The following is a 107,585-nucleotide window of genomic DNA, read 5'->3' as shown; positions in this document are numbered from 1 at the left end:
GCGATAGCGTTGCAGGGCTTCCAGCTTGTCCAGCTCTTGCGGGGTGGCCAGCTCCAGCTCTTTGGCGTCCTGCAGGGGCGCGATGTGCAGGGCGGCCTCGGCCTGCAGGGCATCGAGCTTGCGCTGCTGCTCGGCTTCGCTCGGGAGGTACTCGGGCTGGGCCTGTGTGCGGATCTCGCCGAACTCGCCAAACATGGCGCGCACATAGAGCTCGCGCCCGTGTTCAGCCGAGTCGTCCTTACGGGCGGTAAAGGTGACGAACTGCCCGGGCAGGTGGTCAAAGGCCACCTCCATGTCCAGGGCATCCGGTTGGCCGATGTAGGCGATGACGTTTTTGGCGGTGATGATCTCCATCAGGCAATCCTTATCCAGAGTGTGATGCGGGAATCGAAGGGACCGCCCGAACCAAGGGAATAGCCGAGACATTTCCAGGTGCCTGGTAGGCTGACCCCGTCCTGGTGCCGTTCCCCTGCCGATGCCGGGATCAGGCTGGACCCCGGGACCGTGGCACCTAAGCCCATGGTGGTGCCGGATACGTTGGAGGCAAGGATGTAGGTGCCGACCTGCCCCCAACCACCGGCGACAATGTCAGAGTTGCCTTGGGCGGCCGTGTGGTTATGGGAGTTGTGTGGCGGATTGAGCGGACTGTAGACTCGCTGGCCAAATTCATGCACCCCGCCCGCCGCATAGAGGTTTCCACCCGTATCAATTTGCAATCGAGTTGCCGTACTGCCACCTGCCCCGTTTGACGTGTCGATACGGAAATTGCCATCGGTTGCGAGGTATGTGATGACCGCTTGTTTTCCGGGAATGAGGTATTCCGTCACTGCGTAGTTTGGGTCTGAGATGCTCAGACGCCCGCTGACGCTCCAGGCGCTCACTCCTTGGTTGAGCCACTGACGAAACGCGGTCTGACTACTGCAATAGCGCAGGTAGTTATCAACGCCACTATCGACGCGAAAAGCCACGGCGCCGGTGATGCGTTGTTCATCGACCAGACTGGTGCGCGGGGTTCGGATTTGAATGTCCCCCGACCCATCACGCAGGGCGTAGGTGTCGGCCGTGGCATCGTAATTAGCGGCCTTGTTGGATAGCTTGCCAAGGCCCACATCGTCCGCGCTCGGCTTGTTCTGGGTGTTGTAGTCTCTGGCCCAGGGGGTAAATGCCCCCATGTGGTACTGGGCGCGGATATAGACCCGGCTGGTGTTGTAGACGTGGTAACGCTGCTGCACCCCGGCGCCGATGGTCACGGTGAGGGCGCCGGAGCTCGGCTCGGGGTAATTGAGTGCAGCGGCCACATTGGCATCTGAGTCCTGGCGATAAACACCAGGAGTGATGACGGTATTCAGGTCTTCCTTGGCCAGCGAGATGGGGTGGGTCAGGGTGCCCGGATGGGTGTGGTTGGCCGCCGCCAGGTCCGGTTTGCCTGTCACCTCGGCATAGCTGGGCCAGCGGCTGGCGGTGGCCGGCACCTGGTCGAGCTCACCCCAGGGGTGGCGATGGCTGCCGTCCTTAATCTCCACCGCGATAGTGACACCCTGAGCATCTTCCAGAATGCCCTTGCCGGCCACATCCCCGGTCAGCTCGATGGTGCGCTTGCGGCGCAGGTCGGTGACGCTGCCGTCGGCATTGACGATGGCCACCTTGGCCACATGGTGTTGATGGCCGTTGGCGTCCAGGTAGTCGGTGAGCTCCGGCACGCTCAAGCTAAGGGTGAAGTGGTTCACCCAGGCATCGAGCAGCGAGCCCGCCCGGTAGATATCGAGCCAGAGCCCCACCGGCTTGGCGCCCGGGGTCACCTTCTTGACCTCGTTGAGCTCTGCGCGCAGGCCACCCACATAGGCCACCCCGGGCTGCACCTTGTAGACCCCCGATTCGTTGACCAGGTGAAAGCCGTTGCCGTAGAAGGTGGCCGGACCGAAGAACTGCAGCGCCTGCAGGCGCAGGTCGTCGTCCATCCCGCGCAGGCGCGCGGCATAGTCAATCTGCCAGGTGCCGGCGTCCACATGAGTGGCGGTGGCATCGGGTGCCCGGTCGTACTCCATCAGCATGGATTTGACCAGGCTGTTGCCGGTCTGACCGGTGGTGTCATTGGTCTTGAGCTTGGTCTCCAACCCCTTGTGCACAATCATCCCCACCACGCCGGTGGCCTTGTTGATGAGGTACATGGCGTTAAAGCTGAAATCGCCGAGCGTGGTGTCCATCACGATGGTGTAGGCCACTGCGTCGTTGTTGATGCGCCCGCGCTGGTCCACGGCGTGGCGATGCACAATCTGGTCCGCCGGCGGCAGGCCGCTGTCCGGGTTGATGGGGGCCTCGGGATCGAGGTCCGGCACATTGGCCAGCACGAACTCATCGAGCACCACCGGCGTCTGGTTAGTCAGGCACTCCTGCCAGTAGCGGGAGAAAGCGTTGGTAATGATCTGGCTCATGCTGTCCTCTTGAGTGATGCGCCGAACACCTGCTGGCTCATCTCGATGCGGCCGGTGCGCAGGGTGCCGGTGACCGGGTAAACCACCTGGAAGCGATAGCGGCGGCAGGTGCGGCCATAGTGTTGAATAAGGGTTTCCATCAGTTGCTGGTTGCCGGCGATCGCGCCATCGGTCACCTCGATGGTGATGACGTCCCAGGGCGCCCCGGCCTGGCGTTCGTGGATGTCACACCAGCCAATGTCTAGGCGCTCAAAGATGCGCTTGAAGCCGGCTACCTCGCCGGCATCTCGGGCGTTGATGAAGGCGAACCTGACCCGCTTGCGAAACAGCGCCAGCGGTTCGCCGTTGAATCGCTCGATGTCCCGCTCCCAGGCGAGCAGGGAGAGCAGGGACTCCGAGCAGGTCAACGGGTCTTGCTGGGCCAGCGGCAGCAGTAGCCACCCTTTGAGGTGTTGCCAGAAAGCGTTGATGCCCTTGGCCAGAAACCCCGGCTCGGCATGGGCCGGGCTGATGGTGTAACCGTCCTCCCACCAGGGGGCGCTGGCATCGGGCAGGGTGGGGGCCTGCAGGTCGTGTTTAGTCATGCAGGGTCACCGCCAGCTTGCTCAGGCGCGGGATGGCCAGCCCCGACAGGATGTCACTCTCGCTAAAGTGCAGGCTCTGCAGCTGCGGGAACTGGCTGTGCAGCTCACGGCCCAACTGCGAGAGCGAGAAGCGCGAGCGCGGCCAGGTGCGGGTGACGCTCGGGAAGTCAGCCGATTGGCGAAACGCTGCCTTCACCAGGTTCTCGGCGCCAGTCTTGAGCGCGGCTTTCTGCTCGTCGGTAAGGTTGGCTTGTGGCCACAGCTCCAGGGTGAGGCTGTGCTGGGTCTCGGGCATGGCCATCACGAACAGGTCATCCCCGTGGCCATGGTTGCCCTGGCGGCCCACGTAGTCGTTGAGCTGGGCGATAAGGCTGGCCGGCGTCGCACCCACCTCCAGCAGGATGTAAGCGTTGGCGGTACCCGGACCCCGGGGGGCCTCGTGCTCGAAGACGATGTGATCGGCACGAATGCCCGCCACGCTGGCCAGCATGGAGCGGTAAATCGCGTCGATGTGGTAGCGGCCCACCGCCGAGAACTGGTTCTGGATACGCAGGCCCAGGGCATCGTTGTGCTCGGCATCTGCGCCCTGGGTGGTGATCCACTCCTTGTCATCGTTGCGGGCCGACAGGATGCCGGTCACCGGTTCGCTGAGCAGGTTGTAATAGCCCGGCGCCAGATTCCAGGCCGCGCCGGCGTGCTCGGCCTCGCACACCACCCTGGCGACCGCTTCGCCGGCGGGGCTGACCACCGCCTGCAGGGGTTTGAGGCGGTAGATGGTGCCGTTGATGCGCTCGGTGGTGACCCAGATATCGGCCGGGATGGTGACGGCCTCGCTCGGGTTGGCCTTGACGAAGTTGACCTGGCCCCGGGTCTTCTGGGCGCTCTTGCGGGTCAAGTCCACATCCCAGGCCTTGAGATCGAGATAGGCATCGTTGGCGGTGGCTGCGAAGGTGTTGGGCAGCACATGGCCGGCCAGCAGGGTGCGGATAAGCCAGAGCGCCGGGGTGATGACCACCCCGCGCACCAGCCGCCAGAACGGGCTCACGTCGCTGTCATTGGTGATAAGGGAGCCGGCGGCCACCACCTCCTTTTTGAGCTCGGCCTCCATGGCCTGCTCGGTGGTCGGGACGCCGGTCTCGGCCAGCAGGGCCATAAAGTCTACGGTTGGGCGCAGGTTCACAGGGTTACCTCCAGTTCGCCGAATTCATAGGTGCGAGCGGTGACCAGCACCCGGTCTGGGGCCTCTTCACTGATGAGGATGGTGCCAGGCACCAGCCGCTCGTCGTCTTCTACCAGCAGTTCAATCTCGGTCATCACGTCGCTGCGCAGGGTAGGGCTGCGCTCGCCGATGAGCTTGCGGGCCAGCCCCGACTCCATGATGCGGTGCTTGATGTCCTGACCGATGCTGTGGCGGTCCTGGGTGTAGCGAGGCTGGCCGCCGGCATCGAGTTGCCAGGCACCGTTGACGACCAGGAGATCGATGTACTTGGGTTCATTCATCACTTGGTCTCCAGCCAGACGTTCTCGGCCATCTGCTCTGGGGTCATCGGGTTCTGGTTGGTGATGTGCACCTCGCCGACGTGCAGGGACTTGGCCGGCTTCTGGTTGGTAGAGGTCGCGGCCGCGTTGGCCTGGATCAGCTGCTGGCCAATGCCACCGGATGGCACCTTGCTCTGGTCTTGCTGGCGGTAGCGGGCGAGGGGCGCGCTGACCGTCTCCTGTTGTCGCTCTTGCGCTGGCACATTCATCACCCCGGGCATGACCGGCACATTCAGTGACGGCATGCTTGGCATGGCGAGATCCGGCATGCTGCCGAGCTCGATGTTGACGCCCGGGATCATGTTGAGCTTGTCAATCAACCAGTCCACGGCCTTGCCAAGCAACTGGAAGGGGCTGAGGTTGGCAAGCAGCTGCATAAAGTTGGCCCAGCCGGCGGCCGCCCCATCGGTCATCGCCTGGATGGCGTCGAACACGCCCCAGTCTGCCAGGGTCTTTTTCAGGTCGTCCCAGTAGTAGATGACCGCCGCGACGGTGCCGATCAGCAGCACAATGCCGGCAACGAGCAGGCCGACAGGGTTGGCGTACATGGCAATGTTGACGGCCAACAGGATGGCGCGAAAGGCAACCAGCCCAGCTTTGAGCAGGTTGAGCGGCGCCATGATGACGGTCCAGGCGATGCCGAGCCCCAGGGTGGCCAGCTTGGCGAGCCCGGCAACCAGCATCCACACCCCGGTGACCATACTCAGCCCGACGATGGCGAGTAGGGTATAGCTCACCACCTTGGTCAGGTTTGGGAAGAGGTGGGTCCAGCGCAGCACATCATTGGCGCCATCGGCAAAGACACCGACCACCGCATTGATGGCAGGCAGTACCACCCCGAAGGCGGCGGCACGGATGGCGAACCATCCCTGTGTCACACGTTCCCACTGGTCGGTCATGGAGGCGGCCATCTGCTCGGCCTTGCCCATGCCGTGGGTGTTGGCTAGGGCGTTGATGTTGGTGGCCAGCCCCTTGGTGTTGGTCATCAGCAGCTTGATCATGGCGACCGCCTCATCCGAGCCGAACGCCTTCTTGAGCTCGTCCCCCTCGGCCACGCTCATGGTCTCGCCGTAACGCATCTTGAGCTTATCCAGGATGGTCAGCACTGGCAGCATGTTGCCTGCCGAGTCGGTGAACTGCATGCCGAGCGCCTTCTGGGCACCACCGACACCAGCCAGGAACGACTTGAACTTGGTACCGGCCTCGCCGCCACTCATGGTGGCCTGCAGTTGACCGATCACGGCGAACTGCTCATCCATCGAGACGCCCGCGGCGGTGGCGTTGGCCCCGATCGCCCCAAAGGCATCGGCCATGCCCTGGCCGGTGGTCTTGAACAACTGCACCGCCAGCGCCGTCTTGCCGGCCACATCCTCGACCCAGTTGGCCTTGCCCATCTGCTTGGCCTGCTGCTCGAAGATGCCGTACATGGTACCCATGTAGTTGGTGATGGTGGCGGTGTCGGCCTTGGTGGCTTTGGCGAGCGTGGTGGATGCACGGGTGAAGGCGGGCAGTTCGTTGCCTTCCAGCCCGGCGATTGCAGATTGGATATCGTAGGAGGAGCGCACGATCTCGGTGGCCGACTCACCATACTGGATGGAGAGTTTGAGCGCCTCGCGACCGAGCGCCCCGAGCACATCCTTTTGCACATCGAGGGAGGCCACTTCCGCCAGCGCCCGATCCATTTCGATGGCGGGGCCCAGAGCCCCCTGGATCGCCATGACGCCGCCGGCGACGGTGGTCGCCCCCATGGCCATGCTGCTCCAGCCCTGGCGGCCAGCCTTGCTGACCTTGTCCATCTGGGCATTGATGCCGGCAAGGGGCTTGGTGACCTGGTCAACCAAGGCCACCTGCATCATCAATTTTTCCATCCAGGCCATAGGGGTCTCTTATCCGTTCAGTGCTTTGGCGATACCCTCGGCCACGGCGATGGCGTTGGAGTCTCGGTGATACTTGTCTAACCAGGTAGCGCGAGCCAGGCTCTCAATGTCGTCATCCTCATGGGGCAGGTAGTAGCGTCGCAGCGCCAGCACCTGCTCCAGTTGGTTGCGCTCGATAGCCTCGGCACGCGCGGTCAGTTTTTTACGGTGATTTCCAGATCAGGGGCGAACTCTTTGTTGATGGCGCCCGCCAGCTGCAGCGCGGCACTGGGACGCTTGAGCAGGTCATCGAGCGCCTCTTTGCTCTCGGTGCAGACGATCTTCTTGAGGTAGTTGTGAGCTGGCGCCACCTTGTCGTTGGGCATCATGTCGTTGATGAAGCTGTTGTAGGCGGTCATGGTCGGTTCAAAGCTGATGTCGGTACCGGCGATGGTCAGGGTGATCTTCTTGCTCATGGGGTGGTTTCCTCTTGGGTTATCCAGTCGTTCAGGGTGTTGAGTTGGGTCTGGCAGCGGCGCAGCGCCGTCTGCAGGGTGGGGATAAACCTCACGGCGTCGCCGTAGGTGGTCCCCGTAAAGTCAGGCTCCGGGCAGTTGGGCACCAGCCCCGGCGGTGGTAGCCGCTTCACTACTTGGGTTTTCACCACTGTGGTGGGCTGGCTTGAGCAGGCGCAGAGCGCCAGCAGGCAAAGGCTCGCGAGCGCAGTCCGGGCGGCCTGTCGGCGGCCTGTCGGCGGCGTGGCCAAGGCTTCTTGCAGTTCATCGGCGGTCTTCCTGTTCTGGTTGTCGAGCTCGGCCAAGGCGGCGTTCTGGTCGCTAAGCAGCAGGCGCAAGCCCTTTGCCTGCAATAGCAGTTCCTGGAATGCGGTCGCTTGCTGGCTATTGGCCACCTGCAGGGTGTTGATAGTTTCGTTGGCGGTGGCCAGTTCCTTGGTGCGCTGCGTGAGCCGTTCGCCTTGGGTAAACAGAATGGTGCCAAGTACAAACCCGATGATGGTCGGCAGTAACCGGATGAGCGTGCTCATGCCAGCACCCCGCCGAACTCGGTGAACTTGGCCAGCAGGTCAGCCAGCTTGTGCTCACGCTGGCCATAACCTGCGCCCGGCAGGCTGGCCCAGATGTTGGCGCACTTGGCGATCGCCTGGGGGATGCGACCATCGATCACATCGGCCAGCGCTTTGCGCTCGCGGATCAACTGGATTGCCCAGGCATCTTGTGACTCAGGGCCAAAGTCCGGCAGGCCGAGCTGGTCACGGTAGTGGGGCCAGTGTTTCGACAGGTGCTGATAGCGGCCGGCAGCCGTGCTGACCAGGCGTGGGTTCACCTGCACCTTGACGTTGGGGTGGGTGCGGTAGTCGGTGAACAAACCCGCCGGGTTGACCAGCTTGTTGTAACCGTCATCGCCGAGCCCTTTGGTACCCTCGGAAAAGGCGAGCATGTCGAGAAAGGCGGCCACTTGCGGGTGGCATTTACTGCGCGGCATTGCTGTCCTCCTTCTTACGCAGTATCAGAGCCGCACGGTCGCGGATGATGTCGATCCCAAGCAGTCCCACCATGCCACCCAGTAACGGGGTGGCCTCCTGGGGGATCCCGAGCAAGTGGGTCCCGGTGGCGGCCGCCAGGGTGATGAGGCCACACAACAGGGATTCGATCAGCCGGCGGCGACCCCGCCCACCGGCATAGGTGATGCGCAGGAAGGCGATGGCAAGTGCCAGCAGTGCCCCATAGACAGCAGGCCAGTTGTCCATCAGCCAGGCCAGCAGGGCGGCCCAGAGGGTGGGGTCTTTGTTTGGCATAGGGTTCATATCCCGTTCTCGATGCTTATTGGCCGCGACGCTCTGCGCGGCTCTGGCAGGGCACACACTTGCGCACCCCTGGTACTCGCTGGCGGCGTTCCTCCGGGATCGGGTCATCGCACGCTTCACAAAGGTGCAAGCTCTCGCCCTGGTAGTGGCTGCGGCCAAGCTGGCTATCCAGCTGGGCCGCCAGCATCCGCTCGGCGTGTTGGGTGGCACGGTCGATCAGATCCATCGGTTAGCCCTTGAGGTGACGGGTGTCGTCATCCGACAGGTACGGCATGCCGTTGATGTGCACGAAGTCCGGGGAGGTGACGAACCCCTTGATTTTGTGCACTCCCTTGCTGCCGCCTTTGGGATCGATGTCGAGCAGGTCAGAGATCACCAGCTTCACGCCAAAGGCTTCCACCTTCATGGTCTCGTCGCCGGTGTCGGCGTAGAACAGCACATCGTCTGGCTTCATGCCGCGCCAGCTGCCCTGACGCTTGGCGCTCTCACACAGCATCTTGAAGTTCTTGGCATCGAGCTCGAACTCCAGCTCTGCGGCCACATCCCCATCGATATAGCCATCAGGGATGCCACGGGTTTGCGCCACGGCGCTGTTGTCAGTGATTGAGAGGCTGGCCTTCTCGATGTGCACCATGGTGCCCATCAGGGTGGTGTCGAAGGACTGGCCTGAAATACGGCGGGTCATGGGTTAGCCCTCCCCGTTGTTGAGGCTCAAATCGAGCATGATGTTGACGGTGATCCCCTTGGGGCAGTCCACGGTGCGCACCACCACATAGATGGAGACCAGGTTCTTGGCGGTCCACTGGATGCGGATGTCGCCATCCTTGGGGGAGGCGATGTCACCCGGGAACGGTTGGCCGTTGATGGTGATGGCGCTGGCCATCTGGCGCAGGTCCTTGCCGAAGAACATGACGGCGGCCTCGGTGCTGCCCGGGGTGGAGTTGAACGAGCGATCGCCGATGCGGGCGATGGCGCGCAGGCGCATCCGGCGGGCGACCTTGTAAGCAACACGCAGGTTTTCGATCACCTGGTAGTCGCCGCCCTCGACGTCCAGGGTGCGGCCATCGGCCCAATAGGTGCCGTCAAAGTCCGGGTACCACATCGGCACCGAGTAACGGTTGGCTTCCAGGGTCTGCAGGGTGGCCAGCGGCAGTTCGGTGCCGTCCTTGTCCTTCGGGGTAGCCCCAAGGCCGACCACAGCGCCAGTTTTCACCCGGCAAGGGCTGTCTGCGATGCTCACTGCCCGGTTGCACAGGCGGCCGGCGTAAGCCCCGATGAGGTTGGGCCACAGCTGCGGGATCAGGGAGACTGATTCCGCCGCGATGCCATCCTGCAGGGCAGCCAGTTCTGCCTCGTATTCGCTCCAGTCCTGACCACCCTCGGCGGTGGAGACGATACCCGGTACCGCCAGCAGCATGGCTTGCCAGCGTCCCCACTTGGCGATCAGCTCCTGGTTGAGGGCGTGGGCGGCATTGATCTTCGCCTTGTCCCACTCCTGCCCCAGGACCACGCAGCCCTCGAAGGATTGGGTCTTCTGGGCCTCGCGCACCGCCTCTTTCCAGTCCATATCGGTCGGCAGCACGAAGGCTGCAGCCGTCCAGTTCTGGCCGGCGTTGGCCATGGCGGCCTGCAGGTTGGTTTTCAGCTCGCTGTCAGCCTCGCCCAGCACCTTGTCAAAATCAGACTGGGTGTTGAGCGAGAGCAGCTTATTGGTGTTGGTCGGCGCACTGCCGATGAACAGCAGGTGGCGCTCGACTTCCGTCACAGGCCCCTGCATCTGGTTCAAGTTGTTGATCTGTACATAAGGCCACATGGCGTTATTTCCCCTTCATGCCTTGCTTGTTGACGTCCCAGCCGTAGTTGATGCTCTGCAGCGCGCGGGCAAAGGCCTGCTCGCGCTGCCGGGTGTTGGCGCCCAGGAATGGGCGGGCTGGTAGCTGGATCTCCCAGCTCTCTTTCACCGGTTCATCCTTGAGTTTCTTGATCACCAACCCCGCCTGGGCATAGTTGAGGTTGCCCGTTATCCAGCCCAGTGAGGCCGAACGGTATGCCCGCTTGCGCTTGCCCGGGCGCTTGAACCCCAGTTCCCGCAATTTGCGGGCTTGTGCCTTGCTGGCCTGCTTGTTCTTGCCGCCGTCGCTGGGGGCAATCCGGCGCCGGCTGGCTGCCGTTACCTTGTAGGTGTGCCCCTTCTGGTGGGTGTTGGCGATAACCCCGGCGTGGGCGCTCATGGTGCCCTTGGTGAACCCCAGCTCTGCCACGTCCTGACGAGGCTCGCGGATCTGCAACAGCTTGGGCAGGCCACGCAACATCTTGCGTTTTCCCCGCTTGCGCGGTGCCCACGGCTGGCCGTTGGGGTCTTGTTGTTGGCGCACGTTACGGGCGGCCAGCTTCTTCATCTCGTTGGCTGCTCGCCATACCAGGCGCTTGCGCTGCTTGGGCGGCAGGGCCAGCAGGTTGAGCTGGTCTTTGCTGCGGCGAGTGTCCAGGGTGATGGTGATCATGACGGGTCACCGACCTGGTGATGGCCGGTATCACCCACGTTCAGGTTGATATGGTCGGCCACCCAGATGTCATAGGGGGCCACGTTCCAGCGCTTGCCGTCCCAGTTGATGGGGCCCTGCTCGTGTTCAACCAGGCGCAGCGGCTCAGTGAAGGGGAGCTGGATCTCAAGGTCAGCCGTCCTCTCATCGTTCGGGGTGACGGCGTACTCGGGATCGCTCAGCTCGAACCGCTCGCGGAATTCGTCATGCTCCTGCACCCAGGCGGCGACAGCGGCCAACACGATGGCCGGATCCAGCTCGCGAAACGGCAACTGCTCGATGGTGAACACCGCCTGATAGGTGAGCCATGCCACATCCACTCCGGTGGGACCCATGTTCTTGGGCTCCAGCCGGATGGTGCCGTTCTCCATCCAGCTATCGAGCGTCTTGTGGCACTTGGCCGGCAGCACCCGCAGCAGCTCGGCGTGGAGCGCCTGCAGGAAATAGCCCTGGGCCTGTTGCTCGTTCATGTCACTGTTCATATCAGCGAGACCCCCGCTCTGTGCTTGCCCTTGATGCTGCGCACTAGTTGCTGACTCTCGGCCAGCAGGTGGGCGCGTTGGTCTGGCGAACGCTCACCCTGGTTGTTGGCGGTCGCCCGCTCGGTGACGCTGGCGAACTCGGGTAGCAGCGCGGACTTGGCACGGGCAAAGACAGCGGCCAGATACTGCTCGGTCAGGGCATTGCTGCCCCCTTCCAGGCTGGGCCCGTGTACCTCGGCGGCGCTGGTGTAGCCCTTGCCCTGCAGCGTGGCCTGATGGCTCGCAAGCTGCAGGTTGATTTCAGCGACGGCGGCCAGCAGGGCAGCGCCAGTGGTCTGGGTATCCAGATCGGCAGGCACGGCGCGGCGGCGCTCGAAGTCAGCGACGGCCACATCCGGCCAGAACCCGTCATTGCGGATGATGGCGGCGCTGTAGTCGATGTCCTTGCCTGCAAACATGTCTGGACCCCTGTTGATGCTTGCCAATGTGAACACCACTGCCCCGGTTGCTCGGGTCGCCGATGGCGCGGCGATAAAAGATGCACCCCTGTAGCCACGGATCACAGGATTCGGCTTTGGCCTTGCGGCTGGCCTATCCTCCCCGCCGGGGTGCGGTGGCGCGGAGAGTCTTATTGCTCCGGATTGAGCGCCCGCAGGCGCATGGCAATCTTTTGGCGCAAGGTGCCGACGCCCACCTTGCCGTGCAGCTTGTCGGCCTGGGCCAGCCAGTGATCGGCTTGCTCCAGGGTGGCGCTGTCACCCACGGCGCTCGGGCGAGGTTGGCCGTCGTGGTCACGCAGCAGCAGGCAACCGGCCGCCTTGAACCACTTGGCGGTCAACCGCTCGTTGAGGCGCCAGTCATTGCGCACCTTGTCGAACACCCGGGAGAACCAGGGCTCGACGGCATGGCCCTCGACCGCCTGCTTCTCGGCCCACTCCAGCACGGTGTCGGCCACAAAGTGGGCCCAGTCGCGCTTGATGTTGTTCGGGGTGCGCTGCCCCTGAGCAATGGCGAGCTCCGCCCAGGCAATGCCTGCATCAAAATCCCCGACGTCAAAGGCCCAGATGATGAGGCGCTGAAACAGCTCGTTCTGGTAGGGCTGGCCAGACTCACTGACGGCGGCCAGATAGCGCTCCACATAGGGGCGGTATTTGGGCATCAGCTCATCGCGTTTCATGTTCACCCGGTCCCCGATACGGGCCAGCTTGCGCAGCCGGACGATGTCCTGTTCCAGGGCAACCAGTTGCAGGTGCAGGCTGTCCGCCACTGCGCCGGTGGCCATGCCGGAGCTGGCGGTTTGCGCGGCCCCTTGCATGGCTTGGACGCGCTGCTTGTGACGTTGACCGGGTGAGCTCATGGCTTAGGCCTCCGGTGCTGCCGGTGCGGCGCCGATCTCGATGTCGGCCTCTTCAAAGCCGCCATAGGCCAGGTGCTCGCCCAGGGCATAGCCTTCCATCCGCCAGTACTGGTTATCGAAGCACTTGCGATCCTGGTTATCCTCGGCCTTGCGGTTGCGCGTACCGCGCTGGGTGTAGCAGTGCAGGTTGTCCAGGGTGGTGACCACCATCCGCCTGCCCGGGAAGAAGGGCGGGATGTAGGCCTTGCGCCCGGCGATGGACTCGGCCAGCTTCTGGGCGGCGATCTGCTCGCTCGGCTTGGTGGCTTCGCTGTAGAGCTTGGCTTGGGCCGCCGCCACCAGTTCGGTACCGACCAGCACTACCAAGCGCGGGTCTTGGCGGAACAGGGGATCGATGGTGGTGTTGATAAGATCGGAGGCCATCTCGTCCAGGGTCTTGTAATCGCCCTTGCCGTCCGGGTCGAAGTGGATTTTCTTGCCGGCCCCGGCCTTGATGATCTGGCTGCCGCCGTTCCACTCGCGGGCGATCTGATGCCAACCCTTGTTGACGTCTTCACCCAGCGGATGAGCCTCGGGGTCGGTAGTCTCTTCGGCAGAAACGCCATTCCAGCCGACCCGCAGGATGTCGAGGGCGAATGCCGTGTTGATGAACTCACCGACCAGGCGGATGAACTCGCCCTCGCTGCCGGCGTTGGCCCAGACGCACAGGGTCGCCCAGTCGAGCGAGGCACACGAATCGGTCTCGGTCAGCTCGTAGGTGTTGCCATCCACGCCGACCTTGCCGTTGAAGCGGCCATTTTTCTTGCGGCCGGTGAACAGCTTGCCGATGCCGACTTGCACCACCTGGCCCTTGATCTGATCCACATCCATACAAGTGATGAGGTTCAGGAACTCGACAGAGGCGAGCAGGCCCGCGCGCAGGCCGGTTTCCACCGGGCCACTGATGACGCTGAACTGTTTGTCCAGCACGTTAACGGGGATGCCATAGGTCTTGGCCAGGGCAGCGCTGTATTTTTCGAGGCGCTGACGGGCCTGGACGGTTAGGGTCTGACTCACTGTCGCTCCTTAATATGCGGTGTGGGTATCGTCACCGCCGAGCGCGCCCGGGCGCTGGCCCGGCACTTCAACGGAGAACTGGTCGATCTTGGCGGTCAGTTCTGAGAGCTGGGTTTGCAGCTGGTTGAACTGCTCGGTGGTGACGCCGGGCTTGTCTTCTTTTACCGGGTCGATGACCGGGGCCGGTTCGGTCTCCGGTTTGGTTTCCAGCTTGGCGCTGAAGGCATCGATCTTGGTGCCAAGGCCGGTCAGGGCCCCCAGCATCTGATCGAACTGTTCTGGTTTCATTTCCTCATCCTCGGATTGGCTGGGGGTGGGTTGTGGTTCGTGCTCGCCATGGCTGGACAGCAGGCTGAACAGCTTTGAGAGCAGGCTGTCGGGCTTCTCGTGCTTGGGCAGCTTGAACATGGAGAGATCCAGCGGTTCGCTCGTGCCGAGGGTTTGGCCCTTGCTGCTCTTGCTGAACTTGAGATGGGTGGTGCCGGTGCTGGCTGGCTGGTCGGTGACGCCCAGGCCAATCAAGTAGGTTCGGCCCAGATCGGCGAACTGCTCGAACGGTTCGATGGAGCAGAACTGGTACTGGCCGCTCTGGTTCCAGTAAACGAGATCCCGATTTGGGCAGAGGACGGCGAACAGTTTGAGCTTGCCGTCTACCTCTTCGGTCTTTGAGGGCCTGCACGGTGCCATAGCTGGACCAGCGATCATGCTCCGGCCAGATGACGGCGGTGTAATAGGTCGGGTCGTAGGTCTCGGCCATGTCGACCAGCCAGTCGCGGGTGATGTCTCGGCCGTCCACCGCTTTGCCTTCGGTAGCGATACAGACAAAGCCAGTTCTCAAGGTTGATTCGTTCATGCCTGCTCCCAATTGATACGGGCTCAGGCTATCGGGTCGGGAAGGGGTATTCATCCGGTTGTGTTCGGGGGGGATTCGGATCCAGCTGGATATCCGAATTGCTCAGAACATCAGTGGGATAAGCGGGGGGAGAGGGCTGGCTATGATGGCGCCATCATTCATATTGATGGAGGCGCCGTGGCGTATCCCGAAGAGATCCGCAATGCCGCGCGGGGGCTCTACCTTAAGCGATGGACCCCCCAGGAGATCAAGGACGAACTGGGGCTGAACTCCTGCCGCATTGTCTACTACTGGGCCGAAAAGCTTGGCTGGCGGGAGCTGCTTACTGATGAAGCGGTAGAGGATGCCATTGCCCGCCGCCTGCACTCCCTGTTGGGGCGTGAGAAAAAAACCAGCGCCGAGATGGACGAGATCGACCGGCTGGTCTGCCACCATGTCAGCCTGAAAGAGAAGGCCCTCAAGTGGGCCGAGCGGCAGCAGGCGCTCACCACCCGCCGCGAGAGTGGTGATGAACCAGCCACTGAGCGGCCGCGCCGTGGCCGGGGTGGCCAGGATAGTGGCAGCAGCAAGGGCAAGGGCGGCAAGAAGGGCAAGAACGAGGTCGGTCACCTGACTGAGGCAGACTTTGCCGAGTGGCTGGGTACCCTGTTTGGCTACCAGCTGCGCTGCCGGGAGGCCAAGAACGACCCGGCCTTGCCGCGTACCCGCAATATCCTCAAGTCCCGCCAGATAGGCATGACCTACTACTTCGCCGGCGAGGCGCTGGAAGATGCGGTGCTGACAGGTGGCAACCAAATATTCCTGTCCGCCACCCGAGCCCAGGCGGAGGTGTTCCGCTCTTATATCTGCAAGATTGCCCAGACCTTCCTTGGGCTAACCCTGACCGGTAATCCCATCGTCTTGTCGAACGGGGCCGAGCTGCACTTCTGCTCGACCAACTCCAACAGCGCCCAGTCCCGCTCCGGCAACGTCTACATCGACGAATATTTCTGGATCCCCAACTTCGAGAAGCTCTCGGACGTGGCCAGCGCCATGGCGACTCAGACCCGCTGGCGCAAGACCTACTTCTCGACACCTTCGAGCAAGGTGCATGATGCATACCGGTTCTGGACCGGGGATCGCTGGAAGGGGCAGCGCCCGAGCCGGGTTGCGATCGATTTCCCTGGTGAAGATGAGATGCGCAATGGCGGCCGGGTCTGCCCCGATCGGCAGTGGCGCTATGTCATCACCATCGAGGACGCCATCCGGCTGGGATGCAACCTCATCGACATCGAGGAGCTCAAAGACGAATACCCGGAGGAGGTGTTCGATCGCCTCTACCTATGCCGTTTTATCGACGATGCCCTGTCGGTGTTCAAGTTCCAGGACATGGAGCGGGCAGGGGTGGACCCGACCCGCTGGGAGGACTACAAGCCAGGGCGGCCCGATCCGTTCGGGCGGCGGGAGGTGTGGATGGGCTACGACCCGAGCCGCACTCGTGATAACGCCACCCTGGTGGTAGTCGCCCCGCCTACCGTTGCCGGCGAGCGGTTCCGGGTGCTGGAAAAGCACTACTGGCGCGGGCTCAACTTCCAGTACCAGGCGCAGGAGATCGAGCGCATCGCCAAGAAGTTTCGGGTCACGTATCTGGGGGTCGATGTGTCTGGCATCGGCTCCGGGGTCTATGACCTGCTCAAGCCCGTGTTCAAAGGGGTGTGCCACCCCATCAACTACAGCATCGAGAGCAAGTCGCGGCTGGTACTCAAGATGATCGACGTGGTGGAGGCCAACCGCATCGAGTGGGACAGCTCGGATCGGGATATTCCGCTGGCGTTCCTCGCCATCAAGCGCAGTACCACCGGTGGCGGCCAGATGACGTTCCGCGCTGCCCGCGACAACGTGACCGGACACGCCGATGTGTTCTTTGCCATCGCTCACGCCGTGGCCAATGAGCCGCTAGATACCAACCGCAAACGTAAATCCACCTGGACAACCAGCGAAGTTAAGAAGGCAGCATGACCAAACAACGCAAACAGCCATCGGCCCAGGTGGCCACCTCATCCAGCCGCGGCGCCGTGGCGTTCAGTATGCCGGAGGCCGTAGATTCCACCGCCTGGATGACCGACTACACCGGGGTCTTCTACAACCCCTACGGCGAGTATTACCAGCCCCCCATCGAGCGCAAGGGGCTGGCCAAGGTGGCCCGGGCCAACGCCCACCACGGGGCCATCCTGATGGCGCGTCGCAACATGGTCGCCGGCCGCTTTACCAATCAGCGCGCCACCATCACGGCGTTCGTGCACAACTACCTGCAGTTCGGGGATGCGGGACTGCTTAAAATTCGCAATGGCTTTGGCCAGGTGGTGGGGCTGCACCCGCTCTCGAGCGTCTACCTGCGCCGGCGCGAAGATGGCTGCTTTGTCTACCTGCAGCAGGGCAAGCCGAGTCTGATATATCGGACTGAGGATGTCATCTGGCTGGCCCAGTACGACCCCGAGCAGCAGGTGTATGGCATGCCTGATTACCTGGGCGGCCTGCAGTCGGCCCTGCTCAATCAGGACGCCACCCTGTTTCGGCGCAAATACTTCCTCAACGGCGCCCACATGGGGTTCATCTTCTACGCCACCGACCCGAACATGGACGATGACACCGAAGCCGAGATGAAGGAGATGATCGCCAACAGCAAGGGGGTGGGTAACTTCCGCTCCATGTTCGTGAACATCCCCGACGGCAAGCCCGATGGCATCAAGTTGATCCCGGTGGGGGATATCGCGACCAAGGACGAGTTCGCTGCCATCAAGGGGATCACCGCCCAGGATGTATTGACTTCTCACCGCTTCCCAGCGGCGCTGGCCGGCATCATTCCGACCAATGGTGGGGGCGGGTTGGGCGATCCTGAGAAGTACGACGCCACCTATGCTAGGAATGAGGTGCTGCCGCTGTGCGAGCTCGTCCAGGATGCCATCAATAGTACCGACCTGCCCCGGGCCTTGTGGGTCGATTTTCGGGAAACGATAGGTTCAACTGTATAAAAAAACAGTTACATTGATGTAAGATGCAATCTATTGATTGTATTTTATATTTATTGGGAGGGGTGATGCGGGTTTATTGCAAAGTATGTGGCCAGAGGGGCCGCATTACCAAGACCAACCAGTTGAGCCCGGATGTATCCGATCTTTACTGCCAATGTACCGATGCAGAGTGTGGCCATTCCTGGGTGGCCTGTCTGTCGTTTGCTCACACCCTGAGCCCATCAGCCAAGACGGCGAACCAGCTGGTATTGAGTCTGGTTGGGTCGCTGACGCCAGAGGGGCGGCAGCTTGTATTACTAGGGCTGAACGCTCAGTAGCATTAATAACCTTGAATATTAAAGTGCTATGGCATGATTATAATAAAATATATATGAGTTGACTGTTCTATATGCAAAGGATGCTTGATAATGGTTCTCTTTCTTCACATCTGCACGTTTTACTCTATTTATATTTGATGGGATAGCACACTTGAGATGTGTGCTATCCCAACGATATTCTAGCTCTCGCGTATGCTTTTCGAGCCGGATATAAAGTTTTTCATGTCAATGAATAACTCATGCACATCTATATATGGGTTTAACTGACATGGGGCGCATTTCTTAGGATCTGCGCTCTGAAGCACCGAGGCCTTCAGTTTCGCTGAATTTGCAATCGCGTCAGGCACCTTGTCTTTTAACTTGTCAAATATAAAGGGAAGCCCTTTGTCATAGTCAGCTATCCCAACTTTCTTTAAATTCTCTTTCAGTTTGCTCTTCTGTAGTAGTTCATCGCAATTATCATATGATGCAGTTGTGTATCCAAAGTGAAGTAAAAACCAGTATTCAAAGCAAACATTTGAGAAAGCAACTTGAATATTATTGTCCTTTGCTTTCTGCTGCGCTTCTAAATGCAGTGAATCTGGGTATTTTGATTGTGATTCCCTATCATACACAACCCAAAATATATCATTGTTAGCCGTTGATTTTTTTGCGGCTATAGCCTCTTCAACGAGTTGAACCGGGGTGTTCTTCTTTGTATCTGCAACCACAATTACCCTCTTTTGTTCCGAGTGGAAGTGGTTAACATATGCTTTTATATAATATGGCTCGGTTTTCTCACCCTCACAATATATTCTGATTGCAGGCATTACCGACTTACTATTACCACCTCTTTGTTTAGGCATTTTTCAACACCTCTTTTATTTTACCTGTAATATCGGAATAATTTATTTGTGGTATCCCACCCAATTTCCCTTCGCTATACCATTTTGAGAATGGGCTGTTATCTTTAAGGGATGAGTCAAAGTCTTCTAGGCATATATATATAGTGCCATTTTGTATAGTTTTTTCTGTCAGATATATTTGATCTTTTCTTAAAAGTCCAGATGACATCAACGACAAATCATGTGTAGTGTAAATTAGCTGTGCATTATTGATATTTACTACTGGGTCGTTAAATATCCTGATTATTAACTCAGCAATATGCGGATGAAAACTACTTTCAATTTCGTCTACAAATAAAACCGAGCCATCTTTCAATACGTCGATAAAAGCGGGTAGAATTTTGAATAATCTATTCGTCCCACTTGATTCCATATCCTTTGTAAATTTAACTAGGCTTCCATCTTCCGACTCATGATAAAAGCATTCAGATTTTGAAAAATCATTGATGATGGCTTTCTTCACGTCATCAGGCATGTTTTCAGGAAATAAAGGAAAATTCTTTGGTAAATCTTTTTTTTCCATCTCGAATTTACTTATCCCAAAATCAGCCTTCTTAAGGAAATAATTAACAGCCTCCCTTGTGTGTGAGTTAAGTTCCCAATCAACGACGCTTATGGATTGTTTTGTTAAGAGCGTTTCTGTATTTTTTCTGAAATAGTTGAATATATCTCTAACAATTTCTGGTGAGTCTGGGGTGTTACCAGACTTGGACAAATAGCTATTGTTTTTGAAGAATGCAATCTGCCGTTTCCCTCCTTTATAAGCATCACCAAATTTCATACTTTTCCAGTCGTCAGAAGTCGACCTAGTAAATAAATTTGTTGGCCTAGCAGTTGAGAATACATCTAGTTTTTCAAATAGGATGCTGTCAGCGTCAAATGTTAAATAATATCTATATCTATTTTTATTTACGTAGAACTCTAGCTCAAACTCTGTTGGTTGGGAACGAGTTGTTTCTGACAATAAATATGGTTGATAATAATCAATAGCATCACCATCTTTCCAATCACAACTATTAATAATGATTGCTCGGAGAGTGTCAAATGCCAAGATCAGGTTTGTTTTACCTGATGCATTTGAGCCGTATACTGCTGCTGTTTTTAAAATGCCAAGGGATTCATCAATATAGGATATATTTCCAGCATGATGTCTGGTTTTCTTTTCAGCATATAAGCTGAAAAGTTGTTCACTCTTAATTGAGCGAAAGTTTTTGACTGTGAAATCAACTATCATGTCAGACCCTCATTCCGCTTTAACGTCAATTTTAGGCAAAAAAAGCAATTTTACCCAATTAAAACGGATTCTAGCACTGATCTGAAGCCGATGTGTAGGTGTTATAACCATCGGAATTTTGTATTCCATTCAAATCTCCGCTGACAGAAGGGTTAACATTTCCTAAGCGTTCTACTTGTGCAAGTGGAGTCAAACGCCGAACGGTGCACCCCTTGGGGAGGGTTGCTATACTGTGTATTTATACAGTCACTGTGAGTTCGTCAGTATGTTTGCTCAACCCACCCCTGATGCTCCCTTGTTGGAGCTCCCCCTGTTTCTCTCACCGGTAGCCTGCGGCTTCCCGTCGCCGGCACAGGACTACACCGAGCAGACCATCGATCTCAATCAGCTGTGCGTTGCCCACCCGGCGGCTACCTACTTTGTGCGGGCGGCCGGTGACAGCATGATCAAGTACGGGATCCACGACGGTGATCTGCTGGTTGTGGACCGCAGCCGCAAGGCGCTGCACGGTTGTGTGGTGGTCGCTGCGGTGGATGGCGAGTTCACGGTGAAGAAGCTGCAGCTTAAGCCTACAGTGGCGCTGCTCCCTGGTAACCCCGCCTATCGGCCCATCCTTTTCTGCGAGGGACAAGAACTGGAAATCTTCGGGGTGGTGGCCTTTGTCGTACACCAGATACCAGCCCCATGAACAAGCACTGCGCCGTCGCTCTGGTAGACGTGAACAACTTCTACGCCAGCTGTGAGCGGCTGTTCCGCCCTGACCTCAAGGGGCGGCCCATAGTCGTGCTCTCCAACAATGATGGTTGCGTGGTGGCTCGTTCGGCGGAGGCCAAGGCGCTGGAGATCAAGATGGGGGTGCCCTATTTCAAGATCCGTAAGTTTTTCGAAGCCATGGGCGGAGTCTGGTTTTCCAGCAACTACGCGCTCTATGGCGACATGTCGAACCGGGTGATGACCATCCTGGAGGGAATGGCCCCGGCGGTAGAAACCTACAGCATCGACGAGGCGTTTATCGAGTTGAGCGAGTCTTGGGCCGGTGACCTGGTGGCCTATGGCCGCCAAGTCCGCGAGCGGGTGCAGCAGTGGACCGGGTTGACCGTCGGAGTGGGCATCGCGCCGACCAAGACCTTGGCTAAGCTCGCCAACTACGCAGCCAAGAAGTGGCCGGCCACCGGCGGTGTGGTTGATCTGCGGGATGAAGAGCGGCGCGCCAGGCTGATGGCGATCACCCCGGTGGACGAGATATGGGGCATTGGCCGGCGGCTGTCGGCCAAGCTGGAGGCTCAGGGCATCAAGACGGTGGCCGAGCTGGTCGCCGCTGACCCCAAGAGCCTGCGCCGGCGCTATGGCGTGGTGGTTGAGCGCACGGTGCAGGAGCTGCGCGGCATTCCCTGCGCCGAGCTGGAGCAAGAGGCCCAGGCCAAGCAGCAGATCATCTGCTCGCGCTCGTTTGGGGAGCGCATCACCCAGATAGGCCCCATGCATCAGGCGCTGGCCGGTTATATGGAGCGGGCTGCCGAGAAGCTACGGGGGGAGGGAATGTGCTGCCGGCATGTGACCCTGTTCATTCGCACCAGCCCGTTCAGCGACCGCGAGCCCTATTACGGCAACCAGGTGAGTACCAAGCTGGCCTTGCCCACCTACGACACCCGGGACTTGCTGGCCCTGATCCCGGAGCTCTTGCCCCGCATCTGGCGCGACGAGCAGCGTTACCAGAAAGGGGGCGTCATGCTGGCCGACTTCACTCCCGCCAGCATGCAGCAGGGAGACCTGTTTGCGGGTGAACCGCGAACCCAGCGCAGCGAGGCGCTGATGCAGATCATCGACAAGATCAACCAGGGGCGGCTGGGGAAGGTCTACTTCGCGGCCCGCGGCCGAGATACTAAAGAGTGGATGATGAAGCGGGAGCAGTTAAGTCCGCGCTATACCACCGCGCTTGGCGAGCTGCCGGTGGTGAAGGCATAAGCCCCTTGATGATGGGGTTCAATCTGATTGGCAATCAACTATTAGGGTTTGGTTCGGTACTTTGCCAGAGCTTGGGTGAATGCCTCCAGCTCATGGCCTTTGAATGCACTGCTGTCCAGCTCTGCAGTGGCCAACTTGCCGTTACGTTCCTTCCACACCGCATAGGCTGCGGCTTTATCTACTTCTATCAGAGCCTTCTCGGCTGGCGGCAAGTTGCACAGGTTAAAACTCATCGGGTTCCCCTCATGGTTGCGCCGCAATGGTAATTGATGAAGTGTGTCCGGTCACGCCTTCGTGACCGGACACGTTTTGCAATCTTGCATCAGTTTACAGAGCTAGGGTTTTATCACCTTGGGTCTGCCAGCATGCGGTTTCGCCCTTGAAGGTTCCGCCGCATCCTTCCGGCAATGCGCAGTCGCAGTTCGGACAGGTCTGCTGTTTCATCTCGGCTTCCTGCACCAACCAACGTTCCCAGTCCCGCCGGATCAGGGTGCTGATGTACTCGTCGGCGGAGTAGGGCTCACCGCTGCCAGCCCGAGCGATGCGCAGCGTCTCCAATTGCTGTCGCTCCCGTTCTGAGAGCGCCACCTCCACTCGCTTAATGCCGAGAGCTGCTTGTCTGGCCCGCTGGTCCTGCTTGCGTTTGGTGGCGGTGGTCATGCTGCGCTCTCCTTTATCACCATGGCATCCTCCTTGGCCCACGCCCGCCAGCTGGAGATGGTTGCCTCCTTCGCCGGCTCGAGATGGGTCTGACCAGGGTGTTCGTATAGCACATGGGTCACCGTGCCGCGCTCGTTGCGCCGGGTGGCGGTCACTTCCCTGGTAGTACCGAAGCGGGTGATCACATCACCCGGTACCGGTTGTTTGCGGGGGTCTCTCATGATTGAGCTCCTGTCTCGATTTGACGATGGTCAGCCACTACCTGATGGAGCGCTGGTTGGTATGCGGGGTTGAGCCGTTCGGCGGCGCCCGGGTTGGCGCGGTCGGTAGCGCTGCCCAGTGCGATAAAGAGGGTGCGGCCACTGACGGCGCCCCGGATGGTGCCGCTCTGGTCGATGGCCACGGGGGTGAGCCCGTCTACTGTATTGCGGCGACCAACAGAGCGGCCATCTGCGGAGTGCACCGTCACGGTGGGGCGGTTGGCCTTGGACTGAAATGGGTTCGGTATGTGGTCAACGATGGCCGGCAGGGCCAGCGATGTTGGGCGAGGGTGGCGGCGGCGCAGAATGGCACACGCCACAGCCTGCTGTTTGTCCTTGAGCATCCCCACCCACTGGCTGATCTCGTTGGCTGGCCAGCGCTGCTGGAGAATGCAGGTCACCCGATTATCCAGGCAGCGGTACTCTTCGCGGCTGACGGTCTGTTTGCTATTCATGTTCATGTCCACTCCTCGCTGTAGTCGTCCTGTTCCTGCATCCACTCCGGCGCATCCAGTCCTTCCAGCACGCGCCACATCTCGGACTGATAGGGCTGCGGCAGCATCTCTATCCAGCGGTGCGCCCCGGCGTGGCCCTGCGCCTTGTAGACCTCGCCGCACAGCTCAACCAGCATCGGCCAGTCCTGGTCCCCATCCGGTACCGTGTACTCATCCGGCTGGCCCTGTTCGGCTGGCACCTGGCCTTCTGGCTGCCAATCCGGCTCGCTCGGGATCGCCCGGCTCGATTGCACCTGGCCGTTCTCCAGCCAGAGGGTGAAGCCGTCCGCTCTGACGCTGGCGCCTTCCCGTAAACGTCCGATAGAGAAGGGAGATAAACCCCATTGCTCTGCCATCAACTGATCCGCGAACGCCTCAGGATCCGGCTGCGTACAGTTATTGTCAGAGCTCCAAGGTGCCGGGCTGCCGCCCGACTTAACACCTACACCCCAACCCGAACCCCCGGCGGCCTTGGCGGCCTCATAGGTGCCTGCTGGTACCACTTCCCACCCTTGCAGGCGGGTCTTGATGCCTAAGCGCGCGGTGTGCAGCCCCATCAGGCGCTTGATGTCTTCGCCGTAGCTGTTGGCCTGTTCTTCGATGAGGTGGGCCAGCTTGATGGGGTGCTCGGCACGGGTGGCCAGCGCCCCGCCCATGGCTTCTAGGTAGCAACGAAAGATGGCGTTATCGGCGGCATAGCGGGCAGCCTCAAAGCGCGGGTCTTGCAACACTGGCTTGGGTGGCCCCACCAGATCGCCATTCTTCTTGGCGTTGCTGATGCGGCGCAGCTCGCGCCATACCCCGACAGGTGCGCCACCGATCTGCTGGAAGGTGCGGATCCCCCACCAACTGGCCCAGGCGCAAGCATGCAGAGCGCCTTGATCGGCCGGTGTGTTTGCTTCTTCGTCGTCACCGACATAGGCGCCGTCGATGTTCTTGGCGATGTACTTGGCGAGATAGCCCGTGGCATCGCCCTTGGCTGGGTCGATCATCTTCCAGTCGAAACGGGGGGTGATATCGGTAAAGGTGGGGGCGGCCATGGGGACCCGCACCAGCTCGGCCTTGTCGTCAGTCAGGGCGTAGTGTTGCAGGGTGCTGATCACCTTGTTGCGATCACTCGGGCGCATAAACAACAGCATGTGCCAGTGCGGGGTGCCGTCGTGGTGCGGCTCGCAGACCCGAAAGCCATAGACGGGGGCATCATTGCGCTTAAGTGATGCGCGGGTCAGGCTCCACAACTTGGCCAGATAGGCGCAGGTTTCGCGCGGGGTGACGCCCTGGTACTTGTCATTTTCGATGGTCTTGCCGTTGCGGCCGGTCTTCCAGGCGTGGAAGCGGGAAGGGGCCGTCCAGGTGAAGAACACCCCGACATGCCCCTGCTCCTCGGCATAGTCTTCAAAGCCACGCATGCGGGTCATCATTTCGTTGCGGCGGTTGACAGGGTTGGAGATGCTCGCTTCCCAGCAGTCCTTCATCGAGATCACCAGATCATGCTGGCTGTTCATCACTTCCGACTCGGCCAGCCAGCGCATCATGGCCCGCTTGCGCTCGCGCACCACCTTTATGGTGGCGTTCGAGACGTAGGCGGAGACGCCCTTGCGTACCTTGCCCAGCAGGATGGCGATGTGCTCTTGCAGCCGATCCCAGCAGCGGTTCACGCGTTTTTCCCACCACTTGGCGGAGAGCAGGCGCACCATCACGCTCAGGATCCAGTTATCCCGCGCCTCTTTGGTTTGGAATTTCGGCACCTTGCCGATGAATCCCCACTGGTCGGCGGGCTGCTTGATGACTTCCCATGTCTCCATCAGATCCAGTTCACCGGCGGTGGTGTGCTGCTCGATGTTTTTCCAGATAGCTGCGGTCTGGTTGGCGAACTGGTGAGCTACCCGCTTGCGTCCTTCTTCGTCGCGCAGGTGCTGGGCATCGACCGGCAGCGATGCCACCAGAGAGCGAACCCACTTCACCCGCTCCCGCAGCCATATGTTTGCGCTGCGGCAGTTGCGGGTGGTGCCATCTTTGCGGCGGCGCACGTACTGCTTGAACAGCACTTGGGTGAACTGCATGGAGAGGCCATCGAGCAGCTGCACCGCCCAGACCAGATCTGATTCACCAGGGGCGCCGACAAAGGCGGCCTCCAGCTTGGTACCCGGCATGGCGTTGGAGAGGGCATCGATGCGCGACCGGAGGGTTTTCTTAGACAGCGGGAGCTGGTTCCGTTTTGGCGTCGGCAGACGGCTGATGGCAAAACCAAATTGGCCAGCCTCGGCGGCTGGCCCTGTGTTGTTCTGGTGATTCATTGGTGATGGTTACCCGACAGCTCTTTGATGTTGTTCCGGCAGGAGGCCAGCGCACGGCGGGCATGGCGCGCCATCTTTCTGGCTGCGGCACATTGGCGCAGGGTCAGGGAGACCGTGCAGCGTGGGCGGGGGGATAGCCGACGCATTGCCAGCAGGTCGCGCTGGTAGCTGCGCAGGCGGGCCTCGTCGCCCATCATGGTGTCGAACCATCTATCCACACGGGTTTGCAGGTCGGAGATCAGTCGAAGGCTCATGCAATGATCTCCCCCATTCCGTACTTTTGCGCGTTCTCAAACCACCAATCACCAATATCGCGGGCCAGCGCGGTGTCGCCTTGACCCAGTGCCAGCCAATACAGAGTACGGATTCCTCCCATCAACAGCGTTTCCTCCTGGCTGAATTCGTCTGCGCGCTTTATCGCATCCACAGAAAAAGCAAAGTGCTTAGCCAGCTGGCTAACAGGCTCAGGCGCCCGCAGGCGAGCAGGCCCAGACTCGGTTTCAGCCAGCTCATCGACTGGCGGCTCAAGCTCAAACAGGTCTGTCATTCCTCATCCCCCATCACTGAGTCGTCATCGAGCAGATCAGCGGGGCGGCTGGTCACGACCAGCTGCACCTGGATGTACTCATCCCCTGAATAGAGCTCGCCCAGAGCGGTGCGGTTTGTCTGCTCAGTGCTGGCCAGCAGCTCGGTCAGCAGCGGCAGTACGGCCTGTTCGGCGCGCCTGGCGATATGAATGGCGTCGATGCTCATGCCACCCCCTCGATGATGCGGATCAGGCCAGAGGTCAGATGCTCCATGCGGGCATAACGGGTCTGGCCCTTCAACCAGGTGGTGCCGCAGTTGATGTAACCGCGGCTGACCAGGTAGGCATTGGCGGCCTTGATGGTCGGTTCGGTGTGGCGAGTGATGACGGCGGCCATGATCAGATTCCCCCTCGGTTGTTGAAGGATGACCAGACCGCGCGCCATGCCATGGCGGCTGGGCGTTCTACTGCATGGATCAGGTCAGGACTGGAGTTGTAGCGCTGTCCCTGGCGGGCCAGTTTGCGGTTTTGAATGCGCAGGTTGCGCACCGTGTCGTTAATGGCTAAAGTTGGCATGTCGATTTTCCTAGTCGATAAGTAACTGCTGAAAGCCCGCTGGTGTTGGCGCACCGATAGCGGGTTTTTTATTGTCCGATTGCTCGCGGGCCTGACTGAGTCATCTGGCTGGCGGCCATCACGGCGCGCTTCATGCGTAGCTTGGCGGCGCGTTCCTTCTTCTCCCTCTCGATATCCCCTTTTGCCCTGGTGGTCGGCGCCGGGTGCCACACCTTGGTGTCACATCCGCCACGAAACTCCCCCTGGTACTCCAGTGAGATCACGGCCAGTCTGATCGCCTCCCGTTGTGCATGCGGCAGGGCCGATAAGGTGGCGGTCATCAGCTCGCCGCGTGGCTGGCGGGCGATGCTGCAGATAGCGGCTTTCTTGGCTGCGCTGATGGCCAGCCAGTCGGTGTCCAGACTGGCGCGCGTTTTGCCGAACAACTCGCGCAGCAGCAGACAGCCCGCCGTGTTCATGTCCACCTGCTCCAGCGGTGTCAGGCCGGCGAGGTTGCGTTCGTCGTGGTTGATTTGTGTCTGTTGCATGGGTTTCCCCTTACATGGTCATGGTTTGCATCAGGATGTCTGATGCGCAGGCGACGGCGGGCACCGCTTGAAAGCGCACCTCGATGTCGTTGATCAGCAGGGCCAGTGACCCCATTGCCGAGGTGGCCACGCTGACGATGGTGTTGCGTTCCGTGCGGGTGATGCGGCCCCGCTCGGTCAGTTCCAGCGCACGCTGGCCTATGCTGGCCACCTTGGCGTTGAGGTCGATCGCTTGATGGGGGAGGGATGGCGCCCGTTCGGCGGCTGGAATGGCGATGGCGGTCAGGCCACATTCCAGCAGCATGCCGTCGAAAAGGGTCTCGTCCCCTTCGGTGGCGTGGTAGATGGCAACGAGATCGGCCACTGTCAGCTGGTGCGGCTGGTCAGGATTGAGTTTGTTCCTCAGAACCTGGGCATCGATGCCAGCAGCCTTGGCGATCTCGCTGATCACATAGGTGGAAGTAAATCTGCTGCATGCAGATTCGAAGTGTGGATGTTTGCAGTCGCTACCGATAAACATGGTTCTCGCTCCATTGAGTGCCATAGTTACCGGGAGATTGCGGGCAAATACGCTGCTGAGGCAGCTTGTTGGTATAGCGCGACCATGTTGATCAGGACGCGGTGCTTGGGCCCAGCCTTCGGCATAGTTTGCAACTGCCCTTGGGCAATCATCTTTCTGACTGTGCCGATTGGGATACCGGTATCTGCGCTATAGCGCTCGATGGTTTTAACCGGTGTGTCGATCTGAAGTGCAATCTCTGACATGATAGAACCCCTTTCACCTATTGCTATTTGCTGTTCTTGGTTGCTCATTGCGTTTTATCGATTGCATGATTGATCCAAAAAAAGCATTGGTCAAGTAGGTGATTCTGTATTTTCACTAAAGCTTGACGGTGGCGACATATGAATGGTGGTGGCGTACAGGAGATTGCATTCAGTCAGTCTGAGTTTGTATCACGACTCGAAAAGGTGATTGGTAATGAACCATTGCGAGCTTTTGCTCGCAGAGCAGACATGACCGATGGCGGATTGAGGCGCTATCTGTATGAAGGTACGATTCCGCCGATTGATCGCGCACTAAAGCTTGCACGGGCAGGTGGAGTCAGTTTCGAGTGGTTGGTGTTCGGTTTAGGTGATGAATCACTGCCAAGTCGTTCATCAGCCGGTCATGCTTCGCTCGCAGATCAAGCGGCTGCCTATCAATCCAGTGAGTTCACTACCATTCCCGCCTACCAGGTGTTCGCGAGTGCTGGCCATGGGGCCAATATCACCGATGAACCTTTGGCCGAGCCAATGGCCTTCCGTTCCGACTGGCTGCGCCGAGAGGGGTTTGACCCGGCCAAGATGGCGGTCATCCGCGCCAAGGGCGACAGCATGGAGCCGACCATTAACGATGGTGATGTGATCCTGGTTCGCCTGAAGAATGGGGAAGCGCCCCGCGATGGCCTCTATGTGCTGCGCCTCGATGGCGGCCTGTTCGTAAAGCGCCTGCAGTTCGACCTGGGTGGAGTGCGCATCATCTCCGACAACCCCTTGTACAAATCCCGTGACCTGAGCAAAGCCGAACTGGCCGAGCTGGATCTGGTTGGTCGGGTAGTCTGGGCTGGTAAGAAGTTTTAAGGAGTTCTCATGCTTTCTGTGCTGGCTATCTGGACAGCCCTTTTATGCTTGTTGCTGACGGTTATCAGTTTGTTCAAACCGGCTTTGTTTGGACAGAAGCGGCGGCTGAATGCGCTCTTTATCGGGCTCTATGCATTCCTCGGTTTTGGCCTGCTCAGCTCGGTACCGGATGGAAAAATCGAGCTGGGTGGCGGTTTGGTGTTACTGGCCGTGCTGTCTGCCGTGCATGGCATCCTGCTGTTCTTCAGTCACGCGTTTGCCGTGCTCAGGATGAGTAAAGAGGAACGGGCTCAGAGGGCTGCATCAGTTCGCCCCAGTAAAGCAGCGGCTGGCGTGCTGATTCTATTCGTTGCGGCGGTTGTTGGCGCGTGGCTATTCCGCCCTACTTGGTATGATGCCCCCATGCCGCCTACTGAGAGCGCGATGGTGCAAGGTGAGCAGCAATCGGCCAAGGCACTGCGGGCGCTTTCTCTCGCTGACCAGTGCCGACTGGAGCAGGATATCTACCAGAAGATGAAACAGACCACGGATGGAGTGATGGCGCGCTTTGGCGGTCTGTTTGATGGACAGCAGATCGATTATCACCAGATCGCTGAATATCGAATGAGCACTGTCACGCCGGTGATATCGGCTGCCCGCGATTCGATGAATGACATACGCTCCAGCCACCTATCTGATGATGTGGTTATCCGGCTTGCCGCTGACCTGGTGCAGCGCAGCGATGCCTTTGTCGGCCAGCTCTATACCTTTGCCAGAAATGGCGATGCTAGCGCGCTGCAGTCGGCGCGAGACCAGCTGGCACAGGCCATTGCATCTCACAAGCAAGCCTTAGCGGTGTGCGATGACAGTCAAAAAAATTGAAGGGCAAGCCAAGCCCTGGCGGGCAGACGTCCGCCCTGATGGGGTGAACGGGCCCCGCCTGCGCAAATCCTTTATGACAAAGGGGGAGGCGCTGGCATGGGAACGGCATCAGTTGACCAACAAACCCTGGCTCAAAGAGGCTGAACCCGAGCCTGAGCATAGCGGCCAGCGGTTGCTGGATCTGGTGCATCTCTGGTTTGGGAGGCATGGGCAGACGTTGGCCGATGGTGAACGGCGGCGGGACAAATTGGTGTGGTTGTGTGAGGCGTTGGAAAACCCGGTTGCCAGCGAGTTTACCTCTGAACACTTCTCGGCATACCGCGAGCGGCGTTTGGCCGGGGATCTTTATGTTCCAGGGCAGCGCCGACAGGTAACACCGACCACCATCAACCGCGAGCAGCTCTATCTGCAGGCGGTGTTCAATGAGCTGGCCCGCCTGGGGGTGTGGAACGGCGGCAACCCGTTGGCCGATCTGCGGCAGTACAAGGTGCAGGAATCTGAGCTGGCTTATCTTTCCCAGGATGAAATCGAGCAGCTGCTGGACGTCTGCAAGGAGCAGCGGGATCTGTGGCTGATTGTGATGCTCTGCCTTTCGACTGGGGCACGCTGGTCTGAGATAGAAAAGGTTAGCCGTTCCCAGATCGGCATGGGCCGAATCACCTTCACCAAGACAAAGGGCAAGCGAAACCGGACGGTGCCAGTGGCGCCCTGGTTGTTGGCCATGTTGCCCAAGCGTACCGGCCGCCTGTTTAGCGATTGCTATGCCGAGTTCGAGAAAGCCATCAGGCGGGCACATATCAAATTGCCAGCAGGGCAGAGCACCCACGTTCTGCGCCACACCTTTGCCAGTCACTTCATGATGAACGGTGGCAATATCCTGGTACTGCAGCGAATCCTCGGCCACACCGATATCAAGATGACGATGCGCTATGCCCACTTTGCTCCCGATCACCTGGAAGATGCGGTGCGGCTAAACCCCATCACTGCCCTGAAAGATGTCCATAAACAGTCCATTGAGCCGCTCTATATTGAGTGACAAAGCGTGATATTGAGTTTTTTCAATCCTTATAAATCAGTAACTTATTGATTTGTAAGGGCGCCCATCGGTTTCAAAATCCGCCGTTGAAAGACGTGTCGGTTCGAGTCCGACCCCGGGCACCATTTAGAATTCAATGACAAAAGGCCATCCTCACGGATGGCCTTTTGTTTTTCCGTTGCTTGGCGGCCGCCAGCCCATGCTCTGTGCCTCCACCCACTGTCACGCCCAGGATTCTCACTTGCTGCAAGTGGGGATCTCCCTTCTCCTCTGCTCACCCCTGCTGGCCGTCTTGGCAAAGGCAGTACCCTCGTTCTTCCTGACCCCTGTCACATCTTGGTGCGCCCTCCCGGCTCTGCACAGCGGGAGTGCGATTTCGTTCCTGTTTGTGAACCAGGTGCGCCAACATGGTGCAACCCTTCTTCGAATATCGCACAAGATATTGAATATTATGTAATTTATTTTTTGGCCTGCTTTATGCTTTAACACAATCATGTCGCCATGATGATCCCTGCGGGGTCATGCCGAGGGTCGTGACAGGGCAATACCGATTTACCGATGTGGGTTTGAGTGAATAGCCAAGTTAGACATTCATATCAGGAAATGGACCCGGCCAGGTGCCGGGATGACAGGGAAGGAGAGGGCTGTATGTTCAAGAGACTCGTAATGACTGGCCTGCTGGTGCTGACCGCCACCATGGCCGCCCCGGGTTGGGCCGAAGAGGTGGCTGCACAGGCTGATGTGGTGCAGACAGCGGCGACCGTGACCATCAACAAGGGAGACAATACCTGGCTGATGCTGGCGGCCATCCTGGTGATCCTGATGTCCGTCCCGGGCCTGGCCCTGTTCTACGGTGGCCTGGTGCGTGCCAAGAATATGCTGAGCGTGCTGATGCAGGTGTTCACCCTGTTCTGCCTCATCACCGTGCTCTGGGTGGTCTACGGCTATTCGCTGGCCTTCACCGAAGGGGGCGCCTTCTACGGCTCATTCGACAAGGTGCTGCTGGTCGGGGTCACCCCCGAGTCGATCGCCGCCACCTTTAGCAAAGGGGTGGGCATCAGCGAGCTCATCTATGTGGTGTTCCAGGGCGCCTTCGCGGCCATCACCTGCGGGCTCATCGTCGGTGGCTTTGCCGAGCGGATGAAGTTCTCGGCGGTGCTGCTGTTCGCCGTGATCTGGTTCACCTTCGCCTACATTCCGATGGCGCACATGGTGTGGTACTGGGCCGGTCCTGATGCCTACACCACGGCCGACACGGCGGCCGCTGCGACGGCCACCGCCGGTTACCTGTTCCAGCATGGCGCGCTCGATTTCGCCGGTGGCACCGTGGTGCACATCAACGCGGCGGTTGCCGGTCTGGTCGGCGCCTACATGACCGGCAAGCGAGTGGGTTACGGTCGTGACCCCATGGCACCGCACAGCCTGACCATGACCATGATAGGGGCCGCCCTGCTCTGGTTCGGCTGGTTCGGCTTCAACGCCGGCTCCGCGCTGGAAGCGAACGGCACAGCCGCACTGGCACTGATCAACACCTGGCTGGCTCCGGCCGGGGCGGCCCTCTCCTGGACCTTTGCCGAATGGCTTATGAAGGGGCGTCCCTCCCTGCTGGGTGCGGTCTCGGGTGCGGTTGCCGGCCTGGTTGCCATCACCCCTGCCGCCGGTTTCGTCGGTGTTGGTGGTGCCCTCATCATCGGGATCCTGAGCGGGGTGGCCGGGCTGTGGGGTGTGCATGGTCTCAAGCGCCTGCTGAGGGCCGATGACAGCCTGGACGTATTCGGTCTGCACGGGGTGTGCGGGATCCTGGGGGCCGTACTGACCGGGGTCTTCGCCAGCCCGGATCTGGGCGGTACCGGGGTGTGGGACTATGTGACCAATCAGGTCGCCGAGGGCTATTCCATCCTGGCGCAGGTGAAGATCCAGGTCATCGGCGTGCTGGTGACGGTGGCATGGACCGCCGTGGTCTCCGCCGTGGCATACAAGGCGGTGGATCTGCTGATCGGCCTGCGGGTGAAGGAAGATGCGGAGCGGGAAGGGCTGGATGTCACCAGTCATGGTGAGAAGGCCTACAGCCTGTAACCGCATCGGGTTCCCGTTAACAAGCTTGCCGCCGGCCCTGTCCGGCGGTTTTTTTATGGCTGCCACATGCAACAGGATCGCCTTTCGATCTTGCAGTGCCTTCAGACTGCCTGTTTAAGCGGTGATTTATGCCTGCCACCTGTAACAGGATCGTCATTCAATCCTGCCGACCTGTTTTAGACGGCGATTGATGCCTGCAACCTGCAACCGGATCGTCATTCAATCCTGCTGGCCTGTTTTAGGCGGCGATTGATGCCTGCAACCTGCAACCGGATCGCCATTCAATCCTGCCGGCCTGTTTTAGGCGGTGATTTATGCCTGCAATTTGGACGGATCTCCGCTAAACTCTGCCACCCTTTATTTGGGGTAGCCGGGTTAGCCCGCTTCCATCCTTTTATCTATGCCTTCGGAGCCGCTCATGCCGTTAGTGGGACACCAACATCAGATCGATATTCTGGAACTGACCGACAAAGGGGACGGCAAGGGTCGCCTGTTCGATCGCCCTCTGTTTGTCGAGGGTCTGCTGCCCGGTGAGCAGGCGCTGGTCGAGCTGACCGAAGTCAAACCGAACTATCTGCACGGCAAGCTGGTCGAGCTGACCCAGGCCTCCGCCGATCGGGTCGCCGATTTCTGCCCTAACACCGAGTGCGGTGGCTGCCAGGTCAGGCCGCTGGCCTATCCGGCCCAGCTCAAGCTGAAGCAGTCCCTGGTGCAGAGCGCGCTGGATCAGGCCGGGCTGGCTACCCAGGTCAACCCCATCCTCGGCATGGATAGCCCCTTCGCCTATCGCAACAAGGCGCAGTATGCGGTGCGCAGCAGCGCGGCCGGTGCCGAGATCGGTTTCTATCGCAAGCACTCCCACGATCTCATCACCGCCGACGACTGCGCGGTGCAGGACTCCCTGCACGTGGAGCTCAATGCCCGGGTACGCAACTGGATGCGCACGCACGAGATCGCGGCCTATGACGAGGTCAACCACAGCGGTTGTGTCCGTAACCTGATGACCCGCAAGGGCTTCAAGAGCGGCGAGCTGATGGTGGTACTGGTGACCCTGGGTGAAGAGCTGCCATTCGAAGCCGAACTGCTGGCGGCGCTGGCGGATCTGCCCATCACCACCCTGGTACAGAACGTCAATGACGAGCGCACCAACCGCATCCTGGGCGCGAGCAACCGGGTGCTGCTGGGGGAAGGCGTCATCCGCGACAAGATCCACGAACTCGAATTCGAGATCTCGCCGCTCTCCTTCTTCCAGAACAACCCGAGCCAGACCGATGTGCTCTACTCCAAGGCGCTCGAATACAGCGAGCTGACCGGCAACGAGACTGTGTTCGACATCTACTGCGGCATCGGCACCATCTCCCTGTTCCTGGCGGCCAAGGCCGCCAAGGTGGTCGGCATAGAGTCGGTAGAGAGCGCGATCTCGGATGCCCGCCGCAACGCGGCCCTCAACGGCATAGAGCACACCGAATTCCACGTGGGCAAGGCCGAGCAGCTGATGCCCGAGCTGCACGCCCAGGGCGTGAGCGCCGATGTGGTGGTGATGGATCCCCCCCGCAAGGGTTGTGACAAGGCGGTGCTGCAGACCCTGGTCGCCATGGCACCCCGTCGTCTGGTCTATGTCTCCTGCAACCCGCAGACCCTGGCCCGGGATCTGGCCTACCTGGTCAAGCAGGGCTTCGTGCTGGACGAGGTGCAGCCGGTGGACATGTTCCCCCACTCCATGCACGTGGAAGCCGTTGCCCGCCTGAGCCTGCCAGCCAAGGGTTGATGGATCTCCTGACGGACATGTCCCTCAGGAATAGATGGAATTAGCCAGATGGCTCTGATAAAAACGACTCCAAATGGAGTCGTTTTTTTATGGCCGCCAAGGGGTAGCTGACTGGCAGGGAGCCTGACATGAGCATTCGTTTGGCCGGGGCGGAGGACGTCGCGGCGCTGGATCACTTCTTTCAACAGCTGGATCGGGAGACGCGTTTCATGCTGTTCGAGGCGGGGGAGCGCCCATCCGATCTCGAGGGGCAGCGCCAGCGTCTGGCCGCCATGCAGGCCAGTGTCAATCAGCGAATGTGGCTATTGACCCTGGCCGACGAGGTGCAGGGGTTCGCGCTGATGATGGGTGGTGGCTTGCGGCGCAATCGACACTGCGCCCTGATCGTGATGGGGCTGCGCCAAGGCGCGCGGGGCCAGGGCTGGGGTGAGCGTTTGCTACGTACCCTGATCGCCGCCGCGCCGGGTTGTGGCATCAGCCGGCTGGAGTTGGGAGTGATGGCTCATAACGAGGCGGCTCATGGGCTCTATCGCAAGTGCGGCTTTATCGACGAAGGCATCCGGCGCAACGCCTATCGACTGGATGATCGCGATGTCGACGAGATCAGCATGGGCCTGCTGTTGCCGCAGGGGAAATCATGAGGTGGCGGGCCGCTGATGCCGGGTGACCAGTGTTACCGGTGCTGGCGATGATAAGGCCCTTATCGGAACAAGGAGCGGATCATGAAAGGTGTGTTGCTGCGTTGGCTGGCTCGCTACGATGCCTGGTGTCAGGAGTGGGGGCTGGTACCTGAGAACCGGCGCTGCTGCGCGCCGGTGCGTCATGATGAGCGGGAACCCGAGGCATCGGAGGAGGACCCCTCGTCGCTCAATCGAAGTTGCGGACCACGGCCCCGCTGACGCTGTTGTACTCAAATCCCAACCCGTCCGGATAGGCGGGGAAGCGGCCGATGGAGTCGCGCAGGGTGTAGCGGCAGTTGTCGTGGCGCAGCTGCCCGTTGGTCTGTGCATCGGCCGGAACGAGCTGCGAGATGTAGTCGCTGTCGGCGTCGGTATGCAGCTCATCGGCCGCGGTCTGATCGGTATCGAGCAGGCCACCGAACAGGCTCTCGCAATCGTCCCGGCTGCTGACGGAGATCTGATCGCTGTCACCGCCCGGGAAGATGGTATCGGGGCCCTGGCCGCCCTGATCCTCCTTGGTGCCAACCGGCCAGCCATGGGAGTTGATGTCGAGATCCTGCTGCCCCATGCCGCTAAAGTTATAGAGTGCCAGCGGCTCTCCCTTCACCTTGACGGCCCAGCCCGCATGGGCCAGCTGGACGGCGCTGGCAAAGCCGCCGGCGGTCGCGGAGACGCTGCTCTTGAGCGCATCGTCCTGGATGTTGATGAAGCGGGGCATGGCGGTCACCGCCAGGACGGCCAGCACTATGATGACCAGCACCAGCTCTATCAGGGTAAAGCCGTGGGAAGCGCGTTTTAGCATTGAATAGACCCATCAGATACGACAAGCAGGTAAGAGTGATATGCAACTGATCGACACCCACTGCCATCTCGACTTTCCGATCTTCGATCCCGATCGGGAGGTACTGCTGGCCCAGTGGCGTCAGCTGGGGGTGGGGGAGTATATCATCCCCGCAGTGGGAGAAGAAAACTGGACTCGGGTGATGGCGCTGGCCGACCGCCACCCAGGCATCCGCTATGGTCTTGGCATCCATCCCTGGTATGTGGGGGCCCAGACCGAGGGCGTGCTGGCACGGCTGGAGCGTCTGCTGGCGAGCCGGCCCAAGGGGCTGGTGGCCATCGGCGAGTGCGGGCTGGACTTGCGCAGCCATGTGCCGCAGGAGGGGCAGCTCGAGCTGTTCGAGGCGCAGATCAGGCTGGCCATGAGCCATGAGTTGCCGCTCATCGTCCACTCGGTACGGGCCAACGACACCGTCGCCAAGACGTTGCGGCGGCTCAAGCCGGCTAGGGGCGGGGTGATCCACGCCTTCGGCGGCTCGCTGCAGCAGGCCAACGCCTTCTGGCAACTGGGTTTCAGGCTGGGGATCGGGGGCGTCATCAGCTATGAGCGAGCCAACAAGACCCGGGAAGCGATCCGCGATATGCCGCTGGAGGCGTTGCTGCTGGAGACGGACTCCCCCGACATGCCACTGCAGGGACAGGAGGGGCCCAATACCCCCGCCAGCCTGCCGCTGATTGCGCAACTCCTGGCCGAGCTGCGAGGAGAGTCGTTAGAGGATGTTATTTCGGTGTTACATGAATCCGCTTTGCAGACATTCTCATTCACCCGAACGAATTTAACGCTTAGTTAACTATTGATATCGCTGTGATAAAAAATAGGGCGCATAAAAATCGTTTGCGGTCTAATTAAACGACGTCTAACGCGTTTCACACTTATAAAATGTGACCAGCATTCTACTTTGTCGCACCGTAATTAGTATAATGCGCACCCTTGATTAACGGCTTTAAGATACAAAACGTTAACAAGCTGGAAGGTGCTACTAAAGAGGAAGTGTTAATAATGAATCTAATAATGGGTCTGGTAGGGATGGCGACGCTCATCCTTATCGCGGTGCTGTTTTCCAGCAATCGCAAGGCAATCAAAATCCGCACCGTGGGTGGTGCCTTTGCAATTCAAGCCGGTCTGGGTGCATTCGTGCTGTACGTCCCAGTGGGCCGGGACATTCTGGTAGGTGTATCCGATGCCGTTTCCAGCGTCATCGGCTATGGCCAAAACGGTATCGAATTCCTGTTCGGTGGTCTGGTCAGCAACAAGATGTTTGAAGTGTTCGGCGGCGGCGGCTTTATCTTTGCCTTCCGCGTCCTGCCCGTCATCATCTTCTTCTCTTCCCTGATCGCGGTTCTTTATTACCTCGGCATCATGCAGTGGGTGATCAAGCTGCTGGGTGGTGGCCTGCAAAAAGTACTGGGTACTTCCCGTACCGAATCCCTGTCTGCGACCGCCAACATCTTCGTCGGTCAGACTGAAGCCCCGTTGGTGGTGCGTCCCTTCATCTCCAAGATGACAGATTCCGAGCTGTTCGCCGTCATGTGTGGTGGTCTGGCCTCCGTTGCCGGCTCCGTGCTGGCCGGTTATGCCTCCATGGGCGTCAAGATGGAATACCTGATCGCCGCCTCCTTCATGGCTGCCCCGGGTGGTCTGCTGTTCGCCAAGCTGCTGGTTCCGGAAACCGAGACCCCCAGCTATGACGAGAACTCCGCCGACGGCGATCTGGACGACAAGCCTGCCAACGTGATCGACGCCGCCGCCGCCGGTGCCTCCGCCGGTCTGCAACTGGCCCTGAACGTGGGTGCCATGCTGCTGGCGTTCATCGGCCTCATCGCCATGATCAACGGCATCTTCGCCGGTGTGGGTGGCTGGTTTGGTTACCCGCAACTGTCTCTGGAACTGCTGCTGGGCTGGTTGTTCTCCCCGCTGGCCTTCCTCATCGGTGTGCCATGGAGCGAAGCCGTGGTGGCCGGTTCCTTCATCGGTCAGAAGCTGGTGGTGAACGAGTTCGTGGCTTACCTGAACTTCGCCCCCTACCTGAAAGATGAAGTGCTGATCAACGGCGTGGCCATGTCCGCCCACACCAAGGCCATCATCTCCTTCGCCCTGTGCGGCTTCGCCAACCTGTCCTCCGTTGCCATCCTGCTGGGTGGTCTGGGCTCCATGGCACCGAACCGTCGCGGCACCATAGCGCGCTTCGGTCTGAAGGCCGTACTGGCCGGCTCTCTGTCCAACCTGATGTCTGCCACCATCGCAGGCTTCTTCCTGGCACTGACAGCCATGTAATATTTGCCTGACACTCAGGTAAAGACGAACGCCACAGCGAAAAGCTGTGGCGTTCGCGTTTGGAGCGGTGACAACCGTTTTCCTTTCTAAACTAATAATAAAATTGAGTCGAATCGGAGGTTATATGAATGAAGTGCTACTGGCGATTGCAGCCGGCTTTATCGTTGGCTTGTTGTTTTCTTTCCTCAAATTGCCGATCCCGGCACCTCCCGTCTTGTCCGGGGTGATGGGGATCGTCGGGGTCTATCTGGGGGGGATTGCCTACTCCTGGATCCTGACCCGCTTCTTCTCTTAAGCGCTTTCCAGTACCGGATTTGTCAGATGTGAGGTACCTCTGAAATTGGCAAATCCGGCTTGCAAACACGGGGTATCTCGGCTGAAATAGGCGATGCCAGCAGGGTGCTGGCATTGACTAATACCCGGACAAGCCGGGTGTTGGCGGTCAAATGGAATTGATTGGGAAGTCGGGTCAGCAGTTGTCGGCCTTTCTCAAGTCTTCATGGAACCAAGTCCGCACTTTTGTAAGAAAGTGACAGGGCTCTTGCCTTATTTGCAGCCGTATTGCCTGTGCATTTGCGCTGTAATTCCATCTCCCGTTTACCCGGGCTCTCTTGCCGATCTCATCTCGAACGGCGAGTGCCAGACTCGGGTATTCAGGACTTATCGAGACTTTGGAGACATAGCATGACTGATCTGAAACTGGCCGCCCAACGCGCCCTGAACCTGATGGATCTGACCACCCTGAACGATGACGACACCGATCAGAAGGTGATCGATCTGTGCCGCAAGGCCAAGTCCCCGGCCGGCCTGACCGCCGCCGTCTGCATCTATCCCCGTTTCATCCCCATCGCGCGCAAGACCCTGCGTGAGATCGGCGCCGCCGATGTGCGCATCGCGACCGTGACCAACTTCCCCCATGGCAACGACGACATCGCGATCGCCGTGGCCGAGACCCGTGCCGCCGTCGCCTATGGTGCCGACGAGGTGGACGTGGTGTTCCCCTACCGTGCCTTCATGGCGGGCAATGAACAGGTCGGCTCCGATCTGGTCAAAGCTTGTAAGGAAGCCTGTGGCGCTGACGTACTGCTGAAGGTGATCATCGAGACCGGCGAGCTGAAGGATGCCGCACTGATCCGTCGCGCCTCCGAGATCTGCATCGATGCCGGTGCCGACTTCATCAAGACCTCCACCGGCAAGGTGCCGGTCAATGCGACCCCGGAAGCGGCGCGCATCATGATGGAAGTGATCAAGGCCAAGAACCCGAAAGTCGGCTTCAAGCCGGCGGGTGGCGTGAAGGACGCGGCCGTGGCCGGTCAGTACCTCGCCATGGCCGAAGAGATCCTGGGCAAAGACTGGGTTTCCCCGCGCACCTTCCGCTTCGGCGCCTCCAGCCTGCTGGCCAGCCTGCTGGCGACCCTGGGCCACGGCGACAAGCCGGCCAATACCAGCGGTTACTAAGCGGTGTCAGGGGGCGGCGAGCCGTCCCCTTTCAAGGAATCCTGTTCGGCCTGTATGCGTGCATGACGCGCGGAGGGAATGAAAGATGTTTTTGCCTCAAGAAATTATTCGCAAGAAGCGCAACGGTGAAGCGCTCAGTACCCAAGAGATTCAATTCTTCGTCCAGGGCATTACCAACAACAGCATCGGTGAAGGCCAGATCGCGGCACTCGCCATGGCGGTCTACTTCAAAGACATGACCATGGATGAGCGGGTGGCATTGACCTGTGCCATGCGCGACTCCGGCATGGTGCTGAACTGGGACCACCTCAACCTGGGTGGCCCCATCGTCGACAAGCACTCCACCGGTGGGGTGGGTGATGTCGTCTCCCTGATGCTCGGCCCCATGGTCGCCGCCTGCGGTGGCTTCGTGCCGATGATCTCCGGTCGTGGCCTGGGTCACACCGGCGGCACCCTGGACAAGCTGGACGCCATCCCCGGCTACCAGACCTCGGTCGACAACGATCGCTTCCTGAAAGTGGTGAAAGAAGCCGGCGTGGCCATCATCGGTCAGACCGGCGATCTGGCCCCGGCCGACAAGCGCATCTATGCGGTGCGTGACATCACCGCCACCGTCGAATCCATCGCCATGATCACCGGCTCCATCCTCTCCAAGAAGCTCGCCTCCGGGCTGGAAGCCTTGGTGATGGACGTCAAGGTGGGTTCAGGCGCCTTCATGCCGACGTTTGAGGCATCTGAGGAGCTGGCAAAAAGCATAGTGGCGGTGGCCAACGGTGCCGGTTGCCGCACCTCGGCGCTCCTGACCGACATGAACCAGGTGCTGGCCTCCAGCGCCGGCAATGGGGTGGAAGTACGTGAGGCGGTGCGCTACCTGACCGGTGAGTATCGCAACCCGCGCATCCACGAAGTGACCATGGCGCTCTGTGCCGAGATGCTGATCTCCGCCAACCTGGCGAGCGATGAACACGACGCCCGTGCCAAGCTGCAGGCGGTGCTGGACAACGGCAAGGCCGCCGAGATCTTCGGTCGCATGGTCACCGGCCTCGGTGGCCCTGCGGACTTCATGGAGCGTTACGACAGCTACCTGCCCAAGGCCGGCATAGTGCGCCCCGTGTATGCGGCGCAGACCGGTTTCGTGACCGCCATGGATACCCGCGAACTGGGCCTGGCCGTGGTCGCCATGGGTGGTGGTCGCCGTGCCGCCGGGGACAATCTCGATTATGCGGTCGGTCTGACCGACTTTATCCGCCTGGGGCAGAGCGTCGAGGCTGACAAGCCGCTCGCGCTGATCCACGCTCAGACAGAAGCTCAATTTGCCGAGGCCGCCCGCATGGTGCAGGCAGCCGTCAAGATCGGTGACACCCGACCAGAGGCACTGCCCGAGGTTTACCGTCGCATCGGTCTGGCCGATTTGTAACAAGGGGAAGACCCATGAAACGTACCTTTATTCTGATGATGGACTCCTTCGGTATTGGCGCCGCCGCCGATGCCGAGAAGTTCGGAGATGTGGGCGCCAACACCCTTGGCCATATCGCCAAGGCCTGCGCCGCCGGTGAGATCGAAGGCCGTGGCGCCCTCCATCTGCCGAACCTCAACAAGCTGGGTCTGGGCCACGCAGGGGAGCAGGCTTCCGGCTACTTCCCGGCCGGCTTGCAGAAAGATATCGAGGTGGTCGGTGCCTATGGCTTCGCCCAGGAGCTCTCCTCCGGCAAGGACACTCCGTCCGGCCACTGGGAGATTGCCGGCGTGCCCGTGCTGTTCGAGTGGGGTTACTTCCACGATCACCACAACAGCTTCCCGCAGGCGCTGTTGGACGCCATCGTCGAGAAGGCGGGCCTGCCGGGCTACCTGGGCAACTGCCACGCCTCCGGCACCCAGGTGCTGGACGATCTGGGCGAGGAGCATATGCGTACCGGCAAGCCGATCCTCTACACCTCTGCCGACTCCGTGTTCCAGATCGCCTGCCACGAAGAGACCTACGGCCTCGAGAAGCTCTATGAGCTGTGCCACATAGTGCGCGAGCTGCTGGAGCCCTACAACATAGGCCGCGTCATCGCCCGTCCGTTCGTGGGCAGTGGCAAGGGCAACTTCAAGCGTACCGGTAACCGTCACGACTACTCCGTGCTGCCGCCGGCGCCGACCGTGCTGGACTACATGAAAGAGGCGGGTGGCCAGGTGGTCTCCATCGGCAAGATCGCCGACATCTATGCCAACCAGGGCATCACCAAGCAGGTGAAAGGCACCGGCCTGACCGAGCTGTGGGACAGAACCTTGGAAGAGGTGAAGGCCGCCGGTGACAACACCATCGTCTTCACCAACTTCGTCGACTTCGACTCCTCCTACGGCCACCGTCGTGACGTCAAGGGCTACGCCGATGCGCTGGAGTATTTCGACTCCCGTCTGCCGGAGCTGTTCGAGATACTGCAGGATGGCGACGTTGTGGTGCTGACCGCCGACCACGGCTGCGACCCGACCTGGAACGGTACCGATCACACCCGTGAGTACATTCCGGTGCTGTTCTACGGCAAGCCGGTCAAGGCGGGCAGTGTCGGTCGTCGCGAGACCTTTGCCGACATCGGTCAGAGCATCGCGGCCTACCACGGTCTGCCCAAGTTGCAGTACGGCACCAGCTTCCTGTGATGCCGATCCTGGGCAGCGCATCGTGGATGCAGGGCCTGCCCAGGTTGCACAGCGGTACTCGCTTCTTGTAATTTACCCGCCCGTCGCCAAGGCGACGGGCAACCCAATAAAGACAATAAAACTCAACCTAGTGTGAAGGAATTAAGAGAATGGCAACTCCTCATATCAATGCAAAAGATGGCGCCTTTGCTGACACAGTGCTGATGCCGGGCGACCCCCTGCGTGCCAAGTACATCGCCGAAACCTTCTTGGAGAACGTCGAGCAGGTGTGTGACGTGCGCAGCATGCTCGGCTTCACCGGTACCTACAAGGGCCGTCGCATCTCCGTCATGGGCCACGGCATGGGCATCCCATCCTGCTCCATCTACGCCAAAGAGCTGATCACCGACTACGGTGTGAAGACCCTGATCCGCGTGGGCTCCTGCGGTGCCGTGCGTGAAGACGTGAAACTGCGTGACGTGGTGATCGGCATGGGTGCCTGCACCGATTCCAAGGTCAACCGTCTGCGCTTCAAGGATCACGACTTCGCCGCCATCGCCGACTTCGATCTGGTTGCCAATGCCGTGCAAGCCGCCAAGAACAAGGGCGTCGCCGTGCGAGTGGGCAACATCTTCTCCGCCGACCTGTTCTACACCCCGGATCCCTCCATGTTCGACGTCATGGAAAAATACGGCATCCTGGGTGTCGAGATGGAAGCCGCCGGTATCTACGGCGTGGCCGCAGAGTACGGTGCCAAGGCACTGACCATCTGCACCGTTTCCGACCATATCCGTACCGGTGAGCAGACTACCTCCGAAGAGCGTCAGCTGACCTTCAACGACATGATCGAAATCGCGCTGGACTCCGTGCTGCTGGGTGACTGATCCCGCGCTTCGGCTCCAGACAAAACGGCGACCTCGGGTCGCCGTTTTTTTATGGCCTACGGTCGGCCGTTTCCCCGTTTTTTGTCCACGGCGGGGGCGTTGGCGAGACGATGATCATGTCGAACGACGATGGGAAGAGGAGCGCCAGATCGCCACCTATGCTCTCACCTAACCCCATATAGAGGTTCAGGTTATGAAAAGAGTGAATCTCCTCATTAAGGCAATACTTTCCCTCGTGCTGGCCGTGCTGGCCGTGCTGATGGCCTGGCAGGAGCTGTTGGAGGCGGATGGCAGGAGGGCGCCGCAACAAACAGCATCACAACCTAGAGGCTGTCGTCATAAGATGACAGACCATAACGGTGCGCAACTAAGCTGCACAATTGCCACAAATGAGGCCGCGTTCTTCGCATACCTCGTGGCAATGCCTCGCCATTGCTTCAGGTGCAGAAAGACCTTTTCCACTCTATGCCTTGCCTTATAAATCTCCCTGTCGTGCTCCCGCTGTTCCTTACTATTACGCTTGGACGGGATCACCACCACCATTCTCCGAGACGCGGCCTGCGCTATCAGGGCATTGGTGTCATCACTCCGGTCAGCCAGCAAATACGCGGCTTTCAGGCCCTCAATCAAGGCCGACGCCTGGGTACAATCTGCTGTCGTTCCAGAGGTGACGATGCATCTTGGCATTCCATGCGCATCCACTGCCAAATGGATCTTGCTGTTCAGCCCCCTTTTTGCCCAGCCAAGCAGAGTCCATGCATGGTCGGAGATATAGTGGCGGCGATGAGCAGGAATAGTCATCTGGATGCAGCTGTTAAGAGGGTGGGGTTGTACGCAATTCAACCAGCTAATGACGACAGCCCCTAAGGTGTTCAGGCGTAGCTTGAGACAGAAGCAAATGAATTTTTCACGCCTTTTCAGCCGGTTTTGGGTGTGATCTCGATTAGTGGTTTATGTTTTCGGTATGAGACGCCCGCATTGAATGCAATGAGATACAACATTTGTGGAAATCATCAGGCAAGAGGTGCATCAGCCACTCCAGCAAAAGGAAGCAAGATCATGAAGCAACCCCTATTTCGCCGTAGCGCGTTGGCGGCCGTGCTCGCCCTCAGCACGGTATTGGCTGCCTGCAAAGAGGAGCCACCTGCCGTCACGCAAAGTGTTCAGCCCAACGTGGCTGCCAGCGTTGCCAGTGCTGCCAGTGCTGCCAGCGTTGCCAGTGCTGCCAGTGCTGCCAGCGTTGCTAGTGCTGCCAGCGCTGCGGTCGCACCTCAAGGGCAGCCTATTAACACACAAGCATCGAAATATACCCCAGAGGCTCTCGAGACCCTGCTTGCACCCGTAGCGCTTTACCCTGATGCGGTATTGGCTCAGGTGTTGGCCAGCGCAACCAATCCGCAAGAGGTGCTCGATGCCGGCAACTGGCTAGTCGCCCACCCCAATCTCAAAGGGAAAGAGCTGACCGCCGCAATTGCGCCGCTGGGCTTTACGCCGCCAACCATGTCGCTGATGCACTTCCCAACCGTCATGGACATGATGTGCTTGAAGATGGAGTGGACGACCGAGCTGGGCAGTGCCTTCCTGGCCGATGAACCTGGCGTACTGGCAGCCGTTCAGCGCCTGCGCCAACAGGCGATGGAGGTGGGCAACCTGAAAGACTCAGAGCAGATGAAAGTGGCCAAGGATGAACAGAACAATCAGCAGATCGTCACCATTGCACCGGCCAACCCTGACGTCGTTTACGTCCCGCAATACGACCCAACCGCCGTCTATAGCGCGCCAGCTGCCGGGCCAGCCCCAGCAGCGGTGACCACAGGAACCACGACAACGACCGCGCCTGCGACAACGACCACGACAGTGGTAGAAAATGATGATAACGACAACGATAACGAGGATGAATACGACCGCGATGATATGGTCTTGACGGGCTTGCTCGCCTTTGGTGCGGGCATGTTGGTCAACGAGGTCTTCAACGACGATGATGATGAGGGTGATTATTATTACCCGCGGTGGGGATCCGATTATCCCGGCGGTTACGCTCCCTATCGTTATAACCCCAACTATGGCAATGGTTTTCGTCCCGCCAATGGGTACAACCGTCCGGCCAACTATCAGCGGGGCTCTAACAACAATATCTATATCAACGCCAAGGGGGATGATTACTTCAATAAGTTTGAGCGCGGTCCCAATAACTACATGCGCCAAGCCGACAGCCCCATCACGGCGGCTCGCCCCCAGCGTTCTGAGCTGGCTAACTTGGAACAACGCTCGCGAAATAACGAGACAGGGGGGCGCCAACGAGATGCCACACCGAAAGGGAGTTATGCGGGGGCCAATCGCCAACCTAACAGCGAATACGCCGGCGCACAACGCACTGTCAATGAGGTGAACAGGGAGGCGCGCGCAACCACGCCGAAGGGGAGCTATGCGGGAGCCAACCGCCAACCCAAAAGCGAAACTGCCAACGCGACACGCGACGCTAGACAGGTGAGCAGGGAGGCGAATGTGGCCCAACGCACGCCGCGCCAGGGCAACTACGCAGGAGACAAGGTCAAGCGGCAGCAAATCACGCCACAGACCGCTGGAGCGCGTGATCGCGGCTATGTCCAACCACGCGCCACTCACAGCAAGAGCGCAGCACAGACGGCAACACGCAGAGCACCTACTGCCTCAAAGAGTGCCTTCCAAGGGGTACAGAATACGGGCAGAACCGAGCGCGCCGCCAGCCAACGTGGGCGCGAAAGTGTGGCTAGTAGCGCGCGTACCGGGCGCACCACTCAACCCAGACGGAGTACGCGATAATGAAGCGTTTGTTGAAATGGAGTTGGGCCCCCTCATGGGGTTTGGCCCTGTTAGCCCTGACCTGCGCCAGCGACGCAAGCGCCATGGCACAGCGCACCTTCGCCACCCCGGATGAGGCGGTGCAGGCCCTGATCACGGTCTTGGAGCGGAACGATGTCACCGCACTGACGCTGTTACTTGGCGAAAATAGTGAGGAGGCCATCACCTCGGGGGATGAAGTGGCCGATGCCAATGATCGCGCCGCCTTCGTCGCGAGCTTCAAGAGCAAGCACCAACTGGTGGCCGAAGGTAAGGATAAAATGATACTGGTCGTGGGGGAGTCGGATTGGCCACTGCCAATCCCCCTCGTGGCCGCAAATGGCAAGTGGTATCTCGATGGCGCCACAGGTGCCAAAGAGATCGTCTATCGCCGCATCGGTCGGAATGAGTTGGGGGCGATTGCGGTGTGCCGTGGCTTTATCGACGCACAGATAGAGTACGCCTCCGTGGGGCATGATGGCCAAACAGCGGGACTCTTTGCGGCAAAACTACGTAGTGATGCAGGACAACAAAATGGACTCTATTGGCCTGTGAGCAAGGGTGAACCAGCAAGCCCGGCCGGAGAGGAGGTCGTCAGCGCCGCGGCAGAGGGCTACAAGGCCGTGGTCGATCAACGCACACCCTATCATGGCTACTACTACCGTATCTTGTATGCCCAGGGAGCCGCTGCCAATGGGGGGGGGAAAGAGTACTTTGTCGAAGGGCAATTAAGAGACGGTGTCGCCCTGATCGCTTGGCCAGCCGATTATGCCAACAGTGGGGTGATGACCTTCATGGTGAATCACGAGGGGCGGGTTTATCAAAAGGATCAAGGGGCCGACACGGCAACTGCCGTTGAGGCGATCCAGCTGTTCGATCCCGATAAGAGCTGGTCGCTGGTGGTTAGCAAAGAGGGCGATTAGGGCTCTTTACCTACCCTCGGATCTTGGCAAATAGCATGGGCCGAGAGCGGCGTTATTGAGATCACATGAGGTGATGCGGGGCCAGTCGGCCCCGCGTTGCGCTCTGGCGTTTAGGCCAGCCGGTCCCGTCGTCGGCCAACAGAAAAGTGTCGTGGTCAAGCAACAATGGCCGTTACTGCCGTGAGTTCCAGAAGACCGTCACGGTGAACGGCAAGAAAGAGGATGCGTACGGTGCTGCGTATCGAGGCTGGGATGGATCCTGTGAAGTCGTCTCGGACTAACGCTATTCGATCCCGGGCGGCGGGGCGTGCTCGTTGGGCGCCGCCGTCTGGGCGCTCTTCTTCTTGTGCTTGCGCACCCGCATGTAGTTGCGGCGCACCCCATAAGAGATGAGCAGACCCGCCAGCAGCATCACCAGCAGCATCAGGCGCTGTTTCTCCTGGCTCACCTTGAGGCGGATATCCTGTTGGGCCAGGAGCTTCTGCTCCTCCAGCGTGATGCGCAGGTAACCGAGGGTCAGGTTGTCATCCTGGATCTCCTGCACGAACTGGATGCGGCCCTTGCCCTGCTCCGGCAGTGACTTGTTGTCGGCCCCGATGGGCAACAGGCTCTCCAGTGGCACGGCCTGATCCGACTGGGCGAGGGGAATGCCGCGGGCATCATAGAGGGTGACATCGAGGATCTCGGGCTCGGCGGCCAGATCCTGAGCCAGTCGTTCCAGCTCGCTCTCCTTGTCCTCCTTGATCCAGCGTTTCATGTCGCGGGCGGCGTAGGCCACCAGGGCCTGGGCCCGATCACGGGCCTCGCTGTGCAGCGCAGCCTGGCTCTCCCCCTGCATGTGAATAAGCAGGCCCAGCACCCAGAGGCCGAGCAGGCTCCCGGCCGCCAGGCTGATAACACGCTTGATGGGGAGATGACGCAAAGCGCTGAGCCTCGTGGTGATGAGCAGTGGCCGGATCTTGGCGCTTGCCTGTACAAAAAGCAATACGCTACTCTGGGCCTGCACCCTAAACCCCCTGATCTCCAAGGAAGGCGTCACCCCTATGTTGTTGTCCCAGCTTCCCCCCGCCCTGTCCGATTGGCCCGTCGCTCTGTGTGGCGCCCCATGCTGGCAGCTGACCGCCGAAGCCCTGCTGCCCGCGACCCGCTCCCATGATGGCGCCTGGATAGTCCTGTTTGGCCAGGATCTCGGGCCCCGCCATCTGAGTCGCCTGGCCACATTGCTGGCGGACAAGGGGATAGAGGCTAGCCTCTATCCCGCCGGGGAACAGGCCGGCATCCCCTTGCTGCTGCTCGGTACGGACCGTTTCTCCCCCGAGCTGGTACAGGCCCTCAAGGCGCAGGAGTGGGACATCGATCTCTGCCATCTGCCCGCGTTGCCCACCCTGAGCGAGCCGGGTCTGCTGGTGATGGACATGGACTCCACCGCCATCCGGATCGAGTGCATCGACGAGATCGCCCGCCTGGCCGGGGTGGGAGAACAGGTCTCCGCCGTGACCGCGGCAGCCATGCAGGGCAAGCTGGAGTTTGCCGACAGCCTGCGCAGCCGGGTTGCCCTGCTGGAGGGTGCCCCGGTCGCCATTCTCGATGAGGTGGCCGCGGCTATGCCCTGGATGCCGGGCCTGCAGCTGATGGTCGACACCCTCAAGCAGGCGGGCTGGAAGGTGGCGATCGCCTCCGGCGGTTTCACCCGCTTCGCCGGCGAATTGCAGCAGGCACTGGGACTGGATGCCATCTTCGCCAACGAGCTGGCCACCGAGGATGAGCGTCTGACCGGGCGGGTGAGTGGTCGCATCGTGGATGCCGCCGTCAAGGCCGAGGTGTTGCAACGGCTGGCGACAGAACATGGCATCCGGCCGGCCCAGACGGTGGCCGTCGGCGACGGGGCCAACGATCTCAAGATGATGGCCGTCGCCGGACTCGGCATCGCCATCCACGCCAAACCACTGGTGCGGGCCCAGGCGGCCGCCACCCTCAATCATCATGATCTGGAAGGGGTGCTCTGCCTGCTCGGGGCCATCGCCTGTCGCGAGCGCCGCTGGAATTGAACCAGGGTCAAGGAGGACCTGACAACAAGATGGAACTGTTACAACAATCCCTGTTTATCCCCTGCGGCGAGCATCGGTTGCATGTGCGCCACATTCAACCGGGCGTGGCGGTGCATGCCGAGCCCATCCTGATGGTGCACGGCGCCATCGAGAACGGCCGCATCTTCTACACCGAATCGGGCAAGGGGCTGGCCTGTTTCCTGGCCAGGCACGGTTATCAGGTCTATGTGGCCGATCTGCGCGGCCGGGGCCTGAGTACCCCGGCCATCGCCGAGCAGGCAGGGCATGGTCAGCATGAATTGATCACCGAGGATCTGCCCGCGCTGCAGCACTGGGTAGCGGCCCGTCATGCCGGTGCCAGGGTGCACTGGATGGCGCACTCCTGGGGCGGAGTCCTCATGGCCTCGACTCTGGCGCGCTTCCCGGCGCTGGCCGATCAGATCGCCAGCCTGGTGTTCTTTGGCACCAAGCGGGGCGTGTCGGTGCAAAATCCGGAGCGCTGGCTGAAGGTGGATCTGATCTGGAACAGGCTGGCTCCGTGGCTGGCGCGTAACACCGGCTTCCTGGCGGCGCGCAAGCTGAAGATGGGGGCGGATGACGAGCCCCTGCGCTACCTGCAGGAGACTATCCCCTGGGTGAAGTGCGGGCCCTGGCAGGATCCCCACGATGGCTTCGCCTATGACGAGGCGGCGAGCCGGGTGCAGTGGCCACCGCTCTGGATGATCTCGGCCCGGGCCGACAAGGTGTTGGGTCACCCGATAGATGTGCGCCGTTTCAGCACCGAGATGGGCTCGGCTACCCGTCACACCCGCCTCGGCCTGGACAATGGCAACCGGCTCGATTATGACCACATCAACATGCTGACGGCCCCTCAGGCACAGGAGGATCACTTCCCACAGATCCTCGCCTGGCTGAGCAACCCGCAGGCGGCCTGAGACGGGACAGGAACAAAAAGGGCGGCCCTCTGGGGCCGCCCTTTTCTCATCCCGCCGGCGGCGTGATGCCAAGCCGGAACAGGGTGGCCTGACTGGTATCGGTCAGCTCGCCCACCCCCATCACGCTCCACAACTCCTCTTCCAGCTTCTTGGCCTTGTGAATGGCGAACTTGGCGATGTAGTCCAGTTCGTTGGCGATGAAGCTGGTGTCCGGGCGGCCGGTGCGGGAGATGCCGACCAGCACCGAATAGAATTCCCCCTGCTGCAGCGCCAACTCGACGAAGCGGCGCTTCTCCTCCACCGACGGGAAGCTGTTGGCCAGCCGGCTACGGAACAGGGGGGCCCCCCCCTGTGAACGCAGGCAGGCGATGTAGACCTCCGCCTCCTTTGGCTTGTCTTCCCGCTCGATGGCGCGCAACGGCTCGAGCAGCAGGGTCTTGAGCAGCCCCCCCTGAAACAGGGGATAGAGGTTGGCCTGCTCGTCTTGCTCGGCGCAGGCGTGCAACAGCCTGGACAGGCTGCGTGGCCGGGGCGCCAGGCCCACCGCCGCCGGCCTGGGCGTGCCCTTGAGCTTATTGATATAGACCGGCGTGTCGAAGATGTGGTGGGTGAAGATATTGCGCAGCGCCCGCGCCATGCCGCGGTAGCGCCTGTGCTCCCTGGTGGCCTTGAGTTTGTTCTGGTTGCTCTCGATAAGCAGGCTGAAGAAGTGATGGCCAATGTGGCGCGCCGGCTCCCCCTCGATGCAAAGGTGCAGCACGGTACGGCTCAAATTGAGGCTGACCAGCCGGTAGGGTAGGCGCTGCAGATCCATGCTCTTGGCCAGATCCTGCAGCCGCGGCAGGGCGACCTGGATGATATCCCCCTTCTCCCCGACGAAGGGCGCTTCCAGCTCGACTTGCATGCCATGGGCCGAGATGTCGCGGGTCCAGCCAATCCAGGCTCGCTCCTGGTGGCGGATCACGATCGCCGTCTTGTGGACGTAGCGTGCCTCCTTGCGCAGCTGTACGTAGTGCAGCGTCTCTATCTCGAAGGGCGCGGCGCTGACGTCGTGACCGAAGCGCTGCAGATCGTTAGCGTTGTGGGATTGGCTGGCGTCGTAGCGAAACTCTTCGCGCTGCTGGTCGAGCCCGATCTCCTGCAGCAGGCCAACATGGCCGATCTGCTGGAGCCGCTCGCGCAGCAGCAGGTCTTGCAACTGATGCGGCTCCCCGGCCTGCTGGTTGTCGAGGTCGGCCTCGTGCAGGGCACACGCCTCCAGACTGAACTTGTAGACGCGCCAGCTCGGGCGACGTGCCCCAACCTGGAAGAACAGGGCGGTCAGGCCGCTTTGCAGCAGCTCCTCCCGGGTGGCCGAGAAGAAGTAGAGGTGGCTGCGGACCGAATGAGTGAAGCTGTAGATCAGGGTCTCGCGCAGCTCCCCTTTGGCCGGCAACAGCGCTTGCATGCGGGTCGCGCCGAACAGGCTGGCGAGCATGTCGCGGTTCTTGGCATCCCGCCAGTACTCGAGCACGTGCTGGTTGTTCTCGGTGCGCAGGGCTATCTCCAGGGCGTGGCTCTGTCCCGTGCCGAAGAAGAGCGGCATGCCGGTCATGCGTGGCAGGTAGAACTGCTCATACCCCTTGATGACGGCAGCCGACAGCAGGTAGTCGACGCTGACCCGGTAACGGCTGCGGTTATGCTCGATGAACTCGCCGAGGAAGCGGTCAAAGGCGGGGTGCTCGCCGCTCTTCACCAGTCGCAGCCAGAACTTGCCCTCCTTGCGCTCCTCCCCTAGGATCTGGTAGCTGATGGGCTGGCGCAGCATGGGGTTGGCATGCTCGCGCTCCAGGCCGGTGAAGAGGACCTCGATCTGTTCGCCGGTCTGGTAGCTGGGCAGATAGGGCACCGAGACCCGTATCCCGCCGAGCGAGATGTCCGAGCTCTTGGCGAGCAGCTTCTCTCCGTCGGCCAACCTGAGCTGCATGGGGGAGCTGAAATGCATCCGCTCCTCCTGTCGGCCGTAGTGGCTGGCAAAGGGGATGGCGCTGACATCGAAGGGACTGAACGGGCTGGCGGGCAGGGCGAGGCTCTCGCCCTTGCCCTGATGATGCTTGTACCAGTCGTGCAGTGTCTCGTAGACCCCCAGGGTATAGCTGTCGCGGTAGAGGTAGCACTGGGACTGAAACAGCTCGATGGCCTCGGCAGGCATGAAGTGGGTGACCCCCTCGAACTCGTACACCACACAGAGTTCGCTCAGCTCATTGCGCATGTCGATCACCCGCCGGCAGGGGGTGCACTTGCGCTTGATCTCCATCTTGAGCAGGAAACGGCTGTTGGTGTTTTCGTTCTGGGTCAGGCGGGTGAAGAGCTCATCGAAGTCCTTTTCTCTGAGCAGGGGGACGAGTTGTTCTATCAGGTGTAGTGGTTGTTCTGAATCCATGTATTCCTGCCGCGGAAAGTCACTTTTCCGATTCTGGGTTTGATCTGTCGGTCGCAAACAAGTATATCAAGCAGGAATTCATCCTGTCCCCGAGTTATCCATGGCCAAAAACAAAACTGCCTATGTTTGTACCGAATGTGGAGCCGACTTCTCTCGCTGGCAAGGTCAGTGTGGCGAGTGCAAGGAGTGGAACACCATCACCGAGGTCCGGCTGGGCGTCACTACCCCTGGCAAGAGTGCCCGCTACACCGGCTATGCCGGCGCCATCGGCAGCCAGGTACAGACCCTGGCCGAGGTCGCGACCACCGAGATCCCCCGCTTCGGCTCGGGCTTCAAGGAGCTGGATCGGGTGCTGGGCGGCGGTGTGGTGCCCGGTTCGGCCATCCTCATCGGCGGCAACCCGGGGGCAGGCAAATCGACGCTGCTGCTGCAGACCATGTGTGGCCTGGCCGAGCGGATGAAGACCCTGTATGTGACCGGGGAGGAGTCCCTGCAACAGGTGGCGATGCGTGCCAGCCGGCTGGGGCTGCCCACCGACAAGCTGCGGATGCTGTCCGAGACCAGCGTGGAGCAGATCTGCATCATCGCCCAGCAGGAACAGCCGCAGATCATGGTCATCGACTCCATCCAGGTGATGCATGTGGCGGATGTGCAGTCATCCCCCGGCTCCGTCTCCCAGGTGCGGGAGTCGGCGGCCCTGCTCACCCGCTATGCCAAGCAGAACCACGTCGCCATCTTCATGGTGGGCCATGTCACCAAGGACGGCACCCTGGCCGGTCCCAAGGTGCTGGAACACTGCGTCGACTGCTCTGTGCTGCTGGATGGGGCCCACGACTCGCGCTTTCGGACCCTGCGCTCCCACAAGAACCGGTTCGGCGCGGTCAACGAGCTCGGGGTGTTCGCCATGACGGGGCAGGGGATGAAGGAGGTGAGCAACCCCTCCGCCATCTTCCTGAGCCGCGGTGACGAGCAGGCCCCGGGTTCCATCGTGATGGTGATCTGGGAGGGTACCCGCCCGCTGTTGGTGGAGCTGCAGGCGCTGGTGGACTACTCCCAGGTTGCCAACCCGCGGCGGGTGGCGGTGGGGATGGATCACAACCGCCTCGCCATGCTGCTGGCGGTGCTGCACCGTCACGGCGGCCTGCAGATGGCGGATCAGGACGTCTTCATCAACGTGGTCGGCGGGGTCAAGGTCGAGGAGACCAGTGCGGATCTGGCGTTGCTGCTGGCCATGGTCTCCAGCTTCCGGGATCAGGCCCTGCCCAAGGATCTGGTGGTGTTCGGCGAGGTGGGGCTGTCTGGCGAGATCCGGCCGGTGCCGTCCGGTCAGGAGCGGCTGCAAGAGGCGGCCAAGCATGGCTTCCGCCGTGCCATAGTCCCCTATGCCAACGCCCCCAAGCATCCCATTGAAGGGATGGAAGTGGTGCCGGTGAAGAAGCTGGCGGATGCGCTGGAAGCCCTCTAAAGAGAGTGCGATCCATAGAATGGCAAGCAGACAACAAAAAGGAGCGCATCGGCGCTCCTTTTTCGTGGCTTATCCTAGGCTAGGGCTGAGCGTGCTCCTGGTGCTCTTCCAGCAGTTGTTCCAGCTCGCGATACAGCAACTGCTCCTCCCCCACGTTCAGCTCGATCATCCGCTTCAGATGGCTGGCGCTGTCGATGTCGATGTGGTGGCAGTAGAATCCCAGCTTCTTGCTGGCCTCGTGGGTCAGTTCTACCTGCATCCTGATCACTATGTCACTGCCGCTCAGCACGAAGCTGAGCTCATACTCCTTGTCGTCGCTGCCAGACCAGGCTTCGGGTCTGAGCAGCAGGGCGCCTTGCAGGGACACATCGATCAGCTGGGTCGGCCATTGGCGCTGGCCCTGCACCAGGCTGGCGGCGGTCAAATAGAAGATCCTGGTAAAGTGACGGCGCTCGGGCATGCTCATCTCCGGTCTGCGTTTGGACGCAGTGCTAACAAATCATGCTCCAAAGTGTAATGCAGCTTGTTCATCAGGACCTTGAGGTGGCTCCGGTATTGAGCATCAGGGTTGCGGGTGGCTGAGGGACTCGACCACTTGCAATGCCTTGACCAGTCGGTCTTCCTGCTTGAACCTGTCCTCCAGCACTGGGCCCAGCTGGTTCAGATCCTCATCGAGCAGCAGTAACTGGGCCTCGTCGGCATTGCTGTATTTATCGTTGAATTCCAGAGCGAACTCGGTGCAGGCCCGGATGTGGGGATAGATGCGCTTGGCCAGCTCCAGCTTGTCGCCGCTGGCCTGCTCGAAGGCGGTGACCACGTGGTTGTAGATCTCGAAGTGACCGGCGCTGACATAGTCGACCAGCTGCTCGCAGAAGCGCTGCAAGTCGACGTGACCGGGGAGGGATCGCTGCTTGGATCTGGCGGGCATGAGCCCGGCCAATCGCATGTACTCGACCAGCAACGCCTGCCTGGCATCCAGCCAGTCATCGATCGCCCTGTGCTTGCCTGCCAAAGCGCGCTTGGTTTGTTCCAGTTCAGTTAACATAGTCCCTCCATGGGCATGGACATGCGGCGCTATGGCTGCATGCCTCCGGTCATTCTCATCGACTGACGACACCCCCTATAACTAGGGAAAATACGGTTGACCGTCAATAGGAGTGTGGGGATATTGTTACATCAGATGGGGCTTCGGGTACAAGTCCTCATCACTTGCTCGCCGCTTTCTGGTCATGAATGATGACTAGGGGGCGAGATATGTGACTATTTCCGCAGATCTTGATGAAAACCCCAGCATTCAAGCCAATCCGGCTGATAAAGCCTTTGCCTGAGTGTTTTTTTTTGAATAGAGTGGCCCGGTGCTAAATGCCCGATCATAAAGGAAATGTTATGAACAAAGCTCAACTTGTCGATGCAATTGCCGCCAAAGCAGACCTGAGCAAAGCTCAGGCCAAAGTGGCTCTGGAAGAGATCATCAATGGTATTACCCAGAGTCTGAAAGAGGGCGATGCCGTTCAGTTGGTGGGTTTTGGTACCTTCAAGGTAAACCATCGCGCAGGCCGCACCGGCCGCAACCCGCAAACTGGTAAAGAGATCCAGATTGCAGCCGCCAATGTGCCGTCCTTTGTGGCAGGCAAGGCGCTGAAAGACGCCGTAAAGTAAGGGCGTAAAGTTATCGAATGAAACCCGGCTCACGCCGGGTTTTTTCTTGCCATCGTCAGCCTAATTTGTTTCGGATACACTCAGAATATGGCATGCGCTGTAGTGAGGTGGATGATGGAACAGAAGAATGCCATTCGGCAGGTGGCCGTGCCTTGGGCACCGTCCCGCCAGCTTCCCCCCGGCCTGGTCGTGGCCGAACTGCATCAGGATATCTGGAGTGACACCCTGACCGTCATGCTGGGCCGCGCGCGCAGTATCGACCTGCCACCGCAGCCGCTCTGCCGGGTCAGTTTCCGCCACATCTTCGCCGTGCGGGTGATGGAGGATTGCGACCTGGCGGAAGGCCGGGACAGTCATACCATAGAGGAGCAGATCCAGCTGATCATCCCGTCCCGCTTCGCCAGCTGGTTCCATCAGGAGTCCGATGGCCTGCATCTGGACGAGGATCTGCAGCACTATCGCATCTCGACCTGGGACTACTGCGCCGACGTGCTGACCTCGTCGCCCCCCGAGCTGCAGTTTGTTGATCTGAGCGAGTAATCAGGGCGCCGCGATCCCTATAAAATCGATATAAAAAAGCCGGAACATCTCCTGTTCCGGCTTTTTCATGGCTCATCGGCATGAGTGTGGTGGCTGCTAGTGCAGCAGCTGATCCTTGTGCAGTCCCAGCACGAGCACCAGCCCGAGCAGGTAGAAGGCGGTGAGCTTGATGCCGAGGATGGCAAGCAGGCCGGCGCAGAGGCGCACCAACGCCTTGTGCAGCCAGGAGCCGGTGAAGCGATACATGGCTTACTCCACCGTCAGCGGGCTGGCGAACTCGGGTACCTTGGCCATGGCATCCAGCACCACCTGGATATCAGCGCCCGGTTTGCAGGCGTTCTCGCTCAGGTGGCGACGCCAGGCGCGGGCGCCCTGCATGTTCTGGAACAGGCCGAGCATGTGACGGGTCATGTGGGAGAGGTAGTTGCCCTTGGCCAGCTCCGACTCCATGTAGGGCAGCATCATCCGTACCACCTCGTGGCGGCTCGGCAGCTCACCGCCCAGGCCGAATACCTGGCTGTCCACTTGGGCCAGCAGATAGGGATTCTGATAGGCCTCACGCCCCATCATGACCCCGTCCACATGCTGCAGGTGATCCAGGGTCTGCTCCAGGCTGGTCACACCCCCGTTGAGGGCTATGGTCAGGTCGGCATAATCCTGCTTGACCCGATAGACACGCGGGTAGTCGAGTGGCGGGATCTCGCGGTTCTCACGCGGGCTCAGGCCGCTCAGCCAGGCCTTGCGGGCGTGGACGATGAAGGTCTCGCAGCCGGCGTCGCGCACCTGCTCGATGAAGGCTTGCAAGAATTCGTAGGAATCCTGCTCGTCGATGCCGATCCGGGTCTTGACCGTCACCGGAATGCTCACCACATCGCGCATCGCCTTGACGCAATCGGCGACCAGGGTCGGTTCACCCATCAGGCAGGCGCCGAAGCGGCCGTTCTGGACCCGATCGGACGGGCAGCCCACGTTGAGGTTGATCTCGTCATAACCGCGCTCCTCCGCCAGCTTGGCGCAGCGGGCCAGATCGGCCGGGTTGCTGCCCCCGAGCTGCAGGGCGATGGGGTGCTCCTGCTCGCTGTAACCCAGATAATCGCCCTTGCCATGGATGATGGCGCCCGTGGTCACCATCTCGGTGTAGAGCAGTGTCTGGCGGGTCATCAGACGGTGGAAATAACGGCAATGCCGATCGGTCCAGTCCAGCATGGGGGCGATGGAAAAGCGCTGCGCCTGCATAAAAATCATCCGGGTTGGCAAAACAAGGGGCCGGATTCTACCACAACGTGAGACGGCCCCAGAAAATGAATTTTGTCGCCGCGCCACCTGGGGCCCTGTGATAGTATCCGGCTAATTGACAGGGTGACTGTGTGATCATGAATCAAGACCAACTTTTACAACGAGCGGAACGCCTCTGCGAGCAACGCGGGATCCGGTTTACCCCGACCCGGCGCCAGGTTCTGCGGCTGCTTGCCGCCCATGGCAACGCCATCAGCGCCTACGATCTGCTGGCCCAGCTGCAGCAGACCGAGGCCCATGCCAAGCCCCCGACCGTCTACCGGGCGCTCGACTTTCTGCTCGAGCAGGGTTTCGCCCACAAGGTCGAGTCCCTCAACGCCTTCATCTTCTGCTGCCATTTCGACCATGCCCATCCCATGCAGTTGCTGATCTGCGATCGCTGCGGGGAGGTGGTCGAGCTGCATGATCCGGCCATCGACGGCGCCTTTTCCGAGCAGGCTCACCTGCATGGTTTTACTATTACCAACAAGACCATAGAGGCTCATGGTCAATGCGCTCGCTGTTCGTCCACCGTAGGAAGTCAAGATGAAGGCTGATTTTGTAAACCCGTTCCTGCTCTCCCTGCTCAACGTGCTCTCCACCATGGCACAGCTGGAACTCAAGCCGGGCGCCCCCAAGCGCAAGACGGATGAGCTGGCACGAGGGGATGTCTCCGGTCTCATCGGCATGGTGGGCCCGCAGACCAGGGGTTCGCTCTCCATCAGCTTCGAGAAGGGGCTGGCGCTCGAGATCATGCGCCGCATGCTGGGGGAGGCTCCGGCCACCCTCAATGAGGAGGTGACCGACATGGTGGGTGAGATCACCAACATGGTGACCGGCGGCGCCAAGCGCATGCTGGGGGAGAAGGGCTACGAGTTTGACATGGCGACCCCGATCATCGTCTCGGGTCCCAACCACACCATCACTCACAGGGCAGATGGTGCCAAGATCATGATGCCGTTCGATTCTGACTACGGCCGTGCCACCATCGAAATCTGCTTCGAGTAACCATCATGTGGAAAGCGCTGAAATGGAGTTTCATCGGTGGCGTCCTGCTGCTGATCCTGTCCGATATCCAGATCAACACCTCTATCTACAAGTATGAAGACAACAGCGTGCTGATCAGCTTCCCGCGCTGGCAGGCAGACCGGCCCTGGGGCACCTTCCAGTGGCATGCCGGTCGGGTGGAGCAGCATTGGTATGGACTGGAGGGCAGACCCAAGCCAGCATCCGTGCTCTAGCTCCATTTCCCGTACCAGGGCAGCGCCCCGGCAATCACACAAAAACAGAGAGGCCAGCAGATGCTGGCCTCTCTTGTATCGGTATGACGGACGATCAGGCGGCTTCGGCAGCCAGCTTGTCGCCGGTGCGGACCAGCACGCCGAGGCCACAGGCCAGCAGGGTCGGCAGCAACCAGGCCAGGCCCTTGTCAAACAGCGGCAGGAAGGCGAACGCATCCATCTTCATGCCGGCAGCGCCGAGGCCATCCAGGCAGCCGAACAGGAAGGCGACCAGCAACACGGAGCGGAACACCAGGCGGGGACGACCGAAGTAGCCCTTCAGGAAAGTGACCAGCACCAGCGCCACGGCAACCGGATAGATGGCAACCAGCACCGGAATGGAGAGGCTGATGAGCTGGCTCAGGCCCACGTTGGCGACCACGGCACAGATGCTCCCCAGCAGCACGACCAGCTTCTGGTAGCTGATGCCGGTGAGATTGTGGAAGAAGTCGGAGCAGGCGGAGATCAGGCCCACGGCGGTGGTGAAGCAGGCCAGGGTGATGATACCCGCCAGGATGAACTGGCCCGGCTGACCGAACAGGCTCAGCACATAGGCGTTCACGATGGCGCCGCCATTGCTGACGTCTGAGGCCACGCCGGCAGCGGTGTTACCCAGCTGGAACAGGGAGACATAGACCACGGACAGACCGATGGCGGAGATGACGCCCGCGATGGCCAGGTACTTGAACTGGCTCTGGTAGTCGTTGATGCCTTTCTTGCGCAGCAGATCGACGATCAGGGCGCCGAACATCAGGGACGCCAGGGTGTCCATGGTGTTGTAGCCTTCCAGGATCCCTTTCACCAGGGGGCTGTGCTGATAGTCGCCGGACGCGGCGGGCATGGTGCCCTGGGGTGCGACGAAGACGCCGACGGCCAGGGTCAGCAGCAGGATCATCAGCACCGGGGTCAGATACTTGCCGATGGCATCCATCAGCTTGCCCTGGTTGAGGGAGACCAGCATGGCGACCCCGAAGAAGAACAGGGTGTAGACGACCAGACCGGCCTGTCCCATGTCACCGATGAAGGGCTTGAGGCCCATCTCGTAGGCCACCAGGCCGGTACGGGGGGCGGCGAAGGCCGGGCCTATGATGATGTAGATGGCGACGGCCAGGGTGGTGGCCACGCCGGCGGGCAGCAGCTTGGTCATGCCGGCCCAGCCGTTGCCGGCCTTGGCGACGGCGAGGATGGTGATGAGCGGCAGGCCCACCGCGGTAACCAGGAAGCCCAGCATGGCCAGGGGAAGGTTCTCGCCTGCCATGTAACCGGCCAGCGGCGGGAAGATGATGTTACCGGCGCCCAAATAGAAGGCAAAGGTCATGAAGCCCAATCCGAGTACGTCGGATAATGTGAGTGATTTCGTCAAGTTCAACCTCGTCTGTCTTGTAAACTATTGCTTGTTATAGTTTTTTATTGGTCGATGACCGGTGTTGTTCAGGGGTAAAAAAAAGGAGCCCCGCTGCTTTTTTCATCGCGACCAGTGGTTTGAGCTGGTCTTGAGCGGGTGCTCGTTTGCCAGTCAGCATAATGATGTGAAAAAATAGTTCAAGGCGAAATTTACATCTTCAAATAGAAGGGGTGGGTTAGTTGGATGTATCTGTCGGAATAGCCTCCAGCAGTAGAATGGATCACAATCTCATCCCTCTCACACCTGCTTAATCCTCTGCCAAGTAGCAATAAAACGCGATTTGCCGCTTTACCTGCTCTGGTGATAACAGCTGTATAACAAACGCCGTACAGATCATAATCTGCCGAGATGCATAAAATTTCATCCGCCATGGCGGTCGGCAGCACCAGCGCCACCCGCCCGTCGGCGGCCAGCAAACGAGCGCACGCCGCCAGCAGATCCCGGCTGCCGAGGGCGCCGGTGTGGCGGGCCCGCGCCCTGGCCGGATCGCTAAACGACTGACCCGCCACGAAATAGGGGGGGTTGGAGACGATGAGATCGTAGGGCGCTGCCTGATAGTCCTGAATCGCACTCTCGATGATGCCGACCCGGGTGGGCCAGGGGGAGGCCGCCACGTTCGCTCTGGCCTGGGCGACTGCATCCTTATCCAGCTCCACCCCGTCGATGTGACAGTCGGCATGGCTGCGCTGGGCCAGCATCAGCGCGATGAGGCCGCTGCCGGTGCCTATGTCCAGCACCCGACGCGCCGCGGCGATGGGCGCCCAGGCTCCCAGCAGTATGGCGTCGGTGCCGACTTTCATGGCGCAGCGATCGTGATCGATGTGAAATTGTTTGAAGGTAAAACCGCTGTTTCGTCCCATCTGACCCCCGCCATCTCTCTGCCATACCCAAAATGGTCGGCGATTATAGCGGCTAAGCCATAGTCGCCATAGGAGCCGGCGGCATAATCGCCTATAATCTGCCGTTTCCTTAATGACCGAGTATTGCCATGAGCCAGTCCTTTGATGATTTCGACCTGAATCCAGCCCTCAACCGGGCCCTGGCCGAGATGGGATTCACCCGCCCCACTACCATTCAGCAGATGGTGCTGGAGCCAGCCCTGGACGGCCGCGATATTCTGGCATCCGCTCCGACCGGTACCGGCAAGACGGCCGCCTTCCTGCTGCCCGCCATGCAACACCTGCTGGATTTCCCGCGCCGCAAGCCGGGCCCGTGCCGCATGCTGATCCTGACCCCGACCCGCGAGCTGGCGCTGCAGGTCAGTGCCCACGCCAAGGCGCTGGCGGTGCACACCCACCTCAGCATCGAGACCATCATCGGCGGTGTCAGCCACGAAGAGCAGCTGCCGGCCTTGACCAAGACCACCGACATCGTGGTGGCGACCCCGGGCCGCTTGCTGGAATACATCGACAAAGAAGAGTTCGAGAGCCACGACATCGAGGTACTGGTGTTGGATGAAGCCGACCGCATGCTGGACATGGGCTTCGTCAAGGACGTGAACCGCATCGTGGCCGAGGCGCGTTACCGCAAGCACACCATGCTGTTCTCCGCGACCCTGGAAGGGGCCGGGCTGGAGAAGTTCGCCAACGAGATCCTCAAGGAGCCGGTCGAGCTGCACGCCGAGCCCCCCCGCAGCGAGCGTCGCCCTATCACCCAGTGGGTGCACCTGGCCGATGATGCCGCCCACAAGCTGGCGCTGCTGATCCACATCCTGAAGGATCCGGAAACCCAGAAGGCCATCGTCTTCGTCAAGACCCGTGAGCGGCTGGCTGAGCTCTCCGGCCAGTTGCAGGCGGCCGGTGTCTCCTGCGCCTGGATCCGTGGCGAGATGGAGCAGAGCAAGCGCATCGAGTCGATCCGCAAGTTCCACGCCGGTGAAGTGCCCTTCCTCATCGCCACCGACGTGGCCGCCCGTGGTATCGACTTGCCCAACGTCAGCCATGTCATCAACTACGACATGCCCTACGGCACCGACGTCTATGTGCACCGCATCGGCCGCACCGGTCGAGCCGGCAACCGTGGCTGCGCCATCAGCCTGGTGGAGGCCCACGATATGGCCATGGTCTCCAAGATCGAGCGTTACACCGAAGAGCGCCTCAAGCGCCGGGTGATCGACGTGCTGCGTCCCAAGCATAAGGAAGCGCGGGTGCCGGTGAAGAAGAAGAAACCTAAGGATGGCAAGAAGAAGTCGGCCAAGAAAAAGAAGTAATACATGATGCAAAACGGCCATCCTCGGATGGCCGTTTTGTTTGCTGCCACCGGCGCCCTGCCGGCGGGTGGAAAGACGCGCAGAAAAAAGCCGACGCATAAACGTCGGCTAACAAAAAGTGCTTACAACAGAGGATTCACGTATTCAGACCCGGGGATCCTGAACTTGGTTCCCTCATTTTGTAATTAATTTTCAGCACGCTTGAACATCAGGGTGTGCGCATCAGACTCTTCTGGCACGAAATAGTAGCCACCGGCATTGAAACCGATCAGCTGCTCCACCTCGGTTAACCTGTGCTTGATGATGTGGCGCGCCATCATGCCGCGAGCCTTCTTGGCGTAGAAGCTGATGATCTTGAACTGACCGTTCTTCTCGTCCTTGAACACAGGCGTCACTATCCGGCCCTTCAGTACCCGCGGGCGTACCGACTTGAAGTATTCGTCGGACGCCAGATTGACCAGCACCTCGCTCCCCTGTGCGGCCAGCGCCTGGTTGAGGTGCTCGGTGATGATGTCGCCCCAGAATTGATACAGATCCTTGCCGCGCTCGTTGTCGAGACGGATCCCCATCTCCAGCCGGTAGGGCATCATCAGGTCGAGCGGGCGCAGCACGCCATAGAGGCCGGACAACATGCGCAGGTGTGCCTGGGCAAAGTCGAGGTCCGCTTCGCTGAAGTCTTCCACGGCAAGACCCGTGTAGACATCGCCCTTGAAGGCCAGCAGCGCCTGGCGGGCGTTGCTCGGGGTGAAATCCGGTTGCCACTGCGCGAAGCGTGCCGCGTTCAGTCCTGCCAGCTTGTCGCTGATCTTCATCAGGCTGGCGATCTGATCCGGGGCCAGTTGCCGGGCTCGGGTGATCAGCCGGGCGGAGTGATCCAGCAACGCGGGCAGGGTGAAACGGGAAGTCACCAGCGGCGACTCGTAATCCAGCGTTTTGGCCGGGGAAACCACAATCAGCATAACTATCCTTTCTAGCGGTGACGCACGCCCCTCATTCGTCCAGGGTGACGTTGTCCAATGAACCTGCGCCCAGCTGCTCACGACCGGACAGCTTGATCAGCAGCCGCAGGTCGTTGGCGGAGTCAGCGTGGGCAAGGGCCTCACTGTAGCCAATTTGGCCGGCGCAGAACAGGGCGAACAGCGCCTGATCGAAGGTCTGCATGCCGAGCTCGCTGGATTTGGTCATCACCTCCTTGAGCCGATGCATCTCGCCCTTGCGGATGATGTCGGTGATGAGCGGGGTGTTGAGCAGGATCTCGAAGGCGGCGACCCGGCGGCTGCCATCGGTGCAGGGCAGTAGCTGCTGCGCGACGATGGCGCGCAGGTTGAAGGAGAGATCGAACAGGAACTGGCGGTGTTTCGCCTCTGGCACCAGATGGAGGATGCGATCCAGCGCCTGGTTGGCATTGTTGGCGTGCAGGGTGGCGAGACAGAGGTGGCCCGTCTCGGCAAACTGGATGGCCAGCTCCATGGTCTCCTGGTTGCGGATCTCGCCAATGAGGATGACATCCGGCGCCTGGCGCATGGAGTTCTTGAGCGCCACATCGAAGGATTCGGTATCGATGCCCACCTCCCGCTGGGTGATCAGGCAGCGGCCGTGCTGATGCACGAACTCCACCGGATCTTCCACTGTCAGTATGTGACCGTCCCCGTGCTGGTTGCGATAACCAATCATGGCCGCCTGGGTGGTGGACTTGCCGGCCCCGGTGGCACCGACAAACAGCACCAGCCCGCGCTTGGCCATGGCCACCTCCTGCAAGATGGGGGGCAGCACCAGCTCGCCGAAGCTGGGGATATGGGTCTCGATGCGGCGCAGTACCATGCCCGGCATATCCTGCTGCCAGAAGGCGCTGACCCGGAACCGTCCCAGCGCCTCGCGATGGATGGCGTAGTTCGCCTCCCGGCTATGCAGGTAGCGCTCGAAGTGCTCAGCGTCCAGGCTCTCCCTGACCAGGGCAAGCGCAGCCGGCCTGTCCAGCGGTTTATCGCCGAGCGACACCAGGCGCCCATTGACCTTGAGGGTGGGCGGTGCATCGACCGTGATGAACAGATCCGAGCCCTTTTGGGCAACCAGTTCAGCCAGCAGAACATCCATGTTCATAGTGTCTCCTTGGGGTGAGCTTGTCCTAGATACTGTTGGGATCGGCCGCCTTGGCCTTGGCGTCGAGGGCGGCGACTATGCCCCGGTTGACCAACTGCTTGAGGCTCTGATCCATGGTCTGCATGCCGTGGGTCATCCCGGTCTGGATGACGGAGTAGAGCTGGGCAATCTTGTCTTCCCGGATGAGGTTTCGCACCGCGGGGATGCCCATCATGATCTCGTGGGCCGCCACCCGACCCCCGCCGATCCGCTTGAGCAGGGTCTGGGAGATGACGGCGCGCAGGGACTCGGACAGCATGGAGCGCACCATGTCCTTCTCCGAGCCGGGGAAGACGTCGATGATCCTGTCTATGGTCTTGGCGGCCGAGGAGGTGTGCAGGGTGCCGAACACCAGATGGCCGGTCTCGGCGGCGGTCATGGCGAGACGTATGGTCTCCAGATCGCGCATCTCCCCCACCAGTATGATGTCCGGATCCTCCCGCAGCGCCGAGCGCAGGGCGTTGGCGAAACTCCTGGTGTCGCGGTGCACCTCGCGCTGGTTGACCAGGCAGCGCTTGTTTTCGTGCACGAATTCGATGGGATCCTCGATGGTGAGGATGTGGTGGTGGAAGTTGTCGTTGATGTAATCGACCATGGCCGCCAGGGTGGTGGACTTGCCCGAGCCGGTCGGGCCGGTGACCAGCACCAGGCCGCGGGGGAATTCGGCGATCTTGCGAAACATCTCCGGGGCCCCCAGATCCTCCAGGCTCAGCACTGTGCTGGGGATGGTGCGGAACACGGCGCCCGAGCCGCGCGCCTGCTGGAAGGCGTTGACCCGGAAGCGGGCCAGGTTGGGCACCTCGAAGGAGAAATCCACCTCGAAGTTCTCTTCCAGCTCCTTGCGCTGGTGGTCGTTCATGATGTCGTAGATGAGGGCGTGCACTTCCCGGTGTTCCAGGGCGGGCAAATTGATCTTGCGAACCTCCCCATCAACCCTGATCATCGGGGGAACCCCGGCCGAGAGGTGTAGATCCGAGGCCTTATGCTTTACACTGAAAGCCAATAACTCTGTGATATCCATAGACTTGTTATTCTCCCATCACAAGATCACGAACGAAATATGAACCAGATTGCCCAGCACCTGCTTCAGGTAAAGGAACGTATTGTACAGGCTGCCCGGCGGGTTGGCCGCGGAGCCGAACATATCCAGCTGCTCGCGGTCAGCAAGACCAAGCCGCTGGAAGACATCCAGGCCGCCTATGCCGCGGGTCAGCGCCGATTCGGCGAATCCTATGCCCAGGAGGCGGCGGCCAAGATCGACACCCTGCGCGCCCAGGCCGACTGCGCAGACATAGAGTGGCACTTTATCGGCCCGCTGCAATCAAACAAATCCAGACTGGTGGCGGAGCGATTCGACTGGGTACAAAGTGTCGATCGTGACAAGCTGATCGAGCGCCTCAATAGCCAGCGTCCGGCCGGGCTGGCTCCGCTAAATGTCTGTCTGCAAATCAATATTAGCGGAGAGAGCAGCAAATCCGGTACGTCGGAGCAAGAGATTTTCCGCCTGGCCGCGCTGGTCGCCCGGAGTGAACGGCTGGTGCTGCGTGGCCTGATGGCCATTCCCGAGCATACCAGTGACGAGGCGGTATTGGCCGCACAGATGCGGCGTATGCAGGCTCTGTTCACCGAGCTTGCGCAACAATACCCGAGTGTCGATACCCTCTCGATGGGCATGACCGAGGATCTCGAGCCGGCGATCGCCCATGGCAGCACCATGGTACGAGTCGGCACCGCCATCTTCGGTGCCCGCGATTATTCATAAACAGCAGCACGGGGTGCCGCCTGTCCTCGCCTTCGTCGGCGCAGGCGAACCGCCGTGTTGGCAGCCAATAACAGGAGTGTTTGATGCAACATAGAACCCTCGCCTTCATCGGGGCGGGCACGCAGGGCTCCGCAGTCATTTCATCAGCAGGAGTGCAAGATGCAGCATAAGATCCTCGCCTTCATCGGGGCGGGCAACATGAGCCGCAGCATCATTGCCGGCCTGATCCAGGCGGGTTATCCGGCCGAGCGCATCATCGCCGCCAACCCCAGCCGTCCCAAACTGGATGCGCTGGCGAGCGACTATGGCATTCGCATCACCCAGGACAACGCCGAGGCGGCCCGGGCGGCCGAGGTCATAGTGCTGGCGGTCAAGCCGCAGCTGATGGCCGCCATGCTGGGCGCACTGGTCGCCGAGCTGGGGTCGCTGACCGGCAAGCTGCTCGTCTCCATCGCCGCCGGCATCAAGGTGGCGCGCCTTGGCGAGATGGCGGGGGGTCACACTCGCATCATCCGCACCATGCCCAATACTCCCTCCCTGCTGGGACTGGGGATGACGGGTCTCTATGCCCCGGCGGGCATCGAGCAGGGGGATCGCGACTTTGCCGAACAGATGATGCAGGCCGTGGGCAAGACCCTCTGGGTCGAGCAGGAGAGCGGCATCAACGGCGTCATCGCGGCGGCGGGCAGTGCGCCTGCCTACTTCTTCCTGTTTATGCAGGCGATCGCCGAGCAGGCGGAGGCGATGGGCTTCTCGCCCGAGCAGGCCCGCCTGCTGGTGCAGCAGACCGCCCTCGGCGCCGCCGCCATGGTGGAGCAGAACCCCCAGCTCTCCTTGCAGACCCTGCGCGAGCAGGTGACCAGCAAGGGCGGCACCACGGCCGAGGCCGTCAAGACATTCCAGGAGCAGGGGCTGATGCCGCTGACCGCTCACGCCATGCAGGCGGCCGTCACCCGGGCCGCCGAGATGGAAACCTTTTTCTGATCACGCTTACGGCTTAACAAGGAGCCCGGATGAACACGGCTTACTTTCTGATTAATACGGTTTTTGATATTTACCTCATGGTGGTGTTGCTGCGCGTCTGGTTGCAGTGGGCCCGCGCCGACTTCTACAACCCCATGAGCCAGACGGTGGTCAAGCTGACCAACCCGCTGGTAGTGCCGCTGCGTCGCATCATTCCCGGCTTCGGCGGGCTGGACATGGCCTCGGTGCTGCTGGCCCTGATCATCGCCTTCGCCAAGCTGGCGTTGCTCAAGAGCATGAACGTGCTGCTGACCGACTGGCTCACCCTCAGCCTGTTCGCCGCCCTCACCGTGCTGAAGAAGGCGGGCGCCATGATCTTCTGGGTGCTGCTGATCCGCGCCATCCTGAGCTGGGTCAGCCAGGGTCGCAACCCCATCGAATACGTGATGCACCAGCTGACCGAACCCTTCCTGGCTCCGATCCGCCGCATCCTGCCGGCACTGGGTGGCCTGGATCTCTCGGTGTTGGTCGCCTTTATCGGCTTGCAGGCCATAAACTATCTGTTAGGGGATCTGTTCGGCCAACTGTGGTTGATGATCTGATGCCGGCCGTCCTGCGAGAAGGGGACGGGCTGATACTGCATCTGGTGATCCAGCCCAAGGCGAGCCGGGATCAGATCGTCGGGTTGCACGGCGAGGAGTTGAAAGTGGCCATCACGGCGCCGCCGGTGGATGGCCAGGCCAATGGCCATCTGATCAAGTACCTGGCCAAGCAGTTCAAGGTGGCCAAGGGGCAGGTCCGCATAGTGCGGGGGGAGCTGGGACGGCACAAGACGGTCGCCATCGAGGCGCCAAGGCAGATCCCCGCCGAGATCAGTGCCCTGCTGGAGTCGTAAACACGAGAAGGATGACATCATGAAAACAGCCTGGATTAGCTGCCTGTTGGCACTGTTGATGACGCTGCCACTGCGGGCCGAACAGATGAAGGAGCTGGGTCCCTGGCAGGTGCATTACAACGCCTTCAACTCCAGCTTCCTCACCCCCGAGGTGGCCAAGGCCTATGGTCTGGAGCGCAGCCGCTACAACGGCATCGTCAACATAGCGGTGCAAAACAAGCAGGGGGTGGCCCAGGCGGTGGGCATCAGCGGGGAGGCCAAGAACCTCACCGGCACCATTCGCACCCTGAGCTTTCAGGAGGTGAAGGAGGGGGACTCCATCTATTATCTGGCGGTGCTGCCCTACCGCAACGAAGATACCTATCAGTTCACCCTGAAGATCATGGGCGAGGGGCAGCAGCAGACGCTGACCTTCCAGCAGACCTTCTACGTCGACTGAACCGGGTCGATGAAAAATGCCCCGAACCTGTGTTCGGGGCATTTTTTTGTCCGTCGTTCGCTCAAGAGGCGATGCCAGTGGGGCCTCAGCGGCTGGCCAGCGGGTAGGTGAACAGGGCCAGGTGGGCGAAGTTGAACAAAAAATGCAACAGGATGGCGACGCTCAGCCGTCCGCTGAGCTGGAACGCCAGCCCGTAGCAGGCCCCCGCCAGGGCGGCAAACAGCATCAGCAGCGGGCCTCCGGCCAGATGCGCCGCCCCGAACAGCAGGCTGGCGACCAGGAGACCGAACCAGGGCTTGCTTCGGTTCGCCACCCCTTGCTGGATCAGGCCCCGAAACAGCGCCTCCTCCGCCACACAGGTGAATAGCAGGTTGTTGAGGGCAAACAGCCACCACCAGTGGGGCAGCCCCGGTTCTGGCCTGAGGGCGCCGAGCTGCCAGGCCGCCAGCAACAGGGCCGCCAGTGGCAGGATGAGCAGGGCCAGTGGTCGCCAGCGGATGGGGCCTCCCTGGCCGAGCAGGGTGGGCCAGGCCAGCAGCAGGCCGAAGAAGATCAGCGGCTTGTCCAGATTGAGATACAGGCTGAAGGGCACGCTGGCGGGGCCGGCCTGCACCCGATCCAGTACCCTGAGGTTGTCAAAGCCCGGCACCAGATGCAGCGTCAGGGCGATGGCCCACAGCAGCACCAGCGTCAGTGCGATGCCACGCCAGGGTTGGGGCAGGCTGGGGGTTTGCCAGGCCAGCAACAGGCCGGCGAGGCTGACCAGCGCGGCGAAGGGGCTGAGGCGCCCCAGCCAGAGGGCGGCCAGCAGGGCGAGCCCCAGCAGGATCAGGCCGGGTCTCGGCTGGCGGGCCAGGCAGAGCAGCACGGCCAGCGCCAGCACTCCCCAGATCAAGGCATCGGGTAGCGGTAACATTGAGTCTCCTTGCGAGTTAGAAGGGGCGCACCTTAACGATCCCTTCCCCCTGGCACAAGGCTCGATAGACTGGTCGGATCCCTGCCGCGGTCTGTTGTGCCACCTGTCGGCCGCTGTCTGGCCAATAAAAAAGCCGGAGCAGAGGCTCCGGCTTTGGTGAGAGGTGGTGGCGCGACTTAACGCACCCAAGCCGTATTAACGGCCGGATTCGGCAATCACGCGGGCGATGATATCGGCACGCTTGGTCGCTTCCAGCTCGCCCAGGGCGATCAGGCCGGCCTTGAAGATGACGTTCTTCGGCAGGCTGACGTCGTCCAGGGTGGTGATGGCTTCCACGTGCAGGCCGTTCAGGCGGCTGGCATCGCGCGGGCTCAGGTTGACCTGAGTGTTCATCACCTGCTTGCCCTTCTTCTTGGCGGGCACGGCGGCTTTCTGGCTGGATTCCTGTTCTTCGTCTTCCGGCAGTTCGTCATCAAAATCGTAAATAGACATAGTCAATCCTGTTGGGTTGCAGCGGGCATGCTTGCCCGATAATAGAGGGTGATCAGCCCATATCCTCATTGCGGATAAAGGCGCGCCAAGAGCCGAGCACCTGGGCAAAGTCTTCCAGTCCGCACATGGCCAGCTGCTCATCATCGTAGTAGGCGAGATCGTCGAGATCCTCATCCTGCTCGATATTGAGGACGTTGGCCTTCACCTCCGCCTCCTCATGGGTGAGCAGCAGCGAATAGTCGCCGCCGAGCAGACGGTATTCGACACGGCTGCGGTTGGACAGCTGGTCGATGATGGAGAACAGCTCGTCGAGCTTCTCCTCATCCTTTCCCACCTCGTCGATCAGCCATTGACCTATGGCTTCATGGCCCATGGAGAACCGGGCGCGATAGCCACCGAACGGGTCGCGGCGAAATTCATAGTCCATAACGGGATCCATATCGAAAGGACGGGGCCATCACCAGGGGACTGGGCCTGCGCCAAATCCGTGATCCATGGTGGGCACACCTGGGGTAAAGTGGCCTATTCTAGCGATCCCCCCCTCGCTTGTCTTGATGATGTGGCATCTTTGCGCGACCACCTCAGCTTTTTGCCCGGAGAGACCATGCAGCTAAATGACCCCCTGGCCCGGCAGATCGTCAGCCGGGCGATGAAGATCCTCTCGTTTTCGGTCAACCTGATGGACGAAGGCGCCGTCTCATCATCGCCTCTGGTCACCTCAGCTTTTACCCGGAGAGCCCATGCAGCTAAATGATACCCTGGCCCGGCAGATCGTCAGCCGGGCGATGAAGATCCTCTCGTTCTCGGTCAACGTGATGGATGAACGCGGCCTCATCATCGCCTCAGGCAATCCGGAGCGGCTGCACCAGCGCCACGAGGGGGCCGTGCTGGCGCTGACCGAGAACCGGGTGGTGGAGATCAGCGAGGCCACCGCCCAGCAGCTCAAGGGGGTGCGGCCCGGCATCAACCTGCCCATCGCCTATCAGGGGGAGCTGCTCGGGGTCATCGGCATCTCGGGGGATCCGGAGGAAGTGCGCGCTTACGCCGAGCTGGTGCGGATGACCGCCGAGCTGATCCTGGAGCAGGCGGCGCTGACCGAGCAGCTGCAGTGGGACAAGCGCCACAAGGAGGAGCTGGTGCTGCAGCTCATCCGCGGCGAGGGGCGGGTCGATCAGCTGCAGCAGGCGGCCCGCTTCCTCGAGCTGGATCTGGCCCAGCCTCGGGTGGTGGCCGTGCTGACGCTGGAGGAGGCCGATCCCGCCCGGCTGCGGGAGCTGGTGCATCTGCTGGAGTACCCGGAGCGGGACAACCTGGTGGCCATCAACGGCCTGGACGAGATAGTGGTGCTCAAACCGGCTCAGCTCAGCGACGGCGTCTGGCAATCGGCGCAGGAGCGCAGCCGCATCAAGCAACTGCTGGCCCGCATTCCCCATTTCAAGGTGCGCATCGGGGTGGGTGATTACTTCGCCGGGATCGACGGCCTGGCCCGCTCCTACCAGACCGCCCGCGACACCCTGCGCCGTGGCATGCGCCAGGCGCCGCGCAAACAGGTCTACTTCTTCGAGGATTACCGGCTGCCGGTGCTGCTCGGCAGTCTGGCGGACTCCTGGCAGGCGGATCAGCTGCGGGCTCCCCTGCTCAGGCTGGCGCAAGAGGATGCAAAGGGAACGCTGCAAAAGACGCTGCGCCAATATTTCTTGCAGGATTGTGATCTGCATCCCTGTGCCGATTCCTTGTTCATTCATCCCAATACCCTGCGTTACCGGCTGACCCGGATAGAGCAGATAACAGGGTTAAATTTCAACAAGTTAGATGACAAGTTCCTGCTCTATCTCGGGCTCAATCTCGACGGTTGATTTGTTCATATGAACAAAAAATGACGATATGAAAACGAAAGCTTTGGCATTTCGGCCAAAGCTTTCCGACCCGGGATCACCATAATGGCCACCACTTACTCCCACTCAAGGTGCCCGTCATGATCCCTGTATCCGCGCTCGGTGCTCTCGCTGCGCTCTCCATCGCCATCTTCCTCATCCTGAAGAAGGTGCCGCCCGCTTACGGCATGATCGTCGGTGCCCTGGCCGGTGGCCTGATCGGCGGAGCCGACCTGACCCAGACCGTCGCCCTGATGATCGGCGGCGCCCAGGGGATCACCACCGCCGTGATGCGGATCCTGGCGGCCGGCGTGCTGGCCGGCGTGCTGATCGAATCCGGTGCGGCCACCACCATCGCCGAGACCATCGTCAAGAAGCTCGGTGAGACCCGCGCCCTGCTGGCGCTGGCGCTGGCCACCCTGATCCTGACCGCGGTCGGCGTGTTCGTGGACGTGGCCGTCATCACTGTCGCCCCCATCGCCCTGGCCATCGCTCGCCGTGCCGACCTCTCCAAGGCCGCCATCCTGCTGGCCATGATAGGTGGCGGCAAGGCGGGCAACGTAATGTCCCCCAACCCGAACGCCATAGCCGCGTCCGACGCCTTCCACCTGCCGCTCACCTCGGTGATGGCGGCCGGCATCATCCCGGGCCTGTTCGGTCTGGTGATGGCCTACTGGTTGGCCAAGCGCCTCAACAACAAGGGCAGCAAGGTCGCCGCCGACGAGGTGGTGAGCTTTGACGGTGCCCAGCTGCCCGGCTTCCTGGCCGCCATCAGCGCGCCTCTGGTCGCCATCCTGCTGCTGGCCCTGCGCCCGCTGGCCGGTATAGTCGTGGATCCGCTCATCGCCCTGCCGCTCGGCGGCCTGGTCGGCGCCCTGATGATGGGCAAGTTCAGCAAGGTGAACCAGTTTGCGGTCTCCGGTCTGGCCCGCATGGCGCCGGTGGCCATCATGCTGCTGGGCACCGGTACCCTGGCGGGCATCATCGCCAACTCCGGCCTGAAAGATGTGCTGATCAGCGGCCTGACCGCCTCCGGTCTGCCCTCCTACCTGCTGGCCCCCATCTCCGGTGCCCTGATGTCGCTGGCGACCGCCTCGACCACAGCCGGTACCGTGGTGGCCTCCAACGTGTTCAGCTCCACCCTGATCGAACTCGGTATCACCAGCCTGGCCGGCGCTGCCATGATCCACGCCGGTGCCACCGTGTTTGACCACATGCCGCACGGCTCCTTCTTCCATGCCACCGGGGGCAGCGTCCACATGGGCGTGAGCGAGCGTCTGAAGCTCATCCCCTACGAAACTGCCGTCGGTCTGACCATTGCAGCCGTCTCCACCCTGATGTTTGGCGTGTTTGGTCTCGCCTAAGGAACTGATATGAAAATTGTTATCGCACCAGATTCATTCAAGGAGAGCCTGAGCGCCATGGCGGTGGCAGATGCCATCGAGGCCGGTTTCAAGCAGATATTGCCCGACGCCACCTACATCAAGCTGCCCATGGCCGATGGCGGCGAGGGCACGGTACAGTCGCTGATCGACGCCACTGGCGGTCGCATCCTGCCGGTCGAAGTGACGGCACCGCTCGGCAACAAGGTACAGGGCTTCGTCGGCCTGCTGGGGGATGGCGAGCGGGCCATCATCGAGATGGCGGCGGCCTCCGGCCTGCACCTGGTGGCACCGGAGCGGCGCAACCCGCTGCTCACCTCCAGCTGGGGCACGGGTGAGCTGATCCTGGCGGCGCTGGAGATGGGGGTGACCCACCTCATCCTCGGCATCGGTGGCAGCGCCACCAATGACGGCGGTGCCGGCATGATCCAGGCACTCGGCGGCCAGCTGCTCAAGGCCGATGGCAGCCCCATCGCCCTGGGCGGCGGGGCCTTGAGTGAGTTGGCGCGCATCGATCTGAGCGGACTGGATCCTCGCCTGACCGGCCTCACCATCGAGGTGGCCTGTGACGTGGACAACCCGCTGTGCGGCCCGAAAGGCGCCTCCGCCGTGTTCGGCCCGCAGAAGGGGGCGACCCCGGAGATGGTGGCCCAGCTGGACGCCAATCTGGCCCACTATGCGGACTGCATCGAGCAGGCCCTCGGCAAACAGGTGAAGGCCATTCCGGGGGCGGGCGCCGCCGGTGGCATGGGCGCCGCCCTGGTGGGGCTGCTGGGCGCCGAGCTCAAGCCCGGCATCCAGATCGTCATCGAGGCGTTGAAGCTGGCCGAGGCGGTGGCCGATGCGGATCTGGTCATCACCGGCGAGGGACGGATCGACAGCCAGACCATCCACGGCAAGACCCCCATCGGGGTGGCGCGTTGCGCCAAGCAGTTCGGCAAGCCGGTGATCGGCATCTCCGGCTGTATCACCGACGATTACGGCGTGGTGCACGAGCACGGCCTGGACGCGGTGTTTGCCGTGGTCAACCGCGCCATGTCCCTGCCGGAGGCGCTGGCGACCGCCACCACCAACCTGCAGCTCACGGCCCGCAACGTCGCGGCCCTCTATATGCTGCGCAACTAGTCCCTCTTCTGGCCGGTGCAGGGCACCGGCCACCCTCTGCCCCGTGTAGCGGATGTGGTTGCTTGCCTGCTGGCAGACCCTCTGACGCACCTTGCCGATCCCTGGATCGGCTTTTTTCATTTTCATTATCTCGCTGTCTTTTATATGGTTTTTGTATTCTGCCCGTCTGCTTTGCGGCATAGTGATCCCCCCCATACTGAGGGGCAACGTGCGAGGAGCAACCCATGATCTTGCTGACCCTGGGGGTAGTGCTATTTACCCTGATCCACCTCTATCCCTGCTTCGCCGTGGCCCACCGTGCCCGCCTGCGCGACCGGCTGGGAGTGCAGCGTTACAAGGGACTCTTCTCGCTGCTGGTGTTCGTCGCCATCGCCTGCATCCTCGCTGGCTGGCGCAGCGCCAGCCCCATGCCACTCTATTTTCTGCCCGCCTGGGGCCCGGCCCTGGCGATGGGGCTGATGCCCGTCGCACTGATCCTGCTCTGTGCCGGGCAGGGGGCCAACCACTTCCGGCGCTGGCTGGTGCACCCCCAGCTCATCGGTACCCTGCTGTGGGCGGGGGTTCATTTGACTGTGAACAGCGAGGCGCGCTCCCTGGTGCTGTTCGGAGGCGTGGGAATATGGGCCCTGGTCAGCATCGTCTGGATTTCGGTGCGGGACTGGCAGCAGAAACCGCGTCCGGCGGCGAGCTGGCAGGGCACGGGGATCTGCGTGGGGGCGGGGCTGGCGCTCACGGCGCTGCTCATCTTCTGGGGCCATGGCTGGCTGACGGGCATAGCGCTGCACTGAGCATGAAATGAACCGGAGCCGCGGCGGATACGTATGCTATTCATCTGTTCAAAAGGAGTTGCCCGATGAAATGGTTCACTCTGTTGTTATTGCTCGGCGCAGGCCAGGCGCTGGCCGCCTGCCCCGACTACTTCAATGTGGAGCAACGGGAGCTCAACAGCACCCAGCGCCACAACCTCTGCCAACTGACCGAGGGCAAGGTGGTGCTGGTGGTCAACACCGCCTCCTACTGCGGCTATCGCGGCCAGTTCCGGGATCTGGAGTCGCTCTACCAGAGCTACAAGGATAAGGGGCTGATCATCCTGGGTTTTCCGTCCAATGACTTCTGGCAGGAGGCGGGGGATGAGGGCAAGACCGCCACCGTCTGCCGCCGTGACTACGGCGTGACCTTTCCCATGTTCAACCGGATCGCCGTGCGCGGATCCGATGCCAGCCCCCTGTATAAGGGGCTTGCGGCCGCCGCCGGTGGCGATGCCCCCGGCTGGAACTTCCACAAGTACCTGATCGGGCGCGATGGCAAGCTGATCGCGAGCTATGGCGCCAGCCAGAATCCGGGTGCGGATCCCCTGCTGGCCGCGGTGAAGCAGGCGCTCGGCCGCTAGGCCTCACCGGGCTACTCTGGAATAATGGCGGCAGGATCCTCTATCTGGTAACCCCGTGCTGCAACGCCTCCCTCAAATGCTGATTTTCGATGCCCTGGTCCGTGAACAGGGCATCTCCGCCGCCGCGCGTCGGCTCGGCGTCTCCAAGTCCCACATCAGCAAGCAACTGGCGCTGCTGGAGGCCGCGCTCGGTGCCCAGCTGGTGCAGCGCACCACCCGCCGCTTCTCCCTGACCGAACTCGGCCAGGAGTATGCCCGCCACTGCCGCGCCCTGGTGGCGGTGGCGCAGGAGGCGGACTCCATGGTGGCGGAGCGGCGTGGCAAGGTGAGTGGCGTCCTGCACCTGGGGGTCGGTCAGTCCTTTGGCCGGCTGCACGTGATACCGCGCCTCAAGGCGTTCCAGGATCGCTACCCCGAGCTGGAGCTGGAGGTCTCCCTGTTCGATCACCGCACCAACCTGGTGGATGAGGGGCTGGATCTCTGGATCACCACCTACGAGGACAAGCCGGAGGCGCTGGTGGGGCAGCGGCTGGCAGACATCGGCTTCGTGCTGGTGGCCTCGCCGGACTATCTGCTGAGCCACGGCACCCCGCTGCACCCGAAGGATCTGGCCCAGCACAACTGCATCACCTACCAGAGCCGGGAGCGGCGCTACCACGAGTGGTCGTTCCGTCAGGGCAAGGAGCGCCAGACGGTGCAGGTGGCGGGCAACTACCGGGTGGATCTGGCGGAGGCGGTGCGGGATGCGGCCCTGGCCGGGCTCGGCATCGCCTATGTCGCCAACTACCTGCTGGACAAGGAGTTGCAGTCCGGCCAGCTGATCCCCCTGCTGCCCCAATGGCGGCCGAACCAGAAGATGGCGGTGCACGCCGTCTATGTCAGGCGCGAGCACCTGGATCCGAAGATCCGGCTGTTCATCGACTTTCTCAAGGAGAGCTTCGGCCCAGACCCCTATTGGGAGCAGCGGCTTGCTCCCTGGCTCGGCGGTAAATTGTCCGGCACAGGGGAATGATCGTTTCTGTATAAAAACACTGGCTTTCCGCTGATACTAAAATCTAGCCAAATCAGCCAGTTGCCGCAACCGGTGTCGTGCAAACGTTTTTGCTAACAGGGTCGTAACCAAGTGGGCTTGCAGTGACGGGGCAGGGAGCGCAGAATCCGCGCCCATCTTCTGCCTCACCTGATGGAATCCCCATGATCGCCCTGCTCGGCATCCTCTGTATCCTGGCTCTGGCCGCACTCTGTTCTGATAATCGTCGTCGTATCCCGTTGCGAACAGTGGGTTTCGCCCTCTGCCTGCAAGTGCTCTTCGCCGGCCTGGTACTCTGGTTGCCCGCCGGCCAGCATGTGCTGAACGGGGTCAGCGAGAGCGTCAGCAGTGTGATCGGCTACGGTCAGGAGGGGATCGCCTTCCTGTTCGGCGATCTGGCCAAGTTCAAGCTGGGCTTCATCTTCGCCTTCAACGTGCTGCCGGTCATCATCTTCTTCTCCGCCCTCATCGCCATCCTTTACCACATCGGCCTGATGCCGAGGGTCATCGCCCTGCTCGGTGGCGGCCTGCAGAAGCTGCTGGGCACCGGCCGGGCCGAGAGCCTCTCCGCCACCGCCAACATCTTCGTCGGCATGGTGGAGGCGCCGCTGGTGGTCAAACCCTACCTCTCCAAGATGTCTGACTCCCAGTTCTTCGCGGTGATGAGCTGTGGCCTCGCCTCGGTGGCCGGTGGCACTCTGGTGGGTTATGCCAGCATCGGGGTCGAGCTGAAATACCTGATCGCGGCGGCCTTCATGTCGGCCCCCGCCGGTCTGGCCATGGCCAAGATCCTGGTACCGCCTGCCGCAGATGAGGTGGACAACCATCAGGACGTGGAGATCCCGCGCGCGACCAACGTCATCGAGGCGGCGGCCGACGGCGCCATGGCGGGGCTGAACATAGCTGTGGCGGTCGGCGCCACCCTGCTGGCCTTCGTCGGGGTGATCGCCCTGCTCAACGGTCTGTTGGGCTGGGTCGGTGATCTGGCCGGGCTGGAGCTGAGCTTCCAGATCATCCTGGGCTGGCTGTTCGCCCCCGTCTCTTGGCTGATCGGGGTACCCTGGGATCAGGCCCAGGCCGCCGGCGCCCTGATCGGGACCAAGATCGTCATCAACGAGTTCGTCGCCTTCATCGCCCTGGTGCAGGATCAGACCCTGAACGAGTCGAGCAAGGCCATAGTCACCTTCGCCCTGTGCGGTTTCGCCAACATCTCCTCCATGGCGATCCTCATCGGTGGCCTGGGCTCCATGGTGCCGGAGCGCAAGGCTTTCATCGCCCGTTACGGCATGCGTGCCATCCTGGCGGGGGTGCTGGCGAACCTGATGAGCGCCTCGCTGGCGGGTCTGTTCCTCGCCCTCTGATGAGCCCAGAATCAGCTACTTTCGGTCAAGGCCCGCTTCGGCGGGCCTTTTCGTGGCCGTTTTCGGGCACAAAAAAAGCGCCTCAGAGGAGGCGCGGGGAAAAGACAGATTGGAAGCGTCACATGGGTGCCACTTGAATGAGGGATGAGCCATACCATCCAAGTGTCAGGTCATCATGCCAGCCCCTGTCTGAAGCCCTTCTGAGGCGATTCTTCATACTATGTTCATTTTGCTAAACGCCGGGCGGGATCAGTTCGAAGCCGCTGCCCTCCTGCTCCAGTGCCAATAGCCAGCGCTTGATGGGAATGCCGCCGCCGTAGCCGGTCAGCTCGCCGTTGCGGCCTATGACCCTGTGGCAGGGCACTATGATGCTCAAGGGGTTCTGGCCGTTGGCGGCCCCCACCGCGCGCACCGCCTTGGGATTGCCGATGGCCCGGGCTATGTCGAGGTAGCTGACGGTCTCGCCATAGGGGATGTCGCACAGGGCGTGCCACACCGATTGCTGGAAGGGCGTGCCCCTGGCGGCGAGCGGCAGCGTGAAGCGCCGCAAGCGGCCGGCGAAGTAGGCCTCAAATTGTGCGACGAAGGGGGCGAGCGCGACATCGTCCCGCAGCCACTCGGGGGCCGGCATCACGGGCCGCTCACCCCGCACAAACTCCACATAACGCAGTCCGTCCTTGTCGATGGCGACGAGCAGGGGACCCTGGGCGCTGTCGCAGAAGCTGTATCTCATCTGTGTTGATTCCTTGGCGTGGGCAGTCGAGGTCATTCCAGCACGGGTTTGCCGCGGGCCGACTTGATGTCCCCCTTGCGCTTCTTGGCGTCGACCCGCTTGCGCTGGGAGCTGCGGGTCGGCTTGGTGGCGTGGCGGGCCTTGGGGCGCCAGGCGGCCTTCTTCAGCAGCTCGGTCAGCCGGCTCATGGCCTCCTTGCGGTTCATGTCCTGGCTGCGATGGGTCTCGACCCTGATCTGGATGAAGCCGTCATGGACCCGGCTGTCGCTCAGCTTCTCCAGCCCCTCCTTGTAAAGGTCCGGCAGGCTGGGGGAGTCGCGGTAATCGAAGCGCAACCAGACGGCGGAGTCCGTCTTGTTGACATGCTGACCGCCGGCGCCCTGGGCGCGCATGGTCTGGAACTGCAGCTCGTGCCAGGGAATGATCACGCTGTTGGAGATGACTAACATGGGGTGATGCTCTCATTTGGTGCATCAAGGGAGTCTGGTGCAGCTTGGTGCCTCATTATGGGGCGAGATGCGCTTCCTTGGTGATCTTGGGTCTTAGCAGCCCAAGGGTTAAAGCCTATCTTTATGAAAATAAACAATAAAAATACTTGGCACAAGAATTGATGACCAATCCATGACATACCATGGATTGGGAGCAACCAGATGAAGCTGATTACTGCGATTATCAAACCCTTCAAGTTGGACGACGTGCGCGAGGCCATCGCCAACCTGGGGGTCGAAGGCCTGACCGTGTCCGAGGTCAAGGGATTTGGCCGCCAGAAGGGGCACACCGAATTATACCGGGGAGCCGAGTACCAGGTCGACTTCCTGCCCAAGGTGAAGCTGGAGATCGCCACCGCCGACGACAACGTGGAGGGGGTGATAGAGGCTATCTGCAAGGCGGCCTACACCGGCAAGATCGGCGACGGCAAGATCTTCGTCTATGACCTGCTGCAGGCGGTGCGTATTCGTACCGGCGAGAGCGACGACGAGGCGCTCTGATCCCGCATCCTCTTCCCGGAGCAGGCATGGGCCCAGGCCGGACATCAGCCAAGGTAGGCTGACGCCATGCCTTGATGGCCAATCAGACCGCGACTCTAAGTCATCGAGAGGCTGGGTGGGATTCCATCCGGTCTTTTTCTTTGGTCGTCGGTTAAATATGTGATCCTACCTCTGTAAACCACCTTGATCCCGCCGTCGTGCCTCATGCAGAATGCAAACGCAAATTGTTATCACTCGATGCACAACTCAAGGAACGGATGATGAAAATGAAGATGCTGGCACTGGCTTTCTCTACCCTGGTTGCCCAGTCGGCATTTGCCGCCGCTGAAGTGAACGTCTACTCCAACCGGCAGGATGAGCTGATCAAACCCATCATCCAGCAGTTCGAGAAAGAATCCGGGATCAAGGTCAATGTGGTGTTCGCCAAAGAGGGGCTGAACGAGCGTCTGGAGCGGGAAGGCAAACTCTCCCCGGCCGATCTGATGCTGACCGTCGACATCAGCCGCCTGACCGATCTGGTGGACAAGGATCTGGTGCAGTCGGTGGACAGCAAGATACTGCAGGAGAACATCCCGTCCATCTATCGGGATCCGGACAACAAGTGGTTCGCCCTGACCACCCGGGTACGCGCCATCTACTCCAGCAAGGATCGTCTCGGCAAGCTCGACACCATCCGCTACGAAGATCTGGTCAAGCCTGAATACAAAGGGAAAATTTGTACCCGCAGCGGCAAGCATGAGTACAATGTGGCGCTGGTCTCCTCCATGATCGCCCATCACGGCATGGTGGACGCCAAGACCTGGCTGGAAGGGGTCAAGGCCAACCTGGCGCGCAAGCCGCAGGGCAACGATCGGGATCAGGTCAAGGCCATCAAGGACGGCATCTGCGATCTGTCGCTGGGTAACAGCTACTACCTGGGCGCCATGCTCAAGGATCCCGCCCAGAAGTCCTGGGCCGATGCGGTCTACATCAACTTCCCGAATCAGGCCGACCGCGGTGCCCACGTCAACGTGAGTGGCGTGGCCATGACCAAGTATGCCAAGAACAAGGAAGCCGCCCAGAAGCTGATGGAGTTCCTCTCTGGCGACACCGCCCAGCACCTCTATGCGGACGTGAATGCCGAGTATCCGGTCAAGGCCGGGGTCGAGCCTTCCGCCATGGTCAAGTCCTGGGGCAGTTTCAAGTCTGACGCCATGCCGGTCAGCGAATACGCCAAGTACCGCAAGGATGCCTTGCAGTTGCTGGATGAAGTGAAGTTCGACTTGTAATCAGATGGGGCCAAAGGCCCCATCAATCACTGTGGTCCCATGAAAAATTTTGGTTGGATTGCCGGCAGCTGGGCCACCGCCCTGCTGCTGGGTTTGCCCGTTATCGCCCTGATCTTCTCTGCCCTGTCGGCGGACGGGGAGCTGTTTCGCCACCTCGCCGATACTGTGCTGCTCGACTACATCGCCAACACCTCGGCCCTGGTGCTGGGGGTGGTGCTGCTCAGCCTGCTGTTCGGGGTCCCCACCGCCTGGCTGGTGGCCATGTGCCAGGTGCCGGGGCGCCGCGCCCTGCAGTGGGCGCTGATGCTGCCCATGGCCATGCCCTCCTACATAGTGGCCTACGTCTATACCGACCTGCTCGATTACTCGGGTCCGTTGCAGGCGGGGCTGCGCACCCTGTTTGACTGGAACACCCCCACCGATTACTGGTTCCCGGCCATCCGCTCCCTCGGCGGGGCCGCCTGGGTGCTGGCGCTGGTGCTGTTCCCCTATGTCTACCTGCTGGCCCGTGCTTCGTTTTTGGAGCAGTCGGTCAGCCTCATTCACTCCAGCCGATTGCTCGGCTGCACTCCCTGGCAGAGTTTTCGCCGCCTCAGCCTGCCGCTGGCCCGCCCCGCCATCATGGTCGCCGTTTCTCTGGTGGCAATGGAGACCCTGGCGGACTTCGCCACCGTCCACTTCTTCGCCATCAACACGCTCACGACCGCGATTTACGACACCTGGCTCGGCTACGGCAGCCTGGCCACCGCCGCCCGCCTCTCCTGCCTGATGTTGCTGGCGGTGGTGCTGCTGATCGCCGTCGAGCGCCGCTCCCGCCAGCGCCAGCAGGTGTTCCAGAAGTCCATGGGCCATGAGCCGCCGCTGCGCTATCCGCTCAGGGGGCTGCCTCGCCTGCTGGCCGGGCTCTGGTGCTGGGGACTGGTGGTGGCGGGCTTCGCGCTGCCGTTCGCCATCCTGCTCGATTACGGGGTGCGTTACTTCGAGCTCTCCTGGACCCCGGAGTTCGTCCGCTTCGCCGGCAACAGCCTGACCATCTCGACGCTGACCGCCCTGCTCGCCATGGGGATAGCCCTGTTGCTCGGCTTCTTCCGGCGCCTCGATGGGGGCGTTCGCAGCCTGCTGCCGCTGCGCATCGCCGCCATGGGCTATGCCATGCCGGGCACCGTGCTCGCCATCGGGGTGCTGGTGCCGCTGACGGCGCTCGATTTTGGCATCAACGATCTGGCCGAGTGGCTCGGGCAGCAGGGCCCGGGCCTGCTGTTGACCGGTACCCTCACCGCCATCGTGTTTGGCTACCTGGTGCGCTTCGTGGCCATCGCCATCGGTTCGGTGGAGAGCAGCATGGGCAAGATCTCCCCCAGCCTCGACATGGCGGCCCGCTCCCTGGGGCAGGGCTCTGGCGGCATGCTGCGCCGGGTTCATCTGCCGCTGGTGCGGCGCGGTTTGTTCGCCGGCGCCATGCTGGTATTCATCGAATCCATGAAGGAGCTGCCCGCCGCCCTGTTGCTGCGGCCGTTCAACTTCGACACCCTGGCGACCCACGTCTATCAGTTCGTCTCGGACGAGATGCTGGAGCGGGGGGCGCTCGGCGCCATCGTCATAGTGCTGGTGGGGCTGCTGCCGCTGATCTGGGTCAACCGCAGCCTGGACAGCCCGGGCCACTAGCCCCGCCACCACAATTTATGAGCGCGCCCCGGCCATCGGCGGGGAAGGCCACGAAACGAGAGGAACTGAGCCGTGTCTTGCTTGCAAGTAGAGAAGGTAAGCTGCCGTTATAACGGCCAGAACGTGCTGGAGCAGCTCTCCCTGCAGGTGGCCGACAACGAGATCGTCTGCCTGCTGGGGGCCAGTGGCTGCGGCAAGACCACGCTGCTCAAGGCCATCGCCGGCCTGCTGCCGCTGGCCGAGGGCCGCATCCGGCTCGGCGACAGCCTGCTGGACGAACCCGGCCTGAGCGTGCCGCCCGAGGCGCGCAACATCGGCATGATCTTCCAGGATTACGCCCTGTTCCCGCACCTGACGGTGGCCGAGAACGTCGGCTTCGGGCTGGCGAACCAGCGCCGCACGGCGCGCCAGCAGCAGGTGGACGAGGCGCTGGCGCTGGTCAATCTGCAGGGGCTGGGGGATCGCTACCCCCATCAGCTCTCCGGTGGTCAGCAGCAGCGGGTCGCCATCGCCCGCGCCCTGGTGTGCAAGCCGCGGCTGATGTTGTTGGATGAGCCCTTCTCCAACATCGACACCCAGGTACGGATGAAGCTGATCCTCGAGATCCGCACCCTGCTCAAGCAGCAGGGGATAGGGGCCATCTTCGTCAGCCACAGCAAGGAGGAGGCGTTCGCCTTCGCCGATCGGCTGGCGCTGTTTCGCGCCGGCCACATCGAACAGGTCGGTCAGCCGGAGCAGCTCTATCGCCGCCCGCAGAACCGCTTCGTGGCGGAGTTTCTCGGCGGGGTGAACTACCTGGACGCCGAAGTGGTGGATAGCCACTGCGTGCGGACCGCGCTGGGGCTGGTGCGTGGCAGCGAACCCCACGGCCACACCGTGGGCGAGCGGCTGCAGCTGATGCTCAGGCCCCAGCAACTGGTGCTGGCGGCGGCCGAGGATGGCGAGCTGAGGGTGCGGGAGCAGCAGTTCCTCGGCCATCACTGCCGGGTGCAGGTCGAGTGTGCGGGCCAGGTGCTGGAGGCCAGCATCGGCGAGCCCCTCGAGGGCGCGCGGGCGCGGGTCGAGGTCGCGCCCCATGCGCTGGTGCTGTTCTCGTCCTGATAGCGATGTGAAATCAAGGAATTGGACTCGCTCTGGTTTATAATCGCGCCATGCCTTTACCCATGCCTTTACCCATGCCTTTACCCATGCCTTTACCCATGCCTTTGGAGAGAGAAATGAAAGCCCAAGCCGGGATCTGTGCAGAGCCGAATCTGCATGCCCTCTATCTGATGTTCAATCGCACCGGCGATGCAACCGAGCTGGCCGCCCGCCTGGCCAAGCTGCCCACCCTGTGGGATGCGGTGAGTGCCGATTTTCCCGCCGCCGGTTTCTCCGGTCTGGTCGCCGTGGGTGCCGATGGCTGGGATGCGCTCTATCCGGTCGCCCGGCCGCCCCAGTTCCGCGGCTTCATGGCGCAGTCGGCAAACGGCCAGGAGGCGCCCAATACCCCCTTCGATCTGTTCGTGCAGCTGCGCGCCGACCGGGTCGATGTGCTGCACCATGCCGGGCAGCGCGTGATGGCGCTGCTGGCCGGTCTGGTGGAGCTGGCCGAGGAGGTCAATGGCTTCCGCAACCAGGATTGCCGGGATCTGACCGGCTTCGTCGATGGCACCGAGAACCCCCAGGGTGAGCACAGGGCCGAGGTGGCGCTGTTCGAGGGCGGCGAGTTCGCCGGCGGCTCCTACATCCACGTGCAGCGCTGGGTCCATGCCCTGAGCGACTGGGAGAAACTGGCGCTGAAGGAGCAGGAAGACATCATAGGCCGCACCAAGCTCGACAACATCGAGTACGAGTCGGCCGACAAGCCGCTGACCTCCCACATCAAGCGGGTCAACCTCAAGACCCCCAAGGGGGAGTCCATGGAGATACTGCGCCAGAGCATGCCCTGGGGCACCATGCGCGAGCAGGGGCTCTACTTCATCTCCTGCTGCCGCACCCCGCAGCACTTCAATGCCATGCTGGCCAGCATGTACAAGGGGGAGGGCAGCCACTTCGATCACCTGCTGCGCTTCACCAGGGCGGTGACCGGGGCGGCCTTCTTCGCACCCTCGATAGACTTCCTGGTCGCGCAGGGCAAATAAGCCTGTTGCTACGCCCATAGCAAAAATCCCGGCCTAGGCCGGGATTTTTCGTTCAGGTGGCGCCGCCAGAGGGGCGGCATTCCTGATTAAGGGGTCTGCTCGAACAGCTCGAGCGCCGAGAGGTAAAGTTCTTCGATGTCGGTATCGCTGGTCGGGGTGATGAAGATGGTATCGTCACCGGCGATGGTGCCGAGGATGCCTTCGGCCTTGCCGAGGGAATCGAGCAGGCGGGCGATCAGCTGGGCCGCCCCCGGGCTGGTGTGGATCACCACCAGGGCGCCGTTGTGGTCGACATCCAGTACCAGGTTCTTGAGCGGGCTGGAGGTGGTGGGGACACCCAGTTCCACCGGCAGGCAGTAGACCATTTCCATCTTGGCGTTGCGGGTGCGAACGGCGCCGAAGCGGCTCAGCATGCGCGAGACCTTGGATTGGTTGATGTTCTCGAAGCCCATCTCTTGCAGGGCAGTGACTATCTCTGCCTGGGAGCCGAATCGCTCTTCTTTCAGCAAGGCTTTAAAGGCCTTGGCCAGTTTTTCTTGCTTGTCGTTATGTTTCATCTTGGACTCACGAATGAGGGGTGTGACCGCCTGTCACGCTCAGGCGGCAGATACGAACAGCGCTGCTATTTTGCATTCATATGCCTATTTTGGCAAGGAAGCGGCGCTTGTTCTGCATATCGATTCAAATTTAGCTTGCATCCACCCATGTTGCAGCTAAAATCGGGACGAAATTTTGAAAACTTATTCAATTAGGTCGTATGGGTATTGAATTAATCGGCATCGAAAAATCCTGGCACAAGGTGCCGGTACTGCAACAGGTCAGCTTTCGGACCGCACCCGGCGAAACCTTGGTATTGCTGGGCCCGAGCGGTGCGGGCAAGAGTTCGCTGCTGCGCATGATGAACCTGCTGGACACCCCGGATGCCGGTGTTCTGCGCATTGGCGACAGTGAATTTTCTTTCCCGTCCTCCCTGTCGACCGCGGAATTCAACCGTCAGGCGCAGGCGCTGCGCCGCAAGGTGGGCATGGTGTTCCAGCAGTACAATCTCTGGCCCCATCTGACCGTGATGGAGAACCTGATTGAGGCCCCCGTCAAGGTGCTCGGCATGAGCCGTGAGGCTGCCATCGAGAAGGGCGCCTACCTGCTGGCCCAGCTGCAGCTGGCCGACAAACGGGACGCCTGGCCCGCCCGGCTCTCCGGTGGTCAGCAGCAGCGGGTCGCCATCGCGCGTACCCTGATGATGGATCCGCAGGTGTTGCTGTTTGACGAGCCGACGGCGGCGCTCGATCCTGAAATAACCAAGGAGGTGGCGGAGATCATCCGTACCCTCAGCCAGACCGGCATCACCCAGGTGGTGGTCACCCACGAGGTGGAGTTTGCCCGCAAGGTCGCCAGTCAGGTCATTTATCTGGAAAAGGGGCGGATCATCGAATCCGGTAGTGCCGCCATCTTCCAGGCCCCGCAAACCAGCCGGTTTGCCGAATTCTTGATGCATTGATACTGAATCGATAAGGAAGCTGTCATGAAAAAGAGTCTGTTGTTGGTTGCGGCCATGGGCCTGCTGAGCACCACAGTGCTGGCCAAAGAGATCAAGTTCGCCACCGAGGCCACCTATGCGCCGTTCGAATACCTGGATGACAAGAACGAGTTCCAGGGTTTCGACATCGATCTGGCCCGCGCCATCTGTACCCAGGTCAAGCTGGAGTGCAGCTTCCACAACCAGGCCTTCGACAGCCTGATCCCGAGCCTCAAGTTCCGTCGCTATGATGCCGCCATCGCCGCCATGGACGTGACCCCGGAGCGGGCCGCCCAGGTTGACTTCTCCGATATCTACTATGTGAACTCCGCGGTGTTCGTGACCAAGAAGGATGCCTTCAAGGGTCCGGAAGAGCTGGTCGACAAGACCGTCGGCGTGCAGAACGGCAGTTCGCACCAGTCCTATCTGGTGGACAAGTGGATCAGTAAGGGCCTGCTCACCGTGCCTTACGCCAGCTATCAGAGCGCCTTCCTCGACATGATGAACGGCCGTACCGACGGGGTGTTCGCCGATACCGCCGTCGCCGCCGACTGGCTCAAGCAGCACAAGGATTATGCCGTCATCGGTACCCCTGTGACCGACGCCAAGTACTTCGGTACCGGCTTCGGCATCGCCGTGGCCAAGGGCAATCAGGAGTTGCTGACCCAGCTGAACAAGGGCCTGGCCGAGATCAAGGCCAACGGTACCTATCAGAAAATCTTCGACAAATACTTCGCGCAGTAAGCCATGTTGAGCCTGTTGTTGGATGCAGCCTGGATGACCCTGGGGCTGGCCTTGGCATCACTGGTCGGGGGTATGGCGCTTGCTCTGGGATTCAGTGCGGCCGAGCTCAGCAAGCGCAGTTGGTTGGTGTGGCCGGTGGCCACGCTGACCACATTGATCCGTGGCCTGCCCGAGCTGCTGGTGGTGCTGTTCATCTACTTCGGCTCGACCCAGGTGCTGTTCCTCATCACCGGTGAGTATGTGGAGTTCAGCCCCTTCGCCTGCGGCGTGCTGGCGCTCTCCCTGCTGTTTGCCAGCTATGCCACCCAGACCCTGCGGGCGGCGCTCAATGCGGTGCCCGCCGGGCAGCGTCTGGCGGCGCTGGCGCTCGGTCTTGGCAAGGCCCACATCTTCTTTCGCATCGTGCTGCCGCAGGCCTGGCGTTACGCCCTGCCGGGTCTCGGCAACCAGTGGCTGGTGCTGCTCAAGGACACGGCCCTGGTCTCCCTCATCGGGGTGAACGAGATGATGCGTCAGGCCCAGATGGCTTCGGCCAGCACCTATGAACCCTTCACCTGGTATGCCGCCGCGGCCCTCATCTATCTGGCGATCAGCCTGGTGAGCGAGCTCGGGCTCAAGCAGGCTGCCCGTTATACCCGCCGGTACGGAGGCTGATCATGCAGGACTATCTCATGACCCTGTTGGGTGGTCTGGCGATCACCCTGCAGCTCACGGCACTTAGTTTGCTGCTCGGGGTGTTGCTGGCGGCCGCCATGACCTGGGTGCTGGAGCGACGCCTGCCGGTGGCGACCCAGCTGGTACAGCTGTGGGTGTTGCTCTTCACCGGTACCCCGCTGCTCATTCAGATCTTCCTCATCTACTACGGGCCGGGTCAGTTCGAGTGGCTCAAGTCCGGGCCGCTCTGGCCGCTGCTCAAGCAGCCTTGGTTCTGTGCCGTGCTGGCGCTGGGCTTCAACACGGCGGCCTATTCCACCCGGCTGTTCAAGGGGGCGCTCGACGCCATCCCCGCCGGTGAGGTGGAAGCCTGTCGGGCGCTCGGTTTCTCGGCCGGGCAGACCCTGTGGATGAAGGTGCGCCATGCCGCCCGCCGGCTGGTCCCCGCCTACTCCAACGAGGTGATCCTGGTGCTCAAGGGCAGTTCCCTCGCCAGCACCATCACCATCATGGATATCATGGGTCTGGCCCAGCGTCTCAACGCCCAGACTTATGACACCCTGGCGGTGTTCACCGTGGCCGGTGCGCTCTATCTGACCATGAATGGATTGTTAACAATTGGTTTCCGCTGGTGTGAGCGCAGAGCACTGGCATTCCAGTCCTGAAGCAGTCGTAATTACCCCTTAATGGAAGGGAAAGCACAGGAAATCTGTGCTTTCCGTCCCATTTATCGCATATTCCTCTCCGTTTTCGTCACCGCTTGCTCCCTGGCTCACAGAACCCGTGATTACAACTGTTATCAGATTGTTTTTTATCGGGGGATCCTTTAAGGTGAGGCGCACAATAAGAAACAGCTTTGACCCCCAACAAGAAACAACCTTAAACCTACGCTTGAACATGGAGTTGATCATGAAAGTTGCCGTTCTGGGTGCCGCCGGTGGCATCGGCCAAGCCCTCGCTCTGCTGTTGAAAAATCGCCTTCCTGCTGGTTCCGAGCTGAGCCTGTATGACATTGCCCCGGTCACCCCGGGTGTCGCGGCCGATCTGAGCCACATCCCGACTGACGTGAAAGTAAAAGGTTTCTGCGGTGAAGATCCGAGCCCGGCTCTGGTCGGCGCCGATGTCGTACTGATCTCCGCTGGCGTGGCGCGCAAGCCCGGCATGGATCGTTCCGACCTGTTCAACATCAACGCCGGTATCGTCAAGAACCTGGTAGAGAAGTGCGCGGCCAGCTGCCCGAAGGCGCTGATCGGCATCATCACCAACCCGGTCAACACCACGGTCGCCATCGCCGCCGAAGTGTTGAAGAAGGCCGGCGTCTATGACAAGCGTCGCCTGTTCGGCGTCACCACCCTGGACGTGATCCGCGGTGAGACCTTCGTGTCCGCTGCCAAGGGCCTGAACATCGACAAGATCCGTGTCAACGTGATCGGTGGTCACAGTGGCGTGACCATTCTGCCGCTGCTGTCCCAGATCGAAGGCGCCAGCTTCACCGCCGAGGAAGCGGCTGCCATGACCAAGCGCATCCAGAACGCCGGTACCGAAGTGGTGGAAGCCAAGGCCGGTGGCGGATCCGCCACCCTCTCCATGGGTCAGGCAGCCTGCCGCTTTGGTCTGTCGCTGATCAAGGGTCTGCAGGGCGAAGCCAACGTGATCGAGTGCGCCTACGTGGAAGGCAATGGCGAGCACGCCACCTTCTTCGCGCAGCCCATTCTGCTCGGCAAGAACGGCGTCGAAGCCGTGCTGGACTACGGCAAGCTGAGTGCCTTCGAGCAAGAGGCGATGGACAGCATGCTGGCCACCCTGAAGGCCGACATCCAGCTGGGCGTCGACTTCGTCAAATAAGCGCCAGCGCGTGCATGAGGGGAGCTTCGGCTCCCCTTTGTCGTTATGGCGATCCGCCGCGGCGGGCTAAGGGGTTGGGGTTTGCTGCCGATAACAGAGGGCAGCAGGAGATCCTCATGATGAAACCCAGTACCCTAATCGGCCTTATCTGTCTCGTCAGCCTCCCCTCGCAGGGGGCCGAGCCGGTCTCGGCCGCCCCAACCCAGACCCCGGCAGCGACCGCTCCGGCGCCTTCTGCCACCCTGTCATCGGCAGCCTCCAGCGCAGCGGGGGCGCCTGCTGTGACCACCGCCTCTATCGCTACCGCAGCCACCCCGTTACCCTCCACGGCCGCACTGGCTGTACCGCCAGCCGCACCTGTTGTGCCTGTGCCGGCTGCCCCGCTGCCGACGGCGCCCGTCGCGGCGCCCTTGCCCAAGGTGGTCACGCCGGCGCCCCTGACCACGGGGGATCTGCAGGCGGTGCCACTCTATCGACAGGACGAGTTGCTCAACTGGATAGAGCAGGGGCGCCATCTGACCCAGGTGAAGCAGGACAGATGCCAGCTGACCCAGGACATAGAGGCGCGCGCCTCTGTGATGAAGATCCCCGCCTACCAGTTCCTGTGGGGGGACATGCTGGCCTGGGGGGTCTGCATCAAGCCCGACGCCCAGATCGGGGTGCAATACATGTGGGAGGCGGCCAATCAGGGGCTGGCACCGGCGCTGGAGCAGCTGGGGCGCTACTACTGGAAGGGGATCCTGGTCCAGAAGGATCTGGTGCGGGCCGAGACCCTGATGCGGGAGGCCGCCAGCCTGGGGTTCCAGCGGGCGCAGATGGAATGGGTCGAGATGCTGCTGCAGGGCATGGGCAGTCCGCTGGATTACGAGGAGGCCTACCACTGGCTGCACGGCGCCGTCATCGGTGACAAGGCCCGCCATCAGAAGGCCGCCAGCCTGCTGAGCCGGCTCGGCAATCGCATGCCCGCCAATGCGATCGCCCGCGCCAAGGCGATGCGCTAAGCCCGACTCGCTGCGACCCCTGCTATGACAAGGCCCACGAACCTGCGTTCGTGGGCCTTGTTGCATCGCATCATGCGCGAGAGTGAGGGCTCACAGATCCTGATGGGGGCCGAAGACCTCGTAGTGCAGCCTCTCTTCGGCGACGCCGAAGGCCAGCAGTTGCCGTTTCACCGCCTGCATGAAGCCGAGGGGGCCACAGAAGTAGTAATGGGCGTTGGCCGGGATGAGCGCCGCGACCTGCTCCAACTCCATGGTGCCGTCGAAGTCATAGTCTTCCCCCAGTACGTCCTGCTCGGCAGGCGCGCGATACCAGACCCGGCTCTGCAATCTGGCGTGGTGCCGGCTCTTCTCCCGGATCTCTTCCTTGAAGGCGTGCAAGGCACCCTGTTCGCAGGCGTGCAGCCAGCGAATGTCGGCGTCGTGCCCGTTGGCCAGCAGCTGGTTCAGCATGCTCAGCATGGGGGTGAGGCCGACTCCGGCGGAGAGCAGCACCACGGGCGTGCCGGCGTCGGCTTGCAGGAAGAAGTCGCCGGTCGGTGGCATCAGCGCCACCTCATCACCGACTTGCAGCTGGTCGTGCAGCAGGTTGGATACCTGGCCATCGGCTTCGCGCTTGACGCTGATGCGGTAGTCACGGCCGTTGGGTGCATCGGAGAGGGAGTACTGGCGGATCTCCTGATATTCCAGCTGCGGGTGGTTGAGCTGGATGCTGAGGTATTGACCCGGCTTGAAGTGCAGCACGGGCTTGCCATCGCTGGGGGCCAGCACGAAGGAGGTGATGAGTTCGCTCTCCACCCGCTTCTCCTTGATGAGGAAGGGGCGAGGGCCTTGCCAGCCACCGGCCTGCGATGCCTTCTCCTGATAGATCTCGCTCTCGCGGCCGATGAAGATGTTGGCCAGCACCCCGTAGGCCTTGCCCCAGGCATCCAGCACCTCGTCGGTGACCGCACTACCGCCCAATTCTTTGAGCGTGGCCAAGAGATGACTACCTACAATGTGATATTGTTCCGGCTGGATCATGAAGCCCGTATGCTTGTGGGCGATGCGCTCCACCGCGCCGGCCAGGGCACCCAGATTGTCGATGTTCTTGGCGTACGCCGCGACGGCGTTGAACAGGGCCAGCGGTTGGCCACCACTGCGCTGGTGCGCGAGGTTGAAGATATCCTTCAGCTCGGGGTTGTGGCTGAACATGCGCTGATAGAAATGCTGGGTGAGGGCAGGCCCCGCCGATTCGAGCAAGGGAATGGTACTTTTGATGACGGCGATGGTGGCTTGATCTAACATAAGAGGTCCTTACTAATTGAGCATTTAAAATGTCATTTAATAAGTTGCATCCTAGATGTTTAATTGATCTGAATCAACAAACAATTTTGCGCTATGCGCCATAGGCACTATGAGACTAACGAGTTATACCGATTTTGGATTGAGAGCCCTGCTCTATCTGGCGACCCTGCCGGAGGGGGAGCTGTCGAGCGTGGCCAAGGTGTCCGCCCTGTACGGCGTGTCCCGCAATCACATGGTGAAGGTGGTGAATCAGCTGGTGAAGCTGGGCTATCTGCAGTCCCAGCGCGGCAAGAATGGCGGGATCCGCATGGCCTGCGCGCCGGACACCGTCAATATCGGCCAGGTGATCCGGGCGCTGGAAGGCAACCTGGACGGGATCGACTGCAACTCCCCCGCCTGCCACATCGTCTCGGTCTGTCTGCTGAAGAATGCCTTGAAGGAGGCGATGAACGCCTTCCTGGCGGTGATGGACAGCTACACGCTGCAAGACTTGCTGGCCAATCGCGACGAGCTGCAGAAGGTGTTTGGTGACTTGATCCCGACCCTGGTGCTGGAGCCGGACGAAGAGAGCGAGTGAGACGAAAAAGGCTGCCATCGGCAGCCTTTTTTCAATCCTCGTAACCCGACTCGTCACGGTATAGATGCGGTATGATCCGCGCCATTTTCACCATGTTGTTCTCTACTTCGAGGATCTCGATGGGATAGCCCGCCAGCCTGACGCTGATGTTGGGCTGGGGGATCTCCTCCAGGTACTCCAGGATCACCCCGTTGAGGGTGCGGGGGCCGTCGATGGGCAGGTGCCAGTTCATCTCCTTGTTCAGCTCGCGGATGCTGGCGGAGCCTTCCACCAGGAAGGAGCCGTCCGGCTGGGGGTGGACCTCGTCGCTCGGCGTCGGTGTCATGGAGGTGGTGAAGTCGCCGACTATCTCCTCCAGTATGTCGTCCAGGGTGATCAGCCCCTGAATATCGCCGTATTCGTCGACGATCAGCCCAATCCGCTCCTTGTTGCGCTGGAACTTGGCCAGCTGCACGTTGAGTGGCGTCCCCTCCGGAATGAAATAGATGGGATCGACCTCCCGCAGCAGGCTGGACTTGCTGAACTGATCTCTGGCAACCAGCCTGAGGGCGTCACGCGCGTGCAAAAATCCGACGACATCGTCGATATTGTCGCGATAGAGCAGGATCTTGGTGTGAGCACAGTGAGCCAGCTGGCGCAGTATGGTTTTCCAGTCGTCGTTGATGTCGATGGCGGCGATCTCGCTGCGCGGCACCATGATGTTTTCCACCGTCATCTTGTCCAGATCCAGAATGCTGAGCAGCATCTCCTGGTGGTGCTGGGGGATGAGGCTGCCCGCCTCGTTGACTATGGTGCGCAGCTCCTCGGGGTTGAGGGAGTGCGCATCCTTGGTGTGGTTCAACCGCATCAGCTTGAGCAGCAGCGTGGTGATGCCGTTGATGAGCCAGACGAAGGGGTAGAGCGGCACCATCAACCCCTTGAGCACCCAGGAGGCCGGGTAGGCGATCTTCTCGGGGTACATGGCCGCCAGGGTCTTGGGGGTAACCTCCCCGAACACCAGCACCACCAGGGTCAGGCCGAAGGTGGCGATGGCGACCCCGAGATCCCCGAACAGCCGGATGCAGACGATGGTAGCGATGGCGGACGCCAGTATGTTGACCAGGTTGTTGCCGATGAGGATCAGTCCCAGCAGGCGATCCGGGCGAGCCAGCAGTTTTTCTACCCGACGGGCAGCCTTGTGCTTGGTCTGGGCGAGATGCCGCAACTTGTAGCGGTTGAGGGACATCAGGCCGGTTTCGGAACTTGAGAAGAAAGCAGACAAGAGGATCAAGATAACGAGAACAATCAGTAATGTGCTCGTTGAGATACTGTCCAAGAAGGGGCTCCTGTTGGATGTGTGGGTGAGGGTTGAGCAATCAGCTCAGCAAGACTTCCTTGACGAAACGGCTGCCAAAGTAGGCCAGGGTCAGGATGATGCTGCCGATGAGGCTCAGGGTGATGACCTTGCGACCGCGCCAGCCACGGGTGTGGTGACCCCACAGCAGCAGCACATAGATGCACCAGGCCAGGATCGAGAGGACCGCCTTGTGGGACTTGCCCTGGGCGAACATGTCCTCCAGAAAGAACAGGCCGGAGGCGATGGAGAGCGTCAGCAGGAACAGGCCGGCCGAGATCAGCTGGAACAGCCGCTTCTCCACCGTCATCAGCGGGGGCATGGCGGGCAAATTACTAATTTTTCTGGATTTAAGCTGTCTGTCCAGGTAGGCGAGCTGCAGCGCAAACAGGCAGGCGATCATCAGCACCGAGTAGGCCATCAGGGCGAGCCCTATGTGCAGCAGCAGCTGGGGGTGAGCCTCCAGGTGGGTGATGTAGCGACCGGGAATGAGGGCGCTGGCGGCGAGCAGCAAGGCCGAGAAGCTGTAGACCACGGGCAGCAGGATCCAGCCGTTGAAGCGGCGGGTGACGCAGGTCATGAAGCAGCTGATGATGAGGCTGACCAGGGAGGCGACGTTCAACATGCTGAGATTCTGGCCGGAGTGAGTGGCCAGCACTTCGCTTCCCACCGCGATGCCATGGGCGGTCAGGGCCAGGCCAACACAGGCGAACAGCGACACTTGCCCGACGGGCTTGGCACTGAGCAGCAGGTGCAGCGAGGCGATGATGGCCAGCAGGTAAAACGCCAGGGCCAGAACAGAGATCACGATCATAACCAGGTCGTTGTTAAGCAAGCTTTATGGATAAGAGGGGCAGTATACCTTGCACAAGATATGCTCGCCAGTTGTGCCAGGGGCTAACTGCCCATATATAAGTAGCAGGTGGTCACCCCGTGCGGCGAATAATCGTCCTCTGGCGTTGACTGGGGTATAATGTCCCCCATTTATTTCACCTGTTCATTCGATGGCAGCTAGCCACCGCAAGCGGTGAGTAATCGTCCTCATAGTGCTGACTGGGGTATAATGCCTCATTTGTTACGCCAAGAACCGGAATGCGTCATGTTTGAGAATTTGACTGAACGACTCTCGCGCACCCTGCGCAATGTCAGTGGCCGTGGTCGGCTGACCGAAGAGAACATCAAGGATACCTTGCGTGAAGTGCGCATGGCGCTGCTCGAGGCGGACGTCGCCCTGCCGGTCGTGCGTGACTTCGTGGCGCGAGTCAAGGAGCGGGCCGTCGGCCAGGAAGTGGCCAAGTCCCTGAGCCCGGGCCAGGCGTTCATCAAGATAGTGCATGGCGAGCTGGTCTCCGTCATGGGCGAGGCGAACGAGCAGCTCAACCTGGCCGCCCAGCCGCCGGCCATCATACTGATGGCGGGTCTGCAGGGTGCCGGTAAGACCACGACAGTGGCCAAGCTGGCCAAGTTGCTGAAAGAGCGCCACAAGAAGAAGGTGCTGGTGGTCAGTGCCGACGTCTATCGCCCGGCGGCAATCAAGCAGCTCGAGACCCTGGCCAGCGACATCGCGGTCGACTTCTTCCCCAGCGACGTGACCCAGAAGCCGGTGGCGATCGCCACCGCCGCCATCGATCAGGCGCGCAAGAAGTTCTATGACGTGGTGATCGTCGATACCGCCGGTCGTCTGCACGTCGACAGCGAGATGATGGCGGAGATCCAGGATCTGCACGCCACCATCAAGCCGGTCGAGACCCTGTTCGTGGTCGACGCCATGACCGGTCAGGATGCGGCCAACACCGCCAAGGCCTTCAACGAGGCGCTGCCGCTCACCGGTGTCATCCTCACCAAGGCGGACGGTGACGCTCGTGGTGGTGCGGCCCTGTCCGTGCGCCACATCACCGGCAAGCCGGTCAAGTTCATCGGGATGGGCGAGAAGACCGAGGCGCTGGAGCCGTTCCACCCGGACCGACTCGCGTCCCGCATCCTCGGCATGGGCGATGTGCTGTCGCTGATCGAAGAAGTGGAGCGCACCGTCGACAAGGAGAAAGCCGCCAAGCTGGCCGACAAGGTCAAGAGTGGCAAGGGCTTCGACCTGGAAGATTTCCGTGAGCAGTTGGCCCAGATGCGCAACATGGGCGGCATGATGGGCATGCTCGACAAGTTGCCCGGCATGTCCGGCCTGCCAGATAACGTGAAAGATCAAATGGATGACAAGCTCACCGTGCGGATGGAGGCCATCATCAGCTCCATGACGCCCAAGGAGCGTGCCCATCCCGATCTGATCAAGGGCTCCCGCAAGCGCCGCATCGCCGCGGGCTCCGGCATGCAGGTGCAGGACGTGAACAAGCTGCTCAAGCAGTTCACCGAGATGCAGCGCATGATGAAGAAGATGTCCGGCAAGGGCGGCATGCGCAAGATGATGGGCCAGATGAAGAACATGCTGCCGCCCGGATTCGGAGGGGGCCGCGGCCCGTTCTGATTTTTCTGCCCACCGGCAAGAAAGGCTCACCGGGGTGAGCCTTTTTCATGAGAATCCCTGTGCAAAAAATGGCTGGCTTGGTTGCAATTATTACGAATCCAAGTAGAATTACGCGGCTTATTTTAAGCTAGGGTCCGCGTATTTGCGGGCCTTGTTCATTAGATGTTTATGAGGACGATATGGTAACCATTCGTTTACAACGTGGTGGCGCGAAAAAGCGTCCGTTTTACCAGGTAGTAGTTTCCGACAGCCGTTGCGCCCGTGATGGTCGTTTCATCGAGCGTGTTGGTTTCTTCAACCCGGTTGCTACCGGCAACGCTGAAAAGCTGAAGCTGGACCTGGCTCGTATCGAGCATTGGGTTGCTACTGGTGCCGCTGTTTCTGACCGCGTTGCCAAGCTGATCAAAGACGCTGCCAAAGCTGCTTAATCAGCCAAACGGTAAGGAGTTAAGGTGGAAAAACCTATAGTTCTGGGCACCCTGGGTACCGTATACGGCATCAAGGGTTGGCTTAAAGTGAACTCCTTCACCGATGTTGCCGAAGCGATTTTCGATTACAACCCCTGGCTGATCAATCAGAACGGGGTATGGAGTGAGCTCAAGGTTTCGGCCTGGAAGCGTCACAACAAGGGTCTGATTTGCAAGATCGATGGTATCGATCTGCGTGAAGATGCCCTGGCATTGACCAATGTCGAGATTGGCGTCCCCGCCGATCTGTTGCCTGCGTTGCCTGAAGGTGAGTTCTACTGGCGTGACCTGATTGGTTGCTCGGTATCGACCACCAAGGGATACGACCTGGGCAAGGTGACCGAATTGATGGAAACCGGCTCCAACGATGTGTTGGTGGTTGAGGCCAATGTAAAAGATGCCTTCGGTGCGAAGGAGCGGTTGATTCCGTTCCTGGAAGAGCAGGTGATCAAGAATATTGATCTGACTGCTCGCACAATCGAAGTTGATTGGGATCCTGGTTTCTAGTTTCCCGCGCTAACACGGGTGCCGGAGGTTTCTTATGTGGATTGGGGTGATTAGCCTCTTCCCGGAAATGTTCCGAGCCATTACCGAGCACGGGGTAACGGGTCGGGCCGTCAAGAGTGGCCTGCTGCAGATTGAGTGCTGGAACCCTCGGGATTTCACCCACGACAAACACCGTACGGTCGATGATCGTCCTTATGGTGGTGGGCCTGGAATGCTGATGATGGTGCAGCCGCTGCGTGATGCAATTCATGCGGCCAAGCAAGCGGCGGGAGACGGGGCGAAAGTCATCTATCTCTCTCCTCAGGGACGCAAGCTGACTCAAGCGGGCGTAACCGAGTTGGCGACGAGTCAGAAACTGATTCTGGTCGCCGGTCGATACGAAGGTATCGATGAACGCGTGATCCAAACCGAAGTCGACGAAGAGTGGTCTATCGGTGATTACGTGTTAAGTGGTGGCGAGTTGCCTGCCATGACCCTGATCGATGCGGTTTCGCGTCTGGTCCCCGGGGTCTTGGGTGATCAGGCCAGTGCCGAGCAGGACTCCTTTACGGATGGCCTGCTGGATCATCCCCACTACACTCGGCCGGAGTTGTTGGATGGATTGGCGGTGCCCGAGGCGCTGACAAGCGGCAATCACGAAGTGATTCGACGCTGGCGTCTCAAGCAGTCGCTCGGACGAACCTGGCAGAGAAGGCCGGAACTTATTAACAACCTAGCTCTGACTGACGAGCAAGAATCACTTCTTGCCGAGTATGTCCGCGAAGTGCGTGACAGCGTTAAGTAGAGTTTTCAGTTTATCCTAGGTAAGGAAAGACAATGAGCAAGATTATTCAGCAGCTTGAACAAGAGCAACTGCGTACCGACATCCCGGCATTTGCCCAGGGCGACACCGTACGTGTTCAAGTTCGTGTTAAAGAAGGTGGTAAAGAGCGTCTGCAGGCTTTCGAAGGCATCGTCATTGCCAAGCGTAACCGCGGTCTGCACTCTGCTTTCACCGTTCGCAAGATTTCCAACGGCGAAGGTGTTGAGCGTGTATTCCAGACTCACTCTCCGCTGATCCACAGTGTAGAACTGAAGCGTCGTGGTGATGTTCGCCGCGCCAAACTGTACTACCTGCGCAACCTGTCCGGCAAAGCTGCTCGTATCAAAGAGAAGCTCAACTAATTCGATTCGAATTGGTGTCGAAATATCGACAGGTAGTGAAAAGGCTCGCCAATGGCGAGCCTTTTTTGTATCCGGTGCCGGGCGTACCGGCGCGACTCAGCCTGGCTGGCTGACTCGGATCACCGAGTTGTCCCGTCCGAAGGGGCCGGGCACATAGTCATCGGCCGCCCAGTCATTGTCGTAGTGGCTCTCCCCATCCGGCTGCACCAGCTGGTAACAGTACTCGAAGTGGCTGGGACCATCGGTGGGCAGGTTGAGGGTTGCCCTGAATTCCCCACTCTTCATCCGTTTAAGTTCAATGGGTTGCCACTGGCTGAACTCCCCCAGCAGCAAGACCTGTTCGGCCTCGCCCGCGGCCTCTTTTTCCACTGCAAAGGTCACCTTGACCTCGGGACGCGACTTGAGAAACTGCTTGTTTATCGGCATGAAGCCTCCTTGTCATTAGCTGCGAAGAAAGTGTGTCTGGTTATTTTTATACCACTTTATGACAAGGATGTTTATAAGCGAGATCAAAGGGGCAGGGCGAAGTGGCGCCGCAGCAGCTGATGGGTGAAATCGATCTTGAGGTAGAAGCCTCGCGGCAGGGTCTGGATCGGCTGGCCGTTGCGGCCGATGGCGCGGGTCAGCGCCTTGCTGTTGGCCGCCTTGGGGCGCAGCTGCATGACCTGGCCGTGGCGGGCGCTGATCTGCTCCACTTCCCCCAGCACTATCATGTCCATCAGCTCCTCCCAATCCTGACGCAGCAGCCGATCTTCTTCCTCGCTCGGGCTCCACAGCAGCGGCATGCCGACCCGGCGTTCGCCGACGGGAATGTCGCGGCTACCCTCCACCGGGATCCAGAGCACCCGCGACAGCTTGTTGCGCACGTTCGATTCTTCCCAGCGCTGGCCGCTGATCCCGATGAGCGGTGCGACGCAGACGAAGGTGGTCTCCAGCGGTTTACCCTGAGGATCGACCGGGATCGTCTTGAGCTCTATGCCCAGATCCGGGAAGTCCTGCTCCGGCCTGCTGCCCGCACTGGCCCCCAGCTGCCATTCGATCAACTGGCCGATCCAGCCCTTGTCCCGCCTCAGATCGTGCGGCACCGGGATCCCGGCGGCCGCGGCGAGCTGGGCCAGGGTGAGGCCCGCCATGGCGTAGGCGCGAGCCAGCAATTCCTGCTCTGACTGGGGATTGGCGGGCATGGAGGACTCCTGTTAGAGGGGATGAGTCTAGCAAGTCTGATCCTCGCGGAGGATCGCTGTTTTTATAACCGATCCTTGCCCGGCTGTGCACAGGGTGGGCAAGATTGTGGATCATCATCTATGGCAATGATTTTAAAGGAATTTGACTTCTTTCTCCAGTCGTCGCGAGCGCAGGATCCCGGTTGCAATAAGTTGTCCAAGGGTTTGGCCTGGCTGTTGCACATAGTTATCCACAGAAATCTTGGATAACTGGCATAAAGTGGTGATGAAGGGTCAGCTATCAGAAATAAATGTGAGAGTGCACCGATTTTTCTCGCCATATCGGTGCAGATAATGCGCCATCCTTGTGGATAAACTAGCCTTGGTGGATCTTTGAGCAGTCGAACTTGTTCACAATTGACAGCCAGGATCCTCGGTGGCAAAAGACATGGATCTTGATCCAGCACTAAAATATTAACTGTATGTATTTAAATGAATATTCTGTTTTTTAACGAATCGGGTATGATACGGCATGACTGGATGTCTTAGTATAAAACTACTGTATATACCCGCTTGATCACAGGCTTATGCACAGTCTGGGTGGGCAACTCGCAGAGCTTGATCTTCAGATTTGTTTATAACTTGGCTTGAAATGCCAAGTTATTCATGAGTGGCTGACTGCAGTCCCTGTTTGCTGCCACGGAGTGAATGTGGAACAATCTCTTTATAGATTCAGCCTTTATAAGGTGATCACGTGATAGATGGTGACGGATTTCGTCCCAATGTCGGGATCGTGATCTGTAACCGTGACGGACAAGTATTGTGGGCTAAGCGCTATGGGCAGCACTCCTGGCAGTTTCCGCAGGGGGGAGTTGATGATGGTGAAACGCCGGAACAGGCCATGTATCGTGAGCTATACGAGGAGATAGGCCTCAGGCAAGACGATGTGACCATACTGGCGACCAGTCGCAACTGGCTGAAGTACCGCTTACCCAAACGACTCGTTCGCTGGGACAGTTCACCGGTCTGTATTGGCCAAAAGCAGAAATGGTTTTTGTTGCAGCTCGATCCGGGCAAAGAGTCCAGGATCCAATTCGGCTGTCATGGTCACCCGGAATTTGATGATTGGCGTTGGGTCAGCTTCTGGTACCCGGTCCGTCAGGTCGTCTCCTTCAAGCGGGAAGTCTACCGCCGGGTGATGAAGGAGTTTGCCCCGCTGGCCATGCCGGTACCCGTGGTGCAAGTTAATCGAAAGGATGGGCGGCGCAACCGCTCTCGCTAAGGAGCACAGCTAGTTGCTGACGGAACTCAGACGCATCGTCGAAAGCATGGCCGAGGCCAACACCCTCGAGCAGGCCTTGCAGGCATTGGTGAGCCAGACCCGGCTCGCCATGACGGTGGACTGCTGCTCCGTCTACGTCGCCGAGCCGGACATGCGCCGTTATCGTCTGGCGGCGACCGATGGTCTGGCCGAGTCGGCGGTGGGCAAGGCCACGCTGCCGTTCGAGCAGGGCATCGTCGGCCTGGTGGGTCAGCGGGAAGAGCTGATCAACCTGGCCGATGCCCCTTCCCACCCCAGTTTCAAGTTCCTGCCCGATGTCGCCGAAGAGGCGTTTCGCTCCTTCCTCGGCGCCCCCATCATGCATCAGCGCCAGGTGGTGGGCATCCTGGTGGTACAACAGAAAGAGAGCCGGCTGTTCGATGAGGGGGAAGAGTCCTTCATGGTCACGCTGGCGGCGCAGCTGGCGGCCCGCATCGCCCAGGCCCAGGCCAAGGGCTGGTTGCAGAAGACCGACTGGAGCAAGCCGCTGCGCGGCATCGCCGGGGCCAGTGGCATCGCCATCGCCAAGGCCTGGGTGTGGCGCCCGCGCAAGGCGCTCAACAGCATCACCCCGCGCAAGGACGAGGAGCACGGCAAGCAGCTGGCGCGCCTCGAGCTCGCGGTGGAGGAGGTGCGCCACGATCTGGAGAGCCTGGCGCTGCGTTTTCGCGAGAGCTACAGCCAGGATTCGGTCGCCATCTTCGACATCTATCTGCACCTGCTCAACGATCCCGGTTACATCAAGCCGATCCGCAACAAGGTCAGCAAGGAACACTGGACCGCGATCTCCGCGGTCAAGCTCATCAGCGATCGGCTGATAGAGCAGTTCAAGGGGATGAAGGATCCCTACCTGCGGGAGCGCTCCACCGATGTGAAGGACATAGCCCAGCGGCTCATCAGCCGCCTGGTGCAGGATGAGCCTGAGCAGCTCACCATAGGGGAGCCGGTGGTGCTGGTCGCCGACGAGGTGACCGCCACCATACTCGCCGAGATCCCGCGCGAATTCTTGAGCGGTGTGGTCTCGCTGAAGGGGGGGACCAACTCCCATGCCGCCATCCTGGCCCGCGCCATGGGGGTCGCGGCCATCATGGGGGTGGATCTGCCGCTCGGCGACATCGGCGGTCGTACCCTGGTGGTCGACGGCTATAGCGGCGATCTCTTCATCGAACCCAATCAGGTGATCCTGACCGAGTACCGGCAGCTGCTCAATGAGGAGCGGGCGCTGGATACCCTGGTGCGCACCGTGGATCATCAGCCGTCCGAGACCGCAGACGGTACGCCGGTATCGCTGCTGCTCAACGCGGGCCTCAGCGCCGACACCGAGATCTCCCTCAATCATCTGGCGGACGGGGTGGGGCTCTATCGCACCGAGATCCCCTTCATGCTGCAGGACAGCTTCCCCTCCGAATGGGAGCAGACTGCGCGCTATCGCGGCATCCTGGAAACCTATCGCGATCGTCCGGTGTGCATGCGCACCCTGGATGTGGGCGGCGACAAGCAATTACCTTATTTCCCCATCGTCGAGGAGAATCCCTTCCTCGGCTGGCGGGGGATCCGGCTCACCCTGGATCATCCCGAGCTGTTCCTGGTCCAGCTCAAGGCCATGCTGCGCGCCAGCGAAGGGCTGGACAATCTGGCCATCATGCTGCCGATGATCAGCAGCGTTGGCGAGATCCGGGCCTCCCGCCGGCTGCTGGATCAGGCCTGGCGCGAGGTGTCGGAAGAGGCCGCCAGCCGCGATGCCGTGATCCGCTACCCCAGCCTCGGGGTGATGATAGAGGTGCCCTCCGCCCTCTATATCCTGCCGGAGATGGCGCCCCTCATCGACTTCTGGTCGGTGGGCAGCAATGACCTGACCCAGTATCTGCTGGCGGTGGATCGCAACAATGCCAGGGTCGCCAGCATCTATGATGCCTTCCATCCGGCGGTGATCCGCGCCCTGCAACTGCTGGTCGATGCCTCCCACCGTTACCAGAAGCCGGTCTCGGTGTGCGGCGAGCTGGCCGGGGATCCGGTCGGCGTGCTGCTGCTGCTGGCCATGGGCTACCGCCGCTTCAGCATGAATACCCACAACATTTCCCGCATCAAGTACGTGCTGCGCCAATCCAATCTCGGCGAGCTGAAGGCCCTGATGGCCGATGGCCTCAAGCACGACAATCCCCATGTGCTGCGCGGCCTGTTTGCCCGCTATCTGGAAGAGCACGGCCTCGGCGGTTTGCTGCGCGCGGGCCACAAGGCCAAGCTGCCCGATTGATATTCAGTCTTGTTCCTGCTGACGAATGATCGGAGAATGCGGCTTTTCTTATGACTGGGGCCGCACTATGCAGCACGATGGATATTGGGTTTTCTCGCAGATTGATCCCGTAGCATTCAGTTTGGGACCACTATCGGTACGCTGGTATGGTCTCATGTACCTGTTTGGCTTCGCCTTTGCCATGTGGCTGGCGGGCCGTCGCGCCGATGCGCCAAACAGCGGCTGGACCCGCAACGAGGTCTCTGATCTGCTGTTCTACGGCTTCCTCGGGGTGATCCTGGGTGGCCGGGTCGGTTACGTGCTGTTCTACAACTTCGACCTCTTCCTGGCAGACCCCCTCTATCTGTTCAAGATCTGGACCGGCGGCATGTCGTTCCACGGTGGCCTGATCGGGGTCATCACCGCCATGATCTGGTTTGCCCACAAGACCAAGCGCCACTTCTTCACCGTGGCGGACTTCGTGGCGCCACTGATCCCGTTCGGGCTGGGGGTGGGTCGCATTGGCAACTTCATGAACGGCGAGCTGTGGGGCCGGATCACCGACGTGCCCTGGGCCATCATCTTCCCGGAAGCCGGCCCGGAGCCGCGGCATCCCTCCCAGCTCTACCAGTTCGCCCTGGAAGGGGTGGTGCTGTTCATTATCCTCAACCTGTTCTGGCGCAAGAACCCACCCCGTGGCGCCATCTCTGGCATGTTCCTGCTGTGCTACGGTCTGTTCCGCTTCCTGGTGGAATTCGTGCGCCAGCCGGACAGCCAGCTCGGTCTCTACTTCCAGGAGATCAGCATGGGCCAGATCCTCTCTACCCCGATGATCATCATCGGCGCCCTGATGATCTGGGTCGCCTACAAGCGGCCGCAGCTGTTCGGTAACGGGGCAAAGGAGGCTAAACAATGAGGGCTTATCTCGACCTGATGCAGAAGATCCTGGATGAGGGCACGGTCAAGTCCGACCGTACCGGCACCGGCACCGTCTCCCTGTTCGGTCACCAGATGCGCTTCAATCTGGCCGACGGCTTCCCGCTGGTCACCACCAAGAAGTGCCACCTGCGCTCCATCATTCACGAGCTGCTCTGGTTCCTCAATGGCGACACCAACACCGCCTATCTGAAGGAACACGGGGTCAGCATCTGGGATGAGTGGGCCGACGAGCACGGCGATCTGGGCCCGGTCTATGGCGCCCAGTGGCGTTCCTGGCCGGCGGCCGATGGCAGCGTCATCGACCAGATCCAGCGAGCGGTGGATGACATCAAGCACAATCCGGATTCGCGCCGCATCATCGTCTCGGCCTGGAACGTGGGTGAGCTGGACAAGATGGCGCTGGCACCCTGCCACGCCTTCTTCCAGTTCTACGTGGCGGACGGCAAGCTCTCCTGCCAGCTCTACCAGCGGAGCTGTGACGTCTTCCTCGGGTTGCCGTTCAACATCGCCAGCTATGCCCTGCTGACCCACATGATGGCCCAGCAGTGCGATCTGGCGGTGGGGGACTTCGTCTGGACCGGTGGCGACGTGCACCTCTACTCCAACCACATGGAGCAGACCGCGCTGCAGCTCTCCCGCGAGCCGCGCCCCTTGCCGCAGCTGGTGATCAAACGCAAGCCGGACTCCATCTTCGACTACCAGTTCGAGGATTTCGAGATCCAGGGCTACGATCCCCATCCCGGCATCAAGGCGCCCGTCGCCATCTGATCCTGGGTCTCGCGTCGGTGGCGGGCTATTCCCTGAGTAGGCGCGCCATCCGACATCGAGACAGGGTTCGACCGCATCTGTTCGAAAGGCGTCTTAGGGCGCCTTTTTTACGCACCCAATAAAATATTTATGCATTTTAATGAATGACGGAATGGCTGGGAAAAGGCATGTGAAAACATGCTTATAGCAGATGGCTTTATTTTTGCCTTCGGTTTTTCCGTTGTTAATGGCAGTTAGAAACGATTTTTCATTGACTCACTTCGGCCCTAGACTGAAAAAAATGCAATGTTGTGGACAGTTAGACCATGAGTGACGTATTCAAAAGATTTCTCAAACTGGAGTCGGCCTCCGGAATAATTCTGATCCTGGCGGCCCTGCTGGCCATTGGCCTGGCCAACTCGGCCTTCGCCGAGCACTACCAGGCCTTCCTCAATACCCCGGTGCAGGTGCGCATCGCCGCCCTCGACATCGACAAGCCGCTGTTGCTCTGGATCAACGATGGCTTCATGGCGATCTTCTTCCTGCTGGTCGGGCTGGAGGTCAAGCGTGAGATGCTGGAGGGGGCGCTGTCGTCCCGGGTGCAGGCGACCTTCCCGGCCATCGCCGCGGTGGGTGGCATGCTGGCCCCTGCGCTCATCTACGCCTTCTTCAACTACGAAGACGAGGTGACCCGAGCCGGTTGGGCCATCCCGGCCGCGACCGACATCGCCTTCGCCCTCGGGGTGATGGCGTTGCTGGGCAAGCGGGTGCCGACCAGCCTCAAGGTGTTCCTGCTGGCGCTGGCCATCATGGACGACCTGGGGGTCATCATCATCATCGCGCTCTTCTATACCCAGCAGTTGTCGCTGACCGCACTGGTGGTTGGCGTCCTGGCGACTCTCACCCTGCTGTGGATGAACCGCCGTGGTGAAGACAGGATCGGCCTCTACATGCTGGTCGGTCTGGTGCTCTGGGTGGCGGTGCTCAAGTCCGGCGTCCATGCGACCCTGGCCGGGGTGGTGGTGGGCTTCATGATCCCGCTCAACGGCAAGCGTTATGCCTCGCCGCTCAAGCATCTGGAGCACTCGCTGCATCCCTGGAGCGCCTACCTGATCCTGCCGCTGTTTGCCTTCGCCAACGCCGGGGTCTCCCTCGATGGGATAGGCATGTCGGCCCTGCTGAGCCCGGTGCCCCTTGGCATCATGCTGGGGCTGTTCGTCGGCAAGCCGCTCGGGGTGTTCACCATCAGCTGGCTGGCGGTGAAACTCGGCATCGCCCAGCTGCCGAACGGGGTCAACTTCAAGCAGATCTTCGCGGTCAGCATCCTATGCGGCATCGGCTTCACCATGTCGATGTTCATCGCATCGCTGGCATTCGAGCACGGCGGATTGGATTACGGCAGCTACTCACGCCTCGGGATCCTGGTGGGATCCACCCTGGCGGCCGTGGTCGGTTATCTCGCCCTGCGGATATCGCTGCCCAACCGGGAGGCGGATCAAAGCACGGAGGGGTTATGAGAAGACTAGGATGGTTGGTGATGCTGGCTAGCCCGGCGCTCTGGGCTAGCAGCCTGGCGGATTGCCAGCAGGATGCGGCATCCAGCAGTTGTTCCGCCTATCTCAATGGGGTGGTCGACAGCGCCGTCATGCTGGGTGACCAGCAGGCCAGGGCCCAGTTCGGCGAGACCTTCTCCGAGCGGGCCCTGAGCAGCCGGGCCGGGGAGCGGGTGAAGAAGTCCCACAAGCGCTACTGCGGGGAGCGGACACCGGACAAGGCGCAGCTCAAACTCCGGTTGCAGACGCAGTTCGCCGCAAACAAGGTTGACTCGATCAGCGACATGTATGACATTCTGGCGGCTGAACTCAGCTGCTACCGGAGCCCGCCAGCCGCGGGAACCCCAACGGATGTCACACCTTAATTACAACCACCTCTACTATTTTTGGATGACTCAGAAGAAGGGCTCCGTCACCCAGGCGGCGGAGGCCCTCTTCCTCACCCCCCAGACCGTCACCGGTCAGATCAAGCTGCTGGAGCAGCGTCTGGGCGGCAAGCTGCTGATGCGCAAGGGGCGCTCCCTCGAAGCCACCGAGCTCGGTCAACTGGTGTTCCGCTACGCCGACAAGATGTTCAGCCTCTCCTACGAGATGCTGGATATCGTCAATTATCGCAAGGAGAGCCAGATCCTGTTCGACGTCGGCATCGCCGATGCGCTCTCCAAACGTCTCGCCAGCCGGGTGCTGCTCTCGGTCATCCCCAACGATGGCTCCATCCACCTGCGTTGCTTCGAATCGACCCACGAGCTGCTGCTCGAGCAACTGAGCGAGCACAAGCTCGACATGATCCTGTCAGACTGCCCGGTGGACTCCAGCCAGCATGCGGGCCTGCTCTCCAAGCGGCTCGGCGGTTGCGGTGTCAGCTTCTTCTGCAAGGCGCCGTTGCCCGAGAAACCCTTTCCCGCCTGTCTGGAGGAGCGCAAGCTGCTCATCCCCGGTCGTCGCACCGCCATGGGACGCCAGCTGACCCAGTGGTTCGAGCAGCAGGGCATCTCTCCCAGCATCCTGGGGGAGTTCGACGACGCGGCGCTGATGAAGGCATTCGGCTTCTTCAATCAGGGCATCTTCATGGCGCCGACCATTTATCGGGAGGAGATCCTGGAGGGGGAGGAGGTGATGCTACTGGGGGAGACCCAGGA

At 60.8% G+C, this 107,585-nt stretch carries 124 protein-coding genes and 2 pseudogenes (2 of these 126 cut by a window edge); 66 read left to right on the top strand and 60 right to left on the bottom strand.

The window, feature by feature from the left end; genetic code table 11:
- The 21 genes and pseudogenes from AACW18_RS19660 to AACW18_RS19555 all read right to left on the bottom strand — a co-directional run.
- On the bottom strand, nucleotides 1-354 hold the 5' portion of the coding sequence (locus AACW18_RS19660) for a tail fiber assembly protein (RefSeq protein WP_256351955.1). It extends 72 nt beyond the left edge of the window; 354 of the gene's 426 nt are visible here — the first part of the coding sequence; it begins with the start codon at nucleotides 352-354; the stop codon falls past the left edge of the window.
- A complete protein-coding gene (locus tag AACW18_RS19655; RefSeq protein ID WP_218389619.1) occupies nucleotides 354-2,432 on the bottom strand; it encodes a phage tail-collar fiber domain-containing protein in 2,079 nt (692 codons plus the stop codon). Before AACW18_RS19655 ends, AACW18_RS19660 begins: the two co-directional genes overlap by 1 nt.
- Nucleotides 2,429-3,016, bottom strand: coding sequence for a phage tail protein (locus tag AACW18_RS19650; protein ID WP_218389618.1), 588 nt, complete (start codon nucleotides 3,014-3,016; stop codon nucleotides 2,429-2,431). The genes AACW18_RS19655 and AACW18_RS19650 overlap by 4 nt, the downstream gene beginning before the upstream one ends.
- Nucleotides 3,009-4,196 carry a baseplate J/gp47 family protein gene (locus AACW18_RS19645; RefSeq protein WP_218389617.1) on the bottom strand — a complete coding sequence of 396 codons (1,188 nt, stop codon included), beginning with the start codon at nucleotides 4,194-4,196 and terminating at the stop codon, nucleotides 3,009-3,011. The genes AACW18_RS19650 and AACW18_RS19645 overlap by 8 nt, the downstream gene beginning before the upstream one ends.
- Nucleotides 4,193-4,516 carry a DUF2590 family protein gene (locus AACW18_RS19640; RefSeq protein WP_218389616.1) on the bottom strand — a complete coding sequence of 108 codons (324 nt, stop codon included), beginning with the start codon at nucleotides 4,514-4,516 and terminating at the stop codon, nucleotides 4,193-4,195. The genes AACW18_RS19645 and AACW18_RS19640 overlap by 4 nt, the downstream gene beginning before the upstream one ends.
- Entirely contained in the window at nucleotides 4,516-6,432 is a 1,917-nt protein-coding gene (locus tag AACW18_RS19635; protein ID WP_218389615.1) for a phage tail tape measure protein, read from the bottom strand. Before AACW18_RS19635 ends, AACW18_RS19640 begins: the two co-directional genes overlap by 1 nt.
- 9 nt (nucleotides 6,433-6,441) lie before the next feature.
- Complete coding sequence (locus AACW18_RS19630) at nucleotides 6,442-6,585, bottom strand: DUF6890 family protein (protein ID WP_167335821.1); 144 nt, start codon at nucleotides 6,583-6,585, stop codon at nucleotides 6,442-6,444.
- Nucleotides 6,586-6,626: 41 nt separating this feature from the next.
- Nucleotides 6,627-6,887 carry a putative phage tail assembly chaperone gene (locus tag AACW18_RS19625; protein WP_218389614.1) on the bottom strand — a complete coding sequence of 87 codons (261 nt, stop codon included), beginning with the start codon at nucleotides 6,885-6,887 and terminating at the stop codon, nucleotides 6,627-6,629.
- On the bottom strand, nucleotides 6,884-7,456 hold the full coding sequence (lysC, locus tag AACW18_RS19615; protein WP_256351954.1) for an Rz1-like lysis system protein LysC: 573 nt from the start codon (nucleotides 7,454-7,456) through the stop codon (nucleotides 6,884-6,886). Before lysC ends, AACW18_RS19625 begins: the two co-directional genes overlap by 4 nt.
- A complete protein-coding gene (locus AACW18_RS19610; protein WP_218389613.1) occupies nucleotides 7,453-7,914 on the bottom strand; it encodes a glycoside hydrolase family 24 protein in 462 nt (153 codons plus the stop codon). Before AACW18_RS19610 ends, lysC begins: the two co-directional genes overlap by 4 nt.
- Nucleotides 7,901-8,227: a phage holin, lambda family gene (locus AACW18_RS19605; RefSeq protein WP_096117854.1), complete on the bottom strand. Its 327-nt coding sequence runs from the start codon at nucleotides 8,225-8,227 to the stop codon at nucleotides 7,901-7,903. The genes AACW18_RS19610 and AACW18_RS19605 overlap by 14 nt, the downstream gene beginning before the upstream one ends.
- 25 nt (nucleotides 8,228-8,252) lie before the next feature.
- Nucleotides 8,253-8,462, bottom strand: a complete 210-nt coding sequence (locus AACW18_RS19600; RefSeq protein WP_042654649.1) for a TraR/DksA family transcriptional regulator — start codon at nucleotides 8,460-8,462, stop codon at nucleotides 8,253-8,255.
- A gap of 3 nt (nucleotides 8,463-8,465) precedes the next feature.
- A complete protein-coding gene (locus AACW18_RS19595) occupies nucleotides 8,466-8,921 on the bottom strand; it encodes a phage protein (protein WP_042654650.1) in 456 nt (151 codons plus the stop codon).
- Between the two features lie 3 nt (nucleotides 8,922-8,924).
- Entirely contained in the window at nucleotides 8,925-10,049 is a 1,125-nt protein-coding gene (locus tag AACW18_RS19590; protein WP_218389612.1) for a DUF2586 domain-containing protein, read from the bottom strand.
- Between the two features lie 4 nt (nucleotides 10,050-10,053).
- Complete coding sequence (locus AACW18_RS19585; RefSeq protein ID WP_218389611.1) at nucleotides 10,054-10,740, bottom strand: phage virion morphogenesis protein; 687 nt, start codon at nucleotides 10,738-10,740, stop codon at nucleotides 10,054-10,056.
- Complete coding sequence (locus tag AACW18_RS19580) at nucleotides 10,737-11,249, bottom strand: phage tail protein (RefSeq protein ID WP_218389610.1); 513 nt, start codon at nucleotides 11,247-11,249, stop codon at nucleotides 10,737-10,739. Before AACW18_RS19580 ends, AACW18_RS19585 begins: the two co-directional genes overlap by 4 nt.
- 8 nt (nucleotides 11,250-11,257) lie before the next feature.
- A complete protein-coding gene (locus tag AACW18_RS19575; protein WP_218389609.1) occupies nucleotides 11,258-11,719 on the bottom strand; it encodes a head completion/stabilization protein in 462 nt (153 codons plus the stop codon).
- A gap of 170 nt (nucleotides 11,720-11,889) precedes the next feature.
- Nucleotides 11,890-12,618, bottom strand: coding sequence for a phage terminase small subunit (locus AACW18_RS19570; protein WP_218389608.1), 729 nt, complete (start codon nucleotides 12,616-12,618; stop codon nucleotides 11,890-11,892).
- 3 nt (nucleotides 12,619-12,621) lie between these two features.
- Entirely contained in the window at nucleotides 12,622-13,674 is a 1,053-nt protein-coding gene (locus AACW18_RS19565; RefSeq protein ID WP_218389607.1) for a phage major capsid protein, P2 family, read from the bottom strand.
- Between the two features lie 9 nt (nucleotides 13,675-13,683).
- Nucleotides 13,684-14,361: a GPO family capsid scaffolding protein gene (locus tag AACW18_RS19560; protein WP_256351953.1), complete on the bottom strand. Its 678-nt coding sequence runs from the start codon at nucleotides 14,359-14,361 to the stop codon at nucleotides 13,684-13,686.
- 37 nt (nucleotides 14,362-14,398) lie between these two features.
- Nucleotides 14,399-14,527, bottom strand: a pseudogene (locus AACW18_RS19555) (GPO family capsid scaffolding protein); the annotation flags it as partial.
- Nucleotides 14,528-14,704: 177 nt separating this feature from the next.
- Between AACW18_RS19555 and AACW18_RS19550 the strand changes: the two are divergent.
- The 3 genes from AACW18_RS19550 (at nucleotide 14,705) to AACW18_RS19540 (ending at nucleotide 17,855) form a co-directional block, all read left to right on the top strand.
- Nucleotides 14,705-16,525 carry a terminase large subunit domain-containing protein gene (locus AACW18_RS19550; protein WP_218389606.1) on the top strand — a complete coding sequence of 607 codons (1,821 nt, stop codon included), beginning with the start codon at nucleotides 14,705-14,707 and terminating at the stop codon, nucleotides 16,523-16,525.
- Entirely contained in the window at nucleotides 16,522-17,538 is a 1,017-nt protein-coding gene (locus tag AACW18_RS19545) for a phage portal protein (protein ID WP_218389605.1), read from the top strand. The genes AACW18_RS19550 and AACW18_RS19545 overlap by 4 nt, the downstream gene beginning before the upstream one ends.
- Nucleotides 17,539-17,603: 65 nt before the next feature.
- Nucleotides 17,604-17,855 carry an ogr/Delta-like zinc finger family protein gene (locus tag AACW18_RS19540; protein ID WP_218389647.1) on the top strand — a complete coding sequence of 84 codons (252 nt, stop codon included), beginning with the start codon at nucleotides 17,604-17,606 and terminating at the stop codon, nucleotides 17,853-17,855.
- Between the two features lie 179 nt (nucleotides 17,856-18,034).
- Here AACW18_RS19540 and AACW18_RS19535 read toward each other — a convergent pair whose 3' ends face one another.
- Complete coding sequence (locus AACW18_RS19535; RefSeq protein WP_218389604.1) at nucleotides 18,035-18,700, bottom strand: RloB family protein; 666 nt, start codon at nucleotides 18,698-18,700, stop codon at nucleotides 18,035-18,037.
- On the bottom strand, nucleotides 18,693-19,973 hold the full coding sequence (locus tag AACW18_RS19530) for an AAA family ATPase (protein ID WP_218389603.1): 1,281 nt from the start codon (nucleotides 19,971-19,973) through the stop codon (nucleotides 18,693-18,695). The genes AACW18_RS19535 and AACW18_RS19530 overlap by 8 nt, the downstream gene beginning before the upstream one ends.
- A 265-nt stretch (nucleotides 19,974-20,238) precedes the next feature.
- Between AACW18_RS19530 and umuD the strand changes: the two genes are divergently transcribed.
- The gene (gene umuD / locus AACW18_RS19525) at nucleotides 20,239-20,661 is read left to right on the top strand and encodes a translesion error-prone DNA polymerase V autoproteolytic subunit (RefSeq protein ID WP_218389602.1); all 423 of its coding nucleotides are present in this window, start codon (nucleotides 20,239-20,241) and stop codon (nucleotides 20,659-20,661) included.
- Nucleotides 20,658-21,938, top strand: a complete 1,281-nt coding sequence (umuC, locus tag AACW18_RS19520) for a translesion error-prone DNA polymerase V subunit UmuC (protein WP_218389601.1) — start codon at nucleotides 20,658-20,660, stop codon at nucleotides 21,936-21,938. Before umuD ends, umuC begins: the two co-directional genes overlap by 4 nt.
- Nucleotides 21,939-21,979: 41 nt before the next feature.
- Here umuC and AACW18_RS19515 read toward each other — a convergent pair whose 3' ends face one another.
- The 13 genes from AACW18_RS19515 to AACW18_RS19455 all read right to left on the bottom strand — a co-directional run bounded on the left by AACW18_RS19515 (nucleotide 21,980) and on the right by AACW18_RS19455 (nucleotide 28,043).
- Nucleotides 21,980-22,171: a DUF3283 family protein gene (locus AACW18_RS19515; protein WP_218389600.1), complete on the bottom strand. Its 192-nt coding sequence runs from the start codon at nucleotides 22,169-22,171 to the stop codon at nucleotides 21,980-21,982.
- Between the two features lie 94 nt (nucleotides 22,172-22,265).
- Complete coding sequence (locus AACW18_RS19510; RefSeq protein ID WP_218389599.1) at nucleotides 22,266-22,598, bottom strand: hypothetical protein; 333 nt, start codon at nucleotides 22,596-22,598, stop codon at nucleotides 22,266-22,268.
- Nucleotides 22,595-22,819: a hypothetical protein gene (locus AACW18_RS19505; protein ID WP_218389598.1), complete on the bottom strand. Its 225-nt coding sequence runs from the start codon at nucleotides 22,817-22,819 to the stop codon at nucleotides 22,595-22,597. The genes AACW18_RS19510 and AACW18_RS19505 overlap by 4 nt, the downstream gene beginning before the upstream one ends.
- A complete protein-coding gene (locus AACW18_RS19500; protein ID WP_218389646.1) occupies nucleotides 22,816-23,313 on the bottom strand; it encodes a hypothetical protein in 498 nt (165 codons plus the stop codon). The genes AACW18_RS19505 and AACW18_RS19500 overlap by 4 nt, the downstream gene beginning before the upstream one ends.
- Before the next feature lie 2 nt (nucleotides 23,314-23,315).
- Complete coding sequence (locus tag AACW18_RS19495; protein ID WP_218389597.1) at nucleotides 23,316-25,649, bottom strand: replication endonuclease; 2,334 nt, start codon at nucleotides 25,647-25,649, stop codon at nucleotides 23,316-23,318.
- Nucleotides 25,646-25,903 (bottom strand): hypothetical protein, encoded by a 258-nt coding sequence (locus AACW18_RS19490; protein WP_218389596.1) that lies wholly within the window; start codon nucleotides 25,901-25,903, stop codon nucleotides 25,646-25,648. The genes AACW18_RS19495 and AACW18_RS19490 overlap by 4 nt, the downstream gene beginning before the upstream one ends.
- Nucleotides 25,900-26,196, bottom strand: coding sequence for a hypothetical protein (locus AACW18_RS19485; RefSeq protein WP_218389595.1), 297 nt, complete (start codon nucleotides 26,194-26,196; stop codon nucleotides 25,900-25,902). The genes AACW18_RS19490 and AACW18_RS19485 overlap by 4 nt, the downstream gene beginning before the upstream one ends.
- On the bottom strand, nucleotides 26,193-26,402 hold the full coding sequence (locus tag AACW18_RS19480; RefSeq protein ID WP_218389594.1) for a hypothetical protein: 210 nt from the start codon (nucleotides 26,400-26,402) through the stop codon (nucleotides 26,193-26,195). Before AACW18_RS19480 ends, AACW18_RS19485 begins: the two co-directional genes overlap by 4 nt.
- Nucleotides 26,399-26,572, bottom strand: a complete 174-nt coding sequence (locus AACW18_RS19475; protein ID WP_242377613.1) for a hypothetical protein — start codon at nucleotides 26,570-26,572, stop codon at nucleotides 26,399-26,401. The genes AACW18_RS19480 and AACW18_RS19475 overlap by 4 nt, the downstream gene beginning before the upstream one ends.
- A 2-nt stretch (nucleotides 26,573-26,574) precedes the next feature.
- The gene (locus AACW18_RS19470; RefSeq protein ID WP_218389650.1) at nucleotides 26,575-26,751 is read right to left on the bottom strand and encodes a hypothetical protein; all 177 of its coding nucleotides are present in this window, start codon (nucleotides 26,749-26,751) and stop codon (nucleotides 26,575-26,577) included.
- A gap of 68 nt (nucleotides 26,752-26,819) precedes the next feature.
- On the bottom strand, nucleotides 26,820-27,278 hold the full coding sequence (locus AACW18_RS19465; RefSeq protein ID WP_218389592.1) for a hypothetical protein: 459 nt from the start codon (nucleotides 27,276-27,278) through the stop codon (nucleotides 26,820-26,822).
- 10 nt (nucleotides 27,279-27,288) lie between these two features.
- The gene (locus AACW18_RS19460) at nucleotides 27,289-27,798 is read right to left on the bottom strand and encodes a phage regulatory CII family protein (protein ID WP_218389591.1); all 510 of its coding nucleotides are present in this window, start codon (nucleotides 27,796-27,798) and stop codon (nucleotides 27,289-27,291) included.
- Nucleotides 27,799-27,824: 26 nt separating this feature from the next.
- Complete coding sequence (locus AACW18_RS19455) at nucleotides 27,825-28,043, bottom strand: hypothetical protein (RefSeq protein ID WP_218389590.1); 219 nt, start codon at nucleotides 28,041-28,043, stop codon at nucleotides 27,825-27,827.
- Nucleotides 28,044-28,181: 138 nt separating this feature from the next.
- Between AACW18_RS19455 and AACW18_RS19450 the strand changes: the two genes are divergently transcribed.
- The 6 genes from AACW18_RS19450 (at nucleotide 28,182) to AACW18_RS19425 (ending at nucleotide 35,280) form a co-directional block, all read left to right on the top strand.
- On the top strand, nucleotides 28,182-28,898 hold the full coding sequence (locus AACW18_RS19450) for a LexA family transcriptional regulator (protein ID WP_218389589.1): 717 nt from the start codon (nucleotides 28,182-28,184) through the stop codon (nucleotides 28,896-28,898).
- Between the two features lie 9 nt (nucleotides 28,899-28,907).
- Complete coding sequence (locus AACW18_RS19445; protein ID WP_218389588.1) at nucleotides 28,908-29,759, top strand: hypothetical protein; 852 nt, start codon at nucleotides 28,908-28,910, stop codon at nucleotides 29,757-29,759.
- Entirely contained in the window at nucleotides 29,740-30,795 is a 1,056-nt protein-coding gene (locus AACW18_RS19440) for a site-specific integrase (protein WP_218389587.1), read from the top strand. Before AACW18_RS19445 ends, AACW18_RS19440 begins: the two co-directional genes overlap by 20 nt.
- A 648-nt stretch (nucleotides 30,796-31,443) precedes the next feature.
- Nucleotides 31,444-32,871, top strand: coding sequence for an ammonium transporter (amt, locus tag AACW18_RS19435; protein WP_218389586.1), 1,428 nt, complete (start codon nucleotides 31,444-31,446; stop codon nucleotides 32,869-32,871).
- A 418-nt stretch (nucleotides 32,872-33,289) separates the two neighbouring features.
- Nucleotides 33,290-34,639, top strand: a complete 1,350-nt coding sequence (gene rlmD, locus AACW18_RS19430) for a 23S rRNA (uracil(1939)-C(5))-methyltransferase RlmD (RefSeq protein ID WP_218389585.1) — start codon at nucleotides 33,290-33,292, stop codon at nucleotides 34,637-34,639.
- A gap of 128 nt (nucleotides 34,640-34,767) precedes the next feature.
- Nucleotides 34,768-35,280 carry a GNAT family N-acetyltransferase gene (locus AACW18_RS19425; RefSeq protein WP_218389584.1) on the top strand — a complete coding sequence of 171 codons (513 nt, stop codon included), beginning with the start codon at nucleotides 34,768-34,770 and terminating at the stop codon, nucleotides 35,278-35,280.
- A 226-nt stretch (nucleotides 35,281-35,506) separates the two neighbouring features.
- Here AACW18_RS19425 and tppF read toward each other — a convergent pair whose 3' ends face one another.
- A complete protein-coding gene (gene tppF / locus AACW18_RS19420; protein ID WP_218389583.1) occupies nucleotides 35,507-36,121 on the bottom strand; it encodes a type IVa pilus pseudopilin TppF in 615 nt (204 codons plus the stop codon).
- Between the two features lie 40 nt (nucleotides 36,122-36,161).
- On the opposite strand from tppF, the gene AACW18_RS19415 reads away from it, so the two are divergent.
- The 7 genes from AACW18_RS19415 (at nucleotide 36,162) to deoD (ending at nucleotide 43,395) form a co-directional block, all read left to right on the top strand.
- On the top strand, nucleotides 36,162-36,950 hold the full coding sequence (locus AACW18_RS19415) for a TatD family hydrolase (RefSeq protein WP_218389582.1): 789 nt from the start codon (nucleotides 36,162-36,164) through the stop codon (nucleotides 36,948-36,950).
- Between the two features lie 209 nt (nucleotides 36,951-37,159).
- Complete coding sequence (locus AACW18_RS19410; protein ID WP_042652064.1) at nucleotides 37,160-38,434, top strand: NupC/NupG family nucleoside CNT transporter; 1,275 nt, start codon at nucleotides 37,160-37,162, stop codon at nucleotides 38,432-38,434.
- A gap of 124 nt (nucleotides 38,435-38,558) precedes the next feature.
- Nucleotides 38,559-38,729 (top strand): XapX domain-containing protein, encoded by a 171-nt coding sequence (locus tag AACW18_RS19405; RefSeq protein ID WP_042652065.1) that lies wholly within the window; start codon nucleotides 38,559-38,561, stop codon nucleotides 38,727-38,729.
- 389 nt (nucleotides 38,730-39,118) lie between these two features.
- The gene (gene deoC / locus AACW18_RS19400; protein WP_218389581.1) at nucleotides 39,119-39,892 is read left to right on the top strand and encodes a deoxyribose-phosphate aldolase; all 774 of its coding nucleotides are present in this window, start codon (nucleotides 39,119-39,121) and stop codon (nucleotides 39,890-39,892) included.
- Nucleotides 39,893-39,977: 85 nt separating this feature from the next.
- A complete protein-coding gene (gene deoA, locus AACW18_RS19395) occupies nucleotides 39,978-41,309 on the top strand; it encodes a thymidine phosphorylase (protein WP_218389580.1) in 1,332 nt (443 codons plus the stop codon).
- A gap of 14 nt (nucleotides 41,310-41,323) precedes the next feature.
- Nucleotides 41,324-42,532 (top strand): phosphopentomutase, encoded by a 1,209-nt coding sequence (locus tag AACW18_RS19390; protein WP_218389579.1) that lies wholly within the window; start codon nucleotides 41,324-41,326, stop codon nucleotides 42,530-42,532.
- Between the two features lie 149 nt (nucleotides 42,533-42,681).
- Nucleotides 42,682-43,395: a purine-nucleoside phosphorylase gene (deoD, locus tag AACW18_RS19385; RefSeq protein ID WP_042652069.1), complete on the top strand. Its 714-nt coding sequence runs from the start codon at nucleotides 42,682-42,684 to the stop codon at nucleotides 43,393-43,395.
- Between the two features lie 336 nt (nucleotides 43,396-43,731).
- Here deoD and AACW18_RS19380 read toward each other — a convergent pair.
- Nucleotides 43,732-44,130: pseudogene (locus AACW18_RS19380) on the bottom strand (IS5 family transposase); the annotation flags it as partial.
- Nucleotides 44,131-44,454: 324 nt separating this feature from the next.
- On the opposite strand from AACW18_RS19380, the gene AACW18_RS19375 reads away from it, so the two are divergent.
- Entirely contained in the window at nucleotides 44,455-46,197 is a 1,743-nt protein-coding gene (locus AACW18_RS19375) for a DUF3300 domain-containing protein (protein WP_218389577.1), read from the top strand.
- Entirely contained in the window at nucleotides 46,197-47,138 is a 942-nt protein-coding gene (locus AACW18_RS19370; RefSeq protein ID WP_218389576.1) for a DUF2950 domain-containing protein, read from the top strand. The genes AACW18_RS19375 and AACW18_RS19370 overlap by 1 nt, the downstream gene beginning before the upstream one ends.
- A gap of 283 nt (nucleotides 47,139-47,421) precedes the next feature.
- Here AACW18_RS19370 and AACW18_RS19365 read toward each other — a convergent pair whose 3' ends face one another.
- Nucleotides 47,422-48,060, bottom strand: a complete 639-nt coding sequence (locus AACW18_RS19365; protein WP_042652072.1) for an AhpA/YtjB family protein — start codon at nucleotides 48,058-48,060, stop codon at nucleotides 47,422-47,424.
- A gap of 121 nt (nucleotides 48,061-48,181) precedes the next feature.
- Between AACW18_RS19365 and serB the strand changes: the two genes are divergently transcribed.
- A complete protein-coding gene (serB, locus tag AACW18_RS19360) occupies nucleotides 48,182-49,186 on the top strand; it encodes a phosphoserine phosphatase SerB (protein WP_218389575.1) in 1,005 nt (334 codons plus the stop codon).
- 29 nt (nucleotides 49,187-49,215) lie between these two features.
- Complete coding sequence (locus AACW18_RS19355; RefSeq protein ID WP_218389574.1) at nucleotides 49,216-50,121, top strand: alpha/beta fold hydrolase; 906 nt, start codon at nucleotides 49,216-49,218, stop codon at nucleotides 50,119-50,121.
- Between the two features lie 46 nt (nucleotides 50,122-50,167).
- On the opposite strand, the gene AACW18_RS19350 is transcribed toward AACW18_RS19355, so the two are convergent.
- Complete coding sequence (locus tag AACW18_RS19350; protein WP_218389573.1) at nucleotides 50,168-52,543, bottom strand: PilZ domain-containing protein; 2,376 nt, start codon at nucleotides 52,541-52,543, stop codon at nucleotides 50,168-50,170.
- A gap of 100 nt (nucleotides 52,544-52,643) precedes the next feature.
- Between AACW18_RS19350 and radA the strand changes: the two genes are divergently transcribed.
- On the top strand, nucleotides 52,644-54,008 hold the full coding sequence (gene radA / locus AACW18_RS19345; protein ID WP_218389572.1) for a DNA repair protein RadA: 1,365 nt from the start codon (nucleotides 52,644-52,646) through the stop codon (nucleotides 54,006-54,008).
- 79 nt (nucleotides 54,009-54,087) lie between these two features.
- Here the strand turns inward: radA and AACW18_RS19340 are convergent, their stop codons facing one another.
- Nucleotides 54,088-54,468, bottom strand: coding sequence for a PilZ domain-containing protein (locus AACW18_RS19340; RefSeq protein ID WP_042652198.1), 381 nt, complete (start codon nucleotides 54,466-54,468; stop codon nucleotides 54,088-54,090).
- Between the two features lie 102 nt (nucleotides 54,469-54,570).
- Nucleotides 54,571-55,053 carry an Rsd/AlgQ family anti-sigma factor gene (locus tag AACW18_RS19335; RefSeq protein WP_042652077.1) on the bottom strand — a complete coding sequence of 161 codons (483 nt, stop codon included), beginning with the start codon at nucleotides 55,051-55,053 and terminating at the stop codon, nucleotides 54,571-54,573.
- A gap of 341 nt (nucleotides 55,054-55,394) precedes the next feature.
- Here AACW18_RS19335 and hupA point away from each other — a divergent pair, with 341 nt between their 5' ends.
- On the top strand, nucleotides 55,395-55,667 hold the full coding sequence (gene hupA / locus AACW18_RS19330) for a nucleoid-associated protein HU-alpha (protein ID WP_005305063.1): 273 nt from the start codon (nucleotides 55,395-55,397) through the stop codon (nucleotides 55,665-55,667).
- A gap of 114 nt (nucleotides 55,668-55,781) precedes the next feature.
- Complete coding sequence (locus AACW18_RS19325) at nucleotides 55,782-56,207, top strand: hypothetical protein (RefSeq protein ID WP_042652078.1); 426 nt, start codon at nucleotides 55,782-55,784, stop codon at nucleotides 56,205-56,207.
- A 96-nt stretch (nucleotides 56,208-56,303) separates the two neighbouring features.
- On the opposite strand, the gene AACW18_RS19320 is transcribed toward AACW18_RS19325, so the two are convergent.
- Together AACW18_RS19320 and dusA are read right to left on the bottom strand one after the other, a co-directional pair.
- Complete coding sequence (locus tag AACW18_RS19320; protein WP_218389571.1) at nucleotides 56,304-56,453, bottom strand: hypothetical protein; 150 nt, start codon at nucleotides 56,451-56,453, stop codon at nucleotides 56,304-56,306.
- Between the two features lie 3 nt (nucleotides 56,454-56,456).
- Entirely contained in the window at nucleotides 56,457-57,443 is a 987-nt protein-coding gene (gene dusA / locus AACW18_RS19315; RefSeq protein ID WP_218389570.1) for a tRNA dihydrouridine(20/20a) synthase DusA, read from the bottom strand.
- A gap of 137 nt (nucleotides 57,444-57,580) precedes the next feature.
- Here dusA and zur point away from each other — a divergent pair, with 137 nt between their 5' ends.
- Genes zur through AACW18_RS19300 form a run of 3 tightly spaced genes read left to right on the top strand, consistent with a single transcriptional unit; the run spans nucleotide 57,581 to nucleotide 58,723 of the window.
- A complete protein-coding gene (gene zur / locus AACW18_RS19310; RefSeq protein WP_042652080.1) occupies nucleotides 57,581-58,039 on the top strand; it encodes a zinc uptake transcriptional repressor Zur in 459 nt (152 codons plus the stop codon).
- Nucleotides 58,029-58,490: a chemotaxis protein CheX gene (locus AACW18_RS19305; RefSeq protein WP_042652081.1), complete on the top strand. Its 462-nt coding sequence runs from the start codon at nucleotides 58,029-58,031 to the stop codon at nucleotides 58,488-58,490. The genes zur and AACW18_RS19305 overlap by 11 nt, the downstream gene beginning before the upstream one ends.
- A 5-nt stretch (nucleotides 58,491-58,495) precedes the next feature.
- The gene (locus AACW18_RS19300; protein ID WP_042652082.1) at nucleotides 58,496-58,723 is read left to right on the top strand and encodes a hypothetical protein; all 228 of its coding nucleotides are present in this window, start codon (nucleotides 58,496-58,498) and stop codon (nucleotides 58,721-58,723) included.
- A gap of 94 nt (nucleotides 58,724-58,817) precedes the next feature.
- On the opposite strand, the gene brnQ is transcribed toward AACW18_RS19300, so the two are convergent.
- On the bottom strand, nucleotides 58,818-60,080 hold the full coding sequence (gene brnQ, locus AACW18_RS19295) for a branched-chain amino acid transport system II carrier protein (RefSeq protein WP_242380592.1): 1,263 nt from the start codon (nucleotides 60,078-60,080) through the stop codon (nucleotides 58,818-58,820).
- A 236-nt stretch (nucleotides 60,081-60,316) separates the two neighbouring features.
- On the bottom strand, nucleotides 60,317-61,027 hold the full coding sequence (locus tag AACW18_RS19290) for a tRNA1(Val) (adenine(37)-N6)-methyltransferase (protein WP_218389569.1): 711 nt from the start codon (nucleotides 61,025-61,027) through the stop codon (nucleotides 60,317-60,319).
- Nucleotides 61,028-61,155: 128 nt separating this feature from the next.
- On the opposite strand from AACW18_RS19290, the gene srmB reads away from it, so the two are divergent.
- Nucleotides 61,156-62,376 carry an ATP-dependent RNA helicase SrmB gene (srmB, locus tag AACW18_RS19285; protein WP_042652084.1) on the top strand — a complete coding sequence of 407 codons (1,221 nt, stop codon included), beginning with the start codon at nucleotides 61,156-61,158 and terminating at the stop codon, nucleotides 62,374-62,376.
- A 185-nt stretch (nucleotides 62,377-62,561) separates the two neighbouring features.
- Here the strand turns inward: srmB and yaaA are convergent, their stop codons facing one another.
- Genes yaaA through tapT form a run of 3 tightly spaced genes read right to left on the bottom strand, consistent with a single transcriptional unit; the run spans nucleotide 62,562 to nucleotide 65,536 of the window.
- Nucleotides 62,562-63,335 (bottom strand): peroxide stress protein YaaA, encoded by a 774-nt coding sequence (yaaA, locus tag AACW18_RS19280; protein WP_218328606.1) that lies wholly within the window; start codon nucleotides 63,333-63,335, stop codon nucleotides 62,562-62,564.
- Between the two features lie 31 nt (nucleotides 63,336-63,366).
- Nucleotides 63,367-64,476, bottom strand: a complete 1,110-nt coding sequence (locus tag AACW18_RS19275) for a PilT/PilU family type 4a pilus ATPase (protein ID WP_042652086.1) — start codon at nucleotides 64,474-64,476, stop codon at nucleotides 63,367-63,369.
- A 25-nt stretch (nucleotides 64,477-64,501) separates the two neighbouring features.
- Nucleotides 64,502-65,536: a type IVa pilus ATPase TapT gene (tapT, locus tag AACW18_RS19270; protein WP_042652087.1), complete on the bottom strand. Its 1,035-nt coding sequence runs from the start codon at nucleotides 65,534-65,536 to the stop codon at nucleotides 64,502-64,504.
- Between the two features lie 39 nt (nucleotides 65,537-65,575).
- Between tapT and AACW18_RS19265 the strand changes: the two genes are divergently transcribed.
- The 5 genes from AACW18_RS19265 to AACW18_RS19245 all read left to right on the top strand — a co-directional run bounded on the left by AACW18_RS19265 (nucleotide 65,576) and on the right by AACW18_RS19245 (nucleotide 68,574).
- Nucleotides 65,576-66,277 carry a YggS family pyridoxal phosphate-dependent enzyme gene (locus AACW18_RS19265; protein ID WP_042652088.1) on the top strand — a complete coding sequence of 234 codons (702 nt, stop codon included), beginning with the start codon at nucleotides 65,576-65,578 and terminating at the stop codon, nucleotides 66,275-66,277.
- Between the two features lie 159 nt (nucleotides 66,278-66,436).
- Nucleotides 66,437-67,261, top strand: coding sequence for a pyrroline-5-carboxylate reductase (proC, locus tag AACW18_RS19260; RefSeq protein WP_218389568.1), 825 nt, complete (start codon nucleotides 66,437-66,439; stop codon nucleotides 67,259-67,261).
- A gap of 29 nt (nucleotides 67,262-67,290) precedes the next feature.
- Nucleotides 67,291-67,842: a YggT family protein gene (locus AACW18_RS19255; protein ID WP_042652090.1), complete on the top strand. Its 552-nt coding sequence runs from the start codon at nucleotides 67,291-67,293 to the stop codon at nucleotides 67,840-67,842.
- Nucleotides 67,842-68,135 (top strand): DUF167 family protein YggU, encoded by a 294-nt coding sequence (yggU, locus tag AACW18_RS19250; RefSeq protein ID WP_218291168.1) that lies wholly within the window; start codon nucleotides 67,842-67,844, stop codon nucleotides 68,133-68,135. Before AACW18_RS19255 ends, yggU begins: the two co-directional genes overlap by 1 nt.
- A 19-nt stretch (nucleotides 68,136-68,154) precedes the next feature.
- Complete coding sequence (locus tag AACW18_RS19245; protein ID WP_218389567.1) at nucleotides 68,155-68,574, top strand: DUF4426 domain-containing protein; 420 nt, start codon at nucleotides 68,155-68,157, stop codon at nucleotides 68,572-68,574.
- 85 nt (nucleotides 68,575-68,659) lie between these two features.
- On the opposite strand, the gene AACW18_RS19240 is transcribed toward AACW18_RS19245, so the two are convergent.
- The 3 genes from AACW18_RS19240 to AACW18_RS19230 all read right to left on the bottom strand — a co-directional run bounded on the left by AACW18_RS19240 (nucleotide 68,660) and on the right by AACW18_RS19230 (nucleotide 70,409).
- Nucleotides 68,660-69,490 carry a CPBP family intramembrane glutamic endopeptidase gene (locus AACW18_RS19240; RefSeq protein WP_218389566.1) on the bottom strand — a complete coding sequence of 277 codons (831 nt, stop codon included), beginning with the start codon at nucleotides 69,488-69,490 and terminating at the stop codon, nucleotides 68,660-68,662.
- 195 nt (nucleotides 69,491-69,685) lie between these two features.
- Nucleotides 69,686-69,982, bottom strand: coding sequence for a hypothetical protein (locus AACW18_RS19235; protein ID WP_005332293.1), 297 nt, complete (start codon nucleotides 69,980-69,982; stop codon nucleotides 69,686-69,688).
- A gap of 52 nt (nucleotides 69,983-70,034) precedes the next feature.
- A complete protein-coding gene (locus tag AACW18_RS19230) occupies nucleotides 70,035-70,409 on the bottom strand; it encodes a YacL family protein (RefSeq protein WP_042652094.1) in 375 nt (124 codons plus the stop codon).
- Between the two features lie 177 nt (nucleotides 70,410-70,586).
- Here AACW18_RS19230 and AACW18_RS19225 point away from each other — a divergent pair, with 177 nt between their 5' ends.
- From AACW18_RS19225 to AACW18_RS19190, 8 genes are all read left to right on the top strand, one after another.
- The gene (locus tag AACW18_RS19225) at nucleotides 70,587-70,736 is read left to right on the top strand and encodes a hypothetical protein (protein ID WP_218389565.1); all 150 of its coding nucleotides are present in this window, start codon (nucleotides 70,587-70,589) and stop codon (nucleotides 70,734-70,736) included.
- Entirely contained in the window at nucleotides 70,723-71,838 is a 1,116-nt protein-coding gene (locus AACW18_RS19220) for a sugar diacid recognition domain-containing protein (protein ID WP_218291171.1), read from the top strand. The genes AACW18_RS19225 and AACW18_RS19220 overlap by 14 nt, the downstream gene beginning before the upstream one ends.
- Nucleotides 71,839-71,957: 119 nt before the next feature.
- Entirely contained in the window at nucleotides 71,958-73,220 is a 1,263-nt protein-coding gene (locus tag AACW18_RS19215) for a GntP family permease (protein ID WP_033129222.1), read from the top strand.
- Nucleotides 73,221-73,229: 9 nt separating this feature from the next.
- Nucleotides 73,230-74,363, top strand: a complete 1,134-nt coding sequence (locus AACW18_RS19210) for a glycerate kinase (protein WP_218328601.1) — start codon at nucleotides 73,230-73,232, stop codon at nucleotides 74,361-74,363.
- Between the two features lie 224 nt (nucleotides 74,364-74,587).
- Entirely contained in the window at nucleotides 74,588-75,151 is a 564-nt protein-coding gene (locus AACW18_RS19205) for an NnrU family protein (protein WP_218389564.1), read from the top strand.
- A 65-nt stretch (nucleotides 75,152-75,216) separates the two neighbouring features.
- Nucleotides 75,217-75,753, top strand: coding sequence for a glutathione peroxidase (locus tag AACW18_RS19200; RefSeq protein ID WP_042652099.1), 537 nt, complete (start codon nucleotides 75,217-75,219; stop codon nucleotides 75,751-75,753).
- Between the two features lie 76 nt (nucleotides 75,754-75,829).
- The gene (locus AACW18_RS19195) at nucleotides 75,830-76,765 is read left to right on the top strand and encodes a LysR family transcriptional regulator (RefSeq protein ID WP_218328598.1); all 936 of its coding nucleotides are present in this window, start codon (nucleotides 75,830-75,832) and stop codon (nucleotides 76,763-76,765) included.
- Nucleotides 76,766-76,947: 182 nt separating this feature from the next.
- Entirely contained in the window at nucleotides 76,948-78,144 is a 1,197-nt protein-coding gene (locus AACW18_RS19190) for a NupC/NupG family nucleoside CNT transporter (RefSeq protein ID WP_218291175.1), read from the top strand.
- A 232-nt stretch (nucleotides 78,145-78,376) separates the two neighbouring features.
- Here AACW18_RS19190 and AACW18_RS19185 read toward each other — a convergent pair whose 3' ends face one another.
- Together AACW18_RS19185 and arfB are read right to left on the bottom strand one after the other, a co-directional pair.
- Nucleotides 78,377-78,877, bottom strand: a complete 501-nt coding sequence (locus AACW18_RS19185; protein ID WP_218389563.1) for a methylated-DNA--[protein]-cysteine S-methyltransferase — start codon at nucleotides 78,875-78,877, stop codon at nucleotides 78,377-78,379.
- Between the two features lie 32 nt (nucleotides 78,878-78,909).
- Nucleotides 78,910-79,326 carry an alternative ribosome rescue aminoacyl-tRNA hydrolase ArfB gene (arfB, locus tag AACW18_RS19180; protein ID WP_042652102.1) on the bottom strand — a complete coding sequence of 139 codons (417 nt, stop codon included), beginning with the start codon at nucleotides 79,324-79,326 and terminating at the stop codon, nucleotides 78,910-78,912.
- A 201-nt stretch (nucleotides 79,327-79,527) separates the two neighbouring features.
- Between arfB and glnK the strand changes: the two genes are divergently transcribed.
- From glnK to AACW18_RS19155, 5 genes are all read left to right on the top strand, one after another.
- Nucleotides 79,528-79,866 (top strand): P-II family nitrogen regulator, encoded by a 339-nt coding sequence (gene glnK, locus AACW18_RS19175; RefSeq protein WP_011704615.1) that lies wholly within the window; start codon nucleotides 79,528-79,530, stop codon nucleotides 79,864-79,866.
- 260 nt (nucleotides 79,867-80,126) lie between these two features.
- Complete coding sequence (locus tag AACW18_RS19170; protein ID WP_218389562.1) at nucleotides 80,127-81,134, top strand: Fe(3+) ABC transporter substrate-binding protein; 1,008 nt, start codon at nucleotides 80,127-80,129, stop codon at nucleotides 81,132-81,134.
- Nucleotides 81,135-81,173: 39 nt separating this feature from the next.
- On the top strand, nucleotides 81,174-82,799 hold the full coding sequence (locus AACW18_RS19165; protein WP_218291178.1) for an ABC transporter permease: 1,626 nt from the start codon (nucleotides 81,174-81,176) through the stop codon (nucleotides 82,797-82,799).
- A gap of 72 nt (nucleotides 82,800-82,871) precedes the next feature.
- Entirely contained in the window at nucleotides 82,872-83,900 is a 1,029-nt protein-coding gene (locus AACW18_RS19160) for an ABC transporter ATP-binding protein (RefSeq protein WP_218389561.1), read from the top strand.
- Nucleotides 83,901-84,016: 116 nt separating this feature from the next.
- On the top strand, nucleotides 84,017-84,922 hold the full coding sequence (locus tag AACW18_RS19155; protein ID WP_218389560.1) for a Dyp-type peroxidase: 906 nt from the start codon (nucleotides 84,017-84,019) through the stop codon (nucleotides 84,920-84,922).
- An 86-nt stretch (nucleotides 84,923-85,008) separates the two neighbouring features.
- Here the strand turns inward: AACW18_RS19155 and argR are convergent, their stop codons facing one another.
- Nucleotides 85,009-85,479 carry a transcriptional regulator ArgR gene (gene argR / locus AACW18_RS19150; RefSeq protein ID WP_005308670.1) on the bottom strand — a complete coding sequence of 157 codons (471 nt, stop codon included), beginning with the start codon at nucleotides 85,477-85,479 and terminating at the stop codon, nucleotides 85,009-85,011.
- Between the two features lie 200 nt (nucleotides 85,480-85,679).
- Between argR and AACW18_RS19145 the strand changes: the two genes are divergently transcribed.
- From AACW18_RS19145 to AACW18_RS19120, 6 genes are all read left to right on the top strand, one after another.
- Entirely contained in the window at nucleotides 85,680-86,420 is a 741-nt protein-coding gene (locus AACW18_RS19145; protein ID WP_042652107.1) for an ATP-binding cassette domain-containing protein, read from the top strand.
- 24 nt (nucleotides 86,421-86,444) lie between these two features.
- Nucleotides 86,445-87,182 carry a transporter substrate-binding domain-containing protein gene (locus tag AACW18_RS19140; RefSeq protein WP_218291181.1) on the top strand — a complete coding sequence of 246 codons (738 nt, stop codon included), beginning with the start codon at nucleotides 86,445-86,447 and terminating at the stop codon, nucleotides 87,180-87,182.
- Between the two features lie 3 nt (nucleotides 87,183-87,185).
- Entirely contained in the window at nucleotides 87,186-87,836 is a 651-nt protein-coding gene (gene artQ, locus AACW18_RS19135) for an arginine ABC transporter permease ArtQ (RefSeq protein ID WP_042652109.1), read from the top strand.
- Nucleotides 87,837-87,838: 2 nt separating this feature from the next.
- Nucleotides 87,839-88,501, top strand: coding sequence for an arginine ABC transporter permease ArtM (gene artM / locus AACW18_RS19130; protein ID WP_042652110.1), 663 nt, complete (start codon nucleotides 87,839-87,841; stop codon nucleotides 88,499-88,501).
- Between the two features lie 244 nt (nucleotides 88,502-88,745).
- Nucleotides 88,746-89,681, top strand: coding sequence for a malate dehydrogenase (mdh, locus tag AACW18_RS19125; protein WP_042652201.1), 936 nt, complete (start codon nucleotides 88,746-88,748; stop codon nucleotides 89,679-89,681).
- Between the two features lie 410 nt (nucleotides 89,682-90,091).
- Nucleotides 90,092-90,682 carry a tetratricopeptide repeat protein gene (locus AACW18_RS19120; protein ID WP_371317048.1) on the top strand — a complete coding sequence of 197 codons (591 nt, stop codon included), beginning with the start codon at nucleotides 90,092-90,094 and terminating at the stop codon, nucleotides 90,680-90,682.
- Between the two features lie 90 nt (nucleotides 90,683-90,772).
- Here AACW18_RS19120 and hmpA read toward each other — a convergent pair whose 3' ends face one another.
- On the bottom strand, nucleotides 90,773-91,966 hold the full coding sequence (gene hmpA / locus AACW18_RS19115; protein ID WP_218389559.1) for an NO-inducible flavohemoprotein: 1,194 nt from the start codon (nucleotides 91,964-91,966) through the stop codon (nucleotides 90,773-90,775).
- A gap of 109 nt (nucleotides 91,967-92,075) precedes the next feature.
- On the opposite strand from hmpA, the gene AACW18_RS19110 reads away from it, so the two are divergent.
- Nucleotides 92,076-92,543: an Rrf2 family transcriptional regulator gene (locus AACW18_RS19110; protein WP_042652113.1), complete on the top strand. Its 468-nt coding sequence runs from the start codon at nucleotides 92,076-92,078 to the stop codon at nucleotides 92,541-92,543.
- A 31-nt stretch (nucleotides 92,544-92,574) separates the two neighbouring features.
- On the opposite strand, the gene AACW18_RS19105 is transcribed toward AACW18_RS19110, so the two are convergent.
- Both AACW18_RS19105 and AACW18_RS19100 read right to left on the bottom strand, forming a co-directional pair.
- Nucleotides 92,575-93,858 carry an HlyC/CorC family transporter gene (locus tag AACW18_RS19105; RefSeq protein WP_042652114.1) on the bottom strand — a complete coding sequence of 428 codons (1,284 nt, stop codon included), beginning with the start codon at nucleotides 93,856-93,858 and terminating at the stop codon, nucleotides 92,575-92,577.
- Nucleotides 93,859-93,898: 40 nt separating this feature from the next.
- Nucleotides 93,899-94,690: a cytochrome C assembly family protein gene (locus AACW18_RS19100; RefSeq protein WP_218389558.1), complete on the bottom strand. Its 792-nt coding sequence runs from the start codon at nucleotides 94,688-94,690 to the stop codon at nucleotides 93,899-93,901.
- Nucleotides 94,691-94,975: 285 nt separating this feature from the next.
- Between AACW18_RS19100 and ffh the strand changes: the two genes are divergently transcribed.
- From ffh to rplS, 5 genes are all read left to right on the top strand, one after another.
- Nucleotides 94,976-96,352, top strand: coding sequence for a signal recognition particle protein (ffh, locus tag AACW18_RS19095; RefSeq protein ID WP_218291184.1), 1,377 nt, complete (start codon nucleotides 94,976-94,978; stop codon nucleotides 96,350-96,352).
- Between the two features lie 179 nt (nucleotides 96,353-96,531).
- Entirely contained in the window at nucleotides 96,532-96,780 is a 249-nt protein-coding gene (rpsP, locus tag AACW18_RS19090; RefSeq protein WP_050717510.1) for a 30S ribosomal protein S16, read from the top strand.
- Between the two features lie 24 nt (nucleotides 96,781-96,804).
- Nucleotides 96,805-97,326 (top strand): ribosome maturation factor RimM, encoded by a 522-nt coding sequence (gene rimM, locus AACW18_RS19085; RefSeq protein ID WP_042652117.1) that lies wholly within the window; start codon nucleotides 96,805-96,807, stop codon nucleotides 97,324-97,326.
- A gap of 34 nt (nucleotides 97,327-97,360) precedes the next feature.
- Entirely contained in the window at nucleotides 97,361-98,110 is a 750-nt protein-coding gene (gene trmD / locus AACW18_RS19080; RefSeq protein WP_042652118.1) for a tRNA (guanosine(37)-N1)-methyltransferase TrmD, read from the top strand.
- Between the two features lie 32 nt (nucleotides 98,111-98,142).
- Nucleotides 98,143-98,490, top strand: a complete 348-nt coding sequence (gene rplS, locus AACW18_RS19075; RefSeq protein WP_005313505.1) for a 50S ribosomal protein L19 — start codon at nucleotides 98,143-98,145, stop codon at nucleotides 98,488-98,490.
- A gap of 96 nt (nucleotides 98,491-98,586) precedes the next feature.
- Here rplS and AACW18_RS19070 read toward each other — a convergent pair whose 3' ends face one another.
- Nucleotides 98,587-98,916 carry an isoamylase early set domain-containing protein gene (locus tag AACW18_RS19070; protein WP_042652119.1) on the bottom strand — a complete coding sequence of 110 codons (330 nt, stop codon included), beginning with the start codon at nucleotides 98,914-98,916 and terminating at the stop codon, nucleotides 98,587-98,589.
- An 83-nt stretch (nucleotides 98,917-98,999) separates the two neighbouring features.
- Entirely contained in the window at nucleotides 99,000-99,674 is a 675-nt protein-coding gene (mutH, locus tag AACW18_RS19065; protein ID WP_218291185.1) for a DNA mismatch repair endonuclease MutH, read from the bottom strand.
- A 733-nt stretch (nucleotides 99,675-100,407) separates the two neighbouring features.
- On the opposite strand from mutH, the gene rppH reads away from it, so the two are divergent.
- From rppH to nhaR, 7 genes are all read left to right on the top strand, one after another.
- Nucleotides 100,408-100,935 (top strand): RNA pyrophosphohydrolase, encoded by a 528-nt coding sequence (gene rppH / locus AACW18_RS19060; protein ID WP_218291186.1) that lies wholly within the window; start codon nucleotides 100,408-100,410, stop codon nucleotides 100,933-100,935.
- Nucleotides 100,936-100,948: 13 nt separating this feature from the next.
- On the top strand, nucleotides 100,949-103,228 hold the full coding sequence (ptsP, locus tag AACW18_RS19055; protein WP_042652122.1) for a phosphoenolpyruvate--protein phosphotransferase: 2,280 nt from the start codon (nucleotides 100,949-100,951) through the stop codon (nucleotides 103,226-103,228).
- 67 nt (nucleotides 103,229-103,295) lie between these two features.
- Nucleotides 103,296-104,123: a prolipoprotein diacylglyceryl transferase gene (lgt, locus tag AACW18_RS19050; protein ID WP_042652123.1), complete on the top strand. Its 828-nt coding sequence runs from the start codon at nucleotides 103,296-103,298 to the stop codon at nucleotides 104,121-104,123.
- On the top strand, nucleotides 104,120-104,914 hold the full coding sequence (thyA, locus tag AACW18_RS19045) for a thymidylate synthase (RefSeq protein ID WP_042652124.1): 795 nt from the start codon (nucleotides 104,120-104,122) through the stop codon (nucleotides 104,912-104,914). The genes lgt and thyA overlap by 4 nt, the downstream gene beginning before the upstream one ends.
- 305 nt (nucleotides 104,915-105,219) lie before the next feature.
- Nucleotides 105,220-106,410: a Na+/H+ antiporter NhaA gene (gene nhaA, locus AACW18_RS19040; RefSeq protein ID WP_042652125.1), complete on the top strand. Its 1,191-nt coding sequence runs from the start codon at nucleotides 105,220-105,222 to the stop codon at nucleotides 106,408-106,410.
- Between the two features lie 20 nt (nucleotides 106,411-106,430).
- On the top strand, nucleotides 106,431-106,811 hold the full coding sequence (locus AACW18_RS19035) for a hypothetical protein (RefSeq protein ID WP_218389645.1): 381 nt from the start codon (nucleotides 106,431-106,433) through the stop codon (nucleotides 106,809-106,811).
- Nucleotides 106,798-107,585: the 5' portion of a transcriptional activator NhaR gene (gene nhaR, locus AACW18_RS19030; RefSeq protein ID WP_218291187.1), read on the top strand. Its footprint extends 145 nt past the window's final position; only the first 788 of its 933 coding nucleotides appear in the window; it begins with the start codon at nucleotides 106,798-106,800; its stop codon lies off the right edge, out of view. Before AACW18_RS19035 ends, nhaR begins: the two co-directional genes overlap by 14 nt.

The organism is Aeromonas sp. sia0103, from assembly GCF_963895295.1.
Taxonomy (GTDB): Bacteria; Pseudomonadota; Gammaproteobacteria; order Enterobacterales; family Aeromonadaceae; genus Aeromonas; species Aeromonas encheleia.
Note: the sequence above shows the minus strand (reverse complement) of the source record. Positions and strands in the feature narration are given on the sequence as shown.

What these genes read in the sequence shown, in the direction of transcription:
- AACW18_RS19570 (WP_218389608.1), bottom strand. Translation starts at nt 12,618, where the DNA reads ATGAGCTCACCCGGTCAACGTCACAAGCAGCGCGTCCAAGCCATGCAA.
- AACW18_RS19325 (WP_042652078.1), top strand. Translation starts at nt 55,782, where the DNA reads ATGGAACAGAAGAATGCCATTCGGCAGGTGGCCGTGCCTTGGGCACCG.
- deoC (WP_218389581.1), top strand. Translation starts at nt 39,119, where the DNA reads ATGACTGATCTGAAACTGGCCGCCCAACGCGCCCTGAACCTGATGGAT.
- AACW18_RS19445 (WP_218389588.1), top strand. Translation starts at nt 28,908, where the DNA reads ATGCTTTCTGTGCTGGCTATCTGGACAGCCCTTTTATGCTTGTTGCTG.
- AACW18_RS19460 (WP_218389591.1), bottom strand. Translation starts at nt 27,798, where the DNA reads ATGTTTATCGGTAGCGACTGCAAACATCCACACTTCGAATCTGCATGC.
- AACW18_RS19580 (WP_218389610.1), bottom strand. Translation starts at nt 11,249, where the DNA reads ATGAACGAGCAACAGGCCCAGGGCTATTTCCTGCAGGCGCTCCACGCC.
- trmD (WP_042652118.1), top strand. Translation starts at nt 97,361, where the DNA reads ATGTGGATTGGGGTGATTAGCCTCTTCCCGGAAATGTTCCGAGCCATT.
- AACW18_RS19195 (WP_218328598.1), top strand. Translation starts at nt 75,830, where the DNA reads ATGCTGATTTTCGATGCCCTGGTCCGTGAACAGGGCATCTCCGCCGCC.
- lysC (WP_256351954.1), bottom strand. Translation starts at nt 7,456, where the DNA reads ATGAGCACGCTCATCCGGTTACTGCCGACCATCATCGGGTTTGTACTT.
- AACW18_RS19370 (WP_218389576.1), top strand. Translation starts at nt 46,197, where the DNA reads ATGAAGCGTTTGTTGAAATGGAGTTGGGCCCCCTCATGGGGTTTGGCC.
- thyA (WP_042652124.1), top strand. Translation starts at nt 104,120, where the DNA reads ATGAGGGCTTATCTCGACCTGATGCAGAAGATCCTGGATGAGGGCACG.
- AACW18_RS19470 (WP_218389650.1), bottom strand. Translation starts at nt 26,751, where the DNA reads ATGCCAACTTTAGCCATTAACGACACGGTGCGCAACCTGCGCATTCAA.
- AACW18_RS19485 (WP_218389595.1), bottom strand. Translation starts at nt 26,196, where the DNA reads ATGACAGACCTGTTTGAGCTTGAGCCGCCAGTCGATGAGCTGGCTGAA.
- hmpA (WP_218389559.1), bottom strand. Translation starts at nt 91,966, where the DNA reads ATGTTAGATCAAGCCACCATCGCCGTCATCAAAAGTACCATTCCCTTG.
- umuC (WP_218389601.1), top strand. Translation starts at nt 20,658, where the DNA reads ATGAACAAGCACTGCGCCGTCGCTCTGGTAGACGTGAACAACTTCTAC.
- AACW18_RS19255 (WP_042652090.1), top strand. Translation starts at nt 67,291, where the DNA reads ATGAACACGGCTTACTTTCTGATTAATACGGTTTTTGATATTTACCTC.
- AACW18_RS19240 (WP_218389566.1), bottom strand. Translation starts at nt 69,490, where the DNA reads ATGTTACCGCTACCCGATGCCTTGATCTGGGGAGTGCTGGCGCTGGCC.
- umuD (WP_218389602.1), top strand. Translation starts at nt 20,239, where the DNA reads ATGTTTGCTCAACCCACCCCTGATGCTCCCTTGTTGGAGCTCCCCCTG.
- deoA (WP_218389580.1), top strand. Translation starts at nt 39,978, where the DNA reads ATGTTTTTGCCTCAAGAAATTATTCGCAAGAAGCGCAACGGTGAAGCG.
- AACW18_RS19585 (WP_218389611.1), bottom strand. Translation starts at nt 10,740, where the DNA reads ATGATCACCATCACCCTGGACACTCGCCGCAGCAAAGACCAGCTCAAC.
- AACW18_RS19500 (WP_218389646.1), bottom strand. Translation starts at nt 23,313, where the DNA reads ATGAATAGCAAACAGACCGTCAGCCGCGAAGAGTACCGCTGCCTGGAT.
- AACW18_RS19155 (WP_218389560.1), top strand. Translation starts at nt 84,017, where the DNA reads ATGAAAGCCCAAGCCGGGATCTGTGCAGAGCCGAATCTGCATGCCCTC.
- AACW18_RS19640 (WP_218389616.1), bottom strand. Translation starts at nt 4,516, where the DNA reads ATGAATGAACCCAAGTACATCGATCTCCTGGTCGTCAACGGTGCCTGG.
- AACW18_RS19265 (WP_042652088.1), top strand. Translation starts at nt 65,576, where the DNA reads ATGAACCAGATTGCCCAGCACCTGCTTCAGGTAAAGGAACGTATTGTA.
- AACW18_RS19145 (WP_042652107.1), top strand. Translation starts at nt 85,680, where the DNA reads ATGGGTATTGAATTAATCGGCATCGAAAAATCCTGGCACAAGGTGCCG.
- lgt (WP_042652123.1), top strand. Translation starts at nt 103,296, where the DNA reads ATGCAGCACGATGGATATTGGGTTTTCTCGCAGATTGATCCCGTAGCA.
- AACW18_RS19375 (WP_218389577.1), top strand. Translation starts at nt 44,455, where the DNA reads ATGAAGCAACCCCTATTTCGCCGTAGCGCGTTGGCGGCCGTGCTCGCC.
- AACW18_RS19185 (WP_218389563.1), bottom strand. Translation starts at nt 78,877, where the DNA reads ATGAGATACAGCTTCTGCGACAGCGCCCAGGGTCCCCTGCTCGTCGCC.
- AACW18_RS19600 (WP_042654649.1), bottom strand. Translation starts at nt 8,462, where the DNA reads ATGGATCTGATCGACCGTGCCACCCAACACGCCGAGCGGATGCTGGCG.
- rplS (WP_005313505.1), top strand. Translation starts at nt 98,143, where the DNA reads ATGAGCAAGATTATTCAGCAGCTTGAACAAGAGCAACTGCGTACCGAC.
- AACW18_RS19340 (WP_042652198.1), bottom strand. Translation starts at nt 54,468, where the DNA reads ATGCCCGAGCGCCGTCACTTTACCAGGATCTTCTATTTGACCGCCGCC.
- AACW18_RS19140 (WP_218291181.1), top strand. Translation starts at nt 86,445, where the DNA reads ATGAAAAAGAGTCTGTTGTTGGTTGCGGCCATGGGCCTGCTGAGCACC.
- AACW18_RS19230 (WP_042652094.1), bottom strand. Translation starts at nt 70,409, where the DNA reads ATGGACTATGAATTTCGCCGCGACCCGTTCGGTGGCTATCGCGCCCGG.
- arfB (WP_042652102.1), bottom strand. Translation starts at nt 79,326, where the DNA reads ATGTTAGTCATCTCCAACAGCGTGATCATTCCCTGGCACGAGCTGCAG.
- AACW18_RS19215 (WP_033129222.1), top strand. Translation starts at nt 71,958, where the DNA reads ATGATCCCTGTATCCGCGCTCGGTGCTCTCGCTGCGCTCTCCATCGCC.
- dusA (WP_218389570.1), bottom strand. Translation starts at nt 57,443, where the DNA reads ATGCAGGCGCAGCGCTTTTCCATCGCCCCCATGCTGGACTGGACCGAT.
- rlmD (WP_218389585.1), top strand. Translation starts at nt 33,290, where the DNA reads ATGCCGTTAGTGGGACACCAACATCAGATCGATATTCTGGAACTGACC.
- AACW18_RS19540 (WP_218389647.1), top strand. Translation starts at nt 17,604, where the DNA reads ATGCGGGTTTATTGCAAAGTATGTGGCCAGAGGGGCCGCATTACCAAG.
- AACW18_RS19110 (WP_042652113.1), top strand. Translation starts at nt 92,076, where the DNA reads ATGAGACTAACGAGTTATACCGATTTTGGATTGAGAGCCCTGCTCTAT.
- AACW18_RS19070 (WP_042652119.1), bottom strand. Translation starts at nt 98,916, where the DNA reads ATGCCGATAAACAAGCAGTTTCTCAAGTCGCGTCCCGAGGTCAAGGTG.
- hupA (WP_005305063.1), top strand. Translation starts at nt 55,395, where the DNA reads ATGAACAAAGCTCAACTTGTCGATGCAATTGCCGCCAAAGCAGACCTG.
- yggU (WP_218291168.1), top strand. Translation starts at nt 67,842, where the DNA reads ATGCCGGCCGTCCTGCGAGAAGGGGACGGGCTGATACTGCATCTGGTG.
- amt (WP_218389586.1), top strand. Translation starts at nt 31,444, where the DNA reads ATGTTCAAGAGACTCGTAATGACTGGCCTGCTGGTGCTGACCGCCACC.
- tppF (WP_218389583.1), bottom strand. Translation starts at nt 36,121, where the DNA reads ATGCTAAAACGCGCTTCCCACGGCTTTACCCTGATAGAGCTGGTGCTG.
- srmB (WP_042652084.1), top strand. Translation starts at nt 61,156, where the DNA reads ATGAGCCAGTCCTTTGATGATTTCGACCTGAATCCAGCCCTCAACCGG.
- AACW18_RS19245 (WP_218389567.1), top strand. Translation starts at nt 68,155, where the DNA reads ATGAAAACAGCCTGGATTAGCTGCCTGTTGGCACTGTTGATGACGCTG.
- AACW18_RS19165 (WP_218291178.1), top strand. Translation starts at nt 81,174, where the DNA reads ATGAAAAATTTTGGTTGGATTGCCGGCAGCTGGGCCACCGCCCTGCTG.
- deoD (WP_042652069.1), top strand. Translation starts at nt 42,682, where the DNA reads ATGGCAACTCCTCATATCAATGCAAAAGATGGCGCCTTTGCTGACACA.
- AACW18_RS19575 (WP_218389609.1), bottom strand. Translation starts at nt 11,719, where the DNA reads ATGTTTGCAGGCAAGGACATCGACTACAGCGCCGCCATCATCCGCAAT.
- mdh (WP_042652201.1), top strand. Translation starts at nt 88,746, where the DNA reads ATGAAAGTTGCCGTTCTGGGTGCCGCCGGTGGCATCGGCCAAGCCCTC.
- AACW18_RS19510 (WP_218389599.1), bottom strand. Translation starts at nt 22,598, where the DNA reads ATGACCACCGCCACCAAACGCAAGCAGGACCAGCGGGCCAGACAAGCA.
- AACW18_RS19225 (WP_218389565.1), top strand. Translation starts at nt 70,587, where the DNA reads ATGCAGCTAAATGACCCCCTGGCCCGGCAGATCGTCAGCCGGGCGATG.
- rpsP (WP_050717510.1), top strand. Translation starts at nt 96,532, where the DNA reads ATGGTAACCATTCGTTTACAACGTGGTGGCGCGAAAAAGCGTCCGTTT.
- serB (WP_218389575.1), top strand. Translation starts at nt 48,182, where the DNA reads ATGTTGTTGTCCCAGCTTCCCCCCGCCCTGTCCGATTGGCCCGTCGCT.
- AACW18_RS19455 (WP_218389590.1), bottom strand. Translation starts at nt 28,043, where the DNA reads ATGTCAGAGATTGCACTTCAGATCGACACACCGGTTAAAACCATCGAG.
- AACW18_RS19405 (WP_042652065.1), top strand. Translation starts at nt 38,559, where the DNA reads ATGAATGAAGTGCTACTGGCGATTGCAGCCGGCTTTATCGTTGGCTTG.
- AACW18_RS19210 (WP_218328601.1), top strand. Translation starts at nt 73,230, where the DNA reads ATGAAAATTGTTATCGCACCAGATTCATTCAAGGAGAGCCTGAGCGCC.
- AACW18_RS19475 (WP_242377613.1), bottom strand. Translation starts at nt 26,572, where the DNA reads ATGGCCGCCGTCATCACTCGCCACACCGAACCGACCATCAAGGCCGCC.
- AACW18_RS19490 (WP_218389596.1), bottom strand. Translation starts at nt 25,903, where the DNA reads ATGAGCCTTCGACTGATCTCCGACCTGCAAACCCGTGTGGATAGATGG.
- AACW18_RS19450 (WP_218389589.1), top strand. Translation starts at nt 28,182, where the DNA reads ATGAATGGTGGTGGCGTACAGGAGATTGCATTCAGTCAGTCTGAGTTT.
- AACW18_RS19610 (WP_218389613.1), bottom strand. Translation starts at nt 7,914, where the DNA reads ATGCCGCGCAGTAAATGCCACCCGCAAGTGGCCGCCTTTCTCGACATG.
- mutH (WP_218291185.1), bottom strand. Translation starts at nt 99,674, where the DNA reads ATGCCCGCCAATCCCCAGTCAGAGCAGGAATTGCTGGCTCGCGCCTAC.
- brnQ (WP_242380592.1), bottom strand. Translation starts at nt 60,080, where the DNA reads ATGACCTTTGCCTTCTATTTGGGCGCCGGTAACATCATCTTCCCGCCG.
- AACW18_RS19545 (WP_218389605.1), top strand. Translation starts at nt 16,522, where the DNA reads ATGACCAAACAACGCAAACAGCCATCGGCCCAGGTGGCCACCTCATCC.
- AACW18_RS19300 (WP_042652082.1), top strand. Translation starts at nt 58,496, where the DNA reads ATGTGGAAAGCGCTGAAATGGAGTTTCATCGGTGGCGTCCTGCTGCTG.
- tapT (WP_042652087.1), bottom strand. Translation starts at nt 65,536, where the DNA reads ATGGATATCACAGAGTTATTGGCTTTCAGTGTAAAGCATAAGGCCTCG.
- AACW18_RS19275 (WP_042652086.1), bottom strand. Translation starts at nt 64,476, where the DNA reads ATGAACATGGATGTTCTGCTGGCTGAACTGGTTGCCCAAAAGGGCTCG.
- AACW18_RS19235 (WP_005332293.1), bottom strand. Translation starts at nt 69,982, where the DNA reads ATGTCTATTTACGATTTTGATGACGAACTGCCGGAAGACGAAGAACAG.
- proC (WP_218389568.1), top strand. Translation starts at nt 66,437, where the DNA reads ATGCAGCATAAGATCCTCGCCTTCATCGGGGCGGGCAACATGAGCCGC.
- ffh (WP_218291184.1), top strand. Translation starts at nt 94,976, where the DNA reads ATGTTTGAGAATTTGACTGAACGACTCTCGCGCACCCTGCGCAATGTC.
- AACW18_RS19100 (WP_218389558.1), bottom strand. Translation starts at nt 94,690, where the DNA reads ATGATCGTGATCTCTGTTCTGGCCCTGGCGTTTTACCTGCTGGCCATC.
- argR (WP_005308670.1), bottom strand. Translation starts at nt 85,479, where the DNA reads ATGAAACATAACGACAAGCAAGAAAAACTGGCCAAGGCCTTTAAAGCC.
- AACW18_RS19355 (WP_218389574.1), top strand. Translation starts at nt 49,216, where the DNA reads ATGGAACTGTTACAACAATCCCTGTTTATCCCCTGCGGCGAGCATCGG.
- AACW18_RS19440 (WP_218389587.1), top strand. Translation starts at nt 29,740, where the DNA reads ATGACAGTCAAAAAAATTGAAGGGCAAGCCAAGCCCTGGCGGGCAGAC.
- AACW18_RS19170 (WP_218389562.1), top strand. Translation starts at nt 80,127, where the DNA reads ATGAAAATGAAGATGCTGGCACTGGCTTTCTCTACCCTGGTTGCCCAG.
- AACW18_RS19625 (WP_218389614.1), bottom strand. Translation starts at nt 6,887, where the DNA reads ATGAGCAAGAAGATCACCCTGACCATCGCCGGTACCGACATCAGCTTT.
- artQ (WP_042652109.1), top strand. Translation starts at nt 87,186, where the DNA reads ATGTTGAGCCTGTTGTTGGATGCAGCCTGGATGACCCTGGGGCTGGCC.
- AACW18_RS19205 (WP_218389564.1), top strand. Translation starts at nt 74,588, where the DNA reads ATGATCTTGCTGACCCTGGGGGTAGTGCTATTTACCCTGATCCACCTC.
- yaaA (WP_218328606.1), bottom strand. Translation starts at nt 63,335, where the DNA reads ATGCTGATTGTGGTTTCCCCGGCCAAAACGCTGGATTACGAGTCGCCG.
- AACW18_RS19495 (WP_218389597.1), bottom strand. Translation starts at nt 25,649, where the DNA reads ATGAATCACCAGAACAACACAGGGCCAGCCGCCGAGGCTGGCCAATTT.
- AACW18_RS19650 (WP_218389618.1), bottom strand. Translation starts at nt 3,016, where the DNA reads ATGACTAAACACGACCTGCAGGCCCCCACCCTGCCCGATGCCAGCGCC.
- nhaA (WP_042652125.1), top strand. Translation starts at nt 105,220, where the DNA reads ATGAGTGACGTATTCAAAAGATTTCTCAAACTGGAGTCGGCCTCCGGA.
- AACW18_RS19605 (WP_096117854.1), bottom strand. Translation starts at nt 8,227, where the DNA reads ATGCCAAACAAAGACCCCACCCTCTGGGCCGCCCTGCTGGCCTGGCTG.
- glnK (WP_011704615.1), top strand. Translation starts at nt 79,528, where the DNA reads ATGAAGCTGATTACTGCGATTATCAAACCCTTCAAGTTGGACGACGTG.
- AACW18_RS19655 (WP_218389619.1), bottom strand. Translation starts at nt 2,432, where the DNA reads ATGAGCCAGATCATTACCAACGCTTTCTCCCGCTACTGGCAGGAGTGC.
- AACW18_RS19465 (WP_218389592.1), bottom strand. Translation starts at nt 27,278, where the DNA reads ATGCAACAGACACAAATCAACCACGACGAACGCAACCTCGCCGGCCTG.
- AACW18_RS19200 (WP_042652099.1), top strand. Translation starts at nt 75,217, where the DNA reads ATGAAATGGTTCACTCTGTTGTTATTGCTCGGCGCAGGCCAGGCGCTG.
- AACW18_RS19320 (WP_218389571.1), bottom strand. Translation starts at nt 56,453, where the DNA reads ATGTATCGCTTCACCGGCTCCTGGCTGCACAAGGCGTTGGTGCGCCTC.
- AACW18_RS19390 (WP_218389579.1), top strand. Translation starts at nt 41,324, where the DNA reads ATGAAACGTACCTTTATTCTGATGATGGACTCCTTCGGTATTGGCGCC.
- AACW18_RS19635 (WP_218389615.1), bottom strand. Translation starts at nt 6,432, where the DNA reads ATGGCCTGGATGGAAAAATTGATGATGCAGGTGGCCTTGGTTGACCAG.
- AACW18_RS19415 (WP_218389582.1), top strand. Translation starts at nt 36,162, where the DNA reads ATGCAACTGATCGACACCCACTGCCATCTCGACTTTCCGATCTTCGAT.
- AACW18_RS19350 (WP_218389573.1), bottom strand. Translation starts at nt 52,543, where the DNA reads ATGGATTCAGAACAACCACTACACCTGATAGAACAACTCGTCCCCCTG.
- AACW18_RS19590 (WP_218389612.1), bottom strand. Translation starts at nt 10,049, where the DNA reads ATGTGGCCTTATGTACAGATCAACAACTTGAACCAGATGCAGGGGCCT.
- AACW18_RS19595 (WP_042654650.1), bottom strand. Translation starts at nt 8,921, where the DNA reads ATGACCCGCCGTATTTCAGGCCAGTCCTTCGACACCACCCTGATGGGC.
- zur (WP_042652080.1), top strand. Translation starts at nt 57,581, where the DNA reads ATGAATCAAGACCAACTTTTACAACGAGCGGAACGCCTCTGCGAGCAA.
- AACW18_RS19535 (WP_218389604.1), bottom strand. Translation starts at nt 18,700, where the DNA reads ATGCCTAAACAAAGAGGTGGTAATAGTAAGTCGGTAATGCCTGCAATC.
- AACW18_RS19530 (WP_218389603.1), bottom strand. Translation starts at nt 19,973, where the DNA reads ATGATAGTTGATTTCACAGTCAAAAACTTTCGCTCAATTAAGAGTGAA.
- AACW18_RS19410 (WP_042652064.1), top strand. Translation starts at nt 37,160, where the DNA reads ATGAATCTAATAATGGGTCTGGTAGGGATGGCGACGCTCATCCTTATC.
- AACW18_RS19425 (WP_218389584.1), top strand. Translation starts at nt 34,768, where the DNA reads ATGAGCATTCGTTTGGCCGGGGCGGAGGACGTCGCGGCGCTGGATCAC.
- AACW18_RS19480 (WP_218389594.1), bottom strand. Translation starts at nt 26,402, where the DNA reads ATGAGCATCGACGCCATTCATATCGCCAGGCGCGCCGAACAGGCCGTA.
- AACW18_RS19335 (WP_042652077.1), bottom strand. Translation starts at nt 55,053, where the DNA reads ATGTTAACTGAACTGGAACAAACCAAGCGCGCTTTGGCAGGCAAGCAC.
- AACW18_RS19305 (WP_042652081.1), top strand. Translation starts at nt 58,029, where the DNA reads ATGAAGGCTGATTTTGTAAACCCGTTCCTGCTCTCCCTGCTCAACGTG.
- AACW18_RS19220 (WP_218291171.1), top strand. Translation starts at nt 70,723, where the DNA reads ATGCAGCTAAATGATACCCTGGCCCGGCAGATCGTCAGCCGGGCGATG.
- radA (WP_218389572.1), top strand. Translation starts at nt 52,644, where the DNA reads ATGGCCAAAAACAAAACTGCCTATGTTTGTACCGAATGTGGAGCCGAC.
- AACW18_RS19560 (WP_256351953.1), bottom strand. Translation starts at nt 14,361, where the DNA reads ATGGCACCGTGCAGGCCCTCAAAGACCGAAGAGGTAGACGGCAAGCTC.
- AACW18_RS19515 (WP_218389600.1), bottom strand. Translation starts at nt 22,171, where the DNA reads ATGAGTTTTAACCTGTGCAACTTGCCGCCAGCCGAGAAGGCTCTGATA.
- artM (WP_042652110.1), top strand. Translation starts at nt 87,839, where the DNA reads ATGCAGGACTATCTCATGACCCTGTTGGGTGGTCTGGCGATCACCCTG.
- AACW18_RS19190 (WP_218291175.1), top strand. Translation starts at nt 76,948, where the DNA reads ATGATCGCCCTGCTCGGCATCCTCTGTATCCTGGCTCTGGCCGCACTC.
- AACW18_RS19035 (WP_218389645.1), top strand. Translation starts at nt 106,431, where the DNA reads ATGCTGGCTAGCCCGGCGCTCTGGGCTAGCAGCCTGGCGGATTGCCAG.
- AACW18_RS19290 (WP_218389569.1), bottom strand. Translation starts at nt 61,027, where the DNA reads ATGGGACGAAACAGCGGTTTTACCTTCAAACAATTTCACATCGATCAC.
- AACW18_RS19505 (WP_218389598.1), bottom strand. Translation starts at nt 22,819, where the DNA reads ATGAGAGACCCCCGCAAACAACCGGTACCGGGTGATGTGATCACCCGC.